The 113907-nt window shown below is 69.2% G+C and carries 103 protein-coding genes, 1 tRNA gene and 1 pseudogene (2 of these 105 only partly in view); 44 read left to right on the forward strand and 61 right to left on the reverse strand.

Annotation, left to right across the window (positions count from 1 at the left end; translation table 11 throughout):
* Both ACWDEX_RS14970 and ACWDEX_RS14975 read right to left on the reverse strand, forming a co-directional pair.
* Positions 1-718, reverse strand: the 5' portion of a protein-coding gene (locus ACWDEX_RS14970; RefSeq protein WP_450463740.1) for an aminotransferase class V-fold PLP-dependent enzyme. 368 nt of this gene lie to the left of the window's left edge; the window shows 718 of its 1086 coding nt (coding positions 1-718); it begins with the start codon at positions 716-718; the stop codon falls past the left edge of the window.
* A gap of 62 nt (positions 719-780) precedes the next feature.
* Complete coding sequence (locus ACWDEX_RS14975) at positions 781-1503, reverse strand: DsbA family oxidoreductase (RefSeq protein WP_450463741.1); 723 nt, start codon at positions 1501-1503, stop codon at positions 781-783.
* A 203-nt stretch (positions 1504-1706) separates the two neighbouring features.
* Between ACWDEX_RS14975 and ACWDEX_RS14980 the strand changes: the two genes are divergently transcribed.
* From ACWDEX_RS14980 to ACWDEX_RS14990, 3 genes are all read left to right on the forward strand, one after another.
* On the forward strand, positions 1707-2480 hold the full coding sequence (locus ACWDEX_RS14980; RefSeq protein WP_450463742.1) for an IclR family transcriptional regulator: 774 nt from the start codon (positions 1707-1709) through the stop codon (positions 2478-2480).
* 237 nt (positions 2481-2717) lie between these two features.
* Complete coding sequence (locus ACWDEX_RS14985; protein ID WP_450463743.1) at positions 2718-3935, forward strand: MFS transporter; 1218 nt, start codon at positions 2718-2720, stop codon at positions 3933-3935.
* A 15-nt stretch (positions 3936-3950) separates the two neighbouring features.
* The gene (locus ACWDEX_RS14990) at positions 3951-5135 is read left to right on the forward strand and encodes a TerD family protein (protein WP_450463860.1); all 1185 of its coding nucleotides are present in this window, start codon (positions 3951-3953) and stop codon (positions 5133-5135) included.
* 132 nt (positions 5136-5267) lie between these two features.
* On the opposite strand, the gene ACWDEX_RS14995 is transcribed toward ACWDEX_RS14990, so the two are convergent.
* Positions 5268-6695 (reverse strand): hypothetical protein, encoded by a 1428-nt coding sequence (locus ACWDEX_RS14995; RefSeq protein ID WP_450463744.1) that lies wholly within the window; start codon positions 6693-6695, stop codon positions 5268-5270.
* A 234-nt stretch (positions 6696-6929) separates the two neighbouring features.
* Here ACWDEX_RS14995 and dapA point away from each other — a divergent pair, with 234 nt between their 5' ends.
* Positions 6930-7832, forward strand: a complete 903-nt coding sequence (gene dapA / locus ACWDEX_RS15000) for a 4-hydroxy-tetrahydrodipicolinate synthase (protein WP_450463745.1) — start codon at positions 6930-6932, stop codon at positions 7830-7832.
* A 105-nt stretch (positions 7833-7937) separates the two neighbouring features.
* Here the strand turns inward: dapA and dapD are convergent, their stop codons facing one another.
* The 11 genes from dapD to ACWDEX_RS15055 all read right to left on the reverse strand — a co-directional run bounded on the left by dapD (position 7938) and on the right by ACWDEX_RS15055 (position 16680).
* Positions 7938-8939 carry a 2,3,4,5-tetrahydropyridine-2,6-dicarboxylate N-succinyltransferase gene (dapD, locus tag ACWDEX_RS15005; RefSeq protein ID WP_450463746.1) on the reverse strand — a complete coding sequence of 334 codons (1002 nt, stop codon included), beginning with the start codon at positions 8937-8939 and terminating at the stop codon, positions 7938-7940.
* A gap of 84 nt (positions 8940-9023) precedes the next feature.
* The gene (locus ACWDEX_RS15010; RefSeq protein WP_450463747.1) at positions 9024-9560 is read right to left on the reverse strand and encodes a TetR/AcrR family transcriptional regulator; all 537 of its coding nucleotides are present in this window, start codon (positions 9558-9560) and stop codon (positions 9024-9026) included.
* Entirely contained in the window at positions 9560-9880 is a 321-nt protein-coding gene (locus tag ACWDEX_RS15015) for a DMT family transporter (RefSeq protein WP_450463748.1), read from the reverse strand. The genes ACWDEX_RS15010 and ACWDEX_RS15015 overlap by 1 nt, the downstream gene beginning before the upstream one ends.
* A 149-nt stretch (positions 9881-10029) precedes the next feature.
* Positions 10030-10365 carry a metal-sulfur cluster assembly factor gene (locus tag ACWDEX_RS15020; protein ID WP_450463750.1) on the reverse strand — a complete coding sequence of 112 codons (336 nt, stop codon included), beginning with the start codon at positions 10363-10365 and terminating at the stop codon, positions 10030-10032.
* Positions 10362-10829, reverse strand: a complete 468-nt coding sequence (sufU, locus tag ACWDEX_RS15025; RefSeq protein ID WP_450463752.1) for a Fe-S cluster assembly sulfur transfer protein SufU — start codon at positions 10827-10829, stop codon at positions 10362-10364. Before sufU ends, ACWDEX_RS15020 begins: the two co-directional genes overlap by 4 nt.
* An 11-nt stretch (positions 10830-10840) precedes the next feature.
* Complete coding sequence (locus ACWDEX_RS15030; RefSeq protein ID WP_450463753.1) at positions 10841-12097, reverse strand: cysteine desulfurase; 1257 nt, start codon at positions 12095-12097, stop codon at positions 10841-10843.
* A complete protein-coding gene (sufC, locus tag ACWDEX_RS15035) occupies positions 12094-12858 on the reverse strand; it encodes a Fe-S cluster assembly ATPase SufC (protein WP_450463755.1) in 765 nt (254 codons plus the stop codon). Before sufC ends, ACWDEX_RS15030 begins: the two co-directional genes overlap by 4 nt.
* Before the next feature lie 7 nt (positions 12859-12865).
* Positions 12866-13195 carry a non-heme iron oxygenase ferredoxin subunit gene (locus tag ACWDEX_RS15040; RefSeq protein ID WP_450463756.1) on the reverse strand — a complete coding sequence of 110 codons (330 nt, stop codon included), beginning with the start codon at positions 13193-13195 and terminating at the stop codon, positions 12866-12868.
* Positions 13192-14412 carry a Fe-S cluster assembly protein SufD gene (gene sufD, locus ACWDEX_RS15045; protein WP_450463758.1) on the reverse strand — a complete coding sequence of 407 codons (1221 nt, stop codon included), beginning with the start codon at positions 14410-14412 and terminating at the stop codon, positions 13192-13194. The genes ACWDEX_RS15040 and sufD overlap by 4 nt, the downstream gene beginning before the upstream one ends.
* 85 nt (positions 14413-14497) lie before the next feature.
* Positions 14498-15919: a Fe-S cluster assembly protein SufB gene (gene sufB, locus ACWDEX_RS15050; RefSeq protein ID WP_450463760.1), complete on the reverse strand. Its 1422-nt coding sequence runs from the start codon at positions 15917-15919 to the stop codon at positions 14498-14500.
* Positions 15916-16680 carry a helix-turn-helix transcriptional regulator gene (locus ACWDEX_RS15055; RefSeq protein ID WP_450463761.1) on the reverse strand — a complete coding sequence of 255 codons (765 nt, stop codon included), beginning with the start codon at positions 16678-16680 and terminating at the stop codon, positions 15916-15918. Before ACWDEX_RS15055 ends, sufB begins: the two co-directional genes overlap by 4 nt.
* A gap of 160 nt (positions 16681-16840) precedes the next feature.
* Here ACWDEX_RS15055 and ACWDEX_RS15060 point away from each other — a divergent pair, with 160 nt between their 5' ends.
* The 4 genes from ACWDEX_RS15060 to ACWDEX_RS15075 are packed head-to-tail and all read left to right on the forward strand — an operon-like array spanning position 16841 to position 20446.
* Positions 16841-17653, forward strand: coding sequence for an aminoglycoside N(3)-acetyltransferase (locus tag ACWDEX_RS15060; protein WP_450463763.1), 813 nt, complete (start codon positions 16841-16843; stop codon positions 17651-17653).
* A gap of 31 nt (positions 17654-17684) precedes the next feature.
* Positions 17685-18608: an ABC transporter ATP-binding protein gene (locus ACWDEX_RS15065; protein WP_450463765.1), complete on the forward strand. Its 924-nt coding sequence runs from the start codon at positions 17685-17687 to the stop codon at positions 18606-18608.
* A gap of 50 nt (positions 18609-18658) precedes the next feature.
* The gene (locus ACWDEX_RS15070; RefSeq protein WP_450463861.1) at positions 18659-19375 is read left to right on the forward strand and encodes an ABC transporter permease; all 717 of its coding nucleotides are present in this window, start codon (positions 18659-18661) and stop codon (positions 19373-19375) included.
* A 54-nt stretch (positions 19376-19429) separates the two neighbouring features.
* Positions 19430-20446 (forward strand): COX15/CtaA family protein, encoded by a 1017-nt coding sequence (locus ACWDEX_RS15075; protein ID WP_450463767.1) that lies wholly within the window; start codon positions 19430-19432, stop codon positions 20444-20446.
* 8 nt (positions 20447-20454) lie between these two features.
* On the opposite strand, the pseudogene ACWDEX_RS15080 reads toward ACWDEX_RS15075, so the two are convergent.
* From ACWDEX_RS15080 to ACWDEX_RS15090, 3 genes and pseudogenes are all read right to left on the reverse strand, one after another.
* Positions 20455-20700 (reverse strand): annotated as a pseudogene (locus ACWDEX_RS15080) (amidohydrolase); the annotation flags it as partial.
* 137 nt (positions 20701-20837) lie between these two features.
* Complete coding sequence (locus tag ACWDEX_RS15085; RefSeq protein WP_450463768.1) at positions 20838-21194, reverse strand: hypothetical protein; 357 nt, start codon at positions 21192-21194, stop codon at positions 20838-20840.
* A gap of 138 nt (positions 21195-21332) precedes the next feature.
* A complete protein-coding gene (locus ACWDEX_RS15090) occupies positions 21333-22286 on the reverse strand; it encodes a heme o synthase (protein WP_450463863.1) in 954 nt (317 codons plus the stop codon).
* 398 nt (positions 22287-22684) lie between these two features.
* Here ACWDEX_RS15090 and tkt point away from each other — a divergent pair, with 398 nt between their 5' ends.
* The 5 genes from tkt to pgl are packed head-to-tail and all read left to right on the forward strand — an operon-like array spanning position 22685 to position 29293.
* Positions 22685-24772 (forward strand): transketolase, encoded by a 2088-nt coding sequence (gene tkt, locus ACWDEX_RS15095; RefSeq protein ID WP_450463769.1) that lies wholly within the window; start codon positions 22685-22687, stop codon positions 24770-24772.
* 34 nt (positions 24773-24806) lie between these two features.
* Positions 24807-25925, forward strand: coding sequence for a transaldolase (gene tal / locus ACWDEX_RS15100; protein ID WP_450463770.1), 1119 nt, complete (start codon positions 24807-24809; stop codon positions 25923-25925).
* A gap of 4 nt (positions 25926-25929) precedes the next feature.
* Positions 25930-27462: a glucose-6-phosphate dehydrogenase gene (gene zwf, locus ACWDEX_RS15105; RefSeq protein ID WP_450463772.1), complete on the forward strand. Its 1533-nt coding sequence runs from the start codon at positions 25930-25932 to the stop codon at positions 27460-27462.
* The gene (gene opcA, locus ACWDEX_RS15110) at positions 27459-28514 is read left to right on the forward strand and encodes a glucose-6-phosphate dehydrogenase assembly protein OpcA (protein ID WP_450463773.1); all 1056 of its coding nucleotides are present in this window, start codon (positions 27459-27461) and stop codon (positions 28512-28514) included. Before zwf ends, opcA begins: the two co-directional genes overlap by 4 nt.
* Positions 28511-29293 (forward strand): 6-phosphogluconolactonase, encoded by a 783-nt coding sequence (gene pgl, locus ACWDEX_RS15115; protein WP_450463775.1) that lies wholly within the window; start codon positions 28511-28513, stop codon positions 29291-29293. The genes opcA and pgl overlap by 4 nt, the downstream gene beginning before the upstream one ends.
* A gap of 100 nt (positions 29294-29393) precedes the next feature.
* Here the strand turns inward: pgl and ACWDEX_RS15120 are convergent, their stop codons facing one another.
* The 12 genes from ACWDEX_RS15120 to ACWDEX_RS15175 all read right to left on the reverse strand — a co-directional run bounded on the left by ACWDEX_RS15120 (position 29394) and on the right by ACWDEX_RS15175 (position 43037).
* Positions 29394-30173 carry a hypothetical protein gene (locus tag ACWDEX_RS15120; protein ID WP_450463777.1) on the reverse strand — a complete coding sequence of 260 codons (780 nt, stop codon included), beginning with the start codon at positions 30171-30173 and terminating at the stop codon, positions 29394-29396.
* 165 nt (positions 30174-30338) lie between these two features.
* Complete coding sequence (pgi, locus tag ACWDEX_RS15125; RefSeq protein WP_450463779.1) at positions 30339-31991, reverse strand: glucose-6-phosphate isomerase; 1653 nt, start codon at positions 31989-31991, stop codon at positions 30339-30341.
* Between the two features lie 402 nt (positions 31992-32393).
* Positions 32394-32729 (reverse strand): RNA polymerase-binding protein RbpA, encoded by a 336-nt coding sequence (locus tag ACWDEX_RS15130; RefSeq protein ID WP_006349936.1) that lies wholly within the window; start codon positions 32727-32729, stop codon positions 32394-32396.
* Positions 32730-33121: 392 nt separating this feature from the next.
* Entirely contained in the window at positions 33122-33358 is a 237-nt protein-coding gene (gene secG / locus ACWDEX_RS15135; RefSeq protein ID WP_450463781.1) for a preprotein translocase subunit SecG, read from the reverse strand.
* A 152-nt stretch (positions 33359-33510) separates the two neighbouring features.
* A complete protein-coding gene (tpiA, locus tag ACWDEX_RS15140) occupies positions 33511-34287 on the reverse strand; it encodes a triose-phosphate isomerase (protein ID WP_450463782.1) in 777 nt (258 codons plus the stop codon).
* A 6-nt stretch (positions 34288-34293) separates the two neighbouring features.
* On the reverse strand, positions 34294-35505 hold the full coding sequence (locus tag ACWDEX_RS15145) for a phosphoglycerate kinase (protein ID WP_450463783.1): 1212 nt from the start codon (positions 35503-35505) through the stop codon (positions 34294-34296).
* Positions 35506-35650: 145 nt separating this feature from the next.
* Positions 35651-36658: a type I glyceraldehyde-3-phosphate dehydrogenase gene (gene gap / locus ACWDEX_RS15150; protein WP_450463784.1), complete on the reverse strand. Its 1008-nt coding sequence runs from the start codon at positions 36656-36658 to the stop codon at positions 35651-35653.
* Between the two features lie 764 nt (positions 36659-37422).
* Complete coding sequence (gene whiA, locus ACWDEX_RS15155) at positions 37423-38412, reverse strand: DNA-binding protein WhiA (protein ID WP_450463785.1); 990 nt, start codon at positions 38410-38412, stop codon at positions 37423-37425.
* Positions 38403-39470 (reverse strand): gluconeogenesis factor YvcK family protein, encoded by a 1068-nt coding sequence (locus ACWDEX_RS15160; RefSeq protein WP_450463786.1) that lies wholly within the window; start codon positions 39468-39470, stop codon positions 38403-38405. Before ACWDEX_RS15160 ends, whiA begins: the two co-directional genes overlap by 10 nt.
* Positions 39467-40480, reverse strand: a complete 1014-nt coding sequence (gene rapZ, locus ACWDEX_RS15165) for an RNase adapter RapZ (protein ID WP_450463787.1) — start codon at positions 40478-40480, stop codon at positions 39467-39469. The genes ACWDEX_RS15160 and rapZ overlap by 4 nt, the downstream gene beginning before the upstream one ends.
* Positions 40477-42510 carry an excinuclease ABC subunit UvrC gene (gene uvrC / locus ACWDEX_RS15170; RefSeq protein ID WP_450463788.1) on the reverse strand — a complete coding sequence of 678 codons (2034 nt, stop codon included), beginning with the start codon at positions 42508-42510 and terminating at the stop codon, positions 40477-40479. Before uvrC ends, rapZ begins: the two co-directional genes overlap by 4 nt.
* A 104-nt stretch (positions 42511-42614) precedes the next feature.
* A complete protein-coding gene (locus ACWDEX_RS15175) occupies positions 42615-43037 on the reverse strand; it encodes a Rieske (2Fe-2S) protein (protein ID WP_450463789.1) in 423 nt (140 codons plus the stop codon).
* Between the two features lie 203 nt (positions 43038-43240).
* On the opposite strand from ACWDEX_RS15175, the gene ACWDEX_RS15180 reads away from it, so the two are divergent.
* Positions 43241-44152 (forward strand): carbohydrate kinase family protein, encoded by a 912-nt coding sequence (locus ACWDEX_RS15180; protein ID WP_450463790.1) that lies wholly within the window; start codon positions 43241-43243, stop codon positions 44150-44152.
* A gap of 182 nt (positions 44153-44334) precedes the next feature.
* Positions 44335-44907 (forward strand): YceI family protein, encoded by a 573-nt coding sequence (locus ACWDEX_RS15185; protein ID WP_450463791.1) that lies wholly within the window; start codon positions 44335-44337, stop codon positions 44905-44907.
* Between the two features lie 81 nt (positions 44908-44988).
* Here ACWDEX_RS15185 and uvrA read toward each other — a convergent pair whose 3' ends face one another.
* Complete coding sequence (gene uvrA, locus ACWDEX_RS15190) at positions 44989-48018, reverse strand: excinuclease ABC subunit UvrA (protein ID WP_450463792.1); 3030 nt, start codon at positions 48016-48018, stop codon at positions 44989-44991.
* A gap of 222 nt (positions 48019-48240) precedes the next feature.
* Between uvrA and ACWDEX_RS15195 the strand changes: the two genes are divergently transcribed.
* Together ACWDEX_RS15195 and ACWDEX_RS15200 are read left to right on the forward strand one after the other, a co-directional pair.
* Positions 48241-48930, forward strand: a complete 690-nt coding sequence (locus ACWDEX_RS15195; protein ID WP_450463793.1) for a maleylpyruvate isomerase family mycothiol-dependent enzyme — start codon at positions 48241-48243, stop codon at positions 48928-48930.
* Between the two features lie 45 nt (positions 48931-48975).
* Positions 48976-49632, forward strand: coding sequence for an MBL fold metallo-hydrolase (locus ACWDEX_RS15200; RefSeq protein ID WP_450463794.1), 657 nt, complete (start codon positions 48976-48978; stop codon positions 49630-49632).
* Positions 49633-49744: 112 nt separating this feature from the next.
* Here the strand turns inward: ACWDEX_RS15200 and aroQ are convergent, their stop codons facing one another.
* Positions 49745-50218: a type II 3-dehydroquinate dehydratase gene (aroQ, locus tag ACWDEX_RS15205; RefSeq protein WP_450463795.1), complete on the reverse strand. Its 474-nt coding sequence runs from the start codon at positions 50216-50218 to the stop codon at positions 49745-49747.
* Positions 50219-50321: 103 nt separating this feature from the next.
* On the opposite strand from aroQ, the gene ACWDEX_RS15210 reads away from it, so the two are divergent.
* Entirely contained in the window at positions 50322-51368 is a 1047-nt protein-coding gene (locus tag ACWDEX_RS15210; protein ID WP_450463796.1) for a S66 family peptidase, read from the forward strand.
* A 121-nt stretch (positions 51369-51489) separates the two neighbouring features.
* Complete coding sequence (locus ACWDEX_RS15215) at positions 51490-52767, forward strand: MFS transporter (protein WP_450463797.1); 1278 nt, start codon at positions 51490-51492, stop codon at positions 52765-52767.
* On the opposite strand, the gene ACWDEX_RS15220 is transcribed toward ACWDEX_RS15215, so the two are convergent.
* From ACWDEX_RS15220 to ACWDEX_RS15240, 5 genes are all read right to left on the reverse strand, one after another.
* Positions 52757-53857 carry a calcium:proton antiporter gene (locus ACWDEX_RS15220; protein ID WP_450463799.1) on the reverse strand — a complete coding sequence of 367 codons (1101 nt, stop codon included), beginning with the start codon at positions 53855-53857 and terminating at the stop codon, positions 52757-52759. The two genes, ACWDEX_RS15215 and ACWDEX_RS15220, sit on opposite strands and share 11 nt — an antisense overlap.
* A gap of 333 nt (positions 53858-54190) precedes the next feature.
* Entirely contained in the window at positions 54191-56149 is a 1959-nt protein-coding gene (locus ACWDEX_RS15225) for a TerD family protein (protein ID WP_450463800.1), read from the reverse strand.
* Between the two features lie 45 nt (positions 56150-56194).
* Positions 56195-56773: a TerD family protein gene (locus ACWDEX_RS15230; protein ID WP_450463801.1), complete on the reverse strand. Its 579-nt coding sequence runs from the start codon at positions 56771-56773 to the stop codon at positions 56195-56197.
* 160 nt (positions 56774-56933) lie between these two features.
* On the reverse strand, positions 56934-59075 hold the full coding sequence (gene uvrB, locus ACWDEX_RS15235; protein ID WP_450463802.1) for an excinuclease ABC subunit UvrB: 2142 nt from the start codon (positions 59073-59075) through the stop codon (positions 56934-56936).
* A 40-nt stretch (positions 59076-59115) separates the two neighbouring features.
* Entirely contained in the window at positions 59116-59982 is an 867-nt protein-coding gene (locus tag ACWDEX_RS15240; protein WP_450463803.1) for an MHYT domain-containing protein, read from the reverse strand.
* Positions 59983-60259: 277 nt separating this feature from the next.
* Here ACWDEX_RS15240 and ACWDEX_RS15245 point away from each other — a divergent pair, with 277 nt between their 5' ends.
* Both ACWDEX_RS15245 and ACWDEX_RS15250 read left to right on the forward strand, forming a co-directional pair.
* Positions 60260-61132: a glycerophosphodiester phosphodiesterase gene (locus ACWDEX_RS15245; protein ID WP_450463804.1), complete on the forward strand. Its 873-nt coding sequence runs from the start codon at positions 60260-60262 to the stop codon at positions 61130-61132.
* An 83-nt stretch (positions 61133-61215) separates the two neighbouring features.
* A complete protein-coding gene (locus ACWDEX_RS15250; protein WP_450463805.1) occupies positions 61216-61770 on the forward strand; it encodes a methylated-DNA--[protein]-cysteine S-methyltransferase in 555 nt (184 codons plus the stop codon).
* Positions 61771-61790: 20 nt separating this feature from the next.
* Here the strand turns inward: ACWDEX_RS15250 and ACWDEX_RS15255 are convergent, their stop codons facing one another.
* Positions 61791-62153 (reverse strand): cupin domain-containing protein, encoded by a 363-nt coding sequence (locus tag ACWDEX_RS15255; protein ID WP_450463806.1) that lies wholly within the window; start codon positions 62151-62153, stop codon positions 61791-61793.
* A gap of 63 nt (positions 62154-62216) precedes the next feature.
* Positions 62217-62651, reverse strand: a complete 435-nt coding sequence (locus tag ACWDEX_RS15260) for a VOC family protein (protein ID WP_450463807.1) — start codon at positions 62649-62651, stop codon at positions 62217-62219.
* Between the two features lie 122 nt (positions 62652-62773).
* Here ACWDEX_RS15260 and ACWDEX_RS15265 point away from each other — a divergent pair, with 122 nt between their 5' ends.
* Entirely contained in the window at positions 62774-63679 is a 906-nt protein-coding gene (locus ACWDEX_RS15265) for a pseudouridine-5'-phosphate glycosidase (protein WP_450463808.1), read from the forward strand.
* Between the two features lie 161 nt (positions 63680-63840).
* On the opposite strand, the gene ACWDEX_RS15270 is transcribed toward ACWDEX_RS15265, so the two are convergent.
* Positions 63841-64635, reverse strand: a complete 795-nt coding sequence (locus ACWDEX_RS15270; RefSeq protein WP_450463809.1) for a methyltransferase — start codon at positions 64633-64635, stop codon at positions 63841-63843.
* A gap of 242 nt (positions 64636-64877) precedes the next feature.
* On the opposite strand from ACWDEX_RS15270, the gene corA reads away from it, so the two are divergent.
* Complete coding sequence (gene corA, locus ACWDEX_RS15275) at positions 64878-66005, forward strand: magnesium/cobalt transporter CorA (RefSeq protein WP_450463810.1); 1128 nt, start codon at positions 64878-64880, stop codon at positions 66003-66005.
* Positions 66006-66122: 117 nt separating this feature from the next.
* On the opposite strand, the gene ACWDEX_RS15280 is transcribed toward corA, so the two are convergent.
* The 3 genes from ACWDEX_RS15280 to ACWDEX_RS15290 all read right to left on the reverse strand — a co-directional run bounded on the left by ACWDEX_RS15280 (position 66123) and on the right by ACWDEX_RS15290 (position 67834).
* Positions 66123-66551: a CBS domain-containing protein gene (locus ACWDEX_RS15280; RefSeq protein ID WP_450463811.1), complete on the reverse strand. Its 429-nt coding sequence runs from the start codon at positions 66549-66551 to the stop codon at positions 66123-66125.
* A gap of 172 nt (positions 66552-66723) precedes the next feature.
* Entirely contained in the window at positions 66724-67137 is a 414-nt protein-coding gene (locus tag ACWDEX_RS15285; RefSeq protein WP_450463812.1) for a PPOX class F420-dependent oxidoreductase, read from the reverse strand.
* Between the two features lie 55 nt (positions 67138-67192).
* Positions 67193-67834: a uridine kinase gene (locus ACWDEX_RS15290; RefSeq protein WP_450463813.1), complete on the reverse strand. Its 642-nt coding sequence runs from the start codon at positions 67832-67834 to the stop codon at positions 67193-67195.
* Between the two features lie 135 nt (positions 67835-67969).
* Between ACWDEX_RS15290 and ACWDEX_RS15295 the strand changes: the two genes are divergently transcribed.
* From ACWDEX_RS15295 to ACWDEX_RS15305, 3 genes are all read left to right on the forward strand, one after another.
* The gene (locus ACWDEX_RS15295) at positions 67970-68659 is read left to right on the forward strand and encodes a DUF2293 domain-containing protein (RefSeq protein WP_450463814.1); all 690 of its coding nucleotides are present in this window, start codon (positions 67970-67972) and stop codon (positions 68657-68659) included.
* A gap of 177 nt (positions 68660-68836) precedes the next feature.
* The gene (locus tag ACWDEX_RS15300) at positions 68837-69316 is read left to right on the forward strand and encodes an anthrone oxygenase family protein (RefSeq protein WP_450463815.1); all 480 of its coding nucleotides are present in this window, start codon (positions 68837-68839) and stop codon (positions 69314-69316) included.
* Positions 69317-69416: 100 nt separating this feature from the next.
* Entirely contained in the window at positions 69417-70907 is a 1491-nt protein-coding gene (locus tag ACWDEX_RS15305; protein ID WP_450463816.1) for a glutamate synthase subunit beta, read from the forward strand.
* Between the two features lie 255 nt (positions 70908-71162).
* On the opposite strand, the gene ACWDEX_RS15310 is transcribed toward ACWDEX_RS15305, so the two are convergent.
* Together ACWDEX_RS15310 and ACWDEX_RS15315 are read right to left on the reverse strand one after the other, a co-directional pair.
* Entirely contained in the window at positions 71163-71417 is a 255-nt protein-coding gene (locus tag ACWDEX_RS15310) for a DUF397 domain-containing protein (protein ID WP_252421863.1), read from the reverse strand.
* Positions 71418-72278 carry a helix-turn-helix domain-containing protein gene (locus ACWDEX_RS15315; RefSeq protein ID WP_450463817.1) on the reverse strand — a complete coding sequence of 287 codons (861 nt, stop codon included), beginning with the start codon at positions 72276-72278 and terminating at the stop codon, positions 71418-71420.
* A 278-nt stretch (positions 72279-72556) separates the two neighbouring features.
* Here ACWDEX_RS15315 and ACWDEX_RS15320 point away from each other — a divergent pair, with 278 nt between their 5' ends.
* Both ACWDEX_RS15320 and ACWDEX_RS15325 read left to right on the forward strand, forming a co-directional pair.
* Positions 72557-73282, forward strand: coding sequence for an ATP-binding protein (locus ACWDEX_RS15320; RefSeq protein ID WP_450463818.1), 726 nt, complete (start codon positions 72557-72559; stop codon positions 73280-73282).
* Complete coding sequence (locus ACWDEX_RS15325; RefSeq protein WP_450463819.1) at positions 73273-73713, forward strand: hypothetical protein; 441 nt, start codon at positions 73273-73275, stop codon at positions 73711-73713. The genes ACWDEX_RS15320 and ACWDEX_RS15325 overlap by 10 nt, the downstream gene beginning before the upstream one ends.
* A 430-nt stretch (positions 73714-74143) precedes the next feature.
* Here the strand turns inward: ACWDEX_RS15325 and ACWDEX_RS15330 are convergent, their stop codons facing one another.
* The 3 genes from ACWDEX_RS15330 to ACWDEX_RS15340 are packed head-to-tail and all read right to left on the reverse strand — an operon-like array spanning position 74144 to position 75887.
* On the reverse strand, positions 74144-74875 hold the full coding sequence (locus ACWDEX_RS15330) for a DUF7873 family protein (RefSeq protein ID WP_450463820.1): 732 nt from the start codon (positions 74873-74875) through the stop codon (positions 74144-74146).
* A gap of 41 nt (positions 74876-74916) precedes the next feature.
* Positions 74917-75708, reverse strand: a complete 792-nt coding sequence (locus ACWDEX_RS15335; RefSeq protein ID WP_450463821.1) for a nucleotidyltransferase domain-containing protein — start codon at positions 75706-75708, stop codon at positions 74917-74919.
* The gene (locus ACWDEX_RS15340; RefSeq protein WP_450463822.1) at positions 75705-75887 is read right to left on the reverse strand and encodes a hypothetical protein; all 183 of its coding nucleotides are present in this window, start codon (positions 75885-75887) and stop codon (positions 75705-75707) included. Before ACWDEX_RS15340 ends, ACWDEX_RS15335 begins: the two co-directional genes overlap by 4 nt.
* Before the next feature lie 183 nt (positions 75888-76070).
* Between ACWDEX_RS15340 and ACWDEX_RS15345 the strand changes: the two genes are divergently transcribed.
* Both ACWDEX_RS15345 and ACWDEX_RS15350 read left to right on the forward strand, forming a co-directional pair.
* Positions 76071-76487, forward strand: coding sequence for a RidA family protein (locus tag ACWDEX_RS15345; protein WP_450463823.1), 417 nt, complete (start codon positions 76071-76073; stop codon positions 76485-76487).
* A gap of 95 nt (positions 76488-76582) precedes the next feature.
* Positions 76583-77251 (forward strand): RNA-binding S4 domain-containing protein, encoded by a 669-nt coding sequence (locus tag ACWDEX_RS15350; RefSeq protein ID WP_450463824.1) that lies wholly within the window; start codon positions 76583-76585, stop codon positions 77249-77251.
* A gap of 84 nt (positions 77252-77335) precedes the next feature.
* Here ACWDEX_RS15350 and ACWDEX_RS15355 read toward each other — a convergent pair whose 3' ends face one another.
* Both ACWDEX_RS15355 and ACWDEX_RS15360 read right to left on the reverse strand, forming a co-directional pair.
* Positions 77336-77791, reverse strand: a complete 456-nt coding sequence (locus ACWDEX_RS15355; RefSeq protein ID WP_450463825.1) for a DoxX family protein — start codon at positions 77789-77791, stop codon at positions 77336-77338.
* Positions 77792-77907: 116 nt separating this feature from the next.
* On the reverse strand, positions 77908-78597 hold the full coding sequence (locus tag ACWDEX_RS15360) for a class I SAM-dependent methyltransferase (RefSeq protein WP_450463827.1): 690 nt from the start codon (positions 78595-78597) through the stop codon (positions 77908-77910).
* A 330-nt stretch (positions 78598-78927) separates the two neighbouring features.
* Between ACWDEX_RS15360 and ACWDEX_RS15365 the strand changes: the two genes are divergently transcribed.
* A complete protein-coding gene (locus ACWDEX_RS15365) occupies positions 78928-79206 on the forward strand; it encodes a DUF6343 family protein (protein WP_450463828.1) in 279 nt (92 codons plus the stop codon).
* Positions 79207-79265: 59 nt separating this feature from the next.
* Here ACWDEX_RS15365 and ACWDEX_RS15370 read toward each other — a convergent pair whose 3' ends face one another.
* The 4 genes from ACWDEX_RS15370 to rpsA all read right to left on the reverse strand — a co-directional run bounded on the left by ACWDEX_RS15370 (position 79266) and on the right by rpsA (position 83182).
* The gene (locus ACWDEX_RS15370) at positions 79266-79646 is read right to left on the reverse strand and encodes a tetratricopeptide repeat protein (RefSeq protein ID WP_450463829.1); all 381 of its coding nucleotides are present in this window, start codon (positions 79644-79646) and stop codon (positions 79266-79268) included.
* Between the two features lie 50 nt (positions 79647-79696).
* Positions 79697-80305: a dephospho-CoA kinase gene (gene coaE / locus ACWDEX_RS15375; protein ID WP_450463830.1), complete on the reverse strand. Its 609-nt coding sequence runs from the start codon at positions 80303-80305 to the stop codon at positions 79697-79699.
* A gap of 133 nt (positions 80306-80438) precedes the next feature.
* Positions 80439-81377 carry a PAC2 family protein gene (locus ACWDEX_RS15380; RefSeq protein WP_450463832.1) on the reverse strand — a complete coding sequence of 313 codons (939 nt, stop codon included), beginning with the start codon at positions 81375-81377 and terminating at the stop codon, positions 80439-80441.
* A 311-nt stretch (positions 81378-81688) separates the two neighbouring features.
* The gene (gene rpsA, locus ACWDEX_RS15385) at positions 81689-83182 is read right to left on the reverse strand and encodes a 30S ribosomal protein S1 (RefSeq protein ID WP_450463833.1); all 1494 of its coding nucleotides are present in this window, start codon (positions 83180-83182) and stop codon (positions 81689-81691) included.
* Positions 83183-83570: 388 nt separating this feature from the next.
* On the opposite strand from rpsA, the gene ACWDEX_RS15390 reads away from it, so the two are divergent.
* Both ACWDEX_RS15390 and hrpB read left to right on the forward strand, forming a co-directional pair.
* Entirely contained in the window at positions 83571-84383 is an 813-nt protein-coding gene (locus ACWDEX_RS15390) for a class I SAM-dependent methyltransferase (RefSeq protein WP_450463865.1), read from the forward strand.
* Positions 84384-84455: 72 nt separating this feature from the next.
* Positions 84456-86984, forward strand: a complete 2529-nt coding sequence (hrpB, locus tag ACWDEX_RS15395; protein ID WP_450463866.1) for an ATP-dependent helicase HrpB — start codon at positions 84456-84458, stop codon at positions 86982-86984.
* Positions 86985-87175: 191 nt separating this feature from the next.
* Here hrpB and ACWDEX_RS15400 read toward each other — a convergent pair whose 3' ends face one another.
* The gene (locus ACWDEX_RS15400) at positions 87176-88909 is read right to left on the reverse strand and encodes a lytic transglycosylase domain-containing protein (protein WP_450463834.1); all 1734 of its coding nucleotides are present in this window, start codon (positions 88907-88909) and stop codon (positions 87176-87178) included.
* 383 nt (positions 88910-89292) lie between these two features.
* A complete protein-coding gene (gene polA, locus ACWDEX_RS15405; protein ID WP_450463836.1) occupies positions 89293-92019 on the reverse strand; it encodes a DNA polymerase I in 2727 nt (908 codons plus the stop codon).
* 122 nt (positions 92020-92141) lie between these two features.
* On the opposite strand from polA, the gene ACWDEX_RS15410 reads away from it, so the two are divergent.
* The 7 genes from ACWDEX_RS15410 (at position 92142) to ACWDEX_RS15440 (ending at position 101977) form a co-directional block, all read left to right on the forward strand.
* Entirely contained in the window at positions 92142-94460 is a 2319-nt protein-coding gene (locus ACWDEX_RS15410) for an FdhF/YdeP family oxidoreductase (RefSeq protein WP_450463837.1), read from the forward strand.
* Between the two features lie 55 nt (positions 94461-94515).
* Entirely contained in the window at positions 94516-95004 is a 489-nt protein-coding gene (locus ACWDEX_RS15415) for a PaaI family thioesterase (protein WP_450463838.1), read from the forward strand.
* Positions 95005-96275: 1271 nt separating this feature from the next.
* Positions 96276-97487 (forward strand): branched-chain amino acid ABC transporter substrate-binding protein, encoded by a 1212-nt coding sequence (locus ACWDEX_RS15420; RefSeq protein ID WP_450463867.1) that lies wholly within the window; start codon positions 96276-96278, stop codon positions 97485-97487.
* Positions 97488-97597: 110 nt separating this feature from the next.
* On the forward strand, positions 97598-98527 hold the full coding sequence (locus ACWDEX_RS15425; protein WP_450463839.1) for a branched-chain amino acid ABC transporter permease: 930 nt from the start codon (positions 97598-97600) through the stop codon (positions 98525-98527).
* Between the two features lie 5 nt (positions 98528-98532).
* A complete protein-coding gene (locus tag ACWDEX_RS15430; RefSeq protein ID WP_450463868.1) occupies positions 98533-100329 on the forward strand; it encodes a branched-chain amino acid ABC transporter permease in 1797 nt (598 codons plus the stop codon).
* Between the two features lie 5 nt (positions 100330-100334).
* On the forward strand, positions 100335-101264 hold the full coding sequence (locus ACWDEX_RS15435; RefSeq protein ID WP_450463869.1) for an ABC transporter ATP-binding protein: 930 nt from the start codon (positions 100335-100337) through the stop codon (positions 101262-101264).
* Complete coding sequence (locus ACWDEX_RS15440; protein ID WP_450463840.1) at positions 101261-101977, forward strand: ABC transporter ATP-binding protein; 717 nt, start codon at positions 101261-101263, stop codon at positions 101975-101977. Before ACWDEX_RS15435 ends, ACWDEX_RS15440 begins: the two co-directional genes overlap by 4 nt.
* 85 nt (positions 101978-102062) lie before the next feature.
* Here ACWDEX_RS15440 and ACWDEX_RS15445 read toward each other — a convergent pair whose 3' ends face one another.
* Positions 102063-102713: an ANTAR domain-containing response regulator gene (locus ACWDEX_RS15445; RefSeq protein WP_450463841.1), complete on the reverse strand. Its 651-nt coding sequence runs from the start codon at positions 102711-102713 to the stop codon at positions 102063-102065.
* Positions 102714-102814: 101 nt separating this feature from the next.
* Here ACWDEX_RS15445 and ACWDEX_RS15450 point away from each other — a divergent pair.
* Together ACWDEX_RS15450 and ACWDEX_RS15455 are read left to right on the forward strand one after the other, a co-directional pair.
* Positions 102815-102889: transfer RNA gene (locus ACWDEX_RS15450), tRNA-Leu, on the forward strand.
* Positions 102890-102991: 102 nt separating this feature from the next.
* Entirely contained in the window at positions 102992-103765 is a 774-nt protein-coding gene (locus ACWDEX_RS15455) for a helix-turn-helix domain-containing protein (RefSeq protein ID WP_450463842.1), read from the forward strand.
* 48 nt (positions 103766-103813) lie between these two features.
* Here ACWDEX_RS15455 and pyk read toward each other — a convergent pair whose 3' ends face one another.
* Entirely contained in the window at positions 103814-105250 is a 1437-nt protein-coding gene (gene pyk / locus ACWDEX_RS15460; RefSeq protein WP_450463844.1) for a pyruvate kinase, read from the reverse strand.
* A 305-nt stretch (positions 105251-105555) separates the two neighbouring features.
* Here pyk and ACWDEX_RS15465 point away from each other — a divergent pair, with 305 nt between their 5' ends.
* Complete coding sequence (locus ACWDEX_RS15465; RefSeq protein ID WP_450463845.1) at positions 105556-107349, forward strand: 5'-nucleotidase C-terminal domain-containing protein; 1794 nt, start codon at positions 105556-105558, stop codon at positions 107347-107349.
* Positions 107350-107481: 132 nt separating this feature from the next.
* On the opposite strand, the gene ACWDEX_RS15470 is transcribed toward ACWDEX_RS15465, so the two are convergent.
* From ACWDEX_RS15470 to ACWDEX_RS15485, 4 genes are all read right to left on the reverse strand, one after another.
* Positions 107482-108882: a lysine N(6)-hydroxylase/L-ornithine N(5)-oxygenase family protein gene (locus tag ACWDEX_RS15470; protein ID WP_450463846.1), complete on the reverse strand. Its 1401-nt coding sequence runs from the start codon at positions 108880-108882 to the stop codon at positions 107482-107484.
* Positions 108879-110234 carry a pyridoxal phosphate-dependent decarboxylase family protein gene (locus ACWDEX_RS15475; protein WP_450463847.1) on the reverse strand — a complete coding sequence of 452 codons (1356 nt, stop codon included), beginning with the start codon at positions 110232-110234 and terminating at the stop codon, positions 108879-108881. The genes ACWDEX_RS15470 and ACWDEX_RS15475 overlap by 4 nt, the downstream gene beginning before the upstream one ends.
* 195 nt (positions 110235-110429) lie before the next feature.
* Entirely contained in the window at positions 110430-112961 is a 2532-nt protein-coding gene (gene pepN, locus ACWDEX_RS15480) for an aminopeptidase N (protein WP_450463848.1), read from the reverse strand.
* Between the two features lie 194 nt (positions 112962-113155).
* On the reverse strand, positions 113156-113503 hold the full coding sequence (locus ACWDEX_RS15485) for a chorismate mutase (protein WP_450463849.1): 348 nt from the start codon (positions 113501-113503) through the stop codon (positions 113156-113158).
* 171 nt (positions 113504-113674) lie between these two features.
* Here ACWDEX_RS15485 and ACWDEX_RS15490 point away from each other — a divergent pair, with 171 nt between their 5' ends.
* On the forward strand, positions 113675-113907 hold the 5' portion of the coding sequence (locus ACWDEX_RS15490) for a hypothetical protein (protein WP_450463850.1). 664 nt of this gene lie beyond the right edge of the window; only the first 233 of its 897 coding nucleotides appear in the window; the start codon lies at positions 113675-113677; its stop codon lies beyond the right edge, outside the window.

A 113907-nucleotide genomic window follows, 5' to 3' on the forward strand; every position in this document is an offset into this window, starting at 1 on the left:
TGTCCCAGGGCTCCTCGCCCGCCACCCAGCCCGCGAAGAGGGGCGTGAGGGAGCCGAGGTCGTCCGGCACCACCAGGAAGGCCACGCCGCGCGGGCACAGCAGCCACTTGAAGGCGACGGCGGTGACGTAGTCGTACGCGCCCGCGTCGAACTCCAGCCAACCGGCGGCCTGTGACGCGTCCACATACGTACGGGCACCGTGCTCGCGGGCGGCCTCGCTCAGGGCGGGCAGGTCGGCGATCCGGCCGTCGGCGGACTGCGCCGCGCTGACCGCCACGAGCGCCGTGCCGGGCCCGACGGACTCGGCGATCCGCTCCAGCGGGACCGTACGGACCCTGAGGTCACGGCGCATGTGGAAGGGGTTCACGAGGGAGCTGAAGTCGCCCTCGGCGGTGAGCACCTCGGCTCCCTGTGGGAGCGAGGCGGCGATCAGCCCGGTGTAGACGGCCACCGAGGCCCCGGCCGCCACCCGGCGGACAGGGACCCCGGCCAACCGGGCGAAGGAGGCACGGGAGGCCTCGACATCGGCGGACATGTCGATCGGCTGCCCGGCGGCGGCCGACTCCAGCGCGGCGCGCATGGCCTCCACCGTGCGGGAAGGCGGCAGCCCGGTGCTCGCGGTGTTCAGATAGGTGTTCTTCGGAGCGAACTCGGCACGGACGAGGGTCTCGAAGGTCTCCATGGGACTACTGTGCGGCCCGGAAAACCCCAGGTCCATTGCCGATTCCTGCGTGTTTCCGCTAAGCAGCGCTTATACATCCGCGCCGACCTGCGCTTCGCTCAGCGCTGTGGCACGGCGCACCCGTCCGGACCGCACGCCTCCGCTTCCGCGTCCGCCTGCTGGACCGGCTTCAGCGGCGACCGCTCACCCCACGCCTGCGAAAGCGCCTGCGCGAAGACCTCCGCGGGCTGGGCGCCGGAGATGCCGTACGTACGGTCGAGGACGAAGAACGGCACGCCGTTCGCGCCCAGCTCGGCGGCCTCACGCTCGTCGGCGCGCACGGCGTCGGCGTACGCGGTGGGGTCGGCGAGGACCTTGCGGACGTCGTCGACGTCGAGCCCGGCCTCCACGGCCAGCTCGGCCAGCCGCTCGTCGCCCTCGGTGAAGACGGACCGCTCCTCGGCGAAGTTCGCCCGGTACAGGATCTGGATCAGCTCGTCCTGCTTGCCCCGCTCCTTGGCGAGGTGCAGCAGGCGGTGCATGTCGAAGGTGTTGCCGTGGTCGCGGCCCGTGCTGCGGTAGGGAAGGCCCTCGGCGGCGGCCTGTGTGCCCAGGTTGTCCTCCCCGGCCTGGGCCTGCGCCTCGCTCATCCCGTACTTCCTGGTGAGCATCGTGAGGACGGGCTCGACATCGCCCTTGGCACGGCCCGGGTCCAGCTCGAAGGAGCGGTGCACCACCTCGACCTCGTCACGGTGCGGGAAGGCCTGCAGCGCCTTCTCGAAGCGGGCCTTGCCGACGTAGCACCAGGGGCAGGCGATGTCGCTCCAGATCTCGACGCGCATATCTTCGGCTTCTCTCCAGTTCGCACGGGTACGGAGGCTCCCTCCGCGGAGTGTATGAACGTTCAAGCGGTTGTTTTCATTCCATCCTCCAGGTGCCCGCTCAGGTCTTCGATACGCTGAACGCCGTCTCTGGTGATGAACACGGCCGGGAGGGCTCGGAGGCCGTGCCTCCAGGCTCCCGTCGAGCGAAGGAGGCAAGGGCGATGCCGGCAGGCGAGACGGCTGGCGGGACGCAGGTCAAGTCCGCCGTACGGACGGTCGAGTTGCTCGAGTACTTCGCCGGCCGCCCCGGTATGCACTCCCTGACCGCGGTGCAGGAGGCCGTGGGCTACCCCAAGTCGAGCCTCTACATGCTGTTGCGCACGCTCGTGGACCTGGGCTGGGTGGAGACGGACGCGACGGGCACGCGGTACGGCATCGGGGTACGGGCGCTCCTGGTCGGCACGTCGTACATCGACGGCGACGAGGTGGTGGCAGCGGCCCGTCCGACGCTGGACCGGCTGTCGGACGACACAACGGAGACGATCCACCTGGCGCGGCTGGACGGCACGAACGTGGTGTACCTCGCGACCCGCCAGTCGCAGCACTACCTGCGTCCCTTCACCCGCGTCGGCCGTCGGCTGCCCGTGCACTCCACGTCCCTGGGCAAGGCGCTGCTGAGCACGTACACCGACGAGCAGGTCCGCACGATGCTGCCTGAGACGCTGCCCGCGCTGACGGAGCACACCATCACCGACCGGGAGGAGCTCATCGAGGAGTTGCACCAGGTCCGGGAGCAGGGCTTCGCCGTCGACCGCGAGGAGAACACGCTGGGCCTGCGCTGCTTCGGGGTCGCCATCCCCTACCGCACCCCGGCCCGCGACGCGATCAGCTGCTCGGTGCCGGTGGCCCGGCTGGCCCCCGCACACGAGCAGACGATCAAGGACGCGCTGTTCGACGCGCGGGACCATCTCGCCCTGGCGACACGGAGGCTGTGAACATGGAGATCGTCCTTACTCGATCGTGTGATCGTCGACTCTCGGGCTTGCAGTGCGCTGGGCTGTTCGGGTTAGGGCGTGTTTCGAAAGTCCCGTCGTCCGCCCGAAGGGCGGGCCCCGCGGCGTCTGGTGCGGTGCCTCGCAAGGCGGAGGGTCGCCCGTCATCGGTCTGCCCCGCGACTTCTAAGGCATCTGCCTGATCCCTCCCCCATGGCCTTAGCACCACGATGACCAGGCATGACGAAGACATGGACCGGGGCGCTCGTGCTCCGCGACCGCAATGCGGGGCTCTATCTGGCCGGGGTCGTGGTCTCCGCCTTCGGCACGTCGGCGATGGGGCTGGCGGCCGGGGTGTGGGTCAAGGAGCTCACGGGCTCGGACGGCCTGGCCGCCCTGTGTCTGCTCGCCATGTGGGCGCCGTCCCTGATCGGCCCCGCCCTGGGCACACTCGCCGACCGCACCCGCCGCAAGCCGCTGTTGATCTGGACGAACCTGGCCCTGGCACTTCTCCTGCTCGCCCTCTTCGCCGTCGACTCCCCGGGCCGGGTGTGGCTCGTGTACGTCGTGCTGTTCCTGTACGGCGCGGCGGGGATCGTGCACGACGCGGCCGAGTCGGCACTGGTCGCCGCCGCCGTCGACAGCTCACTGCTGGGCGACTTCAACGGGCTGCGGATGACGGCCAACGAGGGCATGAAGCTGGTCGCCCCGCTGGCGGGGGCGGGCCTGTACGCGGCCTACGGTGGACCGGCTGTGGCGTTCCTGGACGCGGTCACGTTCCTGCTGGCCACGGTTCTGTACGCACGTCTCCGGGTCCACGAGACCCGCCCGGAGAAGCCCGTCGCGGGCTGGCGGGCGCAGACGGCCGAGGGCGCCCGCTACCTGTGGGCGCACCGCACGCTGCGGCCCCTGGTCCTGGCGGGCGGCGCCACGATGCTCTTCGCCGGTGTCAACGGCGCCATGGTCTACTCCGTCGTCGACGGGCTCGGGCACTCCCCCGCGTACGCCGGTGTGCTCGCCGCTGTCCAGGGGATCGGCTCGGTGGCGGTGGGACTGGTCTCAGGCCCGGCTCTGCGCCGCCTGGGCGAGCGCGGTTTCGCGGGCTGGGGCATCGCCTTGACGGCTGTCGGCGTGGCGTTGCGGGCGATCCCGTCCGACCCGGTGGCGTTGATGTGCAGCGCGGCGATCGGCGTAGGGCTGCCCTGCGCGCTGATCGCGGCGTTCACCGCGGTGCAGCGGGAGACGCCCGGTTCGCTGCTGGGCCGTACGGCCGCCACGGCGAACACGCTGCTCTTCGCGCCGAACGCGGTAGGACTGGCCCTGGGTGCGGGGCTGGTGGAGCCGGTCGGCCACCAAGTGCCGCTGGTGGTGCTGGGACTGCTGCTGCCGTGGGTGACGGTCCTGCTGCGTCAGAGCCCGGATTCGGTAAGGGAACGGCAAAGCGGTGTCGCTCGTTGACCCGGCATGACCGCTATGACCCCCGGCTCGAACATCCCTCTCTCCGTCGCCCGTGTGACGGTGGACGTCGCCGCACCGGTGCGGCTCGACGTATCGGGCCTGCTGCTCACTGCCGACGGCAAGGTGCGCTCCGACGACGACTTCATCTTCTACAACCAGCCGGCCGGCCCGGGGGTGACGTACCGTTCGGGCGGCGGCACGGCCCCCGACGCGGTCACCGTCGACACGGCCTTGCTGCCCCCGGGCATCGAGAAGGTCGTCGTCACGGCGAGCCCCGACGCCGCGGGCCAGACCTTCCAGGGCGTCGAGCCGACGGCCACGATCCGCGATGCGGCCGACAACAGCATCCTGGCCACGTTCACACCGCCGCGGCTCGGCACCGAGACGGCGCTGGTGGTCGTGGAGATCTATCTGCGCAACGGACAGTGGAAGGCCCGTGCCGTCGGCCAGGGATACGCCAACGGCCTGGCGGGCATCGCCACCGACTTCGGCGTCACCGTGGAGGAACCCGCGGCCCCGCCGCAGCCGGTGGCACCCCCGCCGCCCGCATCGCAGGCGGCGGTGACCGCTCCCCCGATGCCGGCCGCCCCGCCGACCCCGCCCGCCGCAGCCCCCGGTGCCGGAAAGGTCAACCTCGACAAGGGCCGGATCAGCCTCCAGAAGAACCAGACCGTCTCCCTCGTCAAGGGCGGCCGCCCGCTGTTCACCCAGGTCAAGATGGGTCTCGGCTGGGAGCCCGCCTTCCGCGGCAAGGACATCGACCTGGACGCCTCCGTGATCGCGTACGGCCCGCAGCGCGACCACGTCGACAGTTGCTACTTCGGCAAGCTGAGCATCCTGAACGGTGCGATCAAGCACTCCGGTGACAACCTCACGGGCGAGGGCAGTGGTGACGACGAGGTGATCGTGGTCGACCTGGGCCGCCTGCCCCAGGAGGTCACCGGTCTGGTCTTCACCGTGAACTCCTTCTCCGGGCAGAAGTTCACGGAGGTCGCCAAGGCGTACTGCCGCCTCGTCGATGCCGCGACCGACGAGGAACTCGTCCGCTTCGACCTCACGCACACGGAGCCGCAGACCGGCGTGATGATGGCCAAGCTCGTCCGCCAGTTCTCCGGGGAGTGGGACATGACGGCCATGGGCGGCTTCGTCAAGGCCCGCACGGTACGGAACATGGTGAAGCCCGCGGCGGAGGCACTGTAGGGCAGAAGCGCCCGCGCGAGACCGGTCTCCGGCACCGGCGCTCCGACGCCTAGGGGCCCGCACCGTGGTGCGGGCCCCTAGCGTTGATTGATTCAGCAGTGAGGCGATGCTGCCGTGGCCCCGCCCCTGCTCTCAGCCCCCGTGCTGTGAGCGTGCCTTGAACGCGGCCTTCCGGGCTTCCTTGGCCACCCTCTTGTCGGGGTGCAGGCGCCCCATCGCCTCCAGGACCTCCGCGGTGGCGGGGTGGTCCACCCGCCACGCCGTCGTGAAGAAACCGCTGTGCTGGGCCGCCAGGCCCTCCACCAGCGCCCGCAGTTCCGTCGAGTTGCCCTCGGCCGCCAGTTGCGCGGCCACCGTGTCGATGGTCAGCCAGAACACCATCGCCTCCGGAGGCGCGGGCACGTCGACAGCTCCGTGTTCGGTGAGCCAGACCCGCGCCAGGCCTCCCAGTTCCGCGTCGTCCAGCACTTCGCGCAGGGCCGGCTCCGCCTCCGCGCCGACCAGGGAGAGCGCCTGCTGGCAGCGCAGCCTGCGCAGCGGCGCCCCGATGTCCGAGCCGCGCGCCGCAGCGAGCAACTCCCTTGCCGCCGCGAGCGGTTCGCGACGCGCCAGCCACTGCTCGGTCTCCGCCTGCGCCGCAGCCGCCGGGAACGCGGAGGTACCGTCGAGCAGCGCGTCCGCGCCCTTGTCCGCCAGCTCCCCCACCGCGGGGGCGATCACCCCGGCCTCCAGCATCCGGCTCCGCACCCCGTACAGACCCAGCGGGGTCAGCCGTACCATTCCGTACCGGCTGACGTCCGTCTCGTCGACGGGGGCCGCCGGCTCCTCGTCGACGTCGGCCATCAGCGCCTCGTCGACCGGCTGGAAGTCGACGAGCCCGATCGGCTCCAGGATCCGGAACTGGTCGTCGAGCCGCATCATGGCGTCCGACACCTGCTCCAGGACGTCATCGGTGGGCTCGCCCATGTCGTCGGGCACGATCATCGAGGCGGCGAGGACGGGCAGCGGCACCGGCCCGTCGCCGGGTCCGTCCTCGCTGACCGTCAACAGGTAGAGGCCGGCGAGTACTCCGTCGAGGAACTCGGCCTCCGCCTCCAGGTCCCAGTCGAGGGAGGAGAAGTCGATCTCACCGCCCTCGTCCACGGCGTCGACGAGGTCGTCGAGGTCGGGCACGCTCGCGTCGGCGAGCACGGTCTCCAGCGCGCCGAGCCACACGCCGAGCACATCGCCCGGACTGCCGGTGGTGAGCAGCGCGAGGTCGGCGCCCGTGGTGACCGTCCCCTCCTCCTCGTCTACGACCTCGACGAGCCCGGTGTCGACGGCGACCCGCCAGGCCTCGCTCGCCCAGGCGGCGGCGTCCTCGCCGGTCAGTCCGAGTACCTCGGCCGCGGCGGGCAGTTGCTCCTCGACGAGTTCACCCCCGGCGTCGACGCGGGTGTCCGGGCCGGCCCAGCGGGCGAGTCGGGCGGCACGGGAGAGCAACGGTGCGGCAAGCGCGTCCCGCGCGAGCTCCGCTTCGGAGTGCAGCCGAACCGGCGGCAAGGGGGAGCTGTCTGACATCGGCTGGATCTCCTTGGACCATACGGAGTGACGGGGGCGACGCCCCGGAGCACACGGCTCAGCCTAGACGGGTTTCCGCCCATGCCGCCCGGTTCATCTCCCCTTCCGGGTCGTATTGGCCGAAGCGTTGACAGCCGCCCTGACCCCACAGGACTCCATATTGCAGCGTTTCTAACCAGTACCAGGTAGAAGATTTAAGTGGAGCTTCACGATCGTCTTGCCGAGACTACTGCCATGACGACACCAGACCTTCCCGCCCCTCCCTTCGGCCGTGCCCTGTGCGCGATGATCACCCCCTTCACCGAGTCGGGCACCCTCGACCTGGACGGGGCGCAGTCACTCGCCGACCGGCTCGTGACCGGGGGCTGCGACGGCCTGGTCCTCTCGGGAACCACGGGCGAGTCCCCGACCACGACCGACGACGAGAAATCCGAGCTGGTACGGGCGGTACGCAAGGCGGTCGGCGAGCGGGCGACGATCGTGGCGGGCGTCGGCACATCGGACACGCGGCACACGGTGGAGCTGGCGCGGGCGGCGGAGAAGGCGGGCGCTGACGGCCTGCTGGTGGTCACGCCGTACTACAGCCGCCCCCCGCAGGACGCGGTCGAGGCCCACTTCCGCGAGATCGCCGACGCCTCCGGGCTGCCGCTCGCGCTGTACGACATCCCGGGCCGCACCGGCACCCGTATCGAGCCCGAGACGATGATCCGGCTCGCCGGGCATCCACGGATCGTGGCGGTCAAGGACTGCGCGTCCGACCTCCTCGGCACCCAGAAGGTGCTGGCGCACACCGAGTTGGCGTACTACGCCGGCTGCGACGAGCAGGTGCTCGCGCTGTACGCGGTCGGCGGCGCCGGGTATGTCAGCACGGTCGCCAATGTGGTGCCCGGCCGGTTCCGCGCGATCCTGGACGCCTTCGACGCGGGCCGGACGGCCGAGGCCGCCCGGCTTCAGCAAGACACCGTACGGCTGGTCGAACTGATGATGGCGTCCGGCCTGCCCGGCACGGTCACCGCGAAGGGCCTGCTGAGCCGGCTCGGCCTGCCCGCGGGCCCGGTCCGGGCACCACTGCGCCCCGCCGGCCGCGAGGTGGTCGACGAGTTGCTGCCGGAGTACGAGCGGCTGACTGCCAACTAGTGCTGTGACCGGCTACGAGAAGCGGCCGATCACGCGCGAGCGCCCTCCCGGGCCGCCATGGGGCCGCGGAAGGGCGCTCGTGAGGGAAGCGTGCTCAGTCGGTGATCAGTTGTGGCTGTGCAGGATCTCGTTCAGACCGCCCCACACCGCGTTGTTCGGGCGGGCCTCGACCGCGCCCGTCACCGAGTTGCGGCGGAAGAGGATGTTGGACGCGCCGGAGAGTTCCCGAGCCTTGATGATCTGACCGTCAGGCATGGTGACCCGCGTGCCGGCGGTGACGTACAGGCCGGCCTCGACGACGCACTCGTCACCGAGGGCGATGCCGACGCCCGCCTCGGCACCGATCAGACAGCGCTCGCCGATGGAGATGACCACGTTGCCGCCACCGGAGAGGGTGCCCATGGTGGAGGCGCCGCCGCCGATGTCCGAGCCGTCGCCGACGACGACGCCCGCGGAGATACGGCCCTCGACCATGGAGGAGCCGAGCGTGCCGGCGTTGAAGTTGACGAAGCCCTCGTGCATGACCGTGGTGCCCTCGGCGAGGTGCGCGCCCAGACGAACCCGGTCGGCGTCGGCGATGCGGACGCCCTTCGGCGCGACGTAGTCCGTCATGCGCGGGAACTTGTCGATCGAGGTCACCTGAAGGTGCAGGCCCTCGGCGCGGGCGTTCAGGCGCACCTTCTCGATGTCGTCGACGGCGACCGGACCGAGCGAGGTCCAGGCGACATTGGCGAGGAAGCCGAACATGCCCTCCAGGTTCTGGCCGTGCGGCTTGACCAGGCGGTGCGAGAGCAGGTGGAGGCGCAGGTAGACGTCGTGCGCGTCGATCGGCTTCTCGTCGAGCGAGGCGATGACCGTACGGACCGCGACCACCTCGACTCCCCGGCGGGCGTCCGGGCCGATGGCCTTCGCGGCGCCTGCACCGAGCAACTCCACGGCCCGCTCGACGGAAAGCCGCTCCGTGCCGGACGGGCCAGGACCCTCGGCAGTCTCAGCGGCGAGTTCGGGCGCGGGGAACCAGGTGTCGAGAACGGTGCCGTCGGCGGCGATCGCGGCAAGGCCGGTGGCCACGGCACCGGTGGTACGAAGAGCAGTCGTGTCGGTCATAGGGGAAACCTAACGTGGTGGGGCTCGCCCGAGCGAACCGGAGACAGGAGGCCGCTCGGGCCAGGACGCCCTGGTGGCGCCGGGTCAGGGAATCACCCGTGCCAGCACGTCACGGGCGTACTCCTCGTCGTAGGAACCGTCGGTCAGCAGCACCTGCAGGCAGATCCCGTCCATCAGCGCGACGAGCGCCCGCGCGGTGACCGGATCGGTATGGCTGGACAGCAGTGCGGCCAGGCCCTCGGCCCACTCGGCGGCCACGGGGCGCAGGGCGGGGCGGCGCAGAGCGGCGAGGTAGAGCTCGTACTCCAGCTCCACTCCGGTGCGGTCACCCGCGAGCCACTGACCCATCAAGCCCGCCAGTTCCCCGGCCAGGTCGGTCCGCGGGTCCTCGAGGCCGCCGCTCGCGGCGAGCACCTTGGCGAAGCCCTCGTTCGCCTGCCGAAGGGCGGCGACCAGCAGTTCGTCGAGGGTCTTGAAGTGGTAGGTCGTGGAGCCGAGCGGAACATCGGCCTCGGCGGCGACGGAACGGTGGCTCAGCCCCGCGATGCCCTTCTCGCCCACCACCCGGATCGCCGCGTCGATGATCCGCTGCCGCCGCCCGGGGTCGTAACGCCGGGGCATCAGTGCGCTCCTCCCAGGTTCAGGACCACTACACCGACGACGATCAGTGTGAGTCCGGCTATCTTCGCGAAGCCAAGCCCCTCCCCGAAGAGTGTCAGCCCTATAGCGGCCACGGCCGCCGTGCCGACCCCGGCCCAGATGGCGTACGCCGTGCCGATCGACACCGTCTTCAGGGTCTGCGCGAGCAGCGCGAAGGAGACGACATAGCCGAGGAGGGTCAGCAGCGTGGGCCACAGCCTGCTGAACCCCTCGCTGTATTTCATGGCGGTCGTGGCGACGACTTCGGAGGCAATGGCCCCGGCGAGGAAGGCGAATCCCATGTGTACAAGTGTACGCATCGGTATGTACGACTGTACGCAAAATCGCCGGAGGAGCGTACTCCGGGGCGGCCTGAGCCATGACCGGAAAACGCCAGTGACCCCTGGCACCCAAGGGGCTGCCAGGGGCCACCGCACGGCCATCGCGGCTGTCAGACGTTGAACCCCAGCGCCCGAAGCTGCTCGCGGCCCTCGTCCGTGATCTTGTCGGGGCCCCACGGCGGCATCCAGACCCAGTTGATGCGCAGCTCGCCGACCAGGCCGTCGGTGGCGGACTTGGCCTGGTCCTCGATGACGTCCGTCAGCGGACAGGCCGCCGAGGTCAGGGTCATGTCGATGGTGGCGATGTTCGCCGCCTCGTCGATGTGGATGCCGTAGATGAGGCCGAGGTTGACGACGTCGATGCCCAGTTCGGGGTCGACGACGTCCATCAGGGCCTCGCGGATTTCCTCCTCCGAGACCGGCTTCATCTCCACGGTGTCGCTCATGCCGTCTTCCTTTCGGCGTCGGCTCCGCCCAGCACCTGGGCCGTCGCGTCCTTCCACGCCATCCAGCTCAGGAGGGCGCACTTCACCCGCGCCGGGTACTTGGAGACTCCCGCGAACGCCACCGCGTCCTCAAGGATGTCCTCCATCGCCTCGTCGGGCTCGACCCGGCCCCTGGACTGCATCAGTTCCAGGAAGGTCTCCTGGATCTGCTGCGCCTCGGCCAGCTCCTTGCCGACGAGAAGGTCGTTCAGCACGGAGGCCGAGGCCTGGCTGATGGAGCAGCCCTGGCCCTCGTACGAGACGTCCTTGATCGTCGTGCCGTCGTACTTCACGCGAAGGGTGATCTCGTCGCCGCACGTCGGGTTCACGTGGTGCACCTCGGCGTCGCCATCCCGAAGACCACGCCCGTGCGGGTTCTTGTAGTGGTCCAGGATGACGTCCTGGTACATGGAGTCCAGCTTCACGCCTCAGCCCCTCATCCGAAGAAGTTCCGTACGTGCTCCAGGCCGTCGACCAGTGCGTCGATCTCGGCGGGCGTGGAGTACAGATAGAACGACGCTCGCGTGGTCGCGGGAATTCCGTAGCGGAGGCAGACGGGGCGGGCGCAGTGGTGGCCGACCCGGACCGCGATGCCCTGCTCGTCGAGGACCTGACCCACGTCGTGCGGGTGGATGTCACCCAGCGTGAAGGAGATCGCCGCGCCCCGGTCCTCGGCCGTTGCCGGGCCGATGATCCTCAGGTCGGGGACCGCCGTGAGCCGCTGCACCGCGTACTCGGTGAGCGCGTGCTCATGGGCGAGGATCCGGTCCATGCCGATCGAGCTCAGGTAGTCGATCGCCGCGCCGAGACCGACCGCCTGGGCGATCGGCGGGGTACCCGCCTCGAACTTGTGGGGCGCGGGAGCGTAGGTCGACGAGTGCATCGACACCGTCTCGATCATCTCGCCGCCGCCCAGGAACGGAGGCAGGTCCTCCAGCAGCTCCTGGCGGCCCCACAGGACGCCGATGCCGGTCGGGCCGCACATCTTGTGGCCGGTGAAGGCCACGAAGTCGGCCTGCAGAGCCTGGACGTCCAGCGGCATGTGCGGCGCGGCCTGCGAGGCGTCGACGCACACCAGCGCACCGACCTCCTGCGCGCGGCGGACTATCGCCTCGACCGGGTTCACCGTGCCCAGGATGTTGGACACCAGCACAAAGGAGACGATCTTCGTCTTCTCCGTGATGATCTCTTCTATGTTCGACAGGTCGAGTCGGCCGTCGTCCGTGAGACCGAACCACTTCAGCTTCGCGCCCGTGCGCTGCGCCAGCAGCTGCCACGGCACGATGTTGGAGTGGTGCTCCATCTCCGTGATGACGATCTCGGTGTCGCGGTCCACCCGGTAGGGCTCGTCGGCCCAGCCGAGCATGTTCGCCACGAGGTTGAGCGACTCGGAGGCGTTCTTGGTGAAGATCACCTCGTCGCGGCTCGGCGCGTTGATGAACGCGGCGACCTTGTCGCGCGCGCCCTCGTACAGCTCCGTGGCCTCCTCGGCGAGCACATGCACACCGCGGTGGACGTTGGCGTTGTGCTCTTCGTAGTACTCGGAGAGCACGTCGAGCACCTGGCGCGGGGTCTGTGAGGTAGCCGCGTTGTCCAGGTACACAAGCTTCTTACCGTCGTGGACCTGCCGGTCCAGGATGGGGAAGTCCTTACGGATCGCCTCGGTGTCGAGGAGGCCCGGCAGCTGTGTCACGCGGCACCCTCCTTCGTCACGTACGCCTCGTAGCCCTCGTTCTCCAGCTTGTCGGCGAGCTCGGGACCGCCGGACTCGACGATGCGGCCGCCGGCGAACACATGGACGTGGTCGGGCTTGATGTAGCGCAGGATGCGCGTGTAGTGCGTGATCAGCAGGGTGCCGACCTCGCCGGACTCGCGGACGCGGTTGACGCCCTCGGACACGATGCGCAGCGCGTCGACGTCCAGACCGGAGTCCGTCTCGTCGAGGATCGCGACCTTCGGCTTGAGCAGCTCGAGCTGGAGGATCTCGTGGCGCTTCTTCTCACCGCCGGAGAAACCCTCGTTGACGTTGCGCTCGGCGAAGGAGGGGTCCATGTGGAGGTGCTCCATGGCCCCCTTGACCTCCTTCACCCAGGTGCGCAGCTTCGGCGCCTCGCCGCGGATGGCCGTGGCGGAGGTACGGAGGAAGTTGGAGACCGAGACACCGGGGACCTCGACCGGGTACTGCATCGCCAGGAACAGGCCTGCGCGGGCGCGCTCGTCGACGGACATGGCGAGGACGTCCTCGCCGTCGAGCAGCACCGTGCCGCTGGTGATCGTGTACTTCGGGTGACCCGCGAGCGAGTAGGCGAGGGTCGACTTGCCAGAGCCGTTGGGGCCCATGATGGCGTGCGTCTCGCCCTGCTTCACGGTGAGGTCGACGCCCTTGAGGATCTCCTTCGTGGCGTTGTCGGCCTCGACGGTGACGTGCAGGTCTCGGATTTCAAGCGTTGCCATGGGTGCCTCAGGACTCCTGGGAGAGGGAGACGAGCACGTCGTCCCCTTCGATCTTTACGGGGTATACGGGGACGGGGCGCGTCGCGGGGAGGGCGTCGGGCTTGCCCGAGCGCAGGTCGAAGCGCGAGCCGTGCAGCCAGCACTCGATGTGGCAGTCGTCCACCTCGCCCTCCGACAGCGAGACGTTCGCGTGGGAGCAGATGTCGTAGATGGCGAACACCTCTCCCTCTGTCTTGACGATCGAGACCGGCGTGCCGTCGATTTCCACCCGCTTCGGGGTGTCCTCCTCCAGCTCGCTCAGTCCGCAAACGCGTACGAAGGTCGTCGAGTCCGTCATGCGACCGACGCCTCCAGCTCTTCTTCGATCCTGGCGATCAGGCGCTCCTCGATGTCCTGGACACCGATCTGCTGGACCAGCTCGGCGAAGAAGCCGCGGACCACCAGGCGCCGGGCCTCGTACTCCGGGATACCTCGGGCCATCAGGTAGAAGAGCTGCTCGTCGTCGAAGCGGCCGGTGGCGGAGGCGTGGCCGGCACCGACGATCTCACCGGTCTCGATCTCCAGGTTGGGGACCGAGTCGACGCGCGCGCCGTCCGTGAGGACGAGGTTGCGGTTCATCTCATAGGTGTCCGTGCCCTCGGCCTTCGCCTCGATGAGCACGTCACCGATCCACACGGCGTGCGCGTCGTCGCCCTGGAGCGCGCCCTTGTAGGCGACGTTCGACTTGCAGTGCGGGGTGTTGTGGTCGACGAGGAGCCGGTGCTCCTGGTGCTGGCCCTTGTCGGTGAAGTACAGGCCGTACAGCTCGGCCTCGCCGCCGGTGGCGGCGTACTCCACGCGCGGGTGCAGCCGGACCAGGTCGCCGCCGAAGGTCACGACGACCGACTTGAAGTGCGCGTCCCGGCCGATCAGAGCGTTGTGCTGGCCCACGTGCACGGCCTTCTCGTCCCAGTCCTGGACCGAGACGACGGTCAGCTTGGCGCCGTCACCCAGGATGTAGTCGACGTTCGCGGCGAGCACAGCGTCGCCGGTGTGGTCGATGACGACGACCGCCTCGGCGAAGGCGCCGAGCTCGATCACCTGGTGGCCGAAGGCGACCCCGCCCTCGCCCTGCACCGCGATGCGGACCGGCTCGGTGAGGACGGTCTCCTTCGGGACGGTCACGACCGAGGCCTTCTCGAAGGCCGAGTACGCCTGCGCGGCGACGCGGTCGACCGGGATGCCCGCCTTGCCGAGCCGCGCGTCGTCGCGGCCGACGGTCTCCACGACGACGCCCTCGGGGGCGTCGATGGTGACCTTGACACCCTCGCCGGCGGCGACCGCGGTGCCGTCGTGCAGACCGCGCAGCCGCTCCAGCGGCGTGAACCGCCATTCCTCCTCGCGGCCGTGCGGGACGGGGAAGTCCGCCACGTCGAAGGACGGCGGCGCGCTCATACGGGTGGCGACGGTCGACTCGGCGGCCACCGCGATCTGGCCGGCGGTTGTAGAACCCACCGGTGGGGGTCCCCCCGCTCGAGCGGAGTTGAGAGTGGGGGAGTTCTGAGCCTCAGCCATGGCTGTCGTTGTGCTCTCTTCCTACGTCAGTTGTGATCTTCGGCCCGCTCCGTACGGGCGGACCGCCGCCGCTTCGAGGGGCCGGTCAGCCGACCGCGCCCTCCATCTGCAGCTCGATCAGCCGGTTGAGCTCAAGGGCGTACTCCATGGGCAGCTCCTTGGCGATCGGCTCGACGAAGCCGCGCACGATCATCGCCATCGCCTCGAACTCGGTCAGACCGCGGCTCATCAGGTAGAAGAGCTGGTCCTCGGAGACCTTGGAGACGGTCGCCTCGTGGCCCATGGACACGTCGTCCTCGCGGACGTCGACGTACGGGTAGGTGTCGGACCGCGAGATGGTGTCGACCAGCAGCGCGTCGCAGAGCACGTTGGACTTGGAGCCCGGGGCGCCCTCGCCGATCTCGACCAGGCCGCGGTACGAGGTGCGGCCACCGCCGCGCGCCACCGACTTGGAGACGATGTTGGACGAGGTGTTGGGCGCCATGTGGACCATCTTGGAACCGGCGTCCTGGTGCTGACCCTCGCCCGCGAAGGCGATGGAAAGGGTCTCGCCCTTGGCGTGCTCGCCCATCAGGTAGACGGCCGGGTACTTCATCGTCACCTTGGAGCCGATGTTGCCGTCGATCCACTCCATGGTCGCGCCCTCGTAGGCCACGGCGCGCTTGGTGACCAGGTTGTAGACGTTGTTCGACCAGTTCTGGATGGTCGTGTAGCGGCAGCGGGCGTTCTTCTTGACGATGATCTCGACGACAGCGGAGTGCAGCGAGTCCGACTTGTAGATCGGTGCCGTACAACCCTCGACGTAGTGCACGTAGGCACCCTCGTCGACGATGATCAGGGTCCGCTCGAACTGGCCCATGTTCTCCGTGTTGATCCGGAAGTAGGCCTGGAGCGGGATCTCCACATGCACGCCCGGCGGCACGTAGATGAAGGAGCCGCCGGACCACACGGCGGTGTTCAGCGAGGCGAACTTGTTGTCACCGGCGGGGATGACGGTCCCGAAGTACTCCTTGAAGAGCTCCGGGTGCTCCTTCAGCGCGGTGTCGGTGTCGAGGAAGATGACGCCCTGCTCCTCCAGGTCCTCGCGGATCTGGTGGTAGACGACCTCGGACTCGTACTGGGCGGCGACACCGGCCACGAGGCGCTGCTTCTCCGCCTCGGGGATGCCGAGCTTGTCGTACGTGTTCTTGATGTCCTCGGGCAGGTCCTCCCAGGACTCCGCCTGCTTCTCCGTGGAGCGGACGAAGTACTTGATGTTGTCGAAGTCGATACCCGACAGGTCCGAGCCCCAGTTGGGCATCGGCTTCTTCTCGAAGAGCCGCAGGCCCTTGAGACGCAGCTTGGTCATCCACTCCGGCTCGGACTTCTTCGCCGAGATGTCCCGGACGACGTCCTCACTCAGACCGCGCTTCGCCGCGGCACCGGCCTCGTCGGAGTCGGCCCAGCCGTATTCGTAGTTGCCCAGGCCCTCGAGTTCGGGGTGAGCAGTCTCCGTGGGGAGAGTCATGCGGGGTTCCTCCCGGCCGTGCTGGCAGATGCGTTGTGAGTGGTCTTCTTGGGGTTCTTGGCGGTGTGCGGCGCCTTGGGGATGAACGTCGTGCAGACGCCGTCGCCATGCGCGATCGTCGCCAGTCGCTGGACGTGCGTGCCGAGCAGCTGGGAGAAGACCTCCGTCTCGGCCTCGCACAGCTGCGGGAACTCTTCCGCGACATGAACGACCGGGCAGTGGTGCTGACAGAGCTGCTCGCCGACCGGTGCGCTGCGCGCCGTAGCAGCGTACCCGTCCGCGCTCAACGCCTTGGCCAGCGCTTCGGTGCGCTCCTCGGGAGCGGCGGCCTCGATCGCCTGGCGGTAGGCGGTCGCCTGCTCGGCGAGCCTGGCGCGCGCGAAGGCGACGACGGCCTCGTCCCCGCCGTACTGCTGCTGGATCCACCGCAGGGCGTCCGCGGCCAGCTTGTCGTAGGACTGGTCGAAGGCGTCGCGGCCGCAGTCGGTGAGCGCGAAGACCTTGGCGGGGCGACCACGCGTACGCGCCCCGTACACACGCTGCTCACGGGCTTCCACGACGTCGTCGGCGACGAGCGCGTCCAGATGCCGTCGTACGGCCGCCTGCGTGAGACCCAGCCGCCCGGCGAGTTCGGCGACGGTCGACGGCCCGTGATCCAGGATGGATCGCGCGACCCGGTTGCGCGTGGAGCGCTCTCCGGTCGCGAACTCCTCCTGAGGGGCCCCCACGGGGGTCTCCCGAGACTCGCCGACGTTTTTCACAACGCCATTGTTGCGTAATTCCTCAGAGCCTGACAAGCGGCGTCCGGGCAGGCCGCGGTGCCCTGCGTCACTTAGGCATACCTAATGTGACCTGCGGAAACGATCTCTGATCGATCAAACCGCTGGCGCCTTCAGGTCGGAACGGGAAGACTCCCTGACCATGTCCACACCCCCTCCGACCGGCCCTCTTGTCACACGAAACACGCTGTCCGCGGAGCTGCGCACGCTGGGTGTGGAGCCCGGCGAGACCCTGCTGGTGCACTCTTCGCTCAGCTCACTCGGCTGGGTGTGCGGAGGTGCCGTCACGGTAGTCCAGGCGCTGCTCGACGCCCTTGGTCCGAACGGCAACCTCGTCGTCCCCACCCAGTCCGGGGAGCTGTCCGACCCGGCGCTATGGGGCAGTCCGCCGGTCCCCGAGGACTGGTGGGAGACCATCCGCGCCACGATGCCCGCCTACGACCCCCTGATCACGCCCTCACGCGGCGTCGGCGTTGTCCCGGAGACGGTCCGCAGGTGGCCGGGCGCCCTGCGCAGCGCCCACCCCCAGACCTCCTTCGCGGCCCTCGGCCCGCACGCCGCGCAGATCATCGACGGACACGCGCCCGACTGCCGGCTCGGCGAGCGCAGCCCGCTGGCCCGACTGGAGGAACTGGGCGCCCGCGTCCTGCTGCTCGGCGCGGGCTACGACAGCTGCACCTCCTTCCACCTCGCCGAGTACCGGATACCGTCGCCGCTCGTCGAGGTGGGCCGGCCCGGCCCGGCCGGCTGGGAAACGGTCACCGAGGTGTCGATCACCTCGGACCGGTTCGACGAGCTCGGGCACGACTTCGAACGGGATCGTCCCGTCGTCCGGGGCAAGGCGGGTGCGGCCGACGTACGGCTGTTTCCCGTGGCGGACGCGGTGGCCTACGCGGAGCGGTGGCTGGCGCTGCACCGACCCCGTGAGGAGGAGTTCCTGAACCCACCCGTCTGAGGCACCGGGCACCTCCTTAAACTCTGGAGCCATGCGAAGTGAGCCCGTGGTCCAGGTCCAGGCCCTGGTGAAGCGGTACGGCACGAAGACCGCGGTGGATGGCCTCGACCTGGTGGCCCAGACGGGTGTGACGGCTGTGCTCGGCCCCAACGGCGCGGGCAAGACGAGCACGATAGAGACCTGCGAGGGGTACCGGAAGCCGGACGCCGGCACGGTGCGTGTCCTCGGCCTCGACCCGGTCCGGCAGTCCGCCGAGCTGCGCCCCCGCATCGGCGTGATGCTGCAGTCCGGCGGTGTGTACTCGGGCGCACGGGCGGACGAGATGCTGCGCCATGTAGCCAGGCTGCACGCCCATCCGCTGGACGTGGACGCGCTCATCGAGCGGCTGGGCCTCGGCAGCTGCGGCCGGACGACCTACCGCCGGCTCTCGGGCGGTCAGCAGCAGCGCCTGGCGCTGGCGATGGCCGTGGTGGGCCGCCCGGAGCTGGTGTTCCTGGACGAGCCGACGGCCGGGCTCGACCCCCAGGCCCGCCGCGCCACCTGGGACCTCGTGCGGGACCTGCGCGCCGACGGCGTCTCCGTGATCCTGACCACTCACTACATGGACGAGGCCGAGCAGCTCGCCGACGACGTCGCGATCATCGACGCCGGCCGGGTCATAGCCCAGGGCTCCCCCGAAGAGCTGTGCCGCGGCGGCGCGGAGAACACCCTGCGCTTCACGGGTCGGCCGGGCCTCGACGTGGGGTCCCTGCTGAAGGCACTCCCGGCGGACTGCACCGCGGCGGAACTGACACCGGGCTCGTACCGCGTGGGCGGCAAGGTCGACCCGCAACTGCTCGCGACGGTCACCTCCTGGTGCGCCCAACACGGGGTGATGCCGGACCGGATCTCCGTCGAACGGCACACCCTCGAAGACGTCTTTCTGGAGCTCACGGGTAAGGAGCTGCGCTCGTGACGGCCATCAGTACCTACGCGCCGAAGCCAGGCGCCGCACCCCTGTCCCGCATGATCGCGGCGCAGGCCGTGCTGGAGACGAAGATGCTGCTGCGCAACGGCGAGCAGCTGCTGCTGACGGTCGTGATCCCGACGCTGCTGCTGGTGCTGTTCAGCTCGGTGGACATCGTGGACACCGGCGCCGGCAAGTCGGTCGACTTCCTCGCCCCCGGCATCCTGGCGCTCGCCGTGATGTCGACGGCGTTCACGGGGCAGGCGATCGCGACCGGCTTCGAGCGCCGGTACGGCGTGCTGAAGCGGCTCGCCTCCTCTCCGCTGCCCCGCTGGGGCCTGATGACGGCGAAGACGGCGTCGGTGCTGGTGACGGAGGTGCTCCAGATCCTCCTGCTGACGGTGATCGCCTTCGCGCTGGGCTGGTCGCCGCACGGCAACCCGGTCGCCGTCGTCCTGCTGCTGGTCCTGGGCACGGCCGCCTTCTCCGGTCTCGGTCTGCTGATGGCGGGCACGCTGAAGGCGGAGGCGACGCTGGCCGCGGCCAACCTGGTCTTCCTGCTGCTGCTCGTCGGCGGCGGGGTCGTCGTGCCGCTGGACAAGTTCCCCTCCGGCGCCCAGGACGTCCTCGGTCTGCTGCCCATCTCGGCACTGTCCGACGGCCTGAGGGACGTGCTGCAGCACGGGGCCGGGATGCCCTGGGGCGACCTGGGGATCCTCGCCGTGTGGGCGGTAGCGGGGCTCGCGGCGGCGGGAAAGCTCTTCCGCTGGGAGTAGCCGGGAGGTGAACACGATGACCCTCGTGAAACCGTGCACAAGCGGCCCCCTACCATGAGAGGCGTGCCAAACGTGACCCGCGCCGATGTCGACGCCGCCTTGCGCAATCCGCTCGCCTTCATCGCCGATCGCTGGACCCCGCAGCCGAGGACCGTCCAGCGGGCGGCTCTCGCCGCGCTTGTCATGGCGGTCATCATCGTCGTCACCGGCGGCGCGGTGCGCCTGACCGGTTCGGGCCTGGGCTGCCCGACCTGGCCCTCCTGCACGGATGACTCGCTGACCACCACACGGGCCATGGGCTTCCACGGTGTGATCGAGTTCGGCAACCGCATGCTGACGTACGTGCTGTGCGCGGCGGTCGGCTGGGCGATCATCGCCGCGCGCTCGCAGAAGCCGTGGCGACGCAGCCTCACCCGGCTCGGCTGGGCACAGTTCTGGCTCGTGATGGGCAACGCGGTACTCGGCGGCATCGTGGTCCTCGTCGGCCTGAACCCGTACACCGTCGCGGCGCACTTCCTGCTGTCCACGGCACTGATCGCCGTGGCCACGGTGATGTGGCAGCGCACTCGCGAGGGTGACGCCGCGCCCCGCCCGCTGGTCGGCAAGGCGGTGCAGCAGCTGGTGTGGTTCCTGATCGCGGCGAGCGTGCTGCTGATCATGGTGGGCACGGTGGTGACCGGGGCCGGCCCGCACGCCGGCGACTCCACGGAGGTCTACCGCATCCCCATCGACTGGGAGACGGTCGCCAAGCTGCACGCCGTGCTCGCCTGGATCGTGGTGACGTTGACCTTCGCCCTGTGGTTCATCCTCAAGGCCGTCGACGCGCCCAGGGGACCCCTGCTGCGCACCCGCGAGCTGTTCCTGATCCTGCTGGCCCAGGGCGCGCTGGGCTACATCCAGTACTTCACGCACCTGCCCGAGGTCCTGGTCGGTCTGCACATGTTCGGCTCCTGCGTGATGTGGATCGGGGCGCTGCGGGTACTGCTGTCGCTGCGGGAGCGCCCGCTCGACAACCCGAGCCACCAGGCTCCCGCTGCCACGGATCGGCTCGTCGAGCACGCGTCGAGCTGACAGGCGCCTCAGTCGCCCAGCCCGTACACCCGTCGCGCGTTCCCCACGGCGATCATGCCCGCCACCCGCTGCGCGTCCGCCAGTGACCAGGCGCCCTCGGCGACCCAGGCCCCCAGCACCCGGGAGAGCGCTCCGCGGAACAGTCGGGCGGCGATCACATGGAGTCCGGGCAGGCCGTGGGCGCCGCTGGAGAAGAGGAGCTTGCCGAAGCGGGCCAGTTCCACTATCTCGGCCAGGACCACGGGGGCCCGGGCGCGCGAGGGCCGCGCCCAGGTCGGGGCTGGACCGCGCCTTCTCAGGTCCTAACGGGTGAACCGGGCATCAGGTGTTGCTCGTCGAGGCTCCGTACGCACGGCCCGCGACCACCGGCCGACGCCGGACACCCGCTCGCTCAGGCGCCCTGACGGCCGCCCACCTGCATCCCCGCCATGCGCGCCCACTCGTACCGGCCGGTCTTCACCTTGCCCGCGAACTCGCCGTCGAACGCCTCGTGGACGGTGATTCCCGCCTTCTGCACAGCCTTCTCAGCGATCTCGTACGTCTGTGCGACAAGGTCGCCCCAGCCACCGTCCCCGCCGACGAGCACGATCCGGGCACCCCGTCGCCCGATGTGCGCGACCTGCCCCTCAGCGCCGCCGTGCGCCTTGGCGAAGGCGTTGATCTGCTTGGCGAGCCGGGCCGCCCTGCGCTCGGCCTTGGCGGCCTGCTGGGCGTCGGCGCCCTCGTCAACCTGCTTGCTGTCTGCCATGACCTGGATGCTACCGACGGGTAGATCAATCGGCGACGGGAGGGTCACGTGGCCTTCGACACGAAGCCCCGTGCCCGGTCCCGGGCACGGGGCTGTGACCTTGTGCGACTCAACCGTGCGAGCCGCTCAGGAAGGGGCTCAGCGAAGGAACGGGTCCACGGCCACGGCCACGAACAGCAGAGAGACGTAGGTGATGCTCCAGTGGAACAGCCGCATCTCCTTCAGCTTTCCACCCGTCGCCTCCGCCTTCGCGCGGTTCTGCAGCGCGTGCGCCTCCCACAGCCACCAGCCGCCGGCCGCCAGGGCGACCGCGGTGTAGAACCAGCCCGTGTAGCCGAGCGGGGTCAGCAGCAGCGAGACGGCGACCATCACCCAGCTGTAGATGACGATCTGGCGGGCGACGACCTTGTTGGAGGCGATGACCGGCAGCATGGGCACGCCCACGCGCGCGTAGTCCTCCTTGACCTTCATGGACAGCGGCCAGTAGTGCGGCGGCGTCCAGAAGAACATGACGAGGAACAGGATGATCGGCGCCCACGACATGGAGTTGGTCACGGACGACCAGCCGATGAGGACCGGCAGACAGCCGGCGATGCCGCCCCACACGATGTTCTGCGACGTACGCCGTTTGAGGATCATCGTGTAGACGACGACGTAGAAGAGGAGCGCTCCGAGCGACAGCCAGGCTGACAGCCAGTTGACCGTGAACCCGAACAGCAGCGTCGAGACGACCGCCAGCGTGATGCCGAAGGCGAGGCACTCCCGGGGGCTGACCATGCCGGTGACCAGTGGACGCTGCGAGGTGCGTTCCATGAGCGCGTCGATGTCACGGTCGATGTACATGTTCAGCGCGTTTGCGCCGCCCGCGGAGAGGTAGCCGCCGATACAGGTGAGCAGCACGAGCCTGAGACTCGGCACCCCCTGCTGGGCAAGGAACATCACCGGGACGGTGGTGATCAGAAGCAGCTCGATGATCCGCGGCTTGGTAAGCGCCACGAACGCCTTGACACGGGCCCCAAACGGCCGCTGGCCCCGGCTGCTGCTGCTCGCGAGCACCCCCGGCGGACGGGATTCGACGGCCGTCACGTACACCCCTGACAGAGACATCCCAGCGAGCCCGAATGTGAACGCCCAATAAAGGCTCGCGCGTACTCACGCAACTTTAGACGTTGCCCCCGGTCCGCCCTTCGCGGGGGTGGTCGTGTTGGCAGCGGTCGCGTGGTCGGCCCCTCGACACGGGCCGAATCGCTGGTAGGCGTACGGGGGGGCGGAGCGCAGGCCGATTTCCGCTCGGTCGAGCGATCGGATGAGCGGCTCCGCGATCAGTTGCGGCAGTCGTATCAGTACAGCCGGGAGGCGGATGGCGATGCCTCCCGGCAGGCTGGAATGGCTCGAAAAAACGCCTGTACTTACGAGGGTAGGCTCAGCAACGGCCGGTGGGCGCCCCAGTGCACCGGCATTGGACATGTGGAGAGGAGCCCTGACCCAGGGTGAGCATCAAGCCGACCACCACAGACCTCGAGTGGACCGAGTTGGACCAGCGGGCCGTTGACACCGCCCGCCTCCTGGCCGCCGATGCCGTACAGAAGGTCGGAAACGGCCATCCGGGTACGGCGATGAGCCTGGCTCCGGCCGCTTACACCCTCTTCCAGAAGGTGATGCGCCACGACCCGGCGGATCCCGACTGGGTGGGCCGTGACCGGTTCGTGCTGTCCGCCGGACACTCGTCCCTGACCCTCTACACCCAGCTCTACCTGGCCGGCTTCGGTCTGGAGCTGGACGATCTGAAGGCCTTCCGCACCTGGGGTTCGAAGACCCCCGGCCACCCCGAGTACGGGCACACGAAGGGCGTGGAGACCACGACCGGCCCGCTCGGCCAGGGTGTCGCCAACGCGGTGGGCATGGCCATGGCCTCCCGCTTCGAGCGCGGTCTGTTCGACCCGGACGCGGCACAGGGCAGCTCCCCCTTCGACCACTTCGTCTACTGCATCGCCGGTGACGGCTGTCTGCAGGAGGGCATCTCCGCCGAGGCGTCCTCCCTCGCCGGGCATCAAAAGCTCGGCAACCTGATCCTGCTGTGGGACGACAACCACATCTCGATCGAGGGCGACACCGAGACCGCGGTGTCCGAGGACACGGTCAAGCGGTACGAGGCCTACGGCTGGCACGTCCAGCGCGTCGCCCCCAAGCCGGACGGCGACCTGGACCCGCACGCCCTCTACAACGCGATCGAGGAAGCGAAGAAGGTCACCGACAAGCCGTCGTTCATCGCGATGCGCTCGATCATCGCCTGGCCCGCCCCGCACGCGCAGAACACCGAGGCCGCGCACGGCTCGGCGCTGGGCGACGAGGAGGTCGCGGCCACCAAGCGTGTCCTGGGCTTCGACCCGGACAACAGCTTCGAGGTCGGCGACGAGGTCCTCGCGCACACCCGCACCGCCCTCGACCGCGGCCGCGAGGCCAGGGCCGTCTGGGACAAGTCCCTCCAGGAGTGGCGCGCCGCCCACCCCGAGCGGGCCGCCGAGTTCGACCGCATCAGCGCGGGCGAGCTGCCCGCGGGCTGGGAGGAGAAGCTCCCCGTCTTCGAGGTGGGCAAGGGCGTCGCGACGCGTGCCGCCTCCGGCAAGGTGCTGCAGGCCCTGGGCGCGGTGATCCCGGAGCTGTGGGGCGGCTCGGCCGACCTGGCCGGGTCCAACAACACCACCATCGACAAGAACAGCTCCTTCCTCCCGAAGGGCAACCCGCTGCCGGGTGCCGACCCGTACGGGCGCACGATCCACTTCGGTATCCGTGAGCACTCCATGGCCGCGGAGATGAACGGGATCGCCCTGCACGGCAACACCCGTATCTACGGCGGCACCTTCCTGGTCTTCTCCGACTACATGCGCAACGCGGTGCGCCTGTCCGCGCTGATGCACCTCCCGGTCACCTACGTGTGGACGCACGACTCCATCGGCCTGGGCGAGGACGGCCCCACCCACCAGCCCGTCGAGCACCTCGCCTCGCTGCGCGCCATCCCCGGCCTGAACGTCGTGCGCCCGGCCGACGCCAACGAGACCGCGATCGCCTGGCGCGAGATCCTCAAGCGTCACACCAAGGAGTTCGGCAAGGGTGCCCCGCACGGTCTGGCGCTCACCCGCCAGGGTGTGCCCACCTATGAGCCCAACGAGGACACCGTCCGGGGCGGTTACGTCCTGGCCGAGGCCGAGGGCGGCGAGGCGCAGGCGATCCTGATCGCCACCGGCTCCGAGGTCCACCTCGCCGTCGAGGCGCGCGAACAGCTCCAGGCGCAGGGCGTGCCCACCCGAGTGGTCTCGATGCCGTGCGTCGAGTGGTTCGAGGAGCAGGACCAGGGGTACCGGGACAGCGTCCTGCCGCCGTCGGTGAAGGCGCGCGTCGCCGTCGAGGCCGGGATCGGCCTGACCTGGTACCGGTTCGTCGGAGACGCGGGCCGCATCGTCTCCCTGGAGCACTTCGGCGCTTCCGCCGACGGCAAGGTCCTCTTCCGCGAATTCGGCTTCACGGCCGAGAACATCGCGACCGCCGCCCGGGAATCGATCGCCGCGGCCCAGCGCTGACGCTCATATACGACACGTAGGAGATGCATTTTCCATGACAGACGCACTCAAGCGCCTCTCCGAAGAAGGCGTCGCGATCTGGCTGGACGACCTGTCGCGCAAGCGGATCACGTCCGGCAACCTTGCCGAACTGATCGACCAGCAGCACGTGGTGGGTGTCACCACCAACCCGTCGATCTTCCAGAAGGCGATCTCCTCGGGCGACGGTTATGAGCGACAGCTCGCCGACCTCGCCGCCCGGAAGGTCACCGTCGAAGAGGCCGTCCGCATGATCACCACGGCGGACGTCCGCGACGCCGCCGACATCCTGCACCCGGTGTTCGCGGCCACCGACGGCCAGGACGGCCGGGTCTCGATCGAGGTCGACCCGCGTCTGGCGCACAACACCCGGGCCACCGTTGCCGAGGCCAAGCAGCTGGCCTGGCTGGTCGACCGCCCGAACACCCTCATCAAGATCCCGGCCACCAAGGCGGGCCTCCCGGCGATCACCGAGGTCATCGGCCTGGGCATCAGCGTCAATGTCACGCTGATCTTCTCGCTGGAGCGCTACCGCGAGGTCATGGACGCCTACATCACGGGCCTGGAGAAGGCCAAGGAGCGCGGACTGGATCTGTCGAAGATCCACTCGGTGGCGTCCTTCTTCGTGTCCCGTGTGGACACCGAGATCGACAAGCGGATCGACGCTCTCGGCACTCCGGAGGCCAAGGCGGTGCGCGGCAAGGCCGCGCTCGCCAACGCGCGCCTGGCCTACCAGGCGTACGAGGAGGTGTTCGGCAGCGACCGCTGGCTCGCCCTCGACAGGGAGCAGGCCAACAAGCAGCGTCCGCTGTGGGCCTCCACCGGCGTCAAGGACAAGGCGTACAAGGACACCCTGTACGTGGACGACCTGGTGGCACCCAACACGGTGAACACCATGCCGGAGGCCACCCTGCTGGCCACCGAGGACCACGGCGAGATCACGGGCAACACCGTCGCCGGTACCTATGAGCAGGCACGCGCCGATCTGGACGCCGTAGAGAAGCTCGGGATCTCGTACAACGACGTGGTCCAGCTCCTGGAGGACGAGGGCGTCGAGAAGTTCGAGACCTCCTGGAACGACCTGCTCAAGTCGACCGAGGCGGTTCTCGAGCGCCTCGCCCCCTCGGAGGGCTGAAACCGTGACATCCGTACACGGAGCGAATCCGCTTCGTGACGCCGCGGACCGGCGGCTCCCGCGCATCGCGGGGCCGTCGGGCCTGGTCATCTTCGGCGTTACAGGCGATTTGTCACGCAAAAAGCTGATGCCCGCCGTCTACGACCTGGCGAACCGTGGTCTCTTGCCCCCTGGCTTCTCCCTCGTCGGCTTCGCCCGCCGCGAGTGGCAGGACGAGGACTTCGCGAAGGTGGTCCACGACGCCGTCAAGGAGCACGCCCGTACGCCGTTCCGCGAGGAGGTCTGGCAGCAGCTCATCCAGGGGATGCGCTTCGTCCAGGGCACCTTCGACGATGACGACGCGTTCGAGCGGCTGCGCGGCACGATCGAGGAACTGGACAAGGCGCAGGGCACGGGCGGCAACTTCGCGTTCTACCTCTCGGTGCCGCCGAAGTCCTTCCCCGTGGTCATCCAGCAGCTCAAGAAGCACGGTCTGGCCGACCAGACGGAGGGCTCCTGGCGGCGCGCGGTCATCGAGAAGCCCTTCGGGCACGACCTGAAGTCGGCCGAGGAACTCAACGCGATCGTCCACGAGGTGTTCGCTCCCGACCAGGTCTTCCGCATCGACCACTACCTCGGCAAGGAGACCGTCCAGAACATCCTGGCCCTGCGCTTCGCCAACCAGATGTTCGAGCCGATCTGGAACCGGTCCTTCGTCGACCACGTGCAGATCACGATGGCCGAGGACATCGGCATCGGTGGCCGGGCCGGCTACTACGACGGCATCGGCGCCGCCCGGGACGTCATCCAGAACCACCTGCTCCAGCTGATGGCCCTCACGGCCATGGAGGAGCCCGCCTCGTTCGACGCGGACGCGTTGGCCGCCGAGAAGACCAAGGTGCTCGGGGCCGTCCGGCTGCCCAAGGACCTGGGCCGAGGCACCGTTTTCGCGCAGTACACGGCCGGCTGGCAGGGCGGCGAGAAGGCGGTCGGCTACCTCCAGGAGGAGGGCATCGACCCCGAGTCGAAGACCGACACCTACGCCGCGATCAAACTCGGGATCGACAACCGCCGCTGGGCGGGCGTCCCCTTCTATCTGCGTACCGGCAAGCGTCTCGGACGCCGTGTCACCGAGATCGCGGTGGTCTTCCAGCGTGCCCCGCACTCCCCCTTCGACACCACCGCCACCGAGGAACTCGGGCAGAACGCGGTCGTCATCCGCGTCCAGCCCGACGAGGGCGTCACCGTACGCTTCGGTTCCAAGGTGCCCGGCACCTCGATGGAGATCCGGGACGTGTCCATGGACTTCGCCTACGGCGAGTCCTTCACGGAGTCCAGCCCGGAGGCGTACGAGCGCCTGATCCTGGACGTCCTGCTCGGCGACTCGAACCTCTTCCCGCGCACCGAGGAGGTCGAGCTGTCCTGGAAGATCCTCGACCCGATCGAGGAGCACTGGGACAGACACGGCAAGCCCCCGCAGTACCCGGCCGGAACGTGGGGTCCCGTCGAGGCGGACGAGATGCTCGAGCGAGACGGACGGAGCTGGCGCCGGCCATGAAGATCGACCTTACGGACACCACGGCCAGCAAGATCAACAAGGCGCTGGTCCAGGGGCGCCGTGCCATCGGCACCCCGGCCGTCGGCATGGTGCTCACCCTGGTCATCGTCACCGACGAGGAGAACGCCTACGACGCTCTGAAGGCCGCCAACGACGCCTCGCGCGAGCACCCCTCGCGCACCCTGGTGGTCATCAAGCGTGTCTCGCGTTCCCTGCGCAACCGCACCACCTCGCGTCTGGACGCCGAGGTGCGGGTGGGCGCGGAGGCGGGCACCGGAGAGACGGTGGTGCTGCGGCTGTACGGCGAGGTCGTGGACCACGCCCAGTCGGTGGTGCTGCCGCTGCTGCTGCCGGACGCCCCCGTCGTCGTCTGGTGGCCGGTGAACGCACCGCTCGACCCGGCCAAGGACCCGCTGGGCGCGCTCGCCCAGCGTCGGGTGACCGACACCTACACAGCCGAGGCACCGGTACAGGAGCTGAACGCCCGCGCCAAGGCCTACACCCCCGGTGACACCGATCTGTCGTGGACCCGCATCACGCCCTGGCGCTCGATGCTGGCCGCGGCCCTGGACCAGGTCACCTGCGAGGTCAAGGCCGTCGAGGTGGAGGGCGAGGAGTTCAACCCGAGCTGTGAACTGCTGGCCATGTGGCTCGCGGACCGGCTGGACGTGCCGGTGAGGCGCTCACTGTCCTCGGGCCCGGGTCTGACAGCCGTGCGGATGGCCACGAGCTGCGGCTCGATCGCCCTCGACCGTGCGGACGGTGCCCTGGCCACGCTGTCGATCGAGGGTCAGCCGGACCGCGCGGTGGCGCTCAAGCGCCGCGAAACGGCCGAACTGATCGCGGAGGAGCTGCGCCGGCTCGACCCGGACGACACGTACGCGTCGGCGCTGCGCTACGGCGTGGCCCGGCTCGCCGCCGAGGTGGCCCCGGTCGAGGAGACCGCGGGCGACGACACCATGACGGCCGAGGCACCCTCGGGCACCGCCGCGCAGGCACCCTCGAAGAAGGCGGCCAAGAAGGCTCCGGCGAAGAAGGCGGCCCAGAAGTGAGTGCTCCCCAGCTCGTCGTGCACCGTGACAAGGAGCTGATGGCCCAGGCCGCCGCGGCCCGGCTGATCACGAAGGTCGTCGACGCGCAGACCTCGCGTGGCTACGCCTCGGTCGTGCTCACCGGGGGCCGCAACGGCAACGGCGTGCTCGCCGCGCTCGCCGCCGCGCCCGCCCGTGACGCCATCGACTGGGGCCGGCTCGACCTGTGGTGGGGCGACGAGCGCTACCTGCCGGAGGGCGACCCGGAGCGCAATGTCACCCAGGCCCGTGAGGCGCTGCTCGACTCCGTGCCCCTGGACCCGAGGCGCGTGCACTCCATGCCCGCATCGGACGGCCCGTTCGGCACCGATGTGGAGGCGGCGGCCGAAGCGTACGCGGCGGAACTGGCCCGTGCGGCGGGGCCCGAGAACCACGGCTCGGTACCGACCTTCGATGTGCTGATGCTGGGCGTCGGCCCGGACACGCATGTGGCCTCGCTCTTCCCCGAGCTGCCCGCGGTCCGGGAGACCGAGCGGACGGTGGTGGGCGTGCACGGCTCGCCCAAGCCGCCGCCGACCCGGGTCACCCTCACGCTGCCGGCGATCCGGTCCGCCCGGGAGGTGTGGCTGCTGGCAGCCGGCGAGGACAAGGCGCAGGCCGCGGCGATCGCACTGTCGGGCGCGGGCGAGGTCCAGGCACCGGCGGCGGGGGCGTACGGCCGGTCGCGCACGCTGTGGCTGCTGGACGCGGCGGCGGCTTCCCGGCTGCCGAGGTCGCTGTACCCGCCGGCGTCCCCCTGAGGACCGACCGCACCGTTGAACGCCGGACGGGCCGGGTTTCCTGGCCCGTCCGGCGTTTTGCAAGGGCCGGGGCGTACGGGTTCGGCGGGAAAGGGTGGCCCTAAGAGCTGCCCTGACCGGCGCCGTACGGAGGCACCGGACCCGGCGCACAGGGGTTGCCGAAGGGATTGCCGTACGGAGGCACATGTCCGTGCGGAGGCTGGGGCGGCGGCAGGGTCGCCGGGTGTGCGCCCAGCCGTATTCCGTACCGGCGCCGAAGGCGGTTCATCTCCAGCAGAGCTATCCCTGTGACCGTCACCGGCGCGCCCAGGATGAAGACGATGCCCAGAGTGAGACTGAGGCCGTGCAGGTCGCCGGTGAGCAGGTCCGGGATCGCCATCAGCCATGTCGTCACGGCGGCGAGCAGCGGCGGCAGACAGCGGTGCACTCCCCCGGTGCCGAAGAAGTTCCCGGACACATGCAGGGCCCCGGCGCCCACGAACCAGAAGAGCCAGAGCGCCACCAAGGGGGACACCAGCGGGGGGAGCATGGCCCCGGGCCCCATTCCCCACACCAACGTCATCAGGATGAGGACCGATCCGATGAAGAGCAGCAGCAGGACGAAGGATTTCACCAGCGGGGCGCGCAGTTGGCGGACGGTTCCGGTGCGCCGCCAGACGTAGAGCATCACGCCGATCGTCAGCGGTGTGAGCAGCAAAAGGACGAGACACGCCGTCAGCATGTTCTGCAGCATCTCGTCGAAGGCGAAGCCGCCCTCCACGAAGCTGTAGACGCCGACCGCCGCGACCGTGCCGCAGATGATCCGGACCCGTTTGAGGCTCTCCACGGTGGGATCGACCGACTCGGGCACCCATGCCGGGTGGAAGACCGCCTTCGCCACCCTGTGAGGTTTGAGGAACGACCTCAAGGTCAACCTGTCGCTGAGCCAACGTCTGCGCCCGTCGGTCAATGCCGCCCCCTACCCCTCCACCTTCAAGATCATCGGGAAGTCTACGGGAGGGGCGGCACGTGCCACCCCCTCCCCCTTCCCGGTCCGACACAGGCGCTAACGGCCCCGCAACTCGCGGTACTTGGTGACGAGGGCCTTGGTGGACCCGTCGAGGCCCGGCACGTCGGCCCCCTCAGTGAGGGCGGGTTCGACGCGCTTGGCGAGGACCTTGCCCAGCTCGACGCCCCACTGGTCGAAGGAGTCGATGTTCCAGATCGCGCCCTGCACGAACACCTTGTGCTCGTAGAGGGCGACGAGCTGGCCGAGCACCGACGGGGTGAGTTCCCGGGCGAGGATCGTGGTGGTGGGATGGTTGCCCTTGAACGTCTTGTGCGCCACCAGCTCTTGAGGCACGCCCTCGGCTCGTACCTCGTCCGGGGTCTTGCCGAAGGCCAGCGCCTGGGTCTGGGCGAAGAAGTTGGCCATCAGCAGGTCGTGCTGTGCCTTCAGCTCGTCGCGGAGCTCGGCCACCGGCTCGGCGAAGCCGATGAAGTCCGCGGGGATGAGCTTGGTGCCCTGATGGATGAGCTGGTAGTAGGCGTGCTGCCCGTTGGTGCCCGGGGTACCCCACACGACGGGCCCGGTCTGCCAGTCGACCTCGCGCCCGTCCCGGCCGACGTACTTGCCGTTGGACTCCATGTCGAGCTGCTGGAGGTAAGCGGTGAACTTGGACAGGTAGTGCGAGTACGGGAGGACGGCGTGTGACTGGGCGTCATGAAAGTTGCCGTACCAGATGCCGAGCAGGCCGAGCAGCAGCGGCACGTTGGACTCGGCGGGCGCGGTGCGGAAGTGCTCGTCGACGAGACGGAAGCCGTCGAGCATCTCACGGAAGCGGTCCGGGCCGATGGCGATCATCAGCGACAGGCCGATCGCGGAGTCGTAGGAGTATCGGCCGCCTACCCAGTCCCAGAACTCGAACATGTTGGCCGTGTCGACGCCGAACTCCGACACCTTCGGGGCGTTCGTCGACAGGGCCACGAAGTGCTTGGCGACCGCATCCTGACCAGCCTTCAGCTCGCTCAGCAGCCAGTCGCGCGCCGAGGTCGCGTTGGTGATCGTCTCGATCGTGGTGAACGTCTTGGAGGCGATGACGAACAGCGTTTCGGCCGCGTCCAGGTCCCTGGTCGCCTCGTGCAGGTCGGCGCCGTCCACGTTCGACACGAAGCGGACCGTCAGGTCGCGGTCGGCGTAGGCGCGCAGCACTTCGTACGCCATCGCCGGTCCCAGGTCGGAGCCGCCGATGCCCACATTGATCACGTTCTTGATGCGCCTGCCGGTGTGCCCGGTCCACTCGCCGGAGCGGACGCGGTCGGCGAAGTCGGCCATCTTGTCGAGCACGGCGTGCACCCCGGGTACGACGTTCTCCCCGTCGACCTCGATCACCGCGTCGCGCGGGGCGCGCAGCACGGTGTGCAGGACCGCGCGGTCCTCGGTGATGTTGATCTTCTCGCCGCGGAACATGGCGTCCCTGAGGCCGAAGACGTCCCGGGCCGCGGCCAGCTCGCGCAGCAGCCGCAGCGTCTCGTCGGTGACCAGGTGCTTGGAGTAGTCGACGTACAGGTCACCGACCTGCAGGGTGTACCCGCTGCCGCGCTCGGCATCGGCCGCGAACAGGTCCCGCATCCGCACCTCGCCGAGCTTCTCGCGGTGCTTGGTCAGAGCCGTCCACTCGGGGGTCTGGTCGAGCCTGGTACGGCTGTCTGTGTTCATCTCGGACTCGTGCCTTCTTCCTGGCCTGTGCTACCGCGTACCTCGTCCCCCTGCCGGTCCCAAACTAATTGATCGGCGGTTGTGGTGACGTGCCGTCATGCTGTCGCGCGACGCGCCGACAGAGGCGTCCGGCGCGCGGACGCTCGTCAACCAGGTGATGGGAAGACCGGAGCAAGCGCCGTCCGGCCACCGCCCACGACGCGGTTTCGAGCAGGGAGAGGACTGCTGGGTGACGCGGCTTCGCGGGCGTTCCGCAGGGCGACGGCTACGAGGACACGCTCTCGCGCCCCGACTGCGCACCCGCGTCCCACGCGGTACATACGTGTCCGGCCAGGCACCCTTGGGCACCCGGCCGTGAGGTCCTCCGCTCGAGGGGAGCCGAGAACTCGGGGAAGTCAACTCCTAGATCTCGCCCCGCAGTTTGGCGAGCGCCTCGGCGAGGATCGCCTCGCCGTCCGCGTCGCTGCGCCGCTCCCGCACATACGCGAGGTGCGTCTTGTAGGGCTCGGTACGCGGCGGGTCCGGCGGGTTGTCCTGGTCCTGTCCGGCCGGGAAGCCGCAGCGCGGGCAGTCCCAGGTGTCGGGAACCTGCGCGTCGCTGGCGAAGCTCGGCTGCGTCTCGTGCCCGTTGGAGCACCAGAAGGAGATGCGCAGACGCGGCGCGGACTCGCCACGCTCGGCCTCGCCCATCGGCCCCGCCCCGACCCGGCTTCCTCGGATCGCGTTGCCACTTGCCACGGTCGTAACTCCCTGCGTGATGGTGCCGCGAAGCGAGTCGGCGTTCCGCTCCGCTGCGAGCGCCTCAGTCTACGTAAGGCCCAACGCGCGTCCAGCGATGGGAGTTACCCCCGCCCCCAGACACAAGCCCCATGATAGGCCGCGTCCGAAGACCCGTACCCATCATGGGGCGTTGCGCGCTCGATGTGCGGTCAGCCGGTTCCCCGGCGCCGGCGCTCCGGCAGGGCGGCGATTGCCGCCGGATGTCGCGACGCGGTGAACGTCGCCTGCCGGGGCGCTAGAAGCGTCCTGAAGATCTTGAAATTGCGCCCGGCTTACGCCAATTCATGGCGAGACATTTACCGGCATTCCAGGGCGAGTCGGGCGGCCGGGGCAAGATCTTCATCGGTCTTCTAGTGGTTGACCTTCATCAGGATGCCGAGAACGATGATGCACGCGAGCCAGAGCAGACCGATCACAACGGTGATCCGGTCGAGGTTGCGCTCGGCGACCGAGGAGCCGCCGACGGAAGACTGCATGCCGCCGCCGAACATGTCGGAGAGGCCGCCGCCCTTCCCCTTGTGCATCAGCACCAGCAGCATCAGCAGCAGGCTGAAGACGATCAGGGCGATCGAGAACCCCAAAACCACGGCTGGACCAACTTCCTCGGACTCGGATGGACGACGGGGCCGAAGCTCTCATTGAACTTCACGTTCCCAATAACAGTCTCGGCCCCGCAAGGGTACGACGGATCGCCCCTACCGCATACTCGCGACGTGTCGGATCACCTCCGCCACGCGCCTCACTGGTCGCGGAAGCGGACGATCTTGACGAACTCGTCGGCGTCCAGCGAGGCACCGCCGACCAGGGCACCGTCGACATCCGGCTTCGCCATGATCTCGGCGACGTTCCCCGACTTCACCGAGCCGCCGTACTGAATGCGAACCTTGTCGGCCACATCCTGCGTGTACAGCTCGGCGATCTTGCCACGGATCGCCGCGCAGACCTCCTGGGCGTCGTCCGAGCCACAGACCTTGCCGGTGCCGATGGCCCAGACGGGCTCGTAGGCGATCACGATGGACTCGGCCTGCTCGGCCGGGACCTCCTTGAGGCCGCCCTCGACCTGCGCCAGCGTGTGCGTGACGTGGTCGCCCGCCTCGCGGACGTCCAGCTCCTCACCGACGCACAGGATCGGGGTCAGGCCGTGCTTGAAGGCGGCCTTGACCTTGGCGTTCACCAGCTCGTCGGTCTCCTGGTGGTACTGGCGCCGCTCGGAGTGGCCGATCACCGCGTAGGTGCACTTCAGCTTGGCCAGCATCGGACCGGAGATCTCTCCGGTGTAGGCGCCGGAGTCGTGCGCCGAGATGTCCTGGGCGCCGTACTTGATCTTGAGCTTGTCGCCGTCCACCAGGGTCTGCACGGAGCGCAGGTCGGTGAACGGCGGCAGGACGGCCACCTCGACGGCCTCGTAGTCCTTGTCCGCCAGGGCGAAGGCGAGCTTCTGGACGTGGGCGATGGCCTCCAGGTGGTTGAGGTTCATCTTCCAGTTGCCCGCCATCAGCGGCGTACGGGTGCTCATCAGGGTTCAGTCCTCCAGTGCGGCGAGGCCGGGGAGCGTCTTGCCCTCGAGGTACTCGAGGGAGGCGCCGCCACCGGTCGAAATGTGGCCGAATGCCGACTCGTCGAAGCCCAGGGTGCGGACGGCCGCGGCGGAGTCACCGCCACCGACCACCGTGAAGCCGGCGGCGTCGACGAGGGCCTGGGCGACCACCTTGGTGCCCTCGGCGTAGTCGGGGTGCTCGAAGACGCCCATCGGGCCGTTCCAGAAGACGGTGGCCGCGTCGGCGAGCTTCGAGGCGTACAGCTTGCGGGTCTCGGGACCGATGTCCAGTCCCAGCTGGTCGGCCGGGATCGCGTCCGCGGCGACGGTGGTGGGGTTCGCCGGGGCCTTCGTCTTGAGGTCCGGGAACGCGGGGGCGACCAGCACGTCGACCGGGAGAAGCAGCTCGACGCCCTGCTTCTCCGCGCGCTCGATGTACTCGGTGACGGCCGGGATCTGATCCTCCTGGAGGAGCGAGACGCCGACCTCGTACCCCTTGGCCTTGAGGAAGGTGTACGCCATCCCGCCACCGATGAGCAGCCGGTCGGCCTTGCCGAGCAACTGGTCGATGACGGCGAGCTTGTCAGAGACCTTCGCACCGCCCAGTACGACGGCGTACGGCCGCTGGACGTCCTCGGTGAGCTTCTTCAGGACACCGACCTCGGTGGCGATGAGGTAGCCGGCGTAGTGCGGCAGACGGGCCGGAAGGTCGTACACGGAGGCGTGCTTGCGGTGCACCGCGCCGAAGCCGTCACCGACGTAGAAGTCCGCCAGGGCGGCGAGCCGGTCGGCGAACTCGCCGCGCTCGGTGTCGTCCTTCGAGGTCTCGCCGGGGTTGAAGCGCAGGTTCTCGATGACCGCGACCTGGCCGGGCTGAAGGCCGTCGGCCACGTCGTGGGCCGCGGGGCCGACGGTGTCCTCGGCGAAGGCCACGGGGGTGCCGAGGAGTTCACCGAGCCGCTCGGCTGCGGGCAGCAGCGAGAACGCCGGGTCCGGCGCGCCCTTGGGGCGGCCCAGGTGCGAGGCGACGATCACCTTGGCGCCGGCATCGGCCAGGGCCTTGACAGTGGGCAGGACGGCGCGGATACGGCCGTCGTCGGTGATGAGGCCGTCGGCCAGCGGGACGTTCAGGTCGGCGCGGACGAAGACCCGCTTGCCGTCCACGCCTTCCGAGAGAAGTTCGTCGATCGTCTTCATTAAGGGACTCCTGGGGAGGGGGCTCCTGGGGAGGGGGCTCTTGATCGTACGAGGGCTGACCGAGCCGTACGCGAGGCAGGGCCCGGACAACGCGACCTCGCGCTGTCCGAGCCCTGCTCTCGCATCGGGATGCCTGGTTCGGCGATCAGAGCTGGTTGCCGACGAAGACCGTCAGGTCGACGAGGCGGTGGGAGTAGCCCCATTCGTTGTCGTACCAGCCGATGACCTTCACGTTCTTGCCTTCCTGGACCATGGTCAGGGAGGAGTCGAAGGTGCAGGACACCGGGGTGTTGACGATGTCCGAGGAGACGATCGGGTCCTCGGTGTACTCGAGGAGACCCTTGAGTTCGCCCTCGGAGGCCTTCTGGAAGGCGGCGTTGACCTCTTCCCTGGTGACCTCACGGCCGAGCTCGACGACCAGATCGGTGACCGAGCCGGTCGGGACCGGGACACGCATGGCCATGCCGTCCAGCTTGCCCTTGAGCTGCGGGAGGACCAGCGCGGTGGCCTTCGCGGCGCCGGTGGTGGTCGGGATGATGTTCTCGGCGGCGGCACGGGCGCGACGCAGGTCCCGGTGCGGGAAGTCCAGGATGCGCTGGTCGTTCGTGTACGCGTGCACCGTCGTCATCAGGCCCCTGACGATGCCGAAGTTCTCGTCGAGCACCTTGGCCATCGGCGCCACGCAGTTGGTGGTGCAGGAGGCGTTGGAGATGACGTGGTGGTTCTCCGGGTCGTACTGGTCCTGGTTGACGCCCATCACGACGGTGATGTCCTCGTTTTTGCCCGGGGCCGAGATGAGGACCTTCTTCGCGCCGCCGGCGAGGTGCTTCGCGGCGTCCTCGCGCTTGGTGAAGACACCGGTCGACTCGATGACGATGTCGACGCCCAGTTCGCCCCAGGGGATCTCGGCCGGGTCGCGCTCGGACAGCACCTTGATGGTGTGACCGTCCACGGTGATCGTGTCGGCGGTGTGGGAGACCTCCTGCTTCAGGCGGCCCAGGACGGTGTCGTACTTCAGCAGGTGAGCGGTGGTCGCGGTGTCACCCAGGTCGTTGACAGCCACGATCTCGATGTCTGCACCCTGCTCCAGCAGCGCGCGGAAGTAGTTACGACCGATGCGGCCGAAGCCGTTGATGCCTACGCGGATCGTCACGAACCGATCTCCTCGTTAGGTACGCCGGGTTTCGACGCCGGCGAGCGTATTGGGATGTCCCCGACCACCCCCGACCCTACCCCTCTGGGGCCCCCGAAGTGACATCTGAACGCATCCCGAACAGCACGGTGCCGAGAAAGGCTCAGACCCCTCGCCTCGCCCGCCGGGATCGCCCGATTTCACTATGAATTGCCCATACCAATTGACCACGTTGGTCACTCGTTCGTGAGCCTCTCGGCTCACTTGTGAAAAGCCACGATCTACGGTCAATTCAGGCTTCCGGCATTTAGGGCAATCACCCCATAGGGCTGCCGTCGCGACGGGGGTCTGCACCGCCCCCCGCTCACGCCTCGACCACCCCCGTCCCACACCGGCCGACGCGACCTGTCAACCCCCGTCGTCGGCCCCTGTCAGCCGGCCTGGGTCGATCGCTGTCGGTAGGCCCACGTCGACCGACAGGCGGCAACCAGCCAGTGCGCGCCGGCGGGTGCCGGTCGGGTGTGGTTGTGGTCGAGGCGTGCCCGTACGTGTGCCGAGCGACGTGTGTCGGCCCGCAGACTCGGGCTGGGGTCGCGCACGGCCCAGGCCGCCGACAGCGACGCCACGCAGCCGCACACTGCCGACTGCGCAGGTCGGCCGCCGGCTTCTGGGCGGCTGACGCAGACGGGCCCACGGCGGTCGACCGGTTCGTGGGCCACAGACGGGCACGCCTCCCAGGACGGGAGGACGCGGCCGGAGACGACAGGGCGATCTGCCGGCGATGGTCAGCCCGCCAGGTTGTCCGCCATCTCCTCGGTGAGGTTGGACTCCGTGCCCGGGATACCGAGGTCCCCGGCCCGCTTGTCGGCCATCGCCAGCAGACGCCGGATGCGGCCCGCGACCGCGTCCTTCGTCAGCGGCGGGTCGGCGAGGGCACCCAGCTCCTCCAGTGAGGCCTGCTTGTGCTCCATGCGCAGGCGCCCGGCGGCCGCGAGGTGCTCGGGCACCTCCTCGCCGAGGATCTCCAGGGCACGGGCGACCCGCGCACCGGCGGCGACGGCTGCCCGGGCTGAACGGCGCAGATTGGCGTCGTCGAAGTTGGCGAGGCGGTTCGCCGTGGCGCGGACCTCGCGGCGCATCCGCCGCTCCTCCCAGGCCAGCACGGACTCGTGCGCGCCCAGACGGGTGAGCAGGGCGCCGATCGCATCCCCGTCGCGTACGACCACCCGGTCCACGCCCCGCACCTCGCGGGCCTTCGCGGCGATCGACAGGCGGCGGGCGGCGCCGACCAGGGCGAGCGCGGCCTCCGGGCCGGGACAGGTCACTTCGAGGGAGGAGGAGCGGCCGGGCTCCGTCAGCGAGCCGTGTGCCAGGAAAGCGCCACGCCAGGCCGCCTCGGCGTCGCAGGTGGCCCCCGAGACCACCTGCGGGGGCAGACCGCGGATCGGACGGCCCCGCCCGTCGACAAGTCCGGTCTGGCGGGCCAGCTGGTCACCACCCGCGACCACGCGCACCACATAGCGGGAGCCGCGACGCAGTCCGCCGGGCGCCATCACGATCAGTTCGGAGCTGTGGCCGAAGATCTCCAGGATGTCCCGCTTGAGACGCCGTGCCGCCATCGCCGTGTCCAGCTCCGCCTCGATCACGATGCGGCCACTGACCAGGTGCAGTCCGCCCGCGAACCGCAGGATCGCCGAGACCTCCGCCTTTCTGCAGCAGGTCCGGGTGACGGGAAGCCGGGAGATCTCGTCTTTCACCGCTGCCGTCATCGCCATGGGCCGATCCTTCCATGCATCCGAAAAATACGGTCGTACGCGGCGGCCAACAGCTCCGGGTCGTGCCGCGGGGTTCCGTCGGTGCGGGCCACCGGCGCCAGCTCGACCGCGGCACCGAACCGCTCGGCGGCCTCGTTCAGCAAGGCGCTGTCGGGCACGGCGGCCTGGTCGGCCAGCACCACGTCCAGGGCGAGTTTAGGGGCGTGTCGTCCCAAAACCTCCAAATGACGCTGCGGGGAGAAGCCGTCGGTCTCTCCGGGTTGCGGGGCAAGGTTCAGGGACAGCACCCGGCGCGCCTTCGTCTCCATGAGCGCGTCGAGGAGTTCGGGCACGAGCAGGTGCGGAATCACCGAGGAGAACCAGGAGCCGGGCCCGAGCACCACCCAGTCGGCGTCCAGGACCGCGGCTACCGCCTCCGGGACGGCGGGCGGGTCGTGCGGCACGACGTGCACCGACTGCACCTCGCCGGGCGTGAGCGCGACCGTCGCCTGCCCCCGCACGGTGCCGATCTCCTCCGGACGCGCCGGGTCGTGGCCCTTGACCAGCGCCTGGAGTTCCAGGGGCACGGCGGACATGGGCAGGACGCGGCCGTGTGCACCGAGCAGCCTGCCGACCAGGTCGAGGGCCTGGACATGGTCGCCGAGCTGCTCCCACAGCGCGACGATCAGCAGGTTTCCGACCGCGTGGTCGTGCAGGTCGCCCTTGGTCTGGAAGCGGTGCTGGATGACGCGGGCCCAGGTCTGGCCCCAGTCGTCGTCACCGCACAGCGCGGCCAGCGCTTTACGCAGGTCACCCGGTGGGAGCACGCCCAGTTCGTCGCGCAGGCGGCCGCTGGAGCCGCCGTCGTCCGCCACGGTGACGACCGCGGTGAGGTCGCCGGTGATCCGGCGCAGCGCGGCGAGCGACGCGGACAGGCCCCTGCCGCCGCCGAGGGCGACCACCTTGGGCTGGGCACCACGGCGGCGCGCCCGGCCGCCGCGGGCCTCGGCGGGCCGGCCACCGCGCCCCTCGGGCACCACCCGGCGCAGCCTGCTCAGCCTGAGAGTACGTCCGGTCACTCGCGCCCCATGTCCCGGTGCACGACCACGGTCTCCACTCCCTCTGCGGCCAGGCGGGCGGCGAGCTTCTCCGACGTGGCGACCGAGCGGTGCTTGCCGCCAGTACAGCCGATGGCGATGGTCACATAGCGCTTGCCCTCGCGGCGGTAGCCGGCCGCGATGAGCCGGAGGAGTTCGGCGTACCGGTCGAGGAACTCCTTGGCGCCGGGCTGGTTGAAGATGTACGCGGCCACCTCCTCGTTGAGGCCGGTGTACGGGCGCAGCTCCGGGACCCAGTGCGGGTTGGGCAGAAAGCGCATGTCCGCGACCAGGTCGGCGTCGACCGGGAGGCCGTACTTGAAGCCGAAGGACATGACGGTGGCCCGTAGTTCGGGCTCCTCCTCGCCTGCGAACTGGGCGTCCATCTTGGCGCGCAGCTCGTGCACGTTGAGGCTGGAGGTGTCGATCACGAGGTCGGCGTCGCCGCGCAGCTCGCGCAGGAGCTCCCGCTCGGCTTCGATCCCGTCGACGATCCGGCCGTCGCCCTGGAGGGGGTGCGGACGGCGGACGGACTCGAAACGGCGTACCAGGGCTTCGTCCGAGGACTCCAGGAAGACGATCCGCCGGGTGACGTTCTTCGCCTCCAGGTCGGCCAGGGACTCGCGCAGGTTGTCGAAGAAGCGGCGGCCGCGCACGTCGACGACGACCGCGATCCGGGCGACATTGCCCTGCGAACGGGCGCCCAGTTCCACCATGGTGGGGATCAGCGCGGGTGGCAGGTTGTCGACGACGAACCAGCCGAGATCCTCCAGACACTTGGCGGCCGTCGACCGTCCGGCGCCGGACATGCCGGAGATGATCACCAGCTCGGGGATGGCCGTGTCGGGAACCCCGGTAGCTTCGATGCCCGTACTCACTTGTGCTCCGTTTTCCTGGACCGCCTGCTGCCGCGTCCGGTCCGCGCCCGCCTCCGGGTGGGCCGGCCGGCCTTGTGCTGAGTGTTCTTCCGTGCTCCGGTCGTGCTCGGTCATGTCTCCTGCCCCCGTCGGTCGTCCGGGACGCCCGAGGGCCCGGGCTCCCCGGGGGAACCCGCAGTGGTCGCGGGTTCCTCCTCTTCCATGATCTCTCCAGTCGCCGTGTTCACGGCCGGCGCGGCCGGGGCCGCCTGAGCGAAGGACACGGCGATCATCTCGGCCGTTTTACGGCCGACGCCGGGCACCTCCCGAATCTGGTCGATTGTTGCGGATCGCAGCTTTCTCACCGAGCCGAAGTGCTTGATCAACGCCTGTTTGCGTGTCTCACCGAGGCCGGGGACGTCGTCCAGGGGGCTCGACCGGATGCGCTTGGCGCGCTTGGCGCGCTGGTAGGTGATCGCGAAGCGGTGGGCCTCGTCCCGGACGCGCTGCAGGAGATAGAGCCCCTCACTGGTGCGGGGCAGGACCACCGGGTCGTCCTCGGCCGGCAGCCAGACCTCCTCCAGTCGCTTGGCCAGGCCGCACACGGCGATGTCGTCGATACCGAGCTCGTCCAACGCCTTCTTGGCGGCGGCGACCTGCGGCTGGCCGCCGTCGACCACGACGAGCTGCGGTGGGTAGGCGAACCGCCTCGGCCGCCCGTCGTCCTCCGTCAGGGTCTCTCCGTCCGCCCACTCCCCCGTCTTCTCCTTCTCGGCGAGGTAGCGCTTGAAGCGGCGGGTGATCACTTCGTGCATGGACCGGACGTCGTCCTGGCCCTCGAAGCCCTTGATCTGGAAGCGGCGGTACTCGCTCTTGCGCTGCAGCCCGTCCTCGAAGACGACCATGGAGGCCACCACGTCCTCGCCCTGGAGGTGCGAGATGTCGTAGCACTCGATCCTGAGCGGGACGCTCTCCAGGTCCAGGGCCCCGGCGATCTCCTCCAGGGCACGCGAACGGGTGGTCAGGTCGGAGGCGCGCTTGGTCTTGTGCAGCGCGAGCGCCTGCTGGGCGTTGCGCTGCACGGTCTCCATCAGCGCCTTCTTGTCGCCGCGCTGCGGTATGCGCAGCGACACGCCCGCCCCGCGGCGGCCGGTGAGCCAGTCCTGGACGGGCTCTATGGGGTCGGGCAGCGCCGGAACGAGGACCTCCTTGGGTACCGAGTCGCCCGTCTCCTCGCCGTAGAGCTGCTGGAGGGCGTGCTCGACGAGGGCGCCCGTGGTGACGTCCTCCACCTTGTCGGTGACCCAGCCGCGCTGGCCGCGGATGCGTCCGCCGCGCACATGGAAGATCTGTACGGCCGCTTCCAGCTCGTCCTCGGCGACGGCGATGAGGTCGGCGTCGGTCGCGTCGGTGAGGACGACCGCGTTCTTCTCCATGGCCTTCTTCAGGGCCTCGATGTCGTCGCGCAGACGGGCGGCCCGCTCGTACTCCATCTCCTCCGCCGCGTCCATCATCTGCTTCTCGAGGCGACGGAGGTACGTCCCCGTGCGGCCCGCCATGAAGTCGCAGAACTCGTCGGCGAGTTCGCGGTGGTCCTCGGGGGAGATCCGGCCGACGCAGGGCGCGGAACACTTGCCGATATAGCCGAGCAGACAGGGGCGGCCGGTGCGGGCGGCGTTCTTGAAGACACCGGCCGAGCAGGTGCGTACGGGGAAGACGCGCAGCAGCAGGTCGACCGTGTCACGGATGGCCCAGGCGTGTCCATACGGCCCGAAGTACCGCACGCCCTTGCGTTTCTGGCCGCGCATCACCTGGACGCGCGGGAACTCCTCGTTCATCGTCACCGCGAGGTACGGGTAGCTCTTGTCGTCGCGGTACTTGACGTTGAACCGGGGGTCGAACTCCTTGATCCAGGTGTACTCCAGCTGCAGTGCCTCGACCTCCGTGGACACCACCGTCCATTCCACGGACGCGGCTGTGGTGACCATGGTGCGGGTGCGTGGGTGGAGGTTCGCCAGGTCCTGGAAGTAGTTCGCCAGCCGCTGGCGCAGGCTTTTCGCCTTTCCGACGTAGATCACCCGGCGGTGCTCGTCCCGGAACCTGTAGACCCCAGGGGTGTCCGGGATCTCTCCCGGCTTGGGGCGGTAGCTGGAGGGGTCGGCCATGTCTCACACCCTACTGGCGGGGGCCGACAGCCCGGCGATCCTGTGGACAAGGCCGGGCGGGTCCGACGGGAGGCCGCGCTCGTCGACCGGGCGCTCCTGAGTCGTCAGGCCGGCGGGCCCGCCACGATCCTGCCGTTCTTGACCTCTACGGACAGTTCGGTCAGCGGTACGGTGGCCGGCGACTGCACGACCCTGCCCGTGGTGGCGTCGAAACGGCTTCCGTGGCAGGGGCAGACGACTGTCGTGCCGGACAGCTTGTTCATGGGGCACCCGCCGTGGGTGCAGACCGAGCTGTACGCCTTCAGGGAACCGTCCGCGGTGCGGCTCACCACGACGTTCTCGTCCTGGTAGAGCTTCGCTCCCCCCTTGGGGACCTCTCCCTCGGCGCCCAGGGCGACCGGCGCGGTCGGCAGGGCGGGCGTCACGCTGCCGCCTGCCGAACAAGCCACCAGGCCGAGCCCGGCGACCGGGGCGAGTGCCGCCCCGCGAAGGACGGTACGACGGGTCGCGGAGGGGCGGGCGGACATGAGGTCTCCACTGGTCGGGGCCGGTGCTCGCCGGACTGGCGGGGCATTACCGACGATACCGGTCGCCGTTCTGCCGCCGGGGGCCGGGGCGGGGAGCCCTGGGCGTCGGCAGGGACGTAGAGTCGACCACCCTGCCGGTCGAGAATCACGGCCGGTACGCGGTGCGGCTGCCCCGACAACCCCTCCGAGAAGGGAAGCGTCTCGTGATCGTCGTCGCCGGTGAGGCCCTGATCGACCTGGTTCCGCAGGCCACGGGCGCGCTCGCGCCGCTGAGGCCGGCGCTGGGCGGTGGCCCGTACAACACCGCCGTCGCACTCGGCCGGCTCGGCTCCCCCACGGCCTTCTGCTCCCGCACCTCCTACGACGCCTTCGGGGAGGCACTGCTCGACGGGCTGCGCGCGGCCGGCGTGGACGTCTCGGCCGTGCAGCGGGGCACCGAACCGACCACACTGGCACTCGCCACGCTCGATGAGAACGGCTCGGCCGCGTACTCCTTCTACGTCGACGGCACCGCCGACCGACTGTTCACGGCACCGGCGGACCTACCTGACGGCACGAGCGCCGTGTCCTTCGGCACCTGCTCGCTCGTCCTCGAACCCGGTGCAACCGCGTACGAGGAGCTGATGCACGGCGCTGCCGCACAGGGGGTGTTCACGACGCTCGACCCCAACATCCGCGCGGGCCTGATCCCGGACCCCGACGCCTATCGGGCCCGCTTCAAGAGCTGGCTGCCATCGGTGTCCCTGCTCAAGCTCTCCGCGGAGGACGCGGAGTGGCTGGGTGGCACCCCGCGCGCATGGCTGGGCTCGGGCCCCGCCGCCGTCGTGATCACCCACGGCGGCGACGGGCTGACGGTCTTCACCCGCGACGGGTCGGAGCACTCCGTACCAGGGGTGCGGGTCGACGTCGTGGACACGATCGGCGCCGGGGACACGGTCAACGCGGCCCTGCTGCACGGACTGGCCGCCCGCGACGCCCTCTCCCCCGCGGGGGTGGCCGACCTGGACGCCGACGGCTGGACCGGTCTGCTGCGCTTCGCCGCCCGCGCCGCCGCGATCACCTGCTCCCGGGCCGGTGCCGAACCACCGTACGCGGCCGAGCTGACGGGCCCGTGAGGCCGCCCCTCAGCCGCCTACCGTCCGCGGTGCCACCGGTGTGGGACCGCCCGGCCGTCCGAGGGCCGCAGGACCTTGGCCTCGATCGAACGTACCAACGCTCCATCGGCTGATCGTGGCCTGTCGCTGACGACGTCGGCGTGGTCTCCGTTCCCGTTGCCCGGTTCCCGGACGGTGGAGGCATGACACAGGACACCTCCCCGGACACCACCGCTGCTCCCGCTCTCCCACTGTCACCCGGCGACTGGGTACTCGACCCGCTGTACTCGGCCGTCGGCTTCACCGTCCGCCACCTCGGGATCACCAAGGTACGGGGCCGCTTCGCCGACGTGAAGGCGGATTTGCACGTCGGCGAGACGGCCGCTGACGTGACGGTGAGCGCACAGATCGCTCTCGCCTCCATCGACACCGGGAACCCCGACCGCGACGCGCACACCCGCGGAGCCGAACTCCTCGATGTCGAGAAGCGTCCGACGATGACGTTCCGCTCGACTCGGGTCTGCGGTGAGGGCGCGAACTGGTCGATGGAAGGGGACGTGACCATCGGGGAGGCGACCCGTCCGGTGACGTTCGCCGTCGAGTTCGGCGGGCTGGTGGACTCCCCCGTGGACGGAAGGAGGCATGCCGGGTTCGAGGCGACGGGCGAGATCCGGCGCAGCGACTTCGGGCTGAACTTCGGGGCCGGGCTGCTCAGTGATGTGGTGAAGGTTCAGCTGGACATGCGGTTCGTCGAGCCGCGGGGACAGGGCGGCTGATCGCGTAACAAGCGGCGCCCTACGGGGAGTTCCCGTGGGGCGCCGCCTGGCTCGTGATGTGTCGGCCGGGCCTATTGAGCGTCAGGCCTTGCGCGCCCGCGTGGTCTTCTTCGCGGGCGCCGCCTTCTTCGTGGTGCCGGCTGCCTTCTTGGTCGCCGTGTTGTTGGCGGTCTTCACCGTGGCCGTCTTCCTTGCCGTCGAAGCGGCCGCGACCGACTTCCTGGCCGTCGCCTTGCGCGGGGACTGCACCGGGGCAGCGTCACTGATGCGCTCGGCGCCGAGGATCTCGCGCAGGAACTTGCCGGTGTGGCTGGTCGGGATCGCGGCCACCTCCTCGGGCGTGCCCTCGGCGACCACGAGGCCACCGCCCGCGCCGCCTTCGGGCCCCATGTCGACGATCCAGTCGGCGACCTTGATGACGTCGAGGTTGTGCTCGATGACGATGACCGTGTTGCCCTTTTCGACCAGACCGCCGAGCACCTTGAGCAGCTTGCTGATGTCCTCGAAGTGCAGGCCGGTGGTCGGCTCGTCCAGCACGTAGACCGTGCGTCCGGTGGAGCGCTTCTGCAGCTCGCTGGCGAGCTTCACGCGCTGGGCCTCGCCACCGGACAGGGTGGTCGCGGACTGGCCGAGGCGGACATAGCCGAGGCCGACGTCGTTCAGCGTCCTGAGGTGGCGGGCGATCGCCGGAACGGCCTCGAAGAAGTGCAGGGCCTCCTCGATCGGCATGTTCAGGACCTCTGCGATGGACTTGCCCTTGTAGTGGACCTCCAGGGTCTCCCGGTTGTAGCGGGCGCCGTGGCAGACCTCGCACGGGACGTACACGTCCGGGAGGAAGTTCATCTCGATCTTGATCGTGCCGTCGCCCGCGCAGTTCTCGCAGCGGCCGCCCTTGACGTTGAAGGAGAAGCGGCCGGGCAGGTAGCCCCGGACCTTCGCCTCGGCGGTCTCCGCGAACAGCCTGCGGACGTGGTCGAAGACACCGGTGTACGTCGCCGGGTTCGACCGCGGGGTGCGGCCGATGGGCGACTGGTCGACGTGCACCACCTTGTCGACGAGGTCGTCGCCGTCCACGCGTGTGTGCCGGCCGGGAACGTTCCTCGCGCCGTTCAGCTCGCGGGCCAGATGTGTGTACAGGATGTCGTTGACCAGCGTCGACTTGCCGGATCCGGAGACTCCCGTGACGGCCGTGAAAACACCCAGCGGGAAGGACACGTCGATGTCCTGGAGGTTGTTCTCGCGAGCGCCGTGCACCGTGAGCTGCCGGGACACATCCCTCGGGCGCCGGATGTCGGGCACCGGGATCGACTTCCTGCCCGACAGGTACTGGCCGGTCTGCGACTCGTCGTTGACGAGCAGTTCCTTCAGGGAACCGCTGTGCACGACCTTGCCACCGTGCTCACCCGCGCCGGGACCGATGTCGACGACCCAGTCGGCGACCTTGATGGTGTCCTCGTCGTGCTCGACGACGATGAGCGTGTTGCCCATGTCGCGCAGCCGGACCAGGGTCTCGATCAGCCGGTGGTTGTCACGCTGGTGCAAACCGATGGACGGCTCGTCGAGGACGTAGAGGACACCGACGAGTCCCGAGCCGATCTGGGTGGCCAGGCGGATGCGCTGGGCCTCGCCGCCGGAGAGCGTGCCGGCCGCGCGGTTCAGCGACAGGTAGTCCAGGCCGACGTCGACCAGGAACCGCAGCCGTTCGTTGACCTCCTTCAGGACCCGCTGGGCGATCTTCTTGTCGCGCGCGTCGAGCTTCAGCCCACGGAGGAAGTCCGCGCAGTCGCTGATCGACATCGCGGAGATCTCGGCGATCGATTTGTCCATGATCGTGACGGCGAGGACGACCGGCTTGAGGCGCGTGCCCGCACAAGTGGGGCAGGGCACCTCGCGCATATAGCCCTCGAAGCGCTCCCGGCTCGAGTCGCTCTCGGCTTCGCTGTGCCGCCGCTTCACGAAGGGGACGGCGCCTTCGAAGGGCGTCGTGTAGACGCGCTCGCGCCCGTACCGGTTGCGGTAGCGGACCTCGATCTGCGTCTTGTGGCCGTGGAGCAGGGCCTTCCTGGCGCGCTGCGGGAGGCCCGCGAAGGGGATGTCGGTGCGGAATCCCAGCGCGTCCGCGAGGGCGCCGACGAGACGGCCGAAGTAGTCCTTGGTGTGCCCGTGCGACCAGGGGTGGATGGCGCCCTCGTCGAGGGTCTTCTCCTCGTCCGGGACGATCAGCTCGGGGTCGACCTCCATGCGCGTACCGATGCCGGTGCAGTCGGGGCAGGCGCCGAAGGGCGAGTTGAAGGAGAAGGAGCGGGGCTCCAACTCCTCGAAGGACAGGTCGTCGTACGGGCAGTAAAGGTGTTCCGAGTACATGCGCTCGCGCTCGGGGTCGTCCTCGGCGAGGTCGACGAAGTCGAGCACGACCATGCCGCCGGACAGACCGAGCGCGGTCTCCACGGAGTCGGTGAGGCGGCGTTTGGCGGAGTCCTTCACCGTGAGGCGGTCGACGACCACCTCGATGGTGTGCTTCTCCTGCTTCTTCAGGGTGGGAGCGTGGGAGAGCTGGATCGTCTCGCCGTCCACACGCGCGCGGCTGTAGCCCTTGGTCTGGAGATCGGCGAAGAGGTCGACGAACTCTCCCTTGCGCTCGCGCACGAGCGGCGAGAGCACCTGGAAGCGGCTCCCCTCCGGCAGCTCCAGCACCTTGTCGACGATGGCCTGCGGCGACTGGCGCGAGATCGGGCGGTTGCACTCGGGGCAGTGCGGCTTGCCGATGCGCGCGAAGAGCAGACGCAGGTAGTCGTAGACCTCGGTGATCGTGCCGACCGTCGAGCGTGGGTTGCGCGAGGTCGACTTCTGGTCGATGGAGACAGCCGGTGAGAGGCCCTCGATGAAGTCGACGTCCGGCTTGTCCATCTGGCCGAGGAACTGGCGAGCGTACGAGGACAGTGACTCCACGTAACGCCGCTGACCCTCGGCGAAGATCGTGTCGAATGCCAGGGAGGACTTGCCCGACCCCGACAGGCCCGTGAAGACGATGAGCGAGTCACGTGGCAGATCGAGCGAGACATTCTTCAGGTTGTGCTCGCGCGCGCCACGGACGATGAGACGGTCGGCCACGCCGGTCCGCACCTTTCTTGAGAGAAGCGACAGGGGCGAGGCCCCCGCGTTTCTCAGACTAGGGGGAGCCACTGACAGCGCCGGTCGGATTCCTGGATTCACAACAATCCCCGGCCATCCAGCATGCCCGACGCCTGACCCGACCTTATAGCACGTGCATTCGATTTGCGGGTCCGCTCCGCATCCTTCACCCGAAGGAGTGGCGGGGGCTAGGGTCGCACCATGATTGATCATGCGCGCGACCTGGCATCTGTACGTGACGCGACCGAGCGGCTGCTCATCGCAGTCGCCAAAATGGACAACGCGGCATTGGCCGAACCGTCACGGCTTCCGGGCTGGACCCGCGGCCACATCCTCGCCCACCTCGCCCGCAACGCGGACGCGCTCGTGCACGTCCTCCAGGGCCGTCCCATGTACGTCTCCGCGCAGGCCCGGGACGCGGACATCGAGCGGGACGCCCCGCGCCCCCTGGACGCCCAGCTCACCGACCTGCGCGAGAGCGCGGCCCGGTTCCAGGCGGTGGGGGCCACGCCCGCGGACTGGTCGCGCACGGTGGAGCTGCGCAACGGAGTCACGGACTCGGCGGCCCGGGTGCCGTTCCGGCGGTGGGTCGAGGTCGAACTGCACCATGTGGATCTCGGGATCGGGTACGAGCTGGAGGATCTCCCGCAGGAATTCGTCGTACGGGAGATCGACTTCCTGGCGGAGCGGTTCGGCGGACACAAGGGCGTGCCCTCGACGGGACTGGCCACCACCGACGACGAGGTCTGGACGACCGGCGGTGGCGCCGAGGGCGGCCCGGTCGCCGTGCGCGGTACCGCTCCGGACCTGCTCGGCTGGCTCGCGGGCCGCCGCGACGGATCCACGCTGCGGGTCGGGAACGGACCGCTGCCGACGCTTCCCCCGCTGTAGCGCACCGGCTCTGCCCGGCCCCGCCCCCGGCTATAGGCTGCCGTCATGACGTACAGCGGAGCGGTGAAGGTCGGCGGCCCTGCCGATGTGCACGAGCTGCAGGACCTGATGATCACGAAGATCGCGGTCGGCCCGATGGACAACAACGCCTATCTGCTGCGCTGCCGGGCCACCGACGAGCAGGTGCTGATCGACGCGGCCAACGACGCGAGGACCCTGCTCGGCATGATCGGTGACGACGGCATCGCGTCCGTCGTCACCACCCATCGGCACGCCGACCACTGGCAAGCGCTCGCCGAGGTCGTGGCGGCCACGCGTGCGCGTACGTACGCGGGACGCGACGACGCCGAGGGCATCCCCGTACCGACCGACGTCCCGGTCGACGACGGCGACACGATCCGCGTGGGGCGCGTGGAACTCACTGCGCGCCATCTGGTGGGCCACACCCCGGGCTCGATCGCTCTCGTCTACGACGACCCGCACGGACACCCGCATGTGTTCACCGGGGACTGTCTCTTCCCGGGCGGTGTGGGCAACACACACAAGGATCCGAAGGCCTTCGCCAGCCTGATCCACGACATCGAGACGAAGATCTTCGGCGCGCTTCCGGACGAGACCTGGGTCTATCCCGGGCACGGCAACGACACCACGCTGGGCGCCGAGCGACCGCACCTGCCGGAGTGGCGCGCGCGGGGATGGTAACGACCTGGGGGGCAATAGGGAGCGCCGTCGCGCCCTCGCCACGCCGGGCTGAACGGCGAGTGCACGCCCCGCGTGCGCTCCCTGATGGCGTTTCGGTTCACCCGCCCCGGTCTCATGCCTCCGTCTGCGCCGCACCTGCCAGCGTCGCGACGCGCTCCACCCCGAACGCGTAACCCTGCACGCCGCACCCGGCGATGACCCCGTCAGCGCGCAGGGAGACGTACGAGTGGTGCCGGAACTGCTCGCGCTGGTGGATGTTGGAGATGTGGACCTCGACCACCGGCAGTCCGTCACAGGTGTTGAGCGCATCCAGGATCGCGACGGAGGTGTGCGAGTAGGCGGCCGGGTTGATCACGATCCCGGCATGGTTCAGCCGCGCCTCGTGGATCCACTCCACCAGCTCGCCCTCGTGGTTGGACTGCCGGAAGTCCACCGAGCCCCCGTAGGCGGCCGCCGTCTTCACGCACAGGGCCTCGACGTCCGCGAGCGTGCCGGAGCCGTAGATGTCTCGCTGACGCTGCCCGAGGAGGTTCAGGTTGGGGCCGTTGAGGATCATGATCGGGGCGTCGGCGAGGGTGCGGGGCACGGTTCCTCCGGTCGGTTCGGGTCTGCCGGCCCATGGCGGACCGCTGCACAGCCCCCGGTTTATCACGATGCGCCGCAGGGGTGACGGCCCGTACTCTCCGGCCATGACGCCACCGACCTACCCGCCCAAGCCTGCGCCCGGCGACCGAGTCGCCGTCGTCTCGCCGTCCTCCGGACTGCCCGGACTCCTGCCCCTCCCCTACGAGCTGGGCCTCGAGCGTCTGCGCACCGACTTCGGCCTCGAGGTGGTCGAGTATCCGACGACCCGGAAGATGGGGGCGACACCGCGGGAGCGGGCGGACGACCTGCACGCGGCGTTCGCCGACCCGACCGTCAAGGCCGTGATCGCCTCGATCGGCGGCGACGACCAGATCACCGTGCTGCCGCTGCTGGACCGGGAGTTGATACGCGCCAACCCGAAGCCGTTCTTCGGGTACAGCGACAACACCAATCTGCATGCCTTTCTGTGGAACACGGGCGTGGTGAGCTATCACGGCGGCAGCGTCATGTGCGAGTTCGGCCGCCCCGGTGCGATGGCCCCCCTCTCCGCCGAGTCGCTGCGAGCCGCCCTCTTCACCTCCGGGGAGTACGACTTGAGGCCGGCCGACCGCTGGTGCGACATGAGCCGGGACTGGCGGGACCCCACGACCTTCGACTCGGAACCGGAGACCCGGCCCGGCTCGGGCTGGACCTGGCTCAACGCGGACCGGGTGGTCGAAGGCCGCAGTTGGGGCGGCTGCCTGGAGATCATCGGCTGGCTGCTCATGGCCGACCGGGAGATAGCCCGCGATGCGACCGTCTACGACGGCGGAGTGCTCTTCCTGGAGACGTCGGAGGACATGCCGAGCGGCGAGGAGGTCTTCTACACCCTGCGGAACATGGGTGAGCGCGGGCTGCTCCAGCGCTTCCCGGCACTGCTCATGGGCCGTGCGAAGACCTGGTCGTTCCAGCAACCCAACAGTCCGGAAGCCGGTGCCCGTTACGCCGCTGAACAGCGTGAAGCCGTCCTGCGCGCCCTGAAGACCTACGCTCCCGACACCCTGGTCGTCTTCGATGTGGACCTCGGACACACCGATCCACAGGTCGTCATCCCCTACGGGGGCACCGTACGCGTGGACGGTCCCGCCCGGCGCATCACCGTGACCTACTGATCCGGGCGCACGCCCGCCCACCTGCTTCCCGGCACAGAGCCCCCACACGCCCCCGTAACACGCGATCACCGTGGGTAGTTGACGCGGCATGCACGATGTACGCACCGTAAGAACCCAGTCCATGCTCCGGCTCGCCGCCGCCTCGCTCGCCGGGACGGCCATCGAGTTCTACGACTTCTTCGTCTACGGGACCGCGGCCGCCCTGGTGCTGGGACCGCTGTTCTTCCCGACGTTCTCGCCGGCCGCAGGCACGCTGGCGGCGTTCGGGACCTTCGGGATCGGCTTCGTGGCGCGCCCGCTCGGCTCGGTGCTGTTCGGGCATATCGGGGACCGGCGGGGGCGTCGGCCGGTCCTCGTCGCCTCCTTGCTGCTGACCGGAACAGCGACGGTGGCGGTCGGCTGCCTGCCGACGTACGACACGATCGGTATCGCCGCCCCCGTGCTCCTTCTCGCGCTGCGTTTTCTACAGGGGCTCGGGCTCGGCGGCGAGTGGGGCGGTGCGGTGTTGCTGACCGCGGAGCACGCGCCGCCCGGGCGACGTGTGCTGTGGTCGAGCTTTCCACAGGTCGGCCCGTCAGTGGGCTTCATGCTGGCCAACGGCACGGTGTTGGCGCTGTCGGCGACACTGTCGGAGGCGCAGTTCGCCTCCTGGGGGTGGCGCATTCCGTTCTGGGGGGCGGGCGTGCTCGCTGCGGCGGGTCTGTGGCTGCGTGGTTCGCTCACGGAGAGCCCGAGCTTCCTTGAGATCGACGACCACGCGCGCATGCCGCTCGCCGAGGTCGTACGCGGCCACTGGCGGCTCGTCCTGCTGACGGCAGGCGCGCTCGCGGTCGGGTACGCGGTCTTCTACACCGTGACGACCTGGTCCCTGGCCTATGCGACGGAGCGGCTCGGCGTGAGCCGCTCCGTCATGCTGATGTGTGTCATGGGCACCGTCGTGGTGCAAGGAGCAGCGACCCCGCTGCTGGCGCTCCTGGGCGACCGCTATGGCCGACGGCCCCTGTGCCTGACGGGCTGTGCCGGTGTCGCCCTGTGGATGTTCCCGATGGTCGCGCTGCTCGCGACAGGCGAACCGCTACTGATGTTCCTGGGCTTCCTCGGGGCGATGCTCGCCTTCATCACGATGTTCGCCGTGATCGCCGCGTATCTGCCGGAGCTGTACGAGCCTCGGGTGCGCTGCACGGGCGCGGCCGTGGGCTACAACCTCGGCGGAGTGGTCGGCGGCGCCCTCACGCCGATCGTGGCCACCACCCTGGCTCAGCACGGCGGCCGGGTGCCCTGGGGTGTCGGCGCCTATCTGACAGCCTTGGCCCTGCTCAGTCTGGGGTGCTTCGCGCTACTGCCGGAGACCCGCCCCGCTCCGGTCACGCTGCCGGAAGCCGCGCCGTCTACGGGTTGACGGCCAACTCCAGGAACGCCCCGAACAGCACCATGTGGACGCCCCCCTGGAGCGGGGTGGCGCGCCCGGGCACCACCGTCAGGGAGCTCACCACGATGGTCAGGGCGAGCAGCACCATATGGAGGGGGCCGAGGCCCAGCACGAGCGGTCCGGAGAGCCACAGGGACGCCAGGGCGACGGCGGGGATGGTCAGACCGATGCTGGCCATCGCGGAGCCGAGGGCGAGATTGAGGCTCGTCTGGACCCGGTCACGGCGCGCCGCCCGCACCGCGGCGATCGTCTCGGGCAGCAGCACCAGCAGGGCGATGATCACACCGACGACGGCCGGTGGCATGCCGGCCGCCGACACGCCGGCTTCGATGGTGGGCGATACACCCTTGGCGAGTCCGACAACGCCGACGAGCGCCAGGCCGAGCAGGACCAGGCTGATGGCCGCGGTCCGTGTGGACGGCGCATCGGCGTGGTCATCCGTGCGGATCACCTCACCCTGCCGGGTGATCGGGAGGAAATAGTCACGATGGCGCACGGTCTGAGTCGTCACGAAGAGGCCGTACAGCACCAGTGAGGAGATGGCGGCGAAGGTGAGCTGCGCCGGGGAGAACTGCGGGCCGGGCTTGCTTGTGGTGAAGGTCGGCAGCACCAGGCTGAGAGAGGCCAGCGTCGCGACGGTGGCGAGGGCGGCACCGGTGCCCTCGGGGTTGAAGACCGCGGTCTTGTGACGCAGGGAGGCGACGAGGAGGCTGAAGCCGACCACGCCGTTGAGGGTGATCATCACGGCCGCGAAGACGGTGTCACGGGCCAGGGTCGCGCTCTTGTCGCCGCCGTCCAGCATGAGGGTGACGATGAGTGCGACCTCGATGATCGTGACGGCGACGGCGAGAACAAGCGAGCCGAAGGGCTCACCGACCCGGTGCGCGACCACTTCGGCGTGGTGGACCGCCGCCAGCACAGCCCCGGCAAGGACCAGCGTCACCACACCGACGGCCGCGCCCGGCAGTTGCCGCCCCCATGTGGAGATCAGCAGGACGACCGCGATCACCGGCACGACTGCCGTCCACCGCGAAGCGAGTGACCGGAGCCCAACGATCATGTTGCGATCCTGACAGACAGACACACGGACCGCATTCCAGACCGGTTCGTCATGGTTGTTCCAGTGATGACTGTTCCTCCGTACTGCATGGTCATACGTCGGGTACGTGCATGCCGGACTCGGGCGGTGAGCACAGCACCAACTGGCCGCTGATGAGGCCGGGTACCGACGGGGGCGCGCCGCAGCGGGCGGGGAGTGAGCACTCCCCGCACTCACGTCCATGTGGCAGAGAATACCCGAATCACCAAGGAATGGTAAAGAGTTTGGTAAAGAGGAGGCCAACTACCCTGCTCAGAGAGGCTTTACTCGCTCTTGGGCAAGCCCTCGCCCAGGTCAGTGGTTCCAGGAGCGCCGAGCCTCGGCGACCTGGGTGAGCACCTGCTGGAGGACCTGGCTGCCCCGCGGAATGTGCGGCGGCTCGTACGTCCAGGCATGGCCGACCCAGGGGTCCGCGAGGTGGTCGTCGGGCACGGGGGTGAGGCGCAGCAGTGAGCGCCAGAGCGGGTCGAGCAGCGGCCCGTAGGCAGCGGCGTCCTCTCGGTCGGCGACCATCATCAGATGGACGCCGACGGCCGGGCCCTCGTCCGCGAGGTAACGCAGCTGGGTCACGGCCCGGTCGTCGAAGCCGTGCGGGAAGTCGTTGACGAGCAGCAGCTGTTCCGCCGTGTCGAGACCGGGCGGCAGGGAGTCGGGCGCGCCTGCGCGCACCGCCATCTGCACGAGATCGACGCGCTGGGTGAGCCGGGTCAGCACGTCGGCCACCCCCGCGGCCCCGACCGCGGGCGCGGCGGCGAGCAGACCGGACTGCACCAGGGGTGCGAGCAGCGGCGCGCCGGAGCCGGCCGGGTCGATGACGTGCACCGAGAACTCGCCGGGCGGGTAGGCGGCGAGCAGCCGCGCCGCATGCATCACCGCCGCGGCCATGGCCAGACGGCGCAGTTCGTCGGAGTCGGCGAGCGAGTCGGAGGCTGCGGAGCGACCGCTGTCGATCCACAACCCTCGCTCCAGCGGCAGCCTGACCAGCATGGGAATGCGCAGGCTCTCGCTCTCGGGCAGGTGCAGATCGCCGAGGCGCACGGCCATGGGGATCTCCATCGGCACCCGGTAGCCGTGCCAGACCGGGTTGTCCCAGCGCGCGAGGGCCGGGGGCAGTGCGGGCTCGACGACTTCGGACTCGGCGATCAGCTGGGTGAGGTCTCGGTCGAGCGCGGCCCTGGCCTGGTTGACGAGCTGGGCGTGCTTGGTCTCAGCCGCCTCACGGGCGGCTTCGCCCTGCCCGCCGACACGGCTACGCGGGTCGGACAGGGCCTTGTCCAGTTCCTGCTCCCTGCGCGAGTCGGCGAAGTCCACAGCGCTGCGGTATGCCGCGGCTGTGCGCGCCAGATCCTCGAACATGCCCCACACCTGGTTGTAGAGCCGCTCCTCCATGGACCAGCCGGTCGCGTCGCCCGCGACCGGCTGCACGGGCTCTCCGGGCGGGGCCGGCGCCACGGTCGGCGGAGGTGGTGGCGCCGCCGCGCTCTGCCGACCAGGGTGGTTGTAGTTGATCGGGCCACGGGAGGCCGGTGACGTGCCGGGGTCTGGCGCGGCGGCGTCGTGCGGGAGTCCCTGCTGCGGTGCGACGGGCGCCCCCTGACGCGGCGGTACGCCGGAGGCGCCCTGGGGTGCCCCGGGGGCGGCCGTCTGCCGCGTACGGTCGGACTCGGGCACGCGCGGCGGGGGCGGGGCAACCGAGCGGGCCAGTCCCTGGACCACCGCTTCGTTGATACTGCCCGCGAGTTGCCGGGCCTCGGGCAGACCCTGGTCGGTGAGGAGCGCGGCGAGTCCGCCCGCGTAACCCTGGCCGACCGCGCGCACCTTCCAGGCGCCCTGCCTGCGGTAAAGCTCCAACGCGATGACGGCGGACTCCGAGTCCAGGCCGGTGATGGTGTAGCTGGCGACCTCGGAGCCGTCCAGGCCGGTGACCGCGACGACGGGGGCGGCGATGGCGCGGAACTGCACCGGACCACCGATCCCGATCGGCAGGGCGAGCAGCACGTTGACCCGGTGCACACTCTCCGGGAGGGCGTCCAGGTCGAACGCGAGGCGATGATCGGCCGCCGCCTGCTTGGAGACCTCGAGGCCCGGCAGCGTGGGCGTACCCGGGTGGGCCACCCATTCGATGCCGCGCACCTTGCCCTGGTCGTCGCTGAGCGTGGCCCCGGCCACGATCGGCTTCCCCGCTGACACCCGGACCTCGAGTCGGGTCTGGGGAAGCGGATGGTTCTGCCCCCGGACCAGCTCGGCCGTCATCGCCTCGTCCCCCTATGTCGGTTGGTGTATCCGGTGTCCGCCCTCCTACAGGTGGGGCAGGATCGTCGGCATCAGGTCCTGGAAGGTGCGGCCGTTGGCCGGGGTGCCGAGGGCGGTCATCGCCCACCCCTTGCCCGCACGGTGCACCTTGGCCATGATCTGAGCCGTGTACGGGCCGCCGCCCGCCAGCGTGTAGCGGGCCAGCTCCTGGCCGTTGGTCTCGTCGACGAGGCGACAGAACGCGTTCTGCACTTCTTGGAAGGTCTGGCCTGTGAACGAGTTCACGGTGAAGACGATCTGGTCGATATGGACCGGGACGCGCTGCAGGTCGACGAGGATCGCCTCGTCGTCGCCGCCCTGGCCCACACCGCCGACGAGGTTGTCCCCGGTGTGGCGCACGGAGCCGTCGTCGCTGACCAGGTGGCGGAAGAAGACCACGTCCACGGGCTGCTTGTCCGCGAACAGCACGGCGGACGCGTCGAGGTCGATCTCTCGGGTGCGCGAGCCGAACAGCCCGCGCCGGGGAGCGGCCTGCCAACCGAGCCCCATGCGCACCGCGGTCAGCGTGCCTCCGTCGCTCTTCTGCAGACTGATGGCCTGACCTTTGGTCAAGTTGACGGTCACGCGCTGTTCCCCTCTCGTGCTGTCCCCTGTTTCCGCGGACTCCGCGGGTACCGAAACCCTACGCAGCGGCACCGAAAGAGCCGAACTCCGGCCCGCACTTTGTGTCGGTCTTGCAACACATGGCGCGCACGGCCGGGGACCGGCCCGGGCGGCGAGGGCGTCAGGCGAGGCCGGCCTCCCTCATCTGGCGCAGTTCCTTCTTCATCTCGGAGACCTCGTCGCGCAGCCGTGCCGCGATCTCGAACTGCAGGTCTGCGGCGGCGGCGCGCATGCGCTCCGTCAGCTCCTCGATCTGCTCGGCGAGTTCGGCCGCGGGACGGTCGGTCGGGACCGTCTCCTTGGCCTTCGCGGCCTTCGTCGCCTTTGCACCCTTGCCCGCCTTGCCGCCGAGCGAGGGCACGGCGGTCTTGGCGCCCTTGCCGTCCTTCGCCTTACGGTAGCCCGTGCCGAGGAGCTGCTCCGTGTCGACGTCTTCGCGGGCGATCTGCGCCACGATGTCGTTGATCTTCTTGCGGAGCGGCTGCGGGTCGATGCCGTTCGCAGTGTTGTACGCGATCTGCTTCTCGCGGCGACGGTTGGTCTCGTCGATGGCCTTCTCCATCGCCGGGGTGATCTTGTCGGCGTACATGTGCACCTGGCCGGAGACGTTGCGCGCGGCCCGGCCGATGGTCTGGATGAGCGAGGTGCCCGAGCGCAGGAAGCCTTCCTTGTCGGCGTCGAGGATCGCCACGAGGGAGACCTCGGGAAGGTCGAGACCCTCCCGGAGGAGGTTGATGCCCACCAGGACGTCGAACTCACCGGAGCGCAGCTCACGCAGCAACTCCACACGACGCAGGGTGTCCACATCGCTGTGCAGATAGCGCACCTGGATGCCCAGTTCCAGGAAGTAGTCGGTGAGGTCCTCGGCCATCTTCTTGGTGAGGGTGGTGACCAGAACGCGCTCGTCCTTCTCGGTGCGCTTGCGGATCTCGTGCACCAGATCGTCGATCTGGCCCTCGGTGGGCTTGACCACGACCTCGGGGTCGACGAGGCCGGTGGGGCGGATGATCTGCTCGACCTGACCGTCCGAGCGCGAGAGCTCGTACTGCCCGGGGGTCGCCGACAGGTACACCGTCTGGTCGATGCGCTCCTGGAACTCCTCCCACTTCAGGGGGCGGTTGTCCAGGGCGGACGGCAGCCGGAAGCCGTGCTCCACGAGCGTGCGCTTCCGGGAGGCGTCGCCCTCGTACATCGCGCCGATCTGAGGCACGGTGACGTGCGACTCGTCGATGACGAGCAGGAAGTCGTCCGGGAAGTAGTCCAGCAGCGTGTTCGGCGGGGAGCCGGGCAGGCGGTCGTCGAAGTGCATCGAGTAGTTCTCCACGCCCGAGCAGGTGCCGATCTGGCGGAGCATCTCGATGTCGTAGGTCGTGCGCATCCTGAGGCGCTGCTCTTCCAGGAGCTTGCCCTGCTTCCTCAGCTCGGCCAGGCGCACGTCCAGCTCCTGTTCGATTCCCCTGACGGCCCGCTCCATGCGCTCGGGTCCCGCGATGTAGTGGGAGGCCGGGAAGACGTACAGCTGCTGGTCGTCGCTGATGACCTCGCCGGTGAGCGGGTGGAGGGTGGACAGGGCCTCGATCTCGTCGCCGAACATCTCGATGCGGACGGCCAGCTCTTCGTAGACCGGGAAGATCTCGATGGTGTCGCCGCGCACCCGGAAGGTGCCGCGCGCGAACGCCACGTCGTTGCGCGTGTACTGGATGTCGACGAAGCGGCGCAGCAACTCGTCGCGGTCGATCTCGTCGCCGACATTGAGGCTGACCATGCGGTCCACGTACTCCTGTGGAGTTCCGAGGCCGTAGATGCAGGAGACCGAGGCGACCACGACGACATCGCGGCGGGTGAGCAGCGAGTTGGTCGCGGAGTGGCGCAGACGCTCCACCTCCTCGTTGATCGAGGAGTCCTTCTCGATGTACGTGTCCGACTGCGGGACGTACGCCTCGGGCTGGTAGTAGTCGTAGTACGAGACGAAGTACTCGACCGCGTTGTTCGGCAACAGCTCGCGGAACTCGTTGGCCAGCTGGGCGGCCAAGGTCTTGTTCGGTGCCATCACCAGGGTGGGGCGCTGGAGCTTCTCGATCATCCACGCGGTGGTGGCGGACTTGCCGGTGCCGGTCGCGCCGAGCAGGACCACGTCCTTCTCACCTGCGCGGATGCGCTTTTCCAGCTCGGCGATGGCCGTGGGCTGGTCGCCACTCGGCTGGTAGGGGCTGACGACCTCGAAGGGCGCCACCGTGCGTTCGATCTGTGAAACGGGCCGCATGCAATCCACCGTACGGCCCCCCACTGACAACGGGGACAGATCACCGGTTCTGGGGAGTGCGGGAGCCTCTGTGGCCGACGCGCTGGCCGGAGCGCGACAGCGAGCGTCGTCCGGTGTGGAGGGCCTCGGGATGGGCCGGAACACCGGGCTTGCGCTCCACGGGGGTCCAGTCGGGCTTGCCCATGACCATCAGCGGGTCGAAGACCACGACGACGCCCGCCAGGCAGAGGAAGACGAGCGGGCCGATCATCAGCGGGGCGAGCAGAGCGGCGGGCGAGTCACCGCCCGGAGCCCCGGCAGCGGCGTGCAGATGGACGCTGAGGGCGGCCATGCCCGTGTAGTGCATACCGCTGACGGCGAGGCCCATGATGAGGCTCGCGCCGACGCTCCACAGGAATCCGCGTATCTGTCCGGCCGCCCAGAGGGCGGCGGTGGCAGCGACGACCGCTATGCCGACGGAGACGGCGACGGTGGTGGTGTTGTACTTGAGCACGCCGTTCAGGCGCATCCCGGCCATGCCCAGGTAGTGCATCGAGGCGATGCCCAGTCCGGTGATGGTGCCGCCGGTGAAGAGCGCCACTCCGGTCGCCCCCCGGTAGCCGACGATGAAAACGCCGACGCCGACCATGACGATGGCGACGCCGAGGCTGGCGAACATGATCATTTTGTCGTAGTGGATGGGGGTCTGCTCGACAGTGAACCCCATCATGGCGACGAAGTGCATGGTCCATATGCCCGAACCGATCGCGGCCGACCCGAGCGTGAGCCAGCCGGCCCGCCAGGAGTGGGTGACCAGCATCGATCTGGTGGTGCAGCGTAGACCGAGCGCGCTGCCGACGCAGGCCATGAGAAACGCCACCACCGGTGTGACGAGTCCGTAACTGAAGCCGTCGACCGTGCCCTGCATGCGCGGCGCCCTTCCCACCCTGATGCGTCCCTGAACCGGAAATGGCCCCCACCCCCAGGGCCATGACGACGGTCAGGGTTTGTGGCAGAGAGTATGACCCTCACCGGAACGGTCGAATGATTTTCCGGTAAAGAATCACGGCACTACCTCACTTGTGCGCTGCCTGTGCACAGTTTTTGGTGACTCCGGTGAATTCCGTGTCGCCGCTCGCCCTCGTCATCTGACTCTTTGCTGTCACGCTGATGCTGTACGTCACCACCTGACGCAAGGAGTACGTATGCACGTGCGCGTTGCCGCCGTCGCGGCCATCGCGATCTTCGCGCTCAGCGTCGCCACACTGCCCACGCCCCGCGCCGGTGCCAGCGGTGGCGACGGCCCGGTCATCATCGCCCACCGCGGCGCCTCCGCATACGCGCCCGAGAACACCTTGGCCGCCGTCGACCGTGCTGCCGCCATGGGTTTCGGCTGGGTCGAGAACGACGTGCAGCGCGCCAAGGACGGCCAGCTCGTCGTCATCCACGACGACACGCTGGACCGCACGACCGACGCCAAACGTCTGTTCCCACACCGGGCTCCCTGGAGGGTGAAGGACTTCACCGCCAAGGAGATGTCTCGCCTGGACGCCGGCAGCTGGTTCGGCGCCCGGTATTCGGGCACGCGCCTACCGACGCTACGGCAGTACATGCAGCGGGTGTCGCACAACCACCAGAAGCTGGTCCTGGAGATCAAGAGCCCCGAGCTGTACCCGGGCATCGAACGCGAGGCCCTCGAGCTGCTGGCCAACGAGGGCTGGCTCGATTCGGAACACCTCAGGAACCGGCTGATCGTCCAGAGCTTCAGCGCGGCCAGCGTGCGGACGGTCCACAAGCTGCAGCCGGGGATCAGGACCGCGTTCCTGGGCACGCCACGGGTGGCCGAGCTGCCGGCGTACGCCCGGTTCGCCGACCAGATCAACTCGACGTACACAAAGCTCTCCGCCGACTACGTCTCCGCGCTCCACGCGGTCGACGGACCGCACGGCAAGCCGCTGAAGGTCTTCGCCTGGACCGTCAACAGCGCGAGCGACGCTCGCCGGGTGGCCGGCTTGCACGCCGACGGCATCCTCACGAACGCCCCTGACGTGGTCCGCAGAGCCGTCAGCTCACCCTGAACCTGCGCGCGTGCCCTGGCGTGCGGGGCCCTTCCCTGCCGACGCACCGCGGCGTTGTCGGTATGGCGCCGTACGGTGGGCGCATGGACAGTCATGGGCAGTATGAGCAGCAGGTGGTGTGGACCATCGCCGTCACGGACATCGGTCCACTGCTGCTGGCCGCCACGCGCGACGGCTTGGTGAACGTGGTGTTCCACGCGACGGACGCCGTGCGTGACAGGGCGCTCGAACGACTGGCGTCCCGGCTCGGCGCGGAGACCGTGGAGGACCCAGGCTCCCCGCTCCTGGCCGAGGCGATACGCCAGGTGATGGCGTACTTCGCGGGTGAGCGCCGCGACTTCGACCTGCCTCTTGACTGGTCCCTGATCACCGGGTTCAACCGCCAGGTGCTGCGCGAACTGGCGTCCGGCGTGCGGTACGGCACGGTGGTGGGGTACGGCGACCTGGCAGGCCGGGTCGGGCAGCCGGGTGCGGCCCAGGCCGTGGGCGTGGCGATGGGCTCGAACCCGTTGCCGGTGGTGGTGCCGTGCCACCGCGTGGTCGAGAGCGGCGGCGGCATCGGCGGATTCGGGGGCGGGCTGGAGACCAAGCGGAAACTGCTCGCGTTGGAAGGGGTGCTGCCGGAGCCTCTGTTCTGAGCCGGCGGGCCACGGCGGCTTCAGAGGCTGATGTGGTACGCCTTGCGGAGTGTCTCGTGGACCGTCCAGGTCGTACGGTCGCCCTCGCGCAGGATCGCCGCGTCACCCGGGCCGACCTCGATGACGTCACCGCCCTCGACCTCGATGGTGGCGCGACCGCTGACGACCACGAAGAGTTCGTTCGCCTCGGTGTCGGTGACGACACCCGGCGTGATCTGCCAGATGCCTCGCAGTTGCTTGCCGTCGGCGGACTCCCACAGCACCTTGCCGGTCACGACCGGGTCCCCGGAGACGATCTGGGCCGGGTCGAGCGGCTCCGGCTCCAGTTCGGCGTCAGGGATGTGCACGGCGAAGGACGGGATGGTCTGCGTGTGTGTCGTCATGGCCGGTCACCCTAGCCGCAGGTCCTCGCCGCTCTCCGCCCGGGTACGGCGCTCCGTGGGGCACTACGCGTAGTGACGTGCCTCGACGATGTTCCCGTCCGGGTCACGGAAGTAGAAGCTGCGCCGGGCCGGGCCGCGGGCGCCGAAAGAGTCGTACGAGAAGTTCGAGACGGGGACGGCCTGGTTCTCCAGACGTGCCCTCAGCGCCTCGAATTCATCCCCGTTCAGGGACAGACACACATGATTGACCGGATGTCCGGAGCTCTCGGCCGCGTCGGGGAACATCTTCATCTTCTCCGCGAAAGAGAGCGGGGCGAGGTCGAGGATGGACTCCTCGTTGACCCGGACGGAGGGGAACGACGCCTTGCCCGCGGCGAATTCGTCGACCCTGAGGGGCTCGAGGCCGACCGCCTCCTCGTAGAAGCCTGCGGCAGCGACCGGGTCCCGTACCCACAGGACGACATGGTCGAGAACGGGACGTGGTGCTGAGTTTGTCATGTCCCCAGGCTGATGTCCTCTCTCTGGACTCGCAAGAGTTTGACTGCACGCACAGCCCGCCAGAGATGACGGAAGACAGAAAAGCCAGAGGTGGGGGGAACCGGAAGGCAGGAGGCAGGCGCGTGCTGGTGGTGTCCGAGGAGGTGCGGGAGGCGCTTGCCGCGCGCCGTCCGGTGGTGGCTCTGGAGTCGACGATCATCGCGCACGGGCTGCCCCGGCCGCGCAATCTCCAGGTCGCGCTGGAACTGGAGCACGTCGTACGACGGGAGGGCGCCGTACCGGCCACGATCGCCGTGCTGGACGGGCGGGCCCATGTCGGCCTGGAAAAGGAGCAGCTCGAGCGGACCGCGAACGAGGAGGGGATCCGCAAGCTGGGGCATCGCGATCTGCCGCTCGCGGTCGCGGCGGGAGTGAGCGGGGCGACGACCGTGTCCGCGACGGCGCTGCTGGCCTCCCTCGCAGGCGTACGTGTGTTCGCGACGGGTGGGCTCGGCGGTGTCCACCGGGAATGGACGGTGACCCAGGACGAGTCAGCCGACCTGCGCCTGCTGGCACGAACCAGGGTCACGGTGGTGTGCGCGGGCGTGAAATCGGTCCTGGACGTGCCGGCAACGCTGCAACGCCTGGAGACGCTGGGCGTGGCGGTGGCCGGATACCGCACGCCGCGCTTCCCGGGCTTCTACCTCGCCGACTCCGGGTATCCGGTCGACTGGACAGTGGAGTCGCCGGCGCAGGTGGCGGAGGTCATGCGTGCGCAGGACACGCTGGGCGGCCCGGAGTCGGCGCTCATCGTCGCCCATCCGGTATCGAAGGACGAACAACTCGATCCCGAACTTCACGCGCGTGTACTCGCCGACGCCCTTCACGCGTGCGAGGTGGAGGGCGTCACCGGGCAGGCGGTCACGCCGTTCCTGCTGGACTATCTGGTCCGGCACACCGGCGGTGCTTCGCTCAGGGCAAATGTGGCGGCGGTACGCGGCAACGTACGGCTGGCGGCGCGGATCGCTGCTGCCTGGGCGGAGTCGTGAACGGGGCGCTGCCGGTCGTCGGACCGTCGTCACGGATGTCGTCGCCCGGTGCCTCGGACCGATGGCATCCGTTCGGTGCGGCAGGCGAGGTTCCCCTGCTCGAAGGCCTTGGGGAGTGCAGCGCGCCGCTCCTTTACGGGCGAACGTCGCCTGCCGTGGCACTAGTCCTTGCGCCCCCACGCCGAGATCATCGGCGCGGTCGCCAAGTCCATTGATCCGGAGGCGACATGGGACAAATGCCGGTCGATCTCCTCGTCCGTGGCAAGGCCCGCGGCGAGGAGCCGGCCCCGAATCTGGCGGATCGTGGCTGCTTCGAGAGCCGAACAGGCCGGCGAGGCGATGGGGAAGTACGCGTCGGCCTCCACGCGGTGCAGGCCCGCCTCGCGGAGGAGACGCGGGAGTCTGCGGCCGTACGAGAGGTCGGCGCCACGTTCGGCGAGGAGCGTGCGGAAGCCGTTGCGCAGACGGTTGGCAAGCCGCTGCTCGGGGCCGTGCTCGTCCGGGCAGCCGAGCGGCTGGAGCGCCGGGTCGGCGTCCTCGACCAGCAGCCGTCCGCCGGGCCGCAGCGCCTTGATCATCGATCGCAGCGCCCGGTCCCGGTCCCGTACGTGGACGAGGACGAGCCGGGCGTGTACGAGGTCGAAGTCCTCCCCCGGCGGTTCCTCCGCTCCCACGTCATGGGTGCGGATCTCGACCGGCGGGCGTGCGGCGGTCACGGCCCACGAGGTGTCGATGTCGGTTGCGAGGACCTTGCCGGTCGGTCCGACCTTCTCGGCGAGCCAGGAGATGACGGAGGTGCCGCCGGCGCCGACCTCCCAGCAACGCAAGCCGGGTCCGATCCCGAGGTCCTCGATGTGGCGGAACGTCGTGGCGTCGAAGAGCTCGGACAGCGCGTCGAAGCGTCGGCCCGCCTCGGTCTGCCGGTTGTCGAGGAGGTACTCGTCGGATCGCGTCATGCGGAAATCATCCAGGATCACCTGCTGACCCATGTGAGAGGACGTTTCCACGGCTCGCGCCCGGGCAGGGTGTCCGCTCCGGAGTCGTAGCGCACTGAAGGCGCCTACGGCGGCCGCACCACCCGTGCAGCAAAGCGGAATGTTCCGTTTCCACAGGCTTTTCCGGTGGTCGAGACAGGCTGGCAGACTGGTTCGCGACGGCGCAGAATACGGCGCGAGGAGATCCACACGAGGAGATCCAGATGTCCATGGCAGGGAATCTGCGAAAGGTCGCGGGCCTCGGCAAGGCCGGCGGCCTTCGCAAGGTGGCAAGGCTGGCGCGACGTCGTACACGCGTCGACCTGAGCCACCCCGCCCGGTCACCGCTGGGCTCCGCGGTGGTCAACTGTGTGACATACCAGGACGGCGTGCGCCTCCCCGACGGCGGCAAACTGGTCGAGGCCGTCGAACGGGTCCGCAAGAGCGATGACGGCTTCGTCTGGATCGGACTGCACGAGCCGACGGAGCAGGAGTTCGCGGGCATCGCCGAACTCTTCAACCTGCACCCTCTGGCGGTCGAGGACGCGGTGAAGGCCCATCAGCGCCCGAAGCTGGAGCGTTACGGGGACACGCTGTTCGCGGTCTTCAAGACCGTCTGCTACGTCGAGCACAAGGAACTGACCGCGACGAGTGAACTGGTGAACACCGGCGAACTCATGGTGTTCATCGGTCCCAACTTCGTCGTCACGGTGCGGCACGGCCGGCACGGGTCGCTCGGCCCGCTGCGCGAGGAACTGGAGACCGACCCGCGGCAGCTCTCCAAGGGACCCGCCGCGGTGCTGCACGCGATAGCGGACTATGTGGTGGACGAGTATCTGAACGTCACGGACGCGGTGCAGGAGGACATCGACCAGGTCGAGACGGACGTGTTCGCGGAGAACGGCGCGCGACTGGATCCGGGTCGCATCTACCAGCTCAAGCGTGAACTTCTGGAGCTGAAGCGAGCAGTGGCACCGCTGGACCGCCCCGTCCAGGAACTGGCCACCCGGCCGATCCGGGGAATCGCCCCGGAGATACAGGCGTACTTCCGGGATGTCTCCGATCATCTGCAGCGGGCCACCGAGCAGATAGCCGCCTTCGACGAGCTGCTCAACTCGATCCTGCAGGCGCATCTCGCGCAGGTGAGCGTCGCGCAGAACGAGGACATGCGAAGGATCACGGCCTGGGCCGCGCTGATCGCGGTGCCGACCATGGTCACCGGTATGTACGGCATGAACTTCGATCACATGCCGGAGCTGCGCTGGAGGTTCGGCTACCCGCTGGTCCTTGTCGTGATAGCCGTCATCTGTCTCGCCCTGTACCGGGGATTCAAACGCAACGGCTGGCTGTGACCTCGACGCGCCCCTCGCCCGGGTGCGTGCGGCGTTCTCGGCCCGCGGTGTCCGTCGGCTAGCAGCCGGACAGGCGCACATCCAGCCGGGCAAGGAGCGGTCGGCAAGCGGACCGGGTCAGCGCGTCGTGCTCCTCGAGTAGACGCTTTCGACCCACGTGGCCAGCTGATCCCCCGTCAGGTGCTCGGCCAGGTCGGCTTCGCTGATCATGCCGACGAGGCGCTTGTTCTCGATGACCGGAAGCCTGCGAATCTGGTGCCCTTCCATCTCGTCGAGCACTTCGTCGATGTCGGCGCCCGAGTCGATCCAGCGCGGTGTGCCCTTGGCCATCTCGCCCGCGGTGACACGCGAGGGGTCGTGACCCATGGCCACACAGCCCACCACGATGTCGCGGTCGGTGAGGATGCCGCAGAGCCGTTCGTTCTCGTCGCTGATGGGCAGCGCTCCGACGTTGAGTTCGCGCATCAGCTGGGCGGCGCGGTCCAGGGTCTCGTGAGCGGGGATCCACTGGGCACCGCGGTGCATGATTTCTCCGGCGGTGGTCATGTAGTACCTCCTGGGGCCGGAAGGCCGGCGCGGCACGGGACGCACCGCATGTCCCGGCGCCCTTCATTCTCGCCGCGTCACAAGGGGAACGCACCCGGAACGCTCCGGCCACAGCGGTACGTCGGTGGCTACACGAGCGCGGGGCGCCGGAGCGCGCCCACGGTGTCCACGCTCAGGCCGAGAAGCCCACGATCTTCCGCGGGACGACGCGGATGATCACGCGGACCTCGTCGTCCTTCTCGCCCGGAGGGTCGATGCCGAGGTATTTGTGCGACAGCTCGCGGGGAAGGCGTTTGTCGTCGTCGGCGAGGATCTCGGCGGTGCCACGGATCTCGACCGAGGTGTAGGGGTCGGTGAGGTCGAAGACGGAGAGGCTGATGCGGGGGTCGCGGCGCAGGTTGCGCACCTTCTGACGGCCGTCGGTCGAGGAGAAGAGGACAGTGTCGCCTTCGCGCTTGATCCAGACGACCGAGTTCTGGGGTGCGCCGTCGGGGCCGAGAGTGGCGACGCTGGCGAAGTTCTTGGCGTCGAGCAGGGCGCGGACGGAGTCGCCGAAGGAGACCGAGGAGTCGGAGGCGGATGTCATGGGGCCATGCTATTTAAATGCACGTACATGTAAAGCGGTTGACGAGTTCGCACGATCAGCCGTTCCAGGCGGGGTGGCGCGGGTCGTCCGCGCGGATCAGGACATCGGCGACGGCGCCCGGGTCCACCTCCGCCTCGTAGCGCTCGAAGGCGGGAAGGCTCCAGTGCTCGGACTCGGGGGTGCGACGGCGCAGGGCGCCGGGCGAGAGGAGTACATGAACGCTCAGGTCGAAGGGGAACCAGTGCCGCAGCAGGAGGGGGCCATGGAGCAACAGCAGGCCCCCAGGCGGGAGTTGGACGTAGGAACTGCGGGTGGCGCGGTCGGCGGACGGGTCCCACAGGTCGGGCAGAACGCGGCCGTCGCCGCCGGGCTCGAGCGGGCCGAAGACCTCACGCCACAGGGCGCCGGTGTCGATCCATCCGTCGTAATAGGCGTCCGGGTCACGGCGACCGTGCTCGAAGCGCAAGGACGCCGACCGCAGGAAATCTTCGGCGCCGACGACCAAAGAGGACCGGCCGCGTATCCGCAGCGCGTCGGACACGCGCCGGGCGAGGTCGCCGGGGCGCGCGGCCGGAGCCCCGTCGAAAGCGATGCGCGGCCAGGGGCTGCCGTCGTCGGTCTTCAGGTCGAGCAGCCGGTCGGCGAGGAGATCGCCGAGCCGTTCCCAGGTGATCGCTTCGAGTCGCACACGGCCCATGATGCCGCGCCGCGACGGTGGACCGGCGGTGCGGCCTTGAGGTTGTGTGCGACACAAAGGACGGATGCGCGCCGGAGTGGGCGTGCGGCCGGGCCCATCGCGATCGCCGTGCGACCGAACGGGAATGAAGCGGTCATGGCGCCGATCTCAACTCCCCTTCCCCCTGACGGCCTTCTCGTGTACCAGCCGCTCCGACGGCGGCACTGCGCCCAGTGCCGGAGCGGGCCGTTGCCCTTGCTGGTACTGGAGGATGGTGCACCGCGGTGTCTGGACTGTGCGGACCTCGCTCATCTGGTGTTCCTGCCGCGGGGTGACACCGCGCTGACCCGGCGGTCACAGCAGGCGAGTGCGTTGTCGGCGGTGGTGGTGCGGTTCAACCGGCGCCGCGGCCGGTACGAGCGGCAGGGGGTGCTCGTCGAGGAGGTGGCGTTCGCGCGGGCCGAGCAGCAGTGCGTGGCGGACGCGGAGGCGCGGCGCAGGCGCCGGATGCGGGACGCGCGGCGGCGGGCGGCGGAGGACGTGCGGTTCATGGAGGCTTTCGCACGAGAGATCCGTCGGCTGTTCCCCGGGTGCCCGTCCGAGCGGGCGTGGGCGATCGCGGCACATGCGTCGGTGCGCGGAAGCGGGCGGGTCGGGCGCAGTGCCGCAGGCCGGGCGCTGTCGCCCGAGGCGGTGACAGGGGCGGTACGGGCGTCCGTACGGCACACGGAGACGCCATACGACCAGTTGCTGATGGAGGGGACGCCTCGGCCGGAGGCGAGACGGCTCATCACGGAGGGCCTGGAGACCGTATTGCGGGAGTGGAGGTTCCCAGAGGTGGCATGAGCCCTGGCCGCTCGCGCCGAGGCGGGAGACTCCGGGTCGGCCGCACCGGAGCCGAACGCACCCGCTGAAACAGCGGGGTGGATGCGATCCCGCAATCTCGGCCGCTCACGGGGCTTGTGGCGACACGCTGGGCTGGAAAGGATCACAGAGTTCGAAAGATCGATGCGGGGGGTTGACATGATCGATGGGCCGTACTTCGCGCTGACCATGCTGGGGGCGCTCGGGACCGGGCTGATGGCGGGGGTGTTCTGCGGGTTCTCGACGTTCGTGATGAAGGGGCTCGGTTCGTTACCGCCGGCCCAGGCGGTAGCTGCGATGAACGCGATCAACCGAGCGGCGACCACACCGGCGTTCATGATCGTGTTTCTGGGGTCGGCGTTGCTGTGCGCCGTGCTGGCCGTGGTGACGTTCGTGCTGTGGCCCGAGGAGGCCACGGTGGAGCTGCTCGTGGGGAGCGCCCTGTATCTGATAGGCGCCTTCGGAGTCACGGCCATGGCGAACGTACCCCGCAATGCCTCGCTGCTGAAGATGGACCCCGATTCCCAGGAGGCAGCCGTGTACTGGCGCACGTACCTGAGCGAGTGGACGAGGTGGAACCACGTCCGCATGGTCGCGTCGGCCGGCGCGACGCTGTCCTACGTCCTCGCCCTCACCTGAGAGCACCCGTCACGAAGGCCTCGTCACCGGGGAGCGGGCGGTGCTGTGGCGTCGTATTGTGGCACGCAAAGACCGCGTACGCGTACGCAGGGGGAAGGCCATGGCCGATCCCAAGGGGTTTCTGACCACACCACGTGAGGAATGGCCCCGTCGGCCCGTCGAGGAGCGGGTGCATGACTGGAGCGAGGTGTACGTTCCGGGTGCGCTGCTGCCGATCATCAGCCGCCAGGCAAACCGGTGCATGGACTGCGGGATCCCCTTCTGCCACGACGCCTGCCCGCTCGGGAACCTGATCCCCGACTGGAACGGTCTCGTCTCGCGCGAGGACTGGCGGGCGGCGAGCGACCGGCTGCACGCCACGAACAACTTCCCGGAGTTCACGGGGCGGTTGTGTCCTGCTCCGTGCGAGGCGGGGTGCGTGCTCGCCATCAACCAACCGGCGGTCACCATCAAGAACGTGGAGGTCGCGATCGCGGACCGGGCCTGGGAGGAGGGGTTCGCACCGCCGCGCGCGCCGGAGCGGCTGTCGGGACGGACCGTCGCCGTCATCGGGTCAGGGCCGGCTGGGCTCGCAGCCGCCCAGCAGCTCACCCGCGCCGGGCACACGGTGGCCGTGTACGAGCGTGCGGACCGGATCGGGGGGCTGCTGCGCTATGGGATACCGGCGTTCAAGATGGAGAAGCGGCATCTCGACCGGCGGCTGCAGCAGATGCGCGCCGAGGGGACGAGGTTCCACACGTCGACGACCATAGGGAGGGACGTCGGAGCCGAGGAGCTGCGGGCGCGGTACGACGCCGTGGTGATCGCGACGGGCGCCACGACCTGGCGTGAACTGGACGTTCCTGGACGTGAGTTGGCCGGGATTCAGCAGGCGATGGAGTATCTGCCGCTGGCCGACCGGGTGTGCGAGGGGGACCTGGACGTCTCCCCGTTGTCGGCGGCCGGCAAGCACGTCGTGATCGTGGGAGGCGGGGACACCGGCGCGGACTGTCTGGGGACCGCGGTGCGGGAGGGCGCCGCGTCCGTGACCCAGCTCGACATCTACCCTCAGCCGGAGGCGGAGCGGGACGAGCACTGCGAACCCTGGCCGACGTACCCGAAGGTTTACCGGCTCTCGGCCGCGCACGAGGAGGCGCGCGATCTGCGGACGGCACCCGCGGCAGACGCGGACGCGCGGCTCTTCGCGGCGTCCACACTCCGCTTCACGGGAGATACGGACGGGCATGTGCGGGCACTGCATCTGGTCGAGGTGGACGAGCGGCGCCGGCCACTGCCGGGCTCCGGGCGAACGCTGCCCGCCGATCTCGTGCTGCTCGCGCTCGGGTTCTCCGGGCCCGACCGCACGGACGGCCTGATCGACCAGCTCGGGCTCGCGCTCGACACGCGCGGAACGATCGCGCGGGACGAGAACTTCACGACGAACGTCCCCGGTGTGTTCGCCGCAGGGGACGCGGCGCGCGGACAGTCGCTGATCGTCTGGGCGATCGCGGAGGGCCGGGCCGTGGCGGCTGCGGTGGACCATCGGCTGACAGGTGGTGCATCGCGCCTGCCGGCACCGATTGGGCCGTACGACCGGCCGATGAAGGCGTAGCGCGGGGCCGCGGCCGGTCATCGGAGGACCGGGGTCGCCGCCGCATCGGCGCCCCGCGCACACCTCCTTCAAACGCCTCCCTCGGGCGCCCCCGCGCGCACATGCTCACCGAGACGCAGGTCGCCTCCCTGTGACGGGGTCCTGCGCGAAATCCTGCCCGGTCATGAGGAGCTCCGTATGTCTCTGGGTAAGTCGGTGATCAACTGCACGCCACGGCATGAGTGCGGATAACAATGTCGTTGAGCAGCAAGAGCGTTACGAGAGCAGGAAGTCGGCCTCCCCCGCCTTGGCCCCCTGGATGAACGCGGTCATCTCGTCGGAGGTGTAGATCAGCGCGGGCCCGTCCGGGTCGGTGGACTGGCGGACAGCTATCCGGCCGTCGGCGAGCTTCATCGCCTCCAGGCAGTTGCCGCCGTTGCCTCCGCTCCACGGCTTGTGCCAGCCCTCGCTGCCGAGTTCACGGGCGGGCATGCCGTTGTAGACGCGCTTGCGCGACGTGATGCGATCCATTCACAGCTCCTTGCGGAGATCCTCCAGGATCTCCTTCGTGCGTTGTGCCGTAGCGGCCTGAGCCGCCATGCGGTCCATGACCTCGAGGTGGGTCGCCACCTCGGTGCGCGCGTCCAGATAGACGGCGCCGGTCAGGTACTCGCTGTAGACCATGTCCGGAAGTTCTGACATGGCAAATCGAAACAGCACGAAAGGCCCGTAGGTGCCCGGATGCGGACCCGAGGAGAACTCGAGCACCTGCAGCGTCACGTGGGGCAGCTTCGTGACCTCCAGCAGTTTTTCGACCTGGGCGCGCATGACCTGCGGGCCGACGACCGGTCGGCGCAGCGCGGTCTCGTCCATCACCGCCCAGATGCGGGGCGCGTCCTCCCGTGTGAGCAGTTCCTGGCGCTGCATGCGCAGCGCCACATGGCGCTCGATGTCCTCGGGCCTGGTCTGCCCGACGGCACCCGACTTCAGGACACCCCGGGCATATTCGTCGGTCTGCATGATGCCGGGCACGAAGTGGGGCTCGTACTGGCGGATGAGCGCAGCGGCGCCTTCCAGACTGACGTACATCGAGAACCAGCCCGGCAGGATGTCGTGGAACCGCTGCCACCAACCCGGCTTGTTGGCCTCCTCGGCCAGTTGAACGAAGGCCTCGGCCTCGCTCTCCCCCACCCCGTACGACTTCAGCAGCAGTTGGAGGTACGGGATCTTCAGGGCGACCTCGGCCATCTCCATACGGCGTACGGTGGCGGGGGCGACACGCAGGACACGTGCAGCCTCCTCACGCTTGAGACCCGCACGTTCGCGCAGGTCCAGCAGGCGTCGACCGAGAACGACCTGGCCGACCGTCGGTGCCGACCGCGGCTCACTCATCCCGTGCCCCCTCCCATCCTCCGGTGCCCTGACCTTCCTCCGGCACCCTGACCGCCCAGGCGACGCCGTTCGAAACCTTTCCGCACCGTTCAGCGCCCGTGTTCGAATTCGACCGGCAGCCTCCCGACACGGCCCCGGACTCGAGGTTCGTGCGTCAGATCCCAACTGGTGGCGCCTGACGTGCTGTTGCGAGCAGTGTGCCACGCCGGTTCTCGAAGTCACACTGCACTCTGCAATTTTCAGAGTGACTCTTGCCAAGTGTTCACGCCGGGGCGATAGTGGCAAGCGTGATTCCGTCCGCGCCGTTAGGAACAGATGTCGCCGCAGACCGGTTCGACCCGGGTGGCGCCGCGGGGCTGTGCCCCGGCACCACCGAGCGTCGATTCCGCTTCGAGCTGGCCGCACACCCGCACTCCGTCGCACGGGCCCGGCAGCTGACCCGCGCCCGGCTGACCAGGTGGGCGGTGGGCGAGGACACGTGCGACACGGCAGCCCTGGTCGTGTCCGAACTGGTCACCAACGCGATCGTGCACACCGCCGGTGAGTTCGTCGTCTGCGAGCTGCACGACGAGGACGACCTGGTGCGCATCGCCGTACGTGACGAGGGATGCTCTCCAGGGGAGCCGCACCCGGCTCCGCAGCGGCCCGAGGAGGAGCACGGGAGGGGATTGCTTCTCGTCGCGGCCATGTCCCGGGCCTGGGGGGCCCAGGAGGCCGGGCCCGGGCTGCTCGTCTGGGCCGAGCTGGCACGGACGGCCGAACAGCGGGCAACCGGCGAGTACTCCCTCCCGGCGCAGCCCTCCCGGGACCTGTCGTGTTCCGGCGACAGGTCCCGGGCCACCGAGAACACCACGCCACGCTCCGACCTCGGCTGGAGCGCGAAGAAGCCGCCGGCGGGCGATGAGGCACGCTGCGATCTCGGCTGGAGCGCGAGGAAGCCCCCGGCGGACGACCGGGGCGCCGGGGCGGAGGCGTCCTGGGAGACGGGGACCGAATGGGTGTGAGGAATGTGCGGGCCGCGACCCTGCCCCTGGACTCGCTGGTCCGCCTCGATCGGGCCCGTCGGGCCCCCGGACCGGGGTCCAGGCGGCTCTCCCTGCCCGAGGGCATGACGGTTCCGCTCGGCTGCGACGCGGTGATCGTGCCCGCCGACTACGGGCCGATGCTGCTGCCCCGGCTCCCGCGGGTCGGGTGTGTGTACGCCGACCGGGCCGAGTGGTGGTGGATCGTGCCGTCCGACTCGGACGTCGCGCTCGACTGGCCCGAGCCCGCGCGGTACGCAAAGGGCGCCCTCGTCACGGACTCACCGACCGTTCCCGGGCTCATCCACCGACCGCACGACACCGTGCCGTACACCCCGCCGATCCCGCTCTATCTCGCCCTGTGCCGCCTCACGGGCACACCGCCGACGTGGTCGCGTCCGCTCAGCGCCTGACCGGGACAGCATGAGCAGTACACGGGCCGAACAGGAGCGGGCCCGAGGGCGTAGCCGGCCCCCGGGCCCAGTGATGCCGCCTCTGTGCACACGCCGGCACGGTTGAGGACCCAGGTCAGTCGTTATGTCGCCGCGTCCTGCCTTTGGACCATCGCGCATCGAGCTGCGCGAGCTGGACTTGAACCAGCATCTCGACGTACCAGAGCCTGGGCCCGGTCGATCCGGCGATCGGCGGCGAATGCTGAGTCTGGAGCGAGAGTCTGAGATTGATCGCGGTCTGCCTCTGCCGAATTGGGCTACCACGGCCGGAAGTTGAGCCGTGGGGAGGATTCGAACCTCCGCTGGAACCGCGCCGTCACGACAAGCTTCAGCTTCAGCTTGCGCTCCTCGCGCACCCCGGCCGTCGTTCGCGGCCGGGGAGTTCTTGAGGCTACCCGAACAGGTAGCCGAACACAGCTTCTCCGACCCGCTGGTCGACGACGTCCACGCCGTTCGCCTCCTCACGGGCGAACTTGACGGCCTGCTGTAGCTTCTCGACGCGGTCGAGAAGCTCGTTCACGCGCCGCGCGGGCAGGGCGCCTGAGAACTTCACCGTCGTCCAGTACCCGACGGGCACGTCCTCGTAGTACACCTCGACCTGAGCCGGGTGCTTGTCAGTCGCCTCGGCCTTCACATGGTTGCGGGGCACCTTCTTCGTGCGCAGCGTCCGAACCGGCTCGGTCTTCCACGCGTCGGTAGACGGGTCCTGCACCCAGGACTCGGAAGCGTCGAGGACTGGCAGCTTGCGGATGAAGGCGTTGAGATCGACGAGCTGCTTCTCCAGGAAGAGCAGATACGCCACGGGGACGTCGGCGATGAGCACGCGCCCGTCCGCCTTCACGTCCGCCTTGGCGGTGCAGTTGGCCCAGTCCTTCGTGGCGGTCACGTCGAACAGCTTGGTGAGCGTCGCCGCGGTCTGCCGCAGCACGTCCTCGGCCTGTACCTGGACCCGCGTGGACTCGGGCGGCAGCTGCTCGCCCTCCTCGTCCTTCGGCTGGTACGAACGCGAGATCCCGGCGAGCAACGCGGGCTTCTGCAAGCCGTGGTGAACGGCCGTCAGGTCCTGATGGGACTTGGACTTGATGCCCTTCTCGACTGCGATGATCTGATTGAGTTTCGCCACGCCGCAGACCGTAGCAGCGGGGATGCCAGGATTTCGAAGGATTATCGGCCTAGAGGCTGTCCCGTCGTGGAGGAGAGGACGTCCGCGAAGAGCATCTCCGCCGACACGAGAGCCCGCTCGAGCACGTCGGGGCTGGCCGTCAGCCCCGCCACGATCCCGTCGACACCCCGCAGTCCCGCTCGCTCCAGCAGCCGCTTCTCATTGGTCACCCACTCTCCGCGCGCGGCCAGCACCGCGTGGGCGGTGTGCACGGCGGCGGTGGCAAGGGCGCCGGCGACCTCGGTGAGGCGGCGCTTCGGGGCATGGTTGGCCTTCGCGTACCCGAGCGTGGCGCCGACCGTGCCGTACCAGCGTTCAGCGGCGGAGGCGCGCAGTTTGTCGGGATACGCCTGCGGGCGCGGGAGTGCGCCCCGCAGCACGCGGTTGACGGCGAGTTCCGCCACCACCAGGTACGTGGGAATACCGGCCAGATGGAAGAGCAGCGGCTCCACCTGGAAACGGCCTTCCTCCACCTCCGCCAACTGATGCTCGACGACGTCGAGATCACGGTAGTGGACGTCCACGCGGCGGCCCTCGACGGTCAACCAGGCGCCGCCGTTGAAGACTCCGCCGCCCCAGCCGCCGATCTCGGAGACCTCGCCGGGCCAGCCGACGGCCCGCAGGTCGGCGGGGTCGAAGTCCGGGCCCCGGTAGTAGACGGCCAGGTCCCAGTCGCTGTCCGGGCCATGCGTGCCCTCGGCCCGGGAGCCGCCGAGAGCTACGGCGCGGACGCCGGGAAGGGCGGCGAGGCGGTCCGCGATGTCGGCCAGGAACCTCTCGTCGTCGGTGCTCACCTGTCCGTGTCCCCGAAGGTCAAGTCGCCCACCGTGTGGGCCTGGACGGCCGTGGAGTGCTGCACACCGCGGCTGGCGACCTTCGTGACGGCCGCTTCGGTCCCGGCGCGGTAACCGGACACCATCCACGTCACGGGGGCGGTCGCTCCCGCCACCGCCGGCTCCGTCAGCTCATCCACCGGACCCCCCTTCGTCGTGACTATGAATGCCTACCGTACGTCGCCCAGGTCCCGGGCGAGTCGTCCCGTGCAAGGCGAGTCGAATTCAGGTGCGGGCGCCGTCCCGAACATGCAGGATCGACGGGCTGCCCTTCGGCCAGCGCACGCTCGGCCGAGATCGAATGTCGTTCCCGGAGGCACACGATGCTCAAGCGCGTCACGGTTCCTAGTCTCTTCCCGCCGCCCCGCTATGCGCATGCCTCCGTCGTGGAGGCGGGGACCCAGCTCGCTTTCCTCGCCGGGTCCGTTCCCCTCGACGCCGACGGAAAGCTCGTCGGCGCGGGCGATCCGGTGCGGCAGGCCCGGCAGGTGCTCGACAACCTCGGCGAGCAGTTGCGTGCGATCGGCAGCGACATGGCGCATGTCGTGTCGACGGACGTGTACGTGGTGAGCGACGAGCCCACGATGCTCTCGGCGGTCTGGGACGCCGTCGAAGCCTCGGGGCTCAGCACCGGGCCGCACTCCTCGACGCTCATCGGCGTGGCCTGCCTCGGCTACACCGGGCAACTCGTGGAGATCACCGCGACGGCGGTCATTCCCGCGGACACCGACCTCGAATAGGCGCGGCACCGGACTGCGGGGTGCCGGGTGGACGCCCCGCAGTCGGCGCGGAAAAGCCGTCGGATCGGCCCGGCTCAGGGGGCTAAGGTCGGAGCATGGCTATCGAAGGTGCGGACGGCAGGGCGGACGGGTCCGAGCAGACCCGTGCGGCCGCGCCGGGCCGGGAATCCGGGGCGCTCCGGGACCATGAGGCGGACGGGGGGCGATCCGACCCACAGGGCTCCACCGAGTCGGCGGTGGTCGACGCGCGGACCGCCGCCGCTGTGGCGGCCGCCGAGGCGGCCGGACCGTCGAACGGCGAGAGCGTGCGCATCGACAGCTGGATCTGGTCCGTGCGGCTCGTGAAGACCCGCTCGGCCGGCGCCACCGCCTGCCGGGGCGGGCATGTGCGGCTGAACGGCGAGCGCGTGAAGCCCGCGCACTCCGTGCGCGTGGGCGACGAGGTGCGTCTGCGGCATGAGGGCCGGGAGCGGATCGTCGTCGTCAAGCGTCTGATCCGCAAGCGGGTGGGTGCCCCGGTGGCCGTCCAGTGCTACATCGACAACAGTCCGCCCCCGCCGCCCCGCGAGGCGATCGCACCGGCGGGCATCCGCGACCGTGGCACGGGCCGCCCGACCAAACGCGACCGCCGCGATATGGAACGTCTTCGCGGCCTGGGCGCGCCCCCGGGCGCCGGCTCCACCGCCGAGGGCGGGTCTACGGGACGAGGCCGCTCCGGCGACCAGCGCCGACGCCATGACCGGAGCGACGACGGCGGGTTCTGAGCGCGGGGCCCCGGGGCCCGGCCTGCACCCCGCCCGGGAGGCCCCCCCAGAAGCCTTCGGGGCGGCGGGTGCGGGCGGAGGCGGTCAGGCCCGGCCGCGTACCAGGCGCACCAGCTCCGCCACCCGGTTCCGGCGGGCCACGGCGATCAGGATCAACGGAACCATAAGGATCAGCGGCGTCGCGGCGTTCTCACCGTCGAAGGCGGTGAGCTGCACGATGAACGCGCCCACCATCAGCGCAGAAAGCGCCACCGCCGCGACCGACGACAGCACCGGGATCAACAGAGCGATCGCACCCGCCAGTTCGAGCAAACCGATGGTGTACATCCCCCCGCTCCCCCAGCCCATCCTGTCGAAGGACTCGACGGCCGACGGGTGCGCGATCAGCTTGGGCAGCGCGCTCGCGCCCCCGAAGAAGAGCGCGAGCACGATCTGCACAGCACGCAGGGAGATCTCGGCACGCCGACTCCGGTGATGGCCTCGGCTCTCCGACGAGGCGGCGGGAACGGCAGGGGTGACGGGAGCGGTGCTCTCGGACATGGGACTCTCCTGTGAGAAGTGGTTCCACGGTGCTGTGCTGTCGCAGTGGTAGACCCGCCCGCGCCCCGCAACTCATCGCCGTCCGGCCGGATTTGGCACCGGACCGCCTCCCCCGATCACTTCGGCTGCTTCACCGGCACCGCCCTCACCCAGACCCCGTCCTCCGTCAGGTACCGGTCCACCTCCAGTTCGGCCTCTGTGAGCGCCTCCTCGAACTGCTCCCTGCTCAGCGGCCGGGACAGGAACGTCTGGGTCCAGGAGGCATCGGGGAACTCGTACTCCGCACGCACCGAGTTGACGCCGTCCCCCACCGGCTCCGCGGACACGATCCGTACCGTGAAGCCGCTCGGGTCGACCCGTTCGCGTGGCAAGTTCGTGTGATAGTCCTCCCCCTCGCGTTGGATCAGCACGCAGCCGCCGTCCGCCACATGCCGCGCGCACGCACGCAGCAAGCCTCGCCGCACCTCGATGTCTCCCGCGTGCACGAGGAACGACGCGAGCATCACCACATCGAACGTCTCACCCAGATCGATGTCCTCGATCGGGCCGCATATCGTGCGCGCCCCACGCACCCGCTCCAGCATCTCCGGCGACTCGTCCACGGCCGTGACCGTGAAGCCGCGCTCCAGCAGCGGGTGGGTCATCCGCCCGACTCCGCTGCCCAGTTCAAGGATGTGCGCGCCCGCAGGCACCGCCGCGGCGATGATGTCCGGCTCGTCCCCGACCGGCAGCCGCTCGTACAACTCGACCGCACAGCCGTCGGGCGTGATCGCGCCGGGACCCGTTCCCTCGTATCCCTCTCGCATGTTCGATCTCATGCCCGCACAACGGACAGGCCACGGCGCCCCGTTCCCACGCCGCCATCACTCGATAGGGTGAAACGTTCGAGGCTGGAACTCCCGCTCGACCGCGAGGCGGGCGCCGATCACAGCACGCACCTCTCGCGGCGCCGTAACCATGCGGGCCTGCCCGTAGGTGGTCCAGACCACCCTTGGGTTCCTCCAGCCGACTGGCGAGCCCCACGCCCACCACGGCGTCTTACGCGCGGATCCGGTTGCACTGCGTGTGGCCCTGCTGAATCCGGTCCTCGTCCGTGGTGAACCTGCGCCACGGAGGGTACCCCTCCAGTAGGAGCAATGAGGACGATGCGTACGGGCAGTGAACCGACGACAGCACGCAGTGCCCTGCGGTTGCGCCTCGGGCTGAGCGTGTGGGGTCTGGCCTGGGCGAGCTTCGGAACGGTGGCGTTCGCACTCATCGGGCAACCCGGCTGGGCGGCCGCGTGCGGCGTCCTGTGGCTGATCGTCACCGCGGACATGGTCATGATCGTGCGACACATCCGCCAGGGACCTCACTGGCAGCCGGGCCGCGACGTCCCGCCGTACCCGCCCCCGGAGCACCGCCGCCAGCGGTAAAGGTCGCTCCCGATAACGATCGGCGGCCTCTGGACACGCGCCACCGCGTGGGCGCACGCCTACGCTTCGAAGCGCGCCGCCTTCAGGTACTCGGGGTTCGGATCCAGCGCGGCCGCCAGTCGGAAATGGCGTTTGGCCTGCTCCGGGCGCCCTTGGCGCTCGTAGGTGCGGGCCAACGCGAAGTGTGCGAACGCGTTGTCAGGTTCGCGTTCCAGCACGATACTGAACTCCAGCTCAGCGGGCCGTAGTTGTGCTGCGGCGAAGAAGGCACGCGCACGCAGCAACCGCGCGGCCGTGTTCTCGGGGTGCGCGGCTATCACACCGTCGAGCAACTTCACCGCGCCCCGTGGATCCCGCGCGGCGAGCAGTTGCTCCGCAGCGCGGAAGTCGATGACATGCGTCTCCGGAGTAGGTCCGGTCGGATCGCTGGTCTCGGGCACAGCAGAGTCCTTCCCTCACTGCCCGGGTTCAACGCCCTCGGCGGCAGTCGCTATTCCTGTGAGTGCCGCGCCCTGCGCCCGAGGTCTTCCCATACGTCCCTCACGCGCTGACGCAGCTTCTCCAGGGGGACCTCATTGTCGATGACGATGTCCGCGATCTCCAGGCGCTTGTCACGCGTCGCCTGGGCGCTCATGCGCGCGCGTGCCTCCTCCTCGGTCATGCCGCGCAGGCGGACGAGGCGGTCGAGCTGCGTGTCGGGGCCGACGTCGACGACGACCACGACGTCATAGAGCGGGGCGAGTCCGTTCTCGGCGAGGAGGGGGACGTCGTGGACGACCACGGCGTCCTCGCCCGCGGCGGTTTCGAGCGCACGGGAGCGGGCGCCCACCAGGGGGTGCACGATCGAGTTGAGGACGGCGAGCTTCTCCGGGTCGGCGAAGACGATGGAGCCCAGCTTGGGGCGGTCCAGGCTGCCGTCCGGCGCGAGGACGTCCTGCCCGAAGGCCTCGACGACCGCCGCGAGCCCCGGAGTTCCGGGCGCGACGACCTCACGCGCGATGCGGTCCGCGTCGATCAGCACCGCCCCGCACTCCACGAGCAGTCGCGAGACCTCACTCTTGCCGGCACCGATCCCGCCGGTCAGGCCCACGGACAGCATGACCGCGCCTCCACGTCACGAACCCCCGCCGAGCGGGGACAACTTGCCGATTCCGATACCGCTGATCAGGCCCACCGGCTCGCTCCCGCGTCAGCGGAATGTGGTGGCACGCGGTCACGGGCAGCCTATCGGATCAGCTGTCTCCTTCCCGTTCGGCCAGGAAGCGCTCGAACTCCTGTCCGATCTCGTCCGCGGACGGAATCTCGACGGGCTCGGCGAGCATGTTGCCGCGCGTCTCGGCACCCGCGGCAGCGTCGTACTGTTGCTCGAGTCCCTGCACGAGCGCGACCAGTTCCTCGTCGCCTTCCTGGATCTGCCGGTCGATCTCCGTCTGTGTACGGTACGCGTCTGTGCGCAGGGAGTGCGCGATGTCCGGCAGGACGAGTCCCGTCGCGGCGGTGATGGCCTCCAGGACGGTCAGCGCGGCATCCGGGTACGGGGAACGGGCGATGTAGTGCGGGACATGCGCGGCGACACCGAGGACGTCATGCCCGGACTCCAGGAGCCGGTACTCGACCAGCGACTCGGCGCTGCCGGGAACCTGTGCCTCTTCGAAGGGGCTGCGGTGGCCCGGCACGAGGTCGGTGCGGTTGCCGTGCGGGGTGAGGCCCACGGGCCGGGTGTGCGGCACACCCATGGGGATGCCGTGGAAGTTCACCGACAGTCGGACTCCGAGCCGCTCCACGATCTGCCTGACGGCCACGGCGAAGCGCTCCCACTCCACGTCCGGCTCGGGTCCGGACAGCAGCAGGAAGGGCGCCCCGGTAACGTCCTGGACAAGACGTACCTCGAGGCTGGGCACCTCGTAGTCGGTCCAGCGGTCGCGTTTGAAGGTGAGCAACGGGCGGCGGGCCCGGTAGTCCACGAGCTGGTCGTGGTCGAAACGCGCCACGACCTGGTGGGGCAGCGAGTCGAGGAGCCGGTCGACGATCTGGTCGCCGGTCTCGCCCGCGTCGATGTACCCGTCGAAGTGGTAGAGCATGACCAGTCCGGCCGACTCCTGGGCGAGCGCCATGTCGACGACTGCCAAGCCCTTCGGCTCCCATACGTACAAACCCTGCGGATCAAGCACTGTAGACCGCGCCTCCTCGTGTTCGTACTGCACAACATGGGCTGGGGCGCGGTCATTCCCGCCCCGTGCCGCGACACCACGCCGCTCAGCCGTGCCGCTCAACCGTCGTGAGCCTTGGGCCTTCGGAAGCATGCCCAGCCACGGTTACGGCACGTCAGTTGTGCGCGCACCTCCCACGTTTGCCTCTCCGTACACCACAGCGTCCGTCGCGGCGCGGCGGAGCAACCGGCGGGCAAGGAAAACGCGACTGTGGGCCCGCCCCCTTGAGGGGGCGGGCCCACAGTTATCGGCTAAGCCTCAGCGGCTGGAGCTCAGCTCTGGCCTCCGGCCAGCTTCTCGCGCAGGGCCGCCAGGGCCTCGTCCGAGGCGAGCGCACCGGAGGTGTCGCCGCCCTCGGAGGAGTACGAACCGCCACCGGCCGCGGCCGGAGCGGCAGCCTCGCCACCCTCGGCGGCCGCGGCGGCGTCCGCCTCGCGGGACTTGACGACCTGCTGCTGGTGCTGCTCGAAGCGGGTCTGCGCCTCGGCGTACTGGCGCTCCCACTCCTCGCGCTGCTTCTCGTAGCCCTCGAGCCAGTCGTTGGTCTCGGGGTCGAAGCCCTCGGGGTAGATGTAGTTGCCCTGGTCGTCGTAGGACGCGGCCATGCCGTACAGGGTCGGGTCGAACTCGACCGCCATCGGGTCGGCACCGAAGGACTCGTTGGCCTGCTTGAGGGACAGCGAGATCCGGCGACGCTCGAGGTCGATGTCGATGACCTTGACGAAGATCTCGTCGTTGACCTGGACGACCTGCTCCGGGATCTCCACGTGGCGCTCGGCCAGCTCGGAGATGTGGACCAGACCCTCGATGCCCTCGTCCACGCGGACGAACGCACCGAACGGAACCAGCTTCGTGACCTTGCCGGGCACGACCTGGCCGATCTGGTGGGTGCGGGCGAACTGCTGCCACGGGTCTTCCTGGGTCGCCTTCAGCGACAGGGAGACACGCTCACGGTCCATGTCGACGTCGAGGACCTCGACGGTGACCTCCTGGCCGACCTCGACAACCTCGGACGGGTGGTCGATGTGCTTCCAGGACAGCTCGGAGACGTGGACCAGACCGTCGACGCCACCCAGGTCCACGAAGGCACCGAAGTTGACGATCGAGGAGACCACACCGGAGCGGACCTGACCCTTCTGCAGGGTCGTGAGGAACGTCTGGCGGACCTCGGACTGGGTCTGCTCCAGCCAGGCACGGCGGGACAGGACCACGTTGTTGCGGTTCTTGTCCAGCTCGATGATCTTGGCCTCGAGCTCCTTGCCGACGTACGGCTGGAGGTCGCGGACACGGCGCATCTCGACCAGGGAGGCCGGGAGGAAGCCACGGAGGCCGATGTCGAGGATGAGGCCACCCTTGACGACCTCGATGACGGTACCGGTGACGATGCCGTCCTCTTCCTTGATCTTCTCGATCGTGCCCCAGGCACGCTCGTACTGGGCGCGCTTCTTCGAGAGGATCAGGCGGCCTTCCTTGTCCTCCTTCTGGAGGACCAGGGCCTCGATCTCGTCACCGACGGCGACGACCTCGTTCGGGTCGACGTCGTGCTTGATCGAGAGCTCGCGGCTCGGGATGACACCTTCGGTCTTGTAACCGATGTCGAGCAGGACCTCGTCCCGGTCGACCTTCACGATGACGCCGTCGACGATGTCGCCGTCGTTGAAGTACTTGATCGTCTCGTCGATCGCGGCGAGGAAGGCTTCCTCGTTACCGATGTCGTTGACCGCTACCTGCGGGGTGGTGGCGGTGGTCTCGGTGCTGCTCGTCATGTGGGAAAGGGCTCCGGTACGGACATTGAAGTCGTAGGCACTGCTTACGCCGGGAGCCCGTTTCGCTCTGCAGAAGCCGGACAGCCAAGGAAGCGCCACACAAAACCGTGTGGTGCCTCGACAACCGAGGGGACATACATACAGATGCGAGCGCAGCCTGCTACGTCTGAGGTGCGCAGGCTCGCAGCGCAACTTGTAGCATACGGGGGCAGCCGGACAGGGTCAATGCGCGAAGCGCGCACCCGGGGCATATCGCCGCATATCCGGCACTGAGCCCGTGTGGCGCCTGCCGCCGATCGGATGACACGACAGGCCACACAGTCCTGGAAACAGCCGCTTCCGAGACACCGCCGAGACGGTTGGACGGAAGAGTACGACGAGGGAGCCGATCATCCAAGAGCCCGAACCGTTCGAGCCTGAAGCCACCCGACGCGACGCGGGCGGCGCGGAGAGTTCCCGTGCCAACCGGGGGTGGTGGGACCGGAACGCGGACGAGTACCAGACCGAGCACGGCGCGTTCCTCGGCGACGACCGCTTCGTATGGGGTCCCGAGGGGCTCGACGAGGTGGAGGCGAAGCTGCTCGGCCCGACGGAGGACCTCAAGGGCCGGGACGTCCTGGAGATCGGCGCCGGCGCGGCGCAGTGCTCGCGCTGGCTGGCCGCCCAGGGCGCGTGGCCGGTGGCCCTGGACCTCTCCCACCGCCAGCTCCAGCATGCCCTCCGCATCGGCGGGGCCTTCCCCCTCGTCCAGGCCGACGCGGGTGCCCTGCCCTTCCGGGACGCCTCGTTCGACCTGGCGTGCTCCGCGTACGGAGCGCTGCCGTTCGTCGCCGATCCGGTCCTGGTCCTGCGCGAGGTGCACCGGGTACTGCGTCCCGGCGGCCGCTTCGTCTTCTCGGTGACACACCCCGTCCGCTGGGCGTTCCCGGACGAACCGGGGCCCGAGGGCCTTTCGGTGGCGGCCTCGTACTTCGACCGCACGCCGTACGTCGAGCAGGACGAGCGGGGCCGGGCGGTGTACGTCGAGCACCACCGGACACTCGGCGATCGCGTCCGGGACATCGTGGTGTCCGGCTTCCGGCTCGTCGATCTGGTCGAGCCGGAGTGGCCCGCCTGGAACACCTCGGAGTGGGGTGGGTGGTCGCCGCTGCGCGGCGGCCTGATCCCGGGGACGGCGGTCTTCGTGTGCGAGCGGGACTGAGGCGACCGGATGCCGAGCCGCCGGGACGCGGCCGTGGGCGCCGCCCGGACGGCTGACTGGAACACTGGTGCGGTGATCCGCCACGACGCCCTCGACCGCCTTCCCGTCCGTTCCGCCGTCCCCGCTCTTCAGGGCGCGCTGGACGAGCACGGTGTCGCGGTGCTGTGCGCGCCGCCCGGCACCGGCAAGACGACGCTGGTGCCACTGGTCCTCGCGGGGCTCGTCGGCGGCGGCCCCGCACGCCGGGTACTCGTCGCCGAGCCGCGGCGTATCGCGGCACGGGCCGCGGCACGGCGGATGGCGTGGCTGCTCGGGCAGAGGCCCGGCGAGAGCGTCGGGTACACGGTGCGGGGAGAGCGCGTGGTGGGGCGCCACGCGCGCGTGGAGGTCGTCACGACCGGTGTGCTGCTCCAGCGACTGCAGCGGGACCAGGAGTTGGCGGGCGTCGACGTGGTCGTGCTCGACGAGTGCCACGAGCGGCATCTGGACGCCGACACGGTCGCTGCGTTCCTGCTGGATGTCAGGGACGCCCTACGGCCCGGGCTGCGGCTGGTGGCCGCCTCCGCGACGACGGACGCGGAGGGCTGGGCCCGGCTGCTGGGTGGGGCGCCGGTCGTCGAGGCGCAGGGCGTGTCGTATCCCGTCGAGGTGGTGTGGGCGCCTCCGGCGCGTCCCGTACGGCCGCCGCACGGGATGCGCGTGGACCCGGCGCTGCTGACGCACGTGGCGTCGGTGGTGCGACGGGCGCTCGTGGAGTGCGCGGGGGACGTGCTGTGTTTCCTGCCCGGCGTGGGGGAGATCGCGCGGGTGGCGGGACAGCTCGGGGATCTCGGCGACACCGAGGTGCTCCGGGTGCACGGGCGGGCGCCCGCGGCCGTGCAGGACGCGGTGCTGTCGGCCGGTACCGGGAGGCGGGTGGTGCTGGCGACGGCCGTGGCGGAGTCGTCGCTGACCGTGCCGGGGGTGCGGGTGGTCGTCGACTCAGGGCTGGCGCGGGAGCCGCGGGTGGACCACGCGCGCGGGCTGAGCGCGCTGACGACGGTTCGGGCCTCGCAGGCGGCAGGGCGGCAGCGCGCGGGCCGGGCGGGGCGCGAGGCGCCGGGCCGGGTCTACCGCTGTTGGTCGGAGGCGGAGGACTCGCGGTTGCCCCGTTTCCCGCCGCCGGAGATCAGGCTCGCCGATCTGACGGCCTTCGCGTTGCAGGCGGCGTGCTGGGGAGACCCGGACGCGTCCGGACTCGCGCTCCTCGACGCGCCGCCGGGCGGGGCGATGACGGCGGCACGGTCGGTGCTGGCGGCGATCGGCGCGGTGGACCCCGCTGGACGGGCCACGCCGCGGGGTGTGGAGATGTCGCGGCTGGGTCTGCATCCGCGGCTGGCACGGGCGCTGCTGGACGCCGCCCCTGAGATCGGCACGGGCCTGGCCGCCGAGGTGGTCGCCCTGCTGAGCGAGGAGCTGCCGCGCGAGTACGGCGACGACCTGACGGCGGCGTGGCGGGCGGCCCGGCGTGGAGGAGACGCCTACGCAGGGCGCTGGCGGGATGAGGTGCGTCGGCTGCGTGCGTCGGTGGGCGGTACTTCCCAGGAGCCTTCGCAGGATGCTTCCCGTGGGGGTGTGGCCGGGGCCCGGGACGATCAGGCGGTCGGCCTGGTTGCCGCCCTCGCCTTCCCCGAGCGGCTCGCACGGGCCGACGGCGGTTCGTATCTCATGGTGAACGGCACCCGTGCCGAACTGGGGAACGGATCGGAGCTGCGCGGCGCCCCGTGGCTCGCCGTCGCTGTCGCCGACCGGCCCGTCGGCGCGGGGCACGCGCGTGTGGGGCTCGCCGCGGCGGTCCACGAGGACGTGGCGCGGCGGGCTGCCGGGGCGCTGCACGCCGGGGGCGACGAGGTCCAGTGGGCCGACGGGGACGTGGTGGCCCGGAGCGTCGAACGACTCGGCGCCGTCGAGCTGACGGTGCGGCCCTTGCGGGACCCGGCCCCCGCGCTCGTACGGGGAGCCCTGCTGGAAGGGCTGCGGGACGAGGGGTTCGGTCTGTTGCGGTGGTCCCCGGAGGCCCGCGTCCTGCGGCAGCGGCTCGTCTTTCTGCGGCTGCACCTGGGTGAACCCTGGCCGGACGTCCGCGACGACGCGCTCCACGCGCGCGTGGACGAGTGGCTTGAGCCCGAGCTGAGCCGTGCCCGGCGGCGCGCCGACCTCGCGCGGATCGACGCGGGTCAGGCCCTCGCCCGGCTGCTGCCCTGGTCCACCGGAGAGGCCGCGCGCCTCGACGAGCTGGCCCCCGAGCGGATCACCGTACCGAGCGGGTCCAGGGTGCGGATCGACTATGTGGATCCCGAGCGACCCGTCCTCGCCGTCAAGCTGCAGGAGATGTTCGGACTTCAGGAGTCGCCTTCGATCGCGGGTGTGCCCGTCCTCGTGCATCTGCTCTCCCCGGCGGGGCGGCCCGCTGCCGTCACCGCCGATCTCGCCTCCTTCTGGGGGGAGGGCTACAAGGCGGTACGGGCCGAGTTGCGGGGCCGCTACCCCAAGCACCCCTGGCCCGAGGACCCGGCCGGCGCGGAACCGACCCGGCACACCAAGGCGCGACTCGGGCGTTGACCGGCTCGCGTTTCACAGCCGCGGCGGGATCGGTCGCGGCGGCGATCGAGGTCGCGCTCCCGGCTTTCAGGTGGAATTGACACGGTGTCAGGTTCGCTGTCGTTGTTGCGGCGGACGCGCGAGACGAGAACCCGCAGCACGCAAGGCGGCGCCCCTGCACGAGAGGAGGGGCGCCGCAGCGGTACGCGGAACTACGAGGTTGCCTCGGCGACCTTCAGTTCGACCGTCACGGTCTTGCCGCCCGCGATGTCGATGCGGAGCAAGAACGTGCCGGTCGTGTCGTCGGCGTACAGCTTCGGAAGCTTGAGCAGGCCCTTCGCGTCGGTCTTCAGGCCCGTGAGGGTGCGTACCGCCTTGCCGCCCGCGTCCTTGAAGAAGGGACCCTTGTCGTTCTGGGTCGGGTCGGCGGAGGACTTGACGAGGGTCGCGGTGGCCGCGACACCGTCCGCGGCGGCGCCCTTGTACGTGGCCTTCACGGCGACCTCGTCGGCGAACTCTCCGCCCGGAGTGCAGGTCAGTTCGGTGTCGCCGGTGGGGGCGAGGGCGTCAGCCTGCCGTTCGGTGACGGTGGCCGTGTAGTCGAGGCCGGTGACCGTGCGGCCCACGACGAGGGCGCGGACCGTGAAGGTACCGGTCTTCTCGCCGGCCACGAGCGCGGGCGCGGTGGCCTTGCCCAAGCTGTCGGTGGCGACGACCGCGAAGGTCTCACCGCCGGTGAACGTGGCGTCCGTGTCGCCGGTGATCACGAACCGGACGCGGACCTTCGGTACGGCCTTGCCCGCCTTGGTCACGGCCTTGACCACGACCTTCTCCTCGAACGTGTCGCCGGCCATGGCCGACAGCCCGCCGGTGCCGCCGTCCGCCAGGTGGTCCACGGTGTCGGTCGGAGTGGGGGCGGGAGTCGGAGTAGGCGTGGAAGGTGGCGTCGGCGTGGAAGGTGGCGTCGGCGTGGGGTCGGCCGGCTTGGACGGAGCCGGGCTGGGGCTGGTGGAGCCGCCGCCGCTGGGCTTGTTGGTGCTGGGCTTGTGGGTGCTGGGCTTGTGGGTGCTGGGCTTCGAGGTCTTCGCCGGCTTGCGGGCGGGGCTCGTGCCGGAGTGGTCGTCACTGCGGTGCGAGGGCAGCGTGCCTGTGCCGTCCGGGATGGAGTGGGTGCCCTTGCGGTAGTACTCGTACCAGGACAGGACGGTGTTCAGGTAGTCCCGCGAGTTGTTGTAGCTCAGGATCGCCGCGTCCATGCCCGCCTGGACCGTCATGTCGCGGTCCGCACGGCAGAGGTAGTGGCCGGCGGCGAGGGCGGCGTCGTAGATGTTGTTGGGGTCCTTGACGCCGTCGCCGTTTCCGTCACGGCCCGCCCAGTCCCAGGTGGTGGAGAGGAACTGCATGGGGCCGATGGCTCGGGCGTAGGTGCCGTCGGGGTTCAGGATCCGCGCGAAACCGCTGCTGCCGTCGAGTTCGGGGCCGAGGATCGGCGAGAGTGTCCTGCCGTTGGCGTCGACCCGGCCGCCACGGGCGTGGCCGGACTCCACCTTGCCGATCGCGGCGAGCAGTTGCCAGGGCAGGTTGCAGCCCGGCTTGGACGTCCGGAGTTCGGCCTCCGCCTTCTTGTAGGCGTCGAGGACTGTGGCCGGTATGCCGGCCTCGGAGCCGCCGGTGGAGCCGGAGCCGCCGGTGGGACCGGTGCTCGGCCCGGGCGACTCGGTGGGGCTGTTGAGCGGCGGCAGGTCGGTGTAGTAGCGGCTGTTGCCGGTGGCCGTGCCGCCGTCGTCGCCCGCGTCGGGGGGCATCTGCGCGCCGCTGGTCAGTCTGCCCTGGTCGTCGGTGGTCACTCCCGAAGCCTGGGACGCGGTCAGAGCCGCGACCGCGACCGCGGCCACGGCTGTGGTCGCCGCTCCCCTGCGCAGTCTCCTGCCGAAATGCGCCGCCATTGAGTGAACCCCTCCCGTCGACGACCATGCCTGTGCTGTTGTGATGGTGCATGGTGCGGCCACGCCCCGACGACGTGGCAACCAACTGACCCTACGACAACTCCCATCGCTCGGGCACCCGTTGATGCCCGAAGTTTCCCCTTTGGTCATGCGTGCTGCGACCGGCGCGCGGGACGGCCGGACACATACCCTTTCACGCGTCCCTCATACGGGACACCTGTGATCGCGATGTGGTTGCGCCCGGCTGCCCTCTTTCACGGGCAGGTGATTGCCTGTTGGGTCGCCCGGACTCTAGGTGCGCTGTCCCGCAACAGCACACCCAGTGCCGCGGCAGGCAACGTTTGCCGGGCGTCGCAGCGGGGCGCACGTTGCCTGCCGCGGCACTAGTGCGCCGCCGACTCCCAGTCGCCCCCGACTCCCACCGAGACGTCCAGCGGTGCCCTCAGCTGTACCGCGCCCGCCATCTCACGGCGGACCAGTTCCTCGGTCGCCTCGCGCTCGCCCGGGGCGATTTCGAGGACGATCTCGTCGTGGACCTGCAGGAGCATGCGGGAGTTGAGGCCGGCCTCGCGCAGGGCTCGGTCCACGTTGAGCATGGCGATCTTGACGATGTCCGCGGCCGTGCCCTGGATCGGGGCGTTCAGCGCCATGCGTTCCGCTGTCTCCCGGCGCTGGCGGTTGTCGCTGTTGAGGTCCGGCAGGTAGCGGCGGCGGCCGAAGAGCGTCTCCGTGTAGCCGGTGGCCCGCGCCTCGTCCACCACGCGGCGCAGATAGTCCCGCACTCCGCCGAAGCGCTCGAAGTACGTGTCCATGAGGGCACGGGCCTCCGCCGCCTCGATGTTCAGCTGCTGGGACAGGCCGAACGCCGACAGGCCGTAGGCCAAGCCGTACGACATCGCCTTGATCTTGCGCCGCATCTCGGCGTCCACTGCCGAGCGGTCGACCGCGAACACCTGGGAGGCGACCGTGGTGTGCAGGTCCTCGCCGGACGTGAACGCCTCGATCAGGCCTGCGTCCTCCGACAGATGCGCCATCACACGCAGTTCGATCTGGCTGTAGTCCGCCGTCATCAGCGACTGGAAGCCTTCGCCCACCACGAAGCCCCGGCGGATCGCCCTGCCCTCGTCCGTCCGCACCGGGATGTTCTGCAGGTTCGGGTCCGTCGAGGACAGGCGGCCCGTCGCCGCGACCGTCTGGTTGAACGTCGTGTGGATCCGGTCGCCCGCCGCGATCGTCTTGATCAGGCCCTCGACAGTGACCCGCAGCTTCGCCTGCTCACGGTGACGCAGCATGATCACCGGGAGTTCGTTGTCCGTCTGTGTCGCGAGCCACGCCAGCGCGTCGGCGTCCGTCGTGTAGCCCGTCTTGGTCTTCTTGGTCTTGGGCAGACCCAGCTCGCCGAAGAGGACTTCCTGGAGCTGCTTGGGCGAACCCAGGTTGAATTCGCGCCCCGCCGCCGCGTGCGCCTCCTTCACCGCCTGCTGCACGGCTCCCGCGAACATCTGCTCCATGGCCTGAAGATGCGTGCGTTCCGCGGCGATGCCGTGCCGCTCCATGCGGGCCAGCAGCGCGGAGACGGGCAGTTCCATGTCGCGCAGCAGGTCGGCCGCGCCGACCTCCCGCAGCTTCTCCTCAAACGCCTGACCGAGATCGAGGATCGCGCGAGCCTGGATCATCAGTGCCTCGGCCTCGGCGCCCTCGTCCATCCCGAACGCGAGCTGCCCGTCGGCCGTGGCCGCGGGCGCCAGCTCCCGCCCGAGGTACTCCAACGACAACGCGTCCAGCGCGAAGGAACGCCGACCCGGCTTGACCAGGTACGCGGCGAGCGCCGTGTCCATGGTCACACCGTCGAGCGACCAGCCGTGCTCGGGCAGGACCCGCATCGCGCCCTTGGCGTTGTGCAGAACTTTGGGCCGGGCCGGGTCGGCGAGCCACCGCGCGAACGCCTGCTCGTCGGCCTCGTCCAGCTGCGCCGGGTCGAACCACGCCGCCGCCCCGTCGGCCGCGGCCAGCGCGATCTCGGCCACCGCACCCGCACCCAGCGCCCACGAGTCGACGGTCGCCACGCTCAGGAGCTGCTCGCCGTGCTCGGCGAGCCACGGCTTGAGCTCGCCCGCCCCGAGCACCGTGCCGTCCAGTTCGACGCCTGCCGCCGCGACCGGTGCCGCCTCGGCCTCCTCGACGCCGGGGTCGACGGCGAAGAGCCGTTCACGCAGCGACGGGTTCCTGATCTCCAGTGCGTCCAGGACCATGACGACGCCCTTGCGGTCGTACGCTGCCCGCTCCAGGTCGGCGACACCCTTCGGCAGCTCCACACGCCGCTCCAGCTCCGTGAGCCGGCGGTTCAGCTTCACCGACTCCAGATGGTCGCGCAGGTTCTGTCCGACCTTGCCCTTGACCTCCTCGACGCGCTCGACCAGCTCCGCGAACGAACCGAACTGGTTGATCCACTTCGCGGCCGTCTTCTCACCGACACCCGGGATGCCCGGCAGGTTGTCCGACGGGTCGCCGCGCAGCGCCGCGAAGTCCGGATACTGCGCCGGCGTCAGCCCGTACTTCTCGAACACCTTCTCCGGGGTGAACCGGGTCAGTTCGGAGACGCCCTTCGTCGGGTACAGCACCGTCGTATGCTCGGTGACCAGCTGGAAGGAGTCCCGGTCGCCGGTGACGATCAGCACCTCGAAACCCTCGGCCTCGGCCTGGGTGGCGAGTGTGGCGATGACGTCGTCCGCCTCGAAGCCGTCGACCGCGAAGCGCGGCGCGTGCATCGCGTCCAGCAGCTCGCCGATCAGCTCCACCTGACCCTTGAACTCGTCCGGGGTCTTCGAACGGTTCGCCTTGTACTCCGCGAACTCCTCGGAGCGCCACGTCTTACGGGAGACGTCGAACGCCACCGCGAAGTGCGTGGGCGCCTCGTCACGCAGAGTGTTCGCCAGCATCGACGCGAAGCCGTAGATCGCGTTCGTCGGCTGGCCCGTCGCGGTCGTGAAGTTCTCCGCGGGCAGCGCGAAGAACGCGCGGTACGCGAGGGAGTGCCCATCCATGAGCATCAGCCGCGGACGGCCGCCGCCGGAGGTCTTCTCGGTCTTCTTCGATGCTGTCTCTGCCACGCCCTCGATCCTGCCACGCCCCACTGACAGCGAGAGCCGTCCGGTCCCGGCCAGCGGCCTTGTCACAGGCGCATGCGAGGATCGGAGACCTACCTCACACGTGTAAACGAACGGGAGAGCCGATGGCCAGCAAGCCGCCCAAGGGTGACCCGGTTCAGGACGCACCGCAGGTCGCCGAGCCGAAGCACGCCGCGGCAGGGCTGCCCGCCCTCGGGCACACCCTGCGCATCGCCCAGCAGCAGATGGGCGTGCGGCGCACGGCGCTCACCTTGCTGCGGGTGAACCAGAAGGACGGCTTCGACTGCCCGGGCTGCGCCTGGCCCGAGCCCGACCACCGGCACACCGCTGAGTTCTGTGAGAACGGCGCGAAGGCGGTCGCCGAGGAGGCCACCCTGCGCCGGGTCACCCCGGAGTTCTTCGCGCAACACCCGGTGACCGACCTCGCCACCCGCAGCGGCTACTGGCTGGGCCAGCAGGGACGCCTGACGCACCCCGTGTACCTCCCCGAGGGGGGAGACCACTACGAGCCGGTCACCTGGGAGCGCGCCTTCGGCATCATCGCCGAGGAGATCGCCGCGCTCTCCTCCCCCGACGAGGCCGTCTTCTACACCTCGGGCCGCACCAGCAACGAGGCTGCGTTCCTCTACCAGCTCTTCGCCCGCGAGCTGGGCACCAACAACCTGCCCGACTGCTCGAACATGTGCCACGAGTCGTCCGGCTCCGCGCTCTCCGAGACGATCGGCATCGGCAAGGGCAGCGTCCTGCTGGAGGACCTCCACAAGGCGGACCTGATCATCGTCGCCGGACAGAACCCCGGCACGAACCACCCGCGCATGCTCTCGGCCCTGGAGAAGGCCAAGGCGGACGGCGCGCGGATCATCAGCGTCAACCCGCTGCCCGAGGCGGGCCTGGAGCGCTTCAAGAACCCGCAGACCCCCCAGGGCATGCTCAAGGGCGCCGCTCTCACGGACCTGTTCCTGCAGATCCGCATCGGCGGTGACCAGGCTCTCTTCCGCCTCCTCAACAAGCTGATCCTGCAGACGGACGGCGCGGTCGACGAGGACTTCGTCCGCGAACACACCCACGGCTTCGAGGAGTTCGCGGCAGCCGCCCGCGCCGCCGACTGGGACGAGACCCTCACCGCGACCGGTCTCACGCGCGAGGAGATCGAGCGGGCCCTGCGGATGGTCCTCGCCTCCCGGCGCACCATCGTGTGCTGGGCCATGGGCCTCACCCAGCACAAGCACTCCGTCCCCACCATTCGCGAAGTCGTCAACTTCCTTCTGCTGCGCGGCAACATCGGCCGGCCCGGCGCGGGCGTCTGCCCCGTGCGGGGTCACTCGAACGTGCAGGGTGACCGCACCATGGGCATCTTCGAACGCCCCGCGCCCGCCTTCCTGGACGCCCTGGAGAAGGAGTTCGGGTTCGCGCCCCCGCGCGAGCACGGCTACGACGTCGTACGGGCCATCCGCGCCCTGCGCGACGGCGAGGCGAAGGTCTTCTTCGCGATGGGCGGCAACTTCGTCTCCGCGTCACCCGACACCGAGGTGACCGAGGCGGCCATGCGCCGCGCCCGCCTCACCGTGCACGTGTCGACCAAGCTGAACCGCTCGCACACCGTCACCGGCGCGCGCGCCCTGATCCTGCCCACCCTCGGCCGCACCGAGCGGGACCTGCAAGGCAGCGGCGAGCAGTTCGTGACCGTCGAGGACTCCATGGGCATGGTGCACGCCTCCCGGGGCCGCCTGAAGCCCGCGAGCCCCCATCTGCTGTCCGAGCCGGCCATCGTGTGCCGCTTGGCCCGCCGCGTACTGGGCACCGGCAGCAGGGTCCCGTGGGAGGAGTTCGAGAAGGACTACGCGACGATCCGCGACCGCATCGCGCGCGTGATCCCCGGCTTCGAGGACTTCAACGCGCGCGTGGCCCCTCCCCAAGCTCTCGGCTCCGCTCGAGCAGGGAATACCCCATCCGGCGGCTTCACGCTGCCCCACGCCCCCCGTGACGAGCGCCGCTTCCCCACCACCACCGGCAAGGCCAACTTCACCGCGGCCCCCGTGGAGTACCCGAAGCTGCCCGAGGGTCGGCTGCTGCTGCAGACCCTGCGCTCGCACGACCAGTACAACACCACCATCTATGGCCTGGACGACCGCTACCGCGGCATCAGGAACGGCCGTCGCGTCGTCCTCGTCAACCCCGAGGACGCCCGCGCGCTGAACGTGGCGGACGGCTCGTACGTGGACCTGGTGGGCGAGTGGAAGGACGGAGTCGAGCGGCGCGCCCCCGGCTTCCGTGTCGTGCACTACCCCACCGCCCGCGGCTGCGCCGCCGCCTACTACCCGGAGACCAACGTCCTGGTCCCGCTGGACGCCACCGCCGACACCAGCAACACCCCCGCGAGCAAGTCCGTCGTGGTCCGCCTGGAACAATCGGCGGCCGACTGAGCGTTTGCTCAGCCACCAGCCGTGTGACCGATCACCGACGAACGGAGCCGTGCCCATGGGCGAGCAGCACACCGTGAAGTTCCCGCAGGAAGTCCTCGACGAGTACGCCGCGCTCGGCGTCGACCTGCCCGCCCTCTTCTCCGCCGGACACCTCGGCACCCGCATGGGCGTCCAGATCCTCGAGGCCTCCGCGGAGCGGGTCGTCGGCACCATGCCGGTGGAGGGCAACACCCAGCCGTACGGCCTGCTGCACGGCGGCGCCTCCGCCGTCCTCGCCGAGACCCTCGGCTCGGTCGGCTCCATGCTCCACGGCGGCGTCTCGAAGATCGCCGTCGGTGTCGACCTCAACTGCACCCACCACCGTGGCGTGCGCTCCGGGCTGGTCACCGGTGTCGCCACCCCTGTCCACCGGGGGCGCTCGACCGCGACGTACGAGATCGTGATCAGCGACGAGGACGGCAAGCGCGTGTGCAGCGCCCGCCTCACCTGCCTGCTGCGCGAGGTACGGCAGGGCGACGCGGACCAGATACCCACGGCGGGCTGACCCCCAGGGGGTGACCACAACGGCCGGGCACCGTTCCTGTGGACTGAGCAGAGGTGAGTCCGCTCGGCCGCACGCCCCGAACGGTCTTGGGCGCACGGGTCCCCGGCGTACTAACTCGACCCCGGGGCAGCGACACGGATCCTGTCCGTGGTCCGATCCCGGGAGGCCCCCGCGGCCGGAGGCCGCTGATGGACAGCGCCGGTACAGCCAGAGGCGACGGGGAGGCCCCGAACCATCACTCCGGTGGAGCGGGGGCCCCGCACTCCCCCAGAGGGGGCACCCCCAGACGCCCTACCCGACGTCCCAGATCGCACGATCACGCTAATACTCCACTAACCCGAACAGCCCAGCGCACTGCAAGCCCGAGAGCCGACCAACACACGATCGAGTTAAAGCGACCTTGTGCACACTCCCTGGCGAACAGTTGCCGACCCCCTGCCACAGCGCCCCGTACCACCCACCACCCCCTCAACTCCTCCTCGCCGCAGGCCACGTCGCGACGCCGGCCCCACACCCGCCGTTGCCCTGTGAGGCCGCGGCCATGAACGGACCGAACCGGTCGCAGCCGTCGAACCGGCCGCACCCGGGCACGTCGTTCAGGACATCACCGGCAGCAACTCGCCTCGTCTGAACGACCGGTGAACCAGCCTGCCGGCACACGCCCGCGCCGCCGCCCTGGACGCGGCCACAGGCGCCGCGCCCCGCTACGGCATCGAGACCGGCTTCTGCGGACGTCACGCCCGGATCGTGACTGAAGGCGCCCATTACCGCGTGCCGGGACAACACACCGCATCGCACTCTAGATATCCGTATCCGAGTGTTCCGGACCATTACTCAGTCCTGATGCTCCTTTTCCTGATATGACACCGCTTCCTGATGTGACACTGCGTAACACGGGTGTAATGCGGCATCACCGCTTCGTCTTCGGCCGCGCCTACCCCGTGACCTTTCCGAACTCACCGCGCAACCTGCAGCACCACTCGCACCCGACCCGCCACGGCCAAACGGAATTACGCATTCAATAAACATGTGCACTACATGGAATTTCCGCCAAAACGGCCAAGATCCACCTCTCTCGAAGCCCGACAACCTGCACGTCATAACAAGAAAGTCACAAGCCAGCGCACAACCATGCCCATTCCACGAGTCCAGGCCTAGAGTCACGGCCAGTCACCGCTCCATCGGGAGTTCGGTACCAGCGCGGCACTCGCGCCACCCTCCACCCGGGTAGGCCAGGCCTGCCGAAAGGACTGATTGTGCGACAGCGTTCTCTGGTGATACTCACCTCCGTTCTCACCACCGGAGCTCTGACCCTCACCGCGTGCGGCTCCCGCGACGACAAGGGCGACAAGAGCGGTGACAAGAGCAACATCACCGTCACCATCGGCGTCGACGCGCCCATCACGGGCGACTTGTCCGCCCTCGGCCTCGGCATCAAGAACTCCGCCGACCTCGCCGCCAAGACGGCCAACAAGGAAAAGACCGTCCCCGGCGTCACATTCCAGGTCCAGCCGCTCGACGACCAGGCGCAGCCATCCGTCGGCCAGCAGAACGCCCAGAAGTTCATCGACAACGACAACGTCCTCGGCGTCGTCGGCCCGCTGAACTCCGGCGTCTCCCAGTCGATGCAGAAGCCGCTCAACGACGCCGGCCTCACCCAGGTCTCCCCCGCCAACACCGGCACCGAACTCACCCAGGGCGAGAACTGGAAGACCGGCGACAAGAAGCGCCCCTTCAAGACCTACTTCCGCACCGCCACCACGGACCAGATCCAGGGCGCCTTCGCAGCGAAGTACCTCTTCAACAACGCGAAGATCAAGCAGGTCTACCTCATCGACGACCAGAAGCCCTACGGCGCCGGTCTCGCCGCCTCCTTCAAGGCGACCTTCACCAGCCTCGGCGGCAAGATCGTCGGCTCCGACCACGTCAACCCCGACGACCGCGACTTCAACGCCGTCGTCACCAAAGTCAAGAAGTCCGGTGCCAAGGCCGTCTACTACGGCGGTGAATACCCCGCCGGCGCACCCCTGAGCCAGCAGCTCAAGGACAGCGTCCAGATCCCCCTCATGGGCGGCGACGGCATGTACAGCGCCGACTTCATCAAGCTCAACAAGAAGGCCCAGGGCGACATCGCCACCTCCGTCGGCGCGCCCGTCGAAAAACTCGACTCCGCCAAGAAGTTCATCGCGGACTACAAGACGGCCGGATACAAGGACGCCTACGAGGCGTACGGCGGCGGCACCTACGACGCCACCTGGTCGATCATCGAGGCCGTCAAGATCGCCGTCGCCGACAACGGCGGCAAGCTCCCCGACAACGCCCGCGCCAAGGTCCTCGAGGCCATGAGCAAGGTCAAATTCGACGGCGTCACCGGCCCCGTCTCCTTCGACGAATTCGGCGACACCACCAACACCATGATGACCGCCTACCAGGTCGACGGCGGCAAGTGGGTGTCCAAGCTCAGCGAGGCCTACAAGCCCTGACCCCAACAGGGCCCTCCCGGGCAACGCACTGACTGACACCAGACCGCGCGGGGGCGCTACCAGCGCTCCCGCGCGGTGCCATATCCGAACCACTCCACGGAGGCCCTGCGGTGAACGAACTGCCGCAACAGCTGGCCAATGGACTCATCCTCGGCGCGATGTACGGTCTCATCGCGATCGGCTACACGATGGTCTACGGAATCATCCAGCTCATCAACTTCGCCCACGGCGAGATCTTCATGATCGGAGGCTTCGGAGCTCTTACCGTGTACCTCTGGATGCCGGCCGGCGTCTCCCTCCTCGCGATCATCCCACTCATGATCATCGGCGGCGTCATATGCTCCGTCGCCGTCAGCGCAGCAGCCGAACGCTTCGCCTACCGGCCCCTGCGCAACGCCCCCCGACTGGCCCCACTGATCACCGCGATCGGACTCTCCCTCGCACTCCAGCAGGCCATCTGGAAGTGGTACCCCGACGCCAAGAAAGACCGCTCCTTCCCCCAGTTCAAGGGCGAAGCGATCGACATCCTCGGCGCCCACATCCAGCGCGGTGACCTCTTCGTCCTCATCACGGCACCCATCTGCATGCTCGCCCTCGGACTCTTCGTCTCCAAGACCCGCGCCGGCCGCGGCATGCAGGCCACCAGCCAGGACCCCGACACCGCAAAACTCATGGGCATCAACACCGACCGCATCATCGTCATGGCCTTCGCCATCGGTGCCGCGTTCGCAGCCGTCGCCGCCGTCGCCTACGGGCTCAAGAACGGCCAGATCGGCTTCAGAATGGGCTTCATCATGGGCCTCAAAGCCTTCACCGCAGCCGTACTCGGCGGCATCGGCAACATCTACGGCGCCATGCTCGGCGGCGTCGTACTCGGCATCGCCGAATCCCTCGCCACCGGCTACATGAGCAACGTCCCCGGCATGGAACTCTTCGGCGGCGGCGCCTGGAAGGACGTATGGGCCTTCGTCCTCCTCATCATCGTCCTGCTGCTCCGTCCCCAGGGCCTGCTCGGCGAACGCGTCGCGGATCGGGCGTGATACCGATGAACACCCACCACACCACCACGCCCGGCGCCGCACCCTTCCTCGCCATCCCCACGGCCGCGGCCCGACTCGGCACCCTCGCAGGCGCAGCCGTCGCACTCGCAGGCACCTTCCTCGCCTGGACCTGGACCAGCGAATTCCCCGGAGATCTCACCGTCACCGGCTACCCCGGCGGCCTCCAGGTCCTCACCCTCATCAGCGCCGCACTCACCCTGCTCCTCACCCTGTCCGGATACGGCATCCGAGGGCTCCGCTGGCTCACCCCCGGCGGCACCAACAGCCCCGTCCGCCTCCTGGCACTCGGCACCCTCGGCACCACCGGCTACACCATCGGCGCCATCGCCTACGACCTCGGCGGAGCCGTCAACCTGGAACCCGGCGCCTGGGTCAGCGGCATCGGCGCACTCATCGCCACCGTCGCCGCACTCGGACTCCCCGGCGACCAGCCCACCTCCAACACCACCGCAGCCGGCGCCTGGGAACGCTTCCGCGACAGCCTCCGCGCACCATCGGCCCCCCGGGCCAAAACCCTCCCCGACTGGGCCGAAATCCTCATCATCGTCGCCTCGTTCGGCATCGGCCTCTACGTCTTCACCTACGGCATCGACACCGACTACACCGAACTCTTCATCGGCTTCCTCATCACCGTCGGCTTCGCCTTCACCGCACTCCACCGCGCCGGACTCGTCTCCCGCCTCACCGCACTGACCACGAAGCACCGCAACATCACCCTCGCCGCCGCCCTCGTCGCAGCCGTCTGCTTCCCGTTCACCCAGCAGAAAGAGCAATACGCGCTCATCGGCGCCAACATCCTCATCTTCGCCACCGTGGCGCTCGGCCTCAACGTCGTCGTCGGCCTCGCCGGCCTCCTCGACCTCGGATACGTCGCCTTCCTCGGCGTCGGCGCCTACTCCGCCGCCCTCGTCTCCGGCTCCACCATGTCGGCCATCGGCGTCCAATTCCCCTTCTGGGCCGCCGTCCTCACCGGCGCCACAGCCTCGCTCGTCTTCGGCGTCCTGATCGGCGCCCCCACCCTGCGACTGCGCGGCGACTACCTCGCCATCGTCACCCTCGGCTTCGGTGAGATCTTCCGCCTCACCGTGAACAACCTCAACGGCAACAGCGGCCCCGACCTCACCAACGGCTCCCAAGGCATCCCCAGCATCCCCGACCTGAAGTTCTTCGGATTCGACTTCGGACTCAAGCACGACATCCTCGGCTTCACCCTCGGCAGGTCCGCCAACTACTACCTGCTGATGCTCGTCTTCACCGCCGCCGTCGTCCTCGTCTTCCGCCGCTCCGGAGAATCCCGCATCGGCCGCGCCTGGGTCGCCATCCGCGAGGACGAAACCGCAGCCACCGCCATGGGCATCAACGCCTTCCGGCTCAAACTGATCGCCTTCGCCCTCGGCGCCACCCTCGCCGGACTCGCCGGAACAGTCCAAGCACACGTCAACTACACCGTGACCCCCGAGCAGTACCAGTTCGCCGGCTCCGTACCCCCCAACTCCGCATTCCTCCTCGCCGCCGTCATCCTCGGCGGCATGGGAACCCTCAGCGGACCCCTCGTCGGCGCCGCACTGCTCTACCTCATCCCGGCCAAACTGCAGTTCATGCAGGACTACCAGCTCTTCCTCTTCGGCGTCGCACTCATCCTCCTGATGCGCCTGCGCCCCGAAGGCCTGGTCGCCGACCGCAGGAAGCAGCTCGAATTCCACGAGAACGACCAACTCGACGTACCGGAGCCACGACAGTCCGAAGAGACCGGCGCCGGCACCGCCAAGGCGGGGGCGTGACCACCATGACCACCACCACGAAAACCGCCACCACCGTCCTCGACGCAAGCGGCGTCACCATGCGCTTCGGCGGCCTCACCGCCGTACGCAACGTCGACCTCACCGTCAACGCGGGCGAAATCGTCGGCCTCATCGGCCCCAACGGAGCCGGCAAAACCACCTTCTTCAACTGCCTCACCGGCCTGTACGTCCCCACCGAGGGCACAGTCAGCTACAAGGGCACCGTCCTGCCGCCCAAGCCCCACCTCGTCACCCAGGCAGGCATCGCCCGCACCTTCCAGAACATCCGACTCTTCCCCAACATGACCGTCCTGGAAAACGTCCTCGTCGGACGCCACACCAGGACCAAGGAAGGCCTCTGGTCCGCCCTCCTGCGCCTCCCCGGCTTCACCAAGGCCGAGCACGCCAGCCGTGAACGCGCCATGGAACTCCTGGAGTTCATCGGCCTCCAGGACAAGGCCGACCACCTCGCGCGCAACCTCCCCTACGGAGACCAGCGCAAGCTCGAAATCGCCCGCGCACTGGCCAGCGACCCCGGACTCCTGCTCCTCGACGAGCCGACCGCCGGCATGAACCCGCAGGAAACCCGCGTCACCGAAGAACTCATCTTCGCCATCCGCGACCAGGGCATCGCCGTCCTCGTCATCGAGCACGACATGCGGTTCATCTTCAACCTCTGCGACCGCGTCGCCGTCCTCGTCCAGGGCGAGAAACTCGTCGAAGGCACCTCCGACGTCGTCCAGAGCGACGAACGCGTCGTCGCCGCCTACCTCGGCACCCCCTTCGAAGGCGCCCCCGGCGCCGAAGAAGTCGCCGAGGTCGAAGCCGCCGAAGCAGGCACCGGCAAGAATGCCGACGCCACCGGCACCGCCGACGCCGACAGCACCACCGACACCACTGGCACCACCAGCACCGAAGAGGAGGACGCCCGATGACCGCACTGCTCGAGGTCGAGGACCTCCGCGTCGCCTACGGCAAGATCGAAGCCGTCAAGGGCATCTCCTTCACCGTCGAAGCAGGCCAGGTCGTCACCCTCATCGGCACCAACGGCGCCGGCAAGACCACCACCCTGCGCACCCTCTCCGGGCTCCTCAAGCCCGTCAGCGGCAGCATCCTCTTCGACGGCAAACCACTCGACAACACCCCCGCCCACAAGATCGTCTCCCTGGGCCTGGCCCACTCCCCCGAGGGACGCCACATCTTCCCCAGGCTGACGATCACCGAGAACCTCCAGCTCGGCGCCTACCTCCGCAACGACAAAGCAGGCATCGAGAAGGACATCCAGCGCGCCTACGACCTCTTCCCCATCCTCGGGGAACGCCGCAAACAGGCCGCCGGAACCCTCTCGGGCGGCGAACAGCAGATGCTCGCCATGGGCCGCGCCCTCATGTCCCAGCCGAAACTCCTCATGCTCGACGAACCCTCCATGGGCCTCTCGCCGATCATGATGCAGAAGATCATGTCCACGATCGCCGAGCTGAAGTCCCAGGGCACCACCATCCTGCTCGTCGAACAGAACGCCCAGGCCGCACTCTCCCTCGCCGACCAGGGCCACGTCATGGAGGTCGGCAACATCGTCCTCTCCGGCACGGGACAGGACCTACTGCACGACGAATCCGTACGGAAGGCATACCTCGGCGAAGACTGAGCGCCACCCTTCTGAGGCGTACGCCAAGGGGCCCGCACCCCGGTAACGGGTGCGGGCCCTCACGCACGTTGCACCACTCAGGACCTCAGCCCTTCGCGGCCTTCTTCTCCTCGCCGTCCTGGATGACAGCCTCCGCGACCTGCTGCATGGACATGCGCCGGTCCATGGACGTCTTCTGGATCCACCGGAAAGCGGCAGGCTCGGTCAGCCCGTACTCGGTCTGCAGAACCGACTTCGCCCGGTCGATCAACTTGCGGGTCTCCAACCGCTGAGTGAGGTCCGCGACCTCCTTCTCCAGCGTCTTCAACTCGGTGAACCGCGAGACCGCCATCTCGATCGCCGGCACCACATCGCTCTTGCTGAACGGCTTCACCAGATACGCCATCGCGCCCGCGTCCCGCGCCCGCTCCACCAGATCGCGCTGTGAGAACGCGGTCAGCATGAGCACCGGGGCGATGCACTCCTCGGCGATCTTCTCGGCGGCCGAGATGCCGTCGAGCTTCGGCATCTTCACATCGAGGATGACCAGGTCGGGCCGGTGCTCACGGGCCAGCTCGACGGCCCGCTCACCATCACCGGCCTCACCGACGACGTGGTAGCCCTCCTCCTCGAGCATCTCCTTGAGGTCGAGCCGGATGAGCGCCTCGTCCTCGGCGATGACGACGCGGGTCGTCAGCGGAGGCACATGCGACTTGTCGTCGTCGGCGACAGGCTGGGGCGACTCGGGGGCGGTCACGGGGGCTCCTCGTTCAGGCAGACAAGTACTGCTCCCAGAAGCCTACCCAGCTGCGGTATGGTGGTGATCCGAGGGGGGCATACCTCCCCTTAGTTTCTAAGGCCCCAGTACTCCAACTGGTTAGAGAGGCCGCTCTCAAACAGCGGACAGTGTGGGTTCGAATCCCACCTGGGGCACTTTTCCTTGGATCCCAAGGCCAGCACTAGCGGAGGTTCACGTTCTCGTGAACCTCCTTTCTTTGCTGCACGCGACCGCTCTCAGTCGCACAAAGTAGCCACATGTACGACATCGGCACCCGTGAACGAACCATGGCTCTGGTCGCTGAGGGCCGCAGCCTGAACTCCATCAGCAAGGAGACGGGCATATCCCGGGCCACCATCCGCTCCTGGCGAACGTGCATCGAGCCGCGCAAGCTTCAAGGCCTCGCCTGCCCCAGATGTCAGGACGAGCCCGCCCCACCCGAGGAACCGGCAGCGTACGCATACCTCCTGGGCCTCTATCTCGGCGACGGCTGCATCAGCGCCCACCGCCGGGGCGTCTACGTCATGCGCATTGTGCTGGACCAGGCTTGGCCGGGCATCATCGACGCCTGCGAAGCCGCACTGCGTGCCGTACGCCCGGACAACCGCGTATGCCGTGTGAAGAAGCAGGGGTGCTTCGCGGTCTCCTGTTTCAGCAAACACTGGCCGTGCCTGTTCCCGCAGCACGGCCCCGGCAAAAAGCACGAGCGTCGGATCGTTCTCGAAGCCTGGCAGCAGGAGATTGTCGACAATCACCCCTGGGAGTTCGTCCGGGGGCTCATCCACTCCGACGGCTGCCGCATCACCAACTGGACGACCCGCACGGTCGCCGGTGTGCGCAAGCGCTACGAATACCCTCGGTACTTCTTCTCCAACAAGTCGGATGACATCCGCGGGCTCTTCACGAACGCCCTCGACAAGGTCGGTGTCGAGTGGACTGTTCTCGCCCGCGGCAGCGACCCGTTCAACGTCTCCATCGCCCGCAAAGCCTCCGTAGCCCTTCTCGACACCCACGTAGGCCCCAAGTACTGACTGGAGCGCGCAAGGGCCCAGTCCCTCAACGGGCCCCGTGCGCGCCGACTACTTCGGGCTGTCGTCCTCGCCGATGTGGTGTACCCGCACCAGGTTCGTCGACCCGGAGACCCCGGGCGGGGAGCCCGCCGTGATCACCACGATGTCGCCTCTTTCGCAGCGGCCGTACTTCAGCAGTAGTTCGTCGACCTGGTTCACCATCGCGTCGGTGGAGTCGACGTGCGGGCCGAGGAACGTCTCCACGCCCCAGGTGAGGTTGAGCTGGGAGCGTGTGGCCGGTGTGGGGGTGAAGGCGAGGAGTGGGATCGGGGAGCGGTAGCGGGAGAGGCGGCGGGCGGTGTCGCCGGACTGGGTGAAGGCGACGAGGAACTTGGCGCCGAGGAAGTCGCCGATCTCCGCCGCCGCTCGGGCGACCGCGCCGCCCTGGGTGCGGGGTTTGTTCCGGTCGGTCAGGGGCGGGAGGCCCTTGGCGAGGATGTCCTCCTCGGCCGCTTCGACGATGCGGGCCATCGTCCTGACCGTTTCCACGGGGTATTTGCCGACGCTGGTTTCGCCGGACAGCATCACGGCGTCGGTGCCGTCGATGACGGCGTTGGCCACGTCGGAGGCTTCGGCTCTGGTCGGGCGTGAGTTGTCGATCATCGAGTCGAGCATCTGGGTGGCGACGATGACCGGTTTGGCGTTGCGTTTGGCGAGTTTGATCGCGCGTTTCTGGACGATGGGGACTTGTTCCAGGGGCATTTCGACGCCGAGGTCGCCGCGCGCCACCATGATGCCGTCGAATGCCGCGACGATGTCGTCGATGTTCTGGACGGCCTGGGGTTTTTCGACTTTGGCGATGACTGGGAGGCGGCGGCCTTCCTCGTCCATGATGCGGTGGACGTCTCTGATGTCTCTGCCGCTGCGGACGAAGGAGAGGGCGATGACGTCGAAGCCGGTGCGCAGGGCCCAGCGGAGGTCGTCCTCGTCCTTTTTGGAGAGGGCGGGGACGGATACGGCGACGCCGGGGAGGTTGAGGCCTTTGTGGTCGGAGACCATGCCGCCTTCGATGACGGTGGTGTGGACGCGGGGTCCGTCGATGGAGGTGACTTCGAGAGTGACCTTGCCGTCGTCGACGAGGATGCGTTCGCCGGGGGTGACGTCGGCGGCCAGTCCTGGGTAGGTGGTTCCGCAGGTGTGGCCGTCGCCTTCGGTGCCTTCTTCCACGGTGATGGTGAAGGTGTCTCCGCGTTCCAGGAGTACGGGGCCTTCGCTGAAGCGGCCGAGTCGGATCTTGGGGCCCTGGAGGTCGGCGAGGATTCCGACGCTGTGGCCGGTCTCGTCGGATGCCCTTCGCACGTGCTGGTAGCGCTCCTCGTGGTCGGCGTAGCTGCCGTGGCTGAGGTTGAAGCGGGCGATGTCCATTCCGGCTTCGACGAGTGTCTTGATCTGGTCGTAGGAGTCGGTGGCGGGTCCCAGTGTGCAGATGATCTTTGCTCGGCGCATGGTTCGACCCTAGGGCTTACCGGGCGGTAGGGGTTTGGCCGTCTGGGGTCATGCGACGGTCTTTGGGTGCGCTGCTTGTTGGTGTGTGTCGAATGGTGTGGCGGGTGCTCGGATGGGCGCCTTGTGGGGGTTGTCGGTTCGTTTCGACTGTGGTGATGCGGGGTTTACGTCCCGCTCTGTCGCTGATGGTTTGTCGGCGGGTGCTTGCTGGTCATCAGATCGAAACCTTTGGGGGCTGTTGCGGTTGGTCGTGACGGGCCAGAATCTACGCGCGTCATCGATCGTTTCCCCGAGGAGTCAGAGATATGCCGTTGAACCGCCGGAAGTTCCTGAAGCGTTCCGCTGCGACCGGAGCGGGGGTGGCGTTGGCCGGTGCCGTGTCGGCTCCGGCGGCGCAGGCCGCGCCGGCGAAGGGTCCCAAGCGGCACTCGCTGACCGTGATGGGCACCACTGATCTGCACGGGCATGTCTTCAACTGGGATTACTTCAAGGACGCGACGTACACGGACCCGCAGGGTAACGCGATGGGTCTGTCGCGGGTTTCGACGCTGGTGAACCAGGTGCGTGAGGAGAAGGGTCGCGACAACACCCTTCTGGTGGATGCGGGTGACACGATCCAGGGCACTCCGCTGACGTACTACTACGCGAAGGTCGACCCGATCACGGCCAAGGGTGGGCCGGTGCATCCGATGGCGCGGGCGATGAACGCGATCGGGTACGACGCGGTGGCGCTCGGCAACCACGAGTTCAACTACGGCATCGAGACGCTGCGGAAGTTCGAGTCGCAGTGTGACTTCCCGCTGCTGGGTGCGAACGCGTTGGACGCGAAGACGCTGAAGCCGGCTTTCGCGCCGTATTTCATCAAGAAGCTCCCTGTGAAGGGTGCGGCGCCGGTGACCGTCGCGGTGCTGGGTCTGACCAACCCGGGTATCGCGATCTGGGACAAGGCGTATGTGCAGGGGAAGTTGACGTTCCCGGGGCTGGAGGAGCAGGCGGCGAAGTGGGTGCCGAAGCTCAGGTCGATGGGTGCGGACGTGGTCATCGTGTCGGCGCATTCCGGTGCCTCCGGTACGTCGTCGTACGGTGATCAGGTTCCGTATGTCGAGAACGCTGCCGCCAACGTGGCCCGGCAGGTGCCTGGTATCGACGCGATTCTGGTCGGCCATGCGCATGTGGAGATTCCGGAGCTGAAGGTCACCAATGAGGCGACGGGGAAGACGGTCGTCCTGTCGGAGCCGCTGTGTTATGCGGAGCGGCTGACGCTGTTCGACATCGAGTTGGTCTTCGACAAGGGTCGGTGGCAGGTGGAGTCGGTGGCGGCTTCGCTGCGTAACTCAAAGGAGGTTGCCGACGACCCGGTGATCACCGAGTTGCTGTCCGAGCAGCACGCGGCCGTGGTGAAGTACGTCAATCAGGTCGTGGGCAAGGCCACGGAGACTCTGACGACGGTGGATGCCCGGTACAAGGATGCCGCGATCATCGACCTGATCAACAAGGTGCAGGAGGACGTGGTCAAGGCGGCGATGGCGGGGACCGCGTATGCGTCGCTGCCGGTGATCTCGCAGGCGTCGCCGTTCTCGCGTACGTCGGAGATCCCGGCGGGCGATGTGACGATCCGGGATCTGTCGAGCCTGTATGTGTATGACAACACGCTGGTCGCGAAGCTCATGACGGGTGCGCAGGTACGCGCGTACCTGGAGTACTCGGCGGAGTACTTCGCGCAGACGGCCGCCGATGCGACGGTGGACGTGGACAAGCTGACCAACGCGAACAACCGTCCTGACTACAACTACGACTATGTGTCGGGGCTGCGGTACGACATCGACATCGCTCAGCCGGCGGGTTCGCGTATCAAGAACCTGACGTTCAACGGTGCGGCGCTGGACGATGCCCAGGAGTTCGTGTTCGCGGTGAACAACTACCGGGCCAATGGCGGTGGCGCGTTCCCGTATGTGGCGTCGGCGAAGGAGCTGTGGTCGGAGTCGACCGAGATCCGGACGCGGATCGCGGAGTGGGCGACCGAGAAGGGGGTTCTGGATCCGAAGGACTTCGCCTCGGTCGACTGGAGGCTGACGCGGAACGGCACGCCGGTGTTCTAGGGGTTCTGCGAGGTCACGTCGACGGCGTCGACGATGGCTTGTGCGCCGGTGTGGTCCGGCGTGCGGTCGTCGTCGGCGCCGTGTTGTGTGCGGGTCCGGCCGGGTTCGGCCGGACCCGTGACGGCGGACTGTTCATGTCTGGTCGAGGAGGGCTTCGGGGGCGCGGTCGGGTGTGGCTTGTTCTTGTGAGTGAAGTCCGAAGGTGGTGAAGGCGGTTCGCTGAGGCAGGGGGTAGGGCTCTTTTCCGGTGAGGGAGTTGAGGATGGTGGCGCTGCGCCAGGCGGCGAGGCCGAGGTCGGGGGCGCCGACGCCGTGGGTGTGGAGTTCGGCGTTCTGGACGTAGACGGAGCCGGTGACGGGGGGGTTCAGGACGAGGCGGAACTGGTCGTCGATGCGGGGGCGTTGGCTGCGGTCGCGCTGTAGGTGGGGGTCGAGTCCGGCGAGGATGCGGCCGAGTGGGCGTTCGCGGTAGCCGGTGGCGAGGACGACGGCGTCGGTGGTGAGGTGGGAGCGGGTGCCCTGCTGGGTGTGTTCCAGGTGGAGTTGGATTCTGCCGGTGGCGGTGCGCCCGGCGGTGTGGACGCGGACGCCGGGGGTGAGGACGGTGTCGGGCCAGCCGCCGTGGAGGGTGCGCAGGTAGAGCTCGTCGTGGATGGCGGCGATGGTGTCCGCGTCGATGCCTTTGTGGAGTTGCCATTGGGCGGAGATGAGGCGGTCGCGCACCGGCTCGGCGAGGCTGTGGAAGTAGCGGGTGTAGTCGGGGGTGAAGTGCTCCAGGCCGAGTTTGGAGTACTCCATGGGGGCGAAGGCTTCGGTGCGGGCGAGCCAGTGGATCCTTTCCTGGCCTGCGGGGCGGTGGCGGAGCAGGTCGAGGAAGACCTCGGCGCCCGACTGGCCGGCACCGATGACGGTGATGTGGTCGGCGGCAAGGAGCGTCTCGCGGTGCCTGAGGTAGTTCGCGGCGTGGAGGACGGGCACGTCGGGGGCGTGGACGAGGGGTTGCAGTGGTTCGGGCACGCAGGGTTCGGTGCCGACGCCGAGGACGACGTTGCGTGCGTGGGCGCGACCGAGGGAGGTGGCCGTGCCGTCGATGTCGAGGTGGGTGAAGTCGACTTCGAAGAGGTCGCGCGTGGTGTCCCAGCGGACGGCGTCGACCTGGTGGCCGAAGTGGAGTCCGGGGAGGTTGTCCGCGACCCAGCGGCAGTAGGCGTCGTATTCGGCGCGTTGGATGTGGAAGCGCTCGGCGAAGTAGAAGGGGAAGAGGCGTTCGCGGGTCTTGAGGTAGTTGAGGAAGGACCAGGGGTTGGCGGGGTCTGCGAGGGTCACCAGGTCGGCGAGGAAGGGCACTTGGAGGGTGGCGCCGTCGATGAGGAGGCCGGGGTGCCAGTCGAAGCCGTGGCGTTGTTCGTAGAAGGCGGCGTCGAGTTCGGTGAGGGGTTGGGCGAGGGCGGCGAGGGAGAGGTTGAACGGGCCGATGCCGATGCCGACCAGGTCGCGGGGTGTTTCGGGTTCGTGCTGTGGGGGGTTGGTCATCGGGGTGTGCTTCCTTCTACCAGTTTCAGGAGGGCGGCCAGGTCGCCGGGCCGGGTGTGGGGGTTGAGGAGGGTGGCCTTGAGCCAGAGGCGGCCGTCGAGCCGGGCGCGGCCGAGGACGGCACGGCCGTCGTGCAGGAGGGTGCGGCGGACGGCGGCGACGGTGTCGTCGGGGACGTCGGCGGGCCGGAACAGGACGGTGCTGATGGTGGGCGGGGCGTGGAGTTCGAGGGCGGGGTGTGCCTGGATGAGGTCGGCGAGTTCGTGTGCGCGGGCGCAGACTTCGTCGACGAGGGTGCCGAGGCCGGTGCGGCCGAGGGTTTTGAGGGTGACGGCGATCTTGAGGATGTCGGGGCGTCGGGTGGTGCGCAGGGAGCGTCCGAGGAGGTCGGGGAAGCCGGCTGCGGTGTCGTCGGCGGCGCTCAGGTAGTCGGCGCGGTGTTCGAGGGCCCGCAGGTCGCGGGCGTCGTGGAGGGTGAGGAGGCCGGCGGCTACGGGCTGCCAGCCGAGTTTGTGCAGGTCGAGGGTGACGGTGTGGGCGCGGTCGAGGCCGGCGAGTTTGGTGCGGTGCTGGTCGCTGAAGAGGAGTCCGCCTCCGTAGGCGGCGTCGACGTGGAGGCGGGCGCCGTGGGTGGCGCAGACGTCGGCGAGGGCGGGCAGGGGGTCGATGAGCCCGGCGTCGGTGGTGCCGGCGGTGGCGGCGACGAGGACGGGTCCGGGCAGGGTGCTGAGGGTGTCGTCGAGGGCGGCGGGGTCGAGGGTGCCGTTCGGTGCGGGGATGGTGACGGGTTGGGGCAGGCCCAGGAGCCAGGCGGCGCGGGTCAGGGAGTGGTGCGAAGCGGATGAGCAGACGAGGCGGATGCTGCCGAGGGCTTCGCGGGCGAGGAGGAGGGCCAGCTGGTTGGATTCGCTGCCGCCGGTGGTGACGAGGGCGTCGGCTGCGCCGGCCTCTTGGGCGAGGGCCCGGGTGACGAGGGTCTCCAGTTCGGAGGCGGCCGGGGCTTGGTCCCAGGAGTCGAGGGAGGGGTTGAGGGTGGAGACGGCGAGGTCGGCGGCGGTGGCGACGGCCAGGGGTGGGCAGTGCAGATGGGCGGCGCACAGGGGGTCGGCGGGGTCGGCGGCGCCTTCGGCGAGGGCGCGCACGAGGGTTCGTACGGCGTCGGGGTCGCCTTCTTGTGGCAGTACGTCGCCGACGGCGGAACGCAGCCGTGCGGCGACCGTCTGCGGTCCGCCTGCGGGCAGCGGTCCGCCGCGTTCGCGTGCGCCTTCCGTCAGGGCGTCGAGGACCGTTGCGAGCAACGGGCGTAGTGCGTCGGGTCCTTCGGGTCCTGAGGCGAGGGGCGGCAGGCTCATGGGCTGGGTCCTCCGGGGCGCGTGGCGGGTTAACCAAGCCTGCATTCCGGGGAGTTCGGCCCGCCAGACGCGGACGCCGATCCGACCCGAAAGGAGGTACCGCCGTAAGGGGGACAGGTGGGGGCGCCAGGAGGGTGGGGGTGCGTTGCCGACCGGGCGCCCGGTGTGGGGCCGGGTGCCCGGTCGGTCGGGGTGCTATGCCTCGCGGATGCGCAACGCCCGTGCCAGGTCGTCGAGTTCGTCGATGAGCTTGCGGCGGAGGGCGGGGGTGGGGTCCGCCTCGCGCAGGCACTGTTCGCCGCGGCGCAGGGTGTCCGCGTGGATGGCGTAGCGGGGGAAGGCCAGGCGGCCCGCGGCGGTGGCGATGGCGGGGCCGCGGCGGGCGGCGAGGGCGGGTGCGTCGGTCCAGTAGCGGTCGACGTACTCCTCGACCAGGTCGGCCTGTTCGGGCTGCCAGAAGCCCTGCGCGGTGGCGGTGAACAGGTAGTTGGAGAGGTCGTCGTCGGTGAACATCGCCTCCCATGCGTGCCGCTTGCTCTGGGGGTCGGGCAGGGCGGCGCGGCAGCGGGCGGCGCCTTCCTGTCCGGTGGCGCTGGGGTCGCGGTCGAGTTCTTCGGCGATCGCCGTCTCGTCCACGGCGCCGAGGACGGCGAGGCGGCCGAGGATGCGCCAGCGCAGTTCGGGGTCGAGTTCGGGCCCGCCGGGGACGGTGCCGTCGGCGAGCCAGGCGGCGATGGTGTCGGGGTGGGCGGCGGCGTCGATCAGGTGGCGTACGGCGATCAGGCGCAGCCCGGGGTGGGAGCCGTCCTCGGTGCGGCGGATGAGGTCGCGGCACAGTGCGGTGAGGGTGGAGAGGGCGGTGGGCCGGTCGCTGGGGGCGTCTCCGTGCTCGTCGGGGGTCGAGAGCTTGAGGGGGGGCAGGTAGCGGTCGGCGACGTGGGTGGAGGCGAAGGTGAGGACGCCTCCGACGAGGGCGAGGTCGCTCTCGTGGGGCAGGTGGGTGCGGACGGTCTCCAGGTAGGTGGCGGCGGGCAGGTGGCCGTCGCGCGTGGCGTCGCGCAGGGCGTTCCACACGACGGCCCGGGTGAGGGGGTCGGGCAGTCCGGAGAGGGTGTGGCGGACGGTGTCGAAGGAGTCGGGGTCGAAGCGGATCTTGGCGTAGGTGAGGTCGCCGTCGTTGAGGAGCAGCAGGGCGGGGCGTTTACCGAGGGGGTGCGGTGTGGTCTGTGGGATGTCGAGGTCGATGCGTTCGCGCAGGGTGAGGTCGCCGTCGTCGGGGAGGTTGTGATCGTAGAGGCCGACGGTGAGGCGGTGGGGGCGGCTGCCGTCGTGGTCGACGGTGAGGGTGCAGGTGCCGTCGGCGGCCTGGGTGAGGTGGGGGGTGATGGTGTCGACGCCGCTGGTGCGCAGCCAGGAGTCGGCCCAGGCGTGTACGTCGCGTTCGGTGGCGCTGGCGAGGGAGTCGATGAAGTCGGCGAGGGTGGCGTTGCCGAAGCGGTGGCGGGCGAAGTGGGTGTTGATGCCAGCGAGGAAGTCCTTCTCGCCGAGCCAGGCCACCAGTTGTCGTAGTGCGGAGGCGCCCTTGGCGTAGGAGATGCCGTCGAAGTTGAGGAGCGCGGAGGCGGTGTCGTCGACCGTTTCGGGGGCGACGGGGTGGGTGGAGGGGCGCTGGTCGGCGTCGTATCCCCAGGATTTGCGGGCGACGGCGAAGTCGGTCCAGGTGTCGGTGAAGCGGGTGGCTTCGGTGAGGGTCTGGTAGCCCATGTACTCGGCGAAGGACTCGTTCAGCCAGATGTCGTCCCACCAGCGCAGGGTGACGAGGTCGCCGAACCACATGTGGGCCATCTCGTGGGCGATGACCATGGCGCGGGTCTGGCGCTGGGTGTCGGTGACGGCGGAGCGGTAGACGAACTCGTCGCGGAAGGTGACGAGGCCGGGGTTCTCCATGGCGCCCGCGTTGAACTCGGGTACGAACGCCTGGTCGTAGGAGTCGAAGGGGTAGGGCTCCTCGAACTTCTCGTGGTAGCGGTCGAAGCACTGGCGGGTGATCTCGAGGAGTTCGTCCACGTCGGCGTCGAGGTGGGGGGCCAGGGAGCGGCGGCAGTGGAGGCCGAAGGGCAGTCCGCGGTGTTCGGTGCGTACGGAGTGCCAGGGGCCGGCTGCTACGGCGACCAGGTAGGTGGAGATGAGGGGGGTCTCGGCGGCGCGCCAGACGCCGTCGCCCTGGTGGGTGGTGATGCCATTGGCGAGGACGCTCCAGCCTTCGGGGGCCGTGATGGTCAGGTCGAAGACGGCCTTGAGGTCGGGCTGGTCGAAGGCGGCGAAGACGCGCTGGACGTCCTCCATGAACAGTTGCGTGTAGACGTAGGTCTCGCCGTCGGTGGGGTCGGTGAAGCGGTGCATGCCCTCGCCGGTGCGCGAGTAGCGCATCCGTGCGTCGACGCGCAGTTCGTGCTCGCCCTCGGTGAGGCCCTTGAGCGGCAGCCGGTTCTCTTCCAGGGTGCCGGGGTCGAGGGGCTGTCCGTCCAGGGTGGCGGAGCGCAGCTCGGCGGGCTTCAGCTCGACGAAGGTGTCCGCGGCCGCTCGAGCCGTGAAGCGGATGACGGTGAGGGAGTCGAAGGTCTCCTCCCCGCGGGTCAGGTCGAGGGCGATCTCGTAGCGGTGGACGTCGAGGAGCCGGGCACGGGTCTGCGCATCGTCGCGCGTCAGTAGGGACATGAGGGACATGCTGCCTGATGCCGGTGACGGGGCACAGGGGCGGTTCGGTACGCGCTCTGTCGGTCTCTCACGCCGGAGCGCGTCGGTGTGCGTGGCCATTCGGAGGCGGGGGCTCGTGCGGTCCGCAAGGCGTGCCTGCGGGTGCGGTGGGGTGTCGTCGGTCGTTCCGGCGTCGGGCGCGGCGCACGGCCGGTCGCCGGTTGTCACTCCTCGGCGGTGGTGGGGCCTGTGGCGTCCTCGGCGATGCGCTCGTGGTGGCGGATGACCTCGGCGATGATGAAGTTGAGGAGTTTCTCCGCGAACGCTGGGTCGAGCTTGGCGCTCTCGGCGAGTCGGCGCAGCCGGGCGATCTGGGTGGCTTCACGGGCCGGGTCGGCGGGGGGAAGCTGGTGTGCGGCCTTGAGGTGGCCGACCTGCTGGGTGCATTTGAAGCGTTCGGCGAGCATGTGGACCAGGGCGGCGTCGATGTTGTCGATGCTGTCTCGCAGCCGGGCGAGTTCGGCGCGGACGGCCGGGTCGACGTCGGGGGTGGCGGTGTGGCGGCGGGTCATGGGCGCTCAGCCTAGGGTGTGTGCGGGTTCTCGATCGTCTTTGTCCGCAGTGCGGATCGCCCGCGGGTGGTGTTCGGATGGCCGTGGCGGCCTTGCGCCCGTGTCCACTCCGCCGTGGGGACCGAGCGCGCCTACAGTGGAATCACTGCTGGCGTCTTTGGGGGTGCGGACGTGGCGAACGGCGGACCGGTCGAGCACGGCTTTCCGCATCTGGACACGGTGCGGGCGGCGATCACCGCGCTGTACAGACGGCTCTCGTACGACACCGTGCAGACCTTCGCGACCAGCGTGCCTCCCGCCGATGTGGCCTTCTGTGACCAGGACGACCTGTATCTGGGTGCACAGCGCGTGGCGCGCGAGTTGGTGCGGCACTACCGGTTGCCGGATGCCCGGGTGATCGTCAG

Source organism: Streptomyces sp. NPDC001020, assembly GCF_053599115.1.

Excerpts from the sequence above, each read along its gene's own strand:
- tpiA (WP_450463782.1), bottom strand. The coding sequence starts at position 34,287 with ATGAGCACCCGTACGCCGCTGATGGCGGGCAACTGGAAGATGAACCTC.
- ACWDEX_RS15075 (WP_450463767.1), top strand. The coding sequence starts at position 19,430 with ATGAGAGGCGTGCCAAACGTGACCCGCGCCGATGTCGACGCCGCCTTG.
- ACWDEX_RS15295 (WP_450463814.1), top strand. The coding sequence starts at position 67,970 with ATGGCGCCGATCTCAACTCCCCTTCCCCCTGACGGCCTTCTCGTGTAC.
- ACWDEX_RS15315 (WP_450463817.1), bottom strand. The coding sequence starts at position 72,278 with ATGAGTGAGCCGCGGTCGGCACCGACGGTCGGCCAGGTCGTTCTCGGT.
- ACWDEX_RS14975 (WP_450463741.1), bottom strand. The coding sequence starts at position 1,503 with ATGCGCGTCGAGATCTGGAGCGACATCGCCTGCCCCTGGTGCTACGTC.
- ACWDEX_RS15245 (WP_450463804.1), top strand. The coding sequence starts at position 60,260 with ATGCACGTGCGCGTTGCCGCCGTCGCGGCCATCGCGATCTTCGCGCTC.
- ACWDEX_RS15350 (WP_450463824.1), top strand. The coding sequence starts at position 76,583 with ATGGCTATCGAAGGTGCGGACGGCAGGGCGGACGGGTCCGAGCAGACC.
- ACWDEX_RS15060 (WP_450463763.1), top strand. The coding sequence starts at position 16,841 with ATGTCCACACCCCCTCCGACCGGCCCTCTTGTCACACGAAACACGCTG.
- ACWDEX_RS15355 (WP_450463825.1), bottom strand. The coding sequence starts at position 77,791 with ATGTCCGAGAGCACCGCTCCCGTCACCCCTGCCGTTCCCGCCGCCTCG.
- dapD (WP_450463746.1), bottom strand. The coding sequence starts at position 8,939 with ATGACCGACACGACTGCTCTTCGTACCACCGGTGCCGTGGCCACCGGC.
- ACWDEX_RS15200 (WP_450463794.1), top strand. The coding sequence starts at position 48,976 with ATGACGTACAGCGGAGCGGTGAAGGTCGGCGGCCCTGCCGATGTGCAC.
- coaE (WP_450463830.1), bottom strand. The coding sequence starts at position 80,305 with ATGCTGTCCGTGGGCCTGACCGGCGGGATCGGTGCCGGCAAGAGTGAG.
- sufB (WP_450463760.1), bottom strand. The coding sequence starts at position 15,919 with ATGACTCTCCCCACGGAGACTGCTCACCCCGAACTCGAGGGCCTGGGC.
- ACWDEX_RS15220 (WP_450463799.1), bottom strand. The coding sequence starts at position 53,857 with ATGATCGTTGGGCTCCGGTCACTCGCTTCGCGGTGGACGGCAGTCGTG.
- ACWDEX_RS15145 (WP_450463783.1), bottom strand. The coding sequence starts at position 35,505 with ATGAAGACGATCGACGAACTTCTCTCGGAAGGCGTGGACGGCAAGCGG.
- pepN (WP_450463848.1), bottom strand. The coding sequence starts at position 112,961 with ATGTCCCTCATGTCCCTACTGACGCGCGACGATGCGCAGACCCGTGCC.
- ACWDEX_RS15285 (WP_450463812.1), bottom strand. The coding sequence starts at position 67,137 with ATGACATCCGCCTCCGACTCCTCGGTCTCCTTCGGCGACTCCGTCCGC.
- ACWDEX_RS15440 (WP_450463840.1), top strand. The coding sequence starts at position 101,261 with ATGACCGCACTGCTCGAGGTCGAGGACCTCCGCGTCGCCTACGGCAAG.
- ACWDEX_RS15475 (WP_450463847.1), bottom strand. The coding sequence starts at position 110,234 with ATGAGCCTGCCGCCCCTCGCCTCAGGACCCGAAGGACCCGACGCACTA.
- uvrC (WP_450463788.1), bottom strand. The coding sequence starts at position 42,510 with ATGGCCGACCCCTCCAGCTACCGCCCCAAGCCGGGAGAGATCCCGGAC.
- ACWDEX_RS15195 (WP_450463793.1), top strand. The coding sequence starts at position 48,241 with ATGATTGATCATGCGCGCGACCTGGCATCTGTACGTGACGCGACCGAG.
- ACWDEX_RS14980 (WP_450463742.1), top strand. The coding sequence starts at position 1,707 with ATGCCGGCAGGCGAGACGGCTGGCGGGACGCAGGTCAAGTCCGCCGTA.
- ACWDEX_RS15280 (WP_450463811.1), bottom strand. The coding sequence starts at position 66,551 with ATGACCACCGCCGGAGAAATCATGCACCGCGGTGCCCAGTGGATCCCC.
- ACWDEX_RS15215 (WP_450463797.1), top strand. The coding sequence starts at position 51,490 with ATGCTCCGGCTCGCCGCCGCCTCGCTCGCCGGGACGGCCATCGAGTTC.
- opcA (WP_450463773.1), top strand. The coding sequence starts at position 27,459 with ATGAAGATCGACCTTACGGACACCACGGCCAGCAAGATCAACAAGGCG.
- ACWDEX_RS15240 (WP_450463803.1), bottom strand. The coding sequence starts at position 59,982 with ATGCAGGGCACGGTCGACGGCTTCAGTTACGGACTCGTCACACCGGTG.
- whiA (WP_450463785.1), bottom strand. The coding sequence starts at position 38,412 with ATGGCGATGACGGCAGCGGTGAAAGACGAGATCTCCCGGCTTCCCGTC.
- ACWDEX_RS15410 (WP_450463837.1), top strand. The coding sequence starts at position 92,142 with ATGGCCAGCAAGCCGCCCAAGGGTGACCCGGTTCAGGACGCACCGCAG.
- ACWDEX_RS15310 (WP_252421863.1), bottom strand. The coding sequence starts at position 71,417 with ATGGATCGCATCACGTCGCGCAAGCGCGTCTACAACGGCATGCCCGCC.
- ACWDEX_RS15290 (WP_450463813.1), bottom strand. The coding sequence starts at position 67,834 with ATGGGCCGTGTGCGACTCGAAGCGATCACCTGGGAACGGCTCGGCGAT.
- ACWDEX_RS15470 (WP_450463846.1), bottom strand. The coding sequence starts at position 108,882 with ATGACCAACCCCCCACAGCACGAACCCGAAACACCCCGCGACCTGGTC.
- ACWDEX_RS15040 (WP_450463756.1), bottom strand. The coding sequence starts at position 13,195 with ATGACGGACTCGACGACCTTCGTACGCGTTTGCGGACTGAGCGAGCTG.
- ACWDEX_RS15485 (WP_450463849.1), bottom strand. The coding sequence starts at position 113,503 with ATGACCCGCCGCCACACCGCCACCCCCGACGTCGACCCGGCCGTCCGC.
- sufD (WP_450463758.1), bottom strand. The coding sequence starts at position 14,412 with ATGGCTGAGGCTCAGAACTCCCCCACTCTCAACTCCGCTCGAGCGGGG.
- ACWDEX_RS14990 (WP_450463860.1), top strand. The coding sequence starts at position 3,951 with ATGACCCCCGGCTCGAACATCCCTCTCTCCGTCGCCCGTGTGACGGTG.
- corA (WP_450463810.1), top strand. The coding sequence starts at position 64,878 with ATGTCCATGGCAGGGAATCTGCGAAAGGTCGCGGGCCTCGGCAAGGCC.
- ACWDEX_RS15455 (WP_450463842.1), top strand. The coding sequence starts at position 102,992 with ATGTACGACATCGGCACCCGTGAACGAACCATGGCTCTGGTCGCTGAG.
- ACWDEX_RS15185 (WP_450463791.1), top strand. The coding sequence starts at position 44,335 with ATGACACAGGACACCTCCCCGGACACCACCGCTGCTCCCGCTCTCCCA.
- ACWDEX_RS15085 (WP_450463768.1), bottom strand. The coding sequence starts at position 21,194 with ATGGCAGACAGCAAGCAGGTTGACGAGGGCGCCGACGCCCAGCAGGCC.
- rapZ (WP_450463787.1), bottom strand. The coding sequence starts at position 40,480 with ATGACCGAGCACGACCGGAGCACGGAAGAACACTCAGCACAAGGCCGG.
- ACWDEX_RS15260 (WP_450463807.1), bottom strand. The coding sequence starts at position 62,651 with ATGACAAACTCAGCACCACGTCCCGTTCTCGACCATGTCGTCCTGTGG.
- ACWDEX_RS14985 (WP_450463743.1), top strand. The coding sequence starts at position 2,718 with ATGACGAAGACATGGACCGGGGCGCTCGTGCTCCGCGACCGCAATGCG.
- ACWDEX_RS15065 (WP_450463765.1), top strand. The coding sequence starts at position 17,685 with ATGCGAAGTGAGCCCGTGGTCCAGGTCCAGGCCCTGGTGAAGCGGTAC.
- ACWDEX_RS15360 (WP_450463827.1), bottom strand. The coding sequence starts at position 78,597 with ATGCGAGAGGGATACGAGGGAACGGGTCCCGGCGCGATCACGCCCGAC.
- ACWDEX_RS15300 (WP_450463815.1), top strand. The coding sequence starts at position 68,837 with ATGATCGATGGGCCGTACTTCGCGCTGACCATGCTGGGGGCGCTCGGG.
- dapA (WP_450463745.1), top strand. The coding sequence starts at position 6,930 with ATGACGACACCAGACCTTCCCGCCCCTCCCTTCGGCCGTGCCCTGTGC.
- ACWDEX_RS15465 (WP_450463845.1), top strand. The coding sequence starts at position 105,556 with ATGCCGTTGAACCGCCGGAAGTTCCTGAAGCGTTCCGCTGCGACCGGA.
- ACWDEX_RS15070 (WP_450463861.1), top strand. The coding sequence starts at position 18,659 with ATGATCGCGGCGCAGGCCGTGCTGGAGACGAAGATGCTGCTGCGCAAC.
- rpsA (WP_450463833.1), bottom strand. The coding sequence starts at position 83,182 with ATGACGAGCAGCACCGAGACCACCGCCACCACCCCGCAGGTAGCGGTC.
- sufC (WP_450463755.1), bottom strand. The coding sequence starts at position 12,858 with ATGGCAACGCTTGAAATCCGAGACCTGCACGTCACCGTCGAGGCCGAC.
- tal (WP_450463770.1), top strand. The coding sequence starts at position 24,807 with ATGACAGACGCACTCAAGCGCCTCTCCGAAGAAGGCGTCGCGATCTGG.
- ACWDEX_RS15015 (WP_450463748.1), bottom strand. The coding sequence starts at position 9,880 with ATGGGATTCGCCTTCCTCGCCGGGGCCATTGCCTCCGAAGTCGTCGCC.
- ACWDEX_RS15210 (WP_450463796.1), top strand. The coding sequence starts at position 50,322 with ATGACGCCACCGACCTACCCGCCCAAGCCTGCGCCCGGCGACCGAGTC.
- ACWDEX_RS15325 (WP_450463819.1), top strand. The coding sequence starts at position 73,273 with ATGGGTGTGAGGAATGTGCGGGCCGCGACCCTGCCCCTGGACTCGCTG.
- ACWDEX_RS15345 (WP_450463823.1), top strand. The coding sequence starts at position 76,071 with ATGCTCAAGCGCGTCACGGTTCCTAGTCTCTTCCCGCCGCCCCGCTAT.
- ACWDEX_RS15250 (WP_450463805.1), top strand. The coding sequence starts at position 61,216 with ATGGACAGTCATGGGCAGTATGAGCAGCAGGTGGTGTGGACCATCGCC.
- ACWDEX_RS15175 (WP_450463789.1), bottom strand. The coding sequence starts at position 43,037 with ATGTCCGCCCGCCCCTCCGCGACCCGTCGTACCGTCCTTCGCGGGGCG.
- ACWDEX_RS14995 (WP_450463744.1), bottom strand. The coding sequence starts at position 6,695 with ATGTCAGACAGCTCCCCCTTGCCGCCGGTTCGGCTGCACTCCGAAGCG.
- pyk (WP_450463844.1), bottom strand. The coding sequence starts at position 105,250 with ATGCGCCGAGCAAAGATCATCTGCACACTGGGACCCGCCACCGACTCC.
- ACWDEX_RS15255 (WP_450463806.1), bottom strand. The coding sequence starts at position 62,153 with ATGACGACACACACGCAGACCATCCCGTCCTTCGCCGTGCACATCCCT.
- ACWDEX_RS15010 (WP_450463747.1), bottom strand. The coding sequence starts at position 9,560 with ATGCCCCGGCGTTACGACCCCGGGCGGCGGCAGCGGATCATCGACGCG.
- uvrB (WP_450463802.1), bottom strand. The coding sequence starts at position 59,075 with ATGCGGCCCGTTTCACAGATCGAACGCACGGTGGCGCCCTTCGAGGTC.
- ACWDEX_RS15430 (WP_450463868.1), top strand. The coding sequence starts at position 98,533 with ATGAACACCCACCACACCACCACGCCCGGCGCCGCACCCTTCCTCGCC.
- pgi (WP_450463779.1), bottom strand. The coding sequence starts at position 31,991 with ATGAACACAGACAGCCGTACCAGGCTCGACCAGACCCCCGAGTGGACG.
- ACWDEX_RS15225 (WP_450463800.1), bottom strand. The coding sequence starts at position 56,149 with ATGACGGCCGAGCTGGTCCGGGGGCAGAACCATCCGCTTCCCCAGACC.
- ACWDEX_RS15435 (WP_450463869.1), top strand. The coding sequence starts at position 100,335 with ATGACCACCACCACGAAAACCGCCACCACCGTCCTCGACGCAAGCGGC.
- ACWDEX_RS15270 (WP_450463809.1), bottom strand. The coding sequence starts at position 64,635 with ATGACGCGATCCGACGAGTACCTCCTCGACAACCGGCAGACCGAGGCG.
- ACWDEX_RS15020 (WP_450463750.1), bottom strand. The coding sequence starts at position 10,365 with ATGAGCGACACCGTGGAGATGAAGCCGGTCTCGGAGGAGGAAATCCGC.
- ACWDEX_RS15365 (WP_450463828.1), top strand. The coding sequence starts at position 78,928 with ATGAGGACGATGCGTACGGGCAGTGAACCGACGACAGCACGCAGTGCC.
- ACWDEX_RS15400 (WP_450463834.1), bottom strand. The coding sequence starts at position 88,909 with ATGGCGGCGCATTTCGGCAGGAGACTGCGCAGGGGAGCGGCGACCACA.
- ACWDEX_RS15415 (WP_450463838.1), top strand. The coding sequence starts at position 94,516 with ATGGGCGAGCAGCACACCGTGAAGTTCCCGCAGGAAGTCCTCGACGAG.
- ACWDEX_RS15305 (WP_450463816.1), top strand. The coding sequence starts at position 69,417 with ATGGCCGATCCCAAGGGGTTTCTGACCACACCACGTGAGGAATGGCCC.